Genomic DNA, 115343 nt, shown 5'->3' with positions numbered 1-115343 from the left:
CGCGCGTCGAGCACATGGTCGGCCGACAACAGCATCAGGCCATCGCGGCTGACCATGTCGCGTGCCAGCACCATGCCGGGCACCAGCTCGGTCGACAGCACCTCCACCCCGGCACCGTTTCCCATGTCGCTGTTGTTGACAACCTGCCGGAACGCGGCCACCACTTGCGGATCGTAGCGCTTGCCCGCCGCATCGAGGATCAACGTGACTGCCTCGTCGGCGCGCAGATGGCGCTGCACCATGGCGCCCTGCTGCAGGTTGTAGTAATCGACTGCCACGGCGAGGATGCGCGCCCCGATTGGAATGGCGAGCCCGGTCAGGCCATCCGGAAAGCCATTGCCGTCGAAACGCTCCAGCTGGCTGCGCAAGATGGCGGCGCTGCCGCGCAGGTCTTCCAGCGGCATCAAGAGTTCTTCGGCGCGCACCGGATGCCTGCGAAACAGGCCCAGCGTCTCGCCCTGAAATGCCGTGAACGGTGTTTGCAACATGGCGTCGCTCAGGCCGATCTTGCCGATGTCGTGCAGCAGTGCGGCAATTGCCAGATCCTGGCTGTTGCGCGTGTCGAGGCCCAGCACGGCGCCCATCTTGCGTGCGAGCTCGGCAATTTGGCGCGTATGGCCCGGCAGGTTGTGGGCCCGCTGCTCGATCATGTTCGAAAAAATCTTGATGGTGACGACAAAATTGTGGCGCAGCTTGGCGTTGGCGGCGGTGGTCGCGGCGTGCTCCAGCTTCAGCAGCCGGGTACGCTCTTCGACCTTCGCCTCGAGGCTCTGGTTAAGCGCGCGCAATTGGGCGTTTTGCTGCACCGTCAGTGCTTCAAGGCGTACTTTTTCCTGCTCCAGCTGGCGCCGCTCGAGTACATCGCGCAGCACCATCAACAGGTCGCCGTCGACCCACGGCTTGGTGATGTAGCGACAGATTTCGCCGGCGTTGACCGCGTCCTGGATGGACTGGACTTCCGAGTAACCGGTCAACAGCAGCCGCATGGTGGCGGGCCACGAGGCCCGTGCGGCGGCAAGAAACTGCGCGCCGTTCATCTGCGGCATGCGCATGTCGGAAATGATCACGTCGACGGCTTCCTGCTGCAACACTGCCAGCCCGGCGGCGCCGCTGTCAGCAACCAGTACCTGGTAGCCATTGGCGCGCAACAGCCGCCGCAACGACGACAGGATATTGGGCTCATCGTCGACGCACAGCACTTTGGGCTGGGACGCCGATGACGGGGAGGAAGCCAGGGCGTTCATGGCGTCAACACCTGGCACAGCTCCCCAAACAGGGTCACCATCTCATCGCGCACACGGTCCCAGTCATCGTCCGGCACCGGGATCATGAACGGCAGCACACAGGACAGCGGCGCCAGCGCCCCGCCGGGTGCATCGACAACATGGGCGAGCGCATTCGCCAGGCCAATGAGCACCGTCAGCGCAGGCTGCGCAGCGTCGCCTGCACATTGGTGGTGACCGGCAACCGCTTCGCCGATCAGGGCGGGGAAATGCCAGTGCGCGGCCAGTGCACTGCCGATGCGTGCATGGTCGATCCCGAGGACCGCATTTTCCGCAAACAGCAGGCTGCAATCGTTGTCGCGGGCAAACCGCGCCACTTGCAGGTATTGCTCCTGGCACTGCGTGGCGATGACCAGCGTGCCGATATCGTGCAGCAAGCCTGCGATGAAAGCGTGCTCCGGATTAATCTGCATATACGGCGCCAGCACGCGCGCGCACACGGCTGTCGCTGTGGCATGGCGCCAGAAGCCCACCAGGTCGAAAGCAGCATCGCGGTGCGGCGCGAAATTGCCGATGATCGAGCACGCCGTCACCAGGGTGCGGATGCTGGCGACGCCAATGATGGACACTGCCTGCTGCACCGTCACCACTTTGCCCGACACGCCGTAAAACGAAGAATTGGCAAGCCGTAAAATGCGCGCCGCCAGGGCGGCATCGAGCGTAATGCGCTCGGCCAGCGTATGGATATCGATATCCTCCTGCTGCATCGCCGCCTGCAGCTCCATCACCAGTTGCGGCAGCGACGGCAATGCGCGCACGCGGTCGACATAGTCGCCCTCCAGCGCAGCGGCACAGCCAGGCGGGGTCGGGCCGGACGGTCCGGCACACGGTACGGTTCGGATCAGGTCAGCGCTATTCATGTGTCTGCCTCGGGACGAAGGTAAGCAGCGTGCCGCGCGACGCCGGGCGTTCACCCATCGGATAGCGGATGATGTCGTAAGGGTTGTCGTGAATGTCCCGCGCCTCGCTGGCTGGCCTGGCCAGGTGCACATCTCCTGCGTCGCCCAGTACAGCGACCCGCGCACCGAACAGGCGCCTGGCGCAGCCGTTGGCAAAGGCAATCATGCCACTGTCATCCACGCCTACCAGGGCCAGCGGCAAGTGCTCCATCAGATCGCGCGCCACCTCGAGGGCTGTCTCCTCAAGGCGGATTTGCTCCTGCTTTTCGAGCAACAATTGCTCCAGCTTGCGGTTGGCGCTGCGTATTTCCAGATGCAGGCGCTGGTTATCGTCGGCAATTTCCTTGATTCTGAAGGCCTCGGCGATATGCCCGCGCAGTTGCGTATCGTTCCAGGGTTTGGTGAGAAACTTGAAGATCGCCCCTTCATTGACGGCATCGGTCACGGACTGCAGCTCGGTGTAGCCAGACAGCATGATGCGGATCGAGTCGGGACAGAGCGCACGCGCCTGGCGCAAAAAATCCACCCCCAGCATGCCGGGCATGCGCTGGTCGGAAACAATGACATCGACACAGTGCTTGGACAACACCTCGAGCCCTGCGGCCCCGCTGTCGGCGCAAAATACCTCGTAGCCATCGCGCCTGAGCAAGCGGTTCAGGGCCGCCAGGATATTCGGTTCGTCGTCGACCAGCAACAGGCGCCGGTGCGGAGCAGGCGGGCGCAACGCCTGGGGTGGAGGGATGATTGGAGCGTTCATCGGCGTGCTCATCGGGATGCGCCGGTGGCGGACACGCGGGGCGGCGCGGGTGCGCGAGATTGGCCGCAGCCACTGGCCAAAGCCAGCGTGAAAGCTGGTCTGGTCGCAGTGTTGTACCTAGCTGGCATGGCCTGTCCGCCTGACAAAAAACGGTTGGGTGAAATCGGGTGCTGCCCTTGTCACGACTTGATTATGCGCTCAGTTGCAGCGAAAAAACATTCGCAAGAAAAAATTTAGTTACCCTAAGTCACGTGATTCCAATTGATCGTGTTAGCTACTGACCAGCCATGCCATGACTGTCTTTTCAGCATCAAAGGAAAACAACGCAAGCACGGGTAACTTTCACCTGCGCGTAAAGGCATTGGCGACATCAGAGTAGCGAGGTAACGGAACTGCTCAGGGCAGCAAGCATGGGGTCAGGTCCCGCGAACCCACACAGGCACTACCGTAGGATCAGATGTTGAAGCCTGCAGATTAGACCGTGTCCATTTTCCAGACCCGACCCCGTCACCAGCTCTGATTGTTGAGACTGCGGCTTTTTGTGCGCTGTCTCCCAATGCCTTCTGAGCGGCGGATTATTCACCATGCCCTGGAATCCGCCTGCACCACCCGCTTTTGACGATGCCTGCCATTTCAATGTGTCGAAAATCGTGGGTCAAGCCCAAACGCCACCATCTTTGGGTGCGCAGTCACGTAAGCCCAGACCTGCTCTGCGCTCGTCAGTGGCGCGTGGCCATATACTTTGTCGAGGGCGACGAGGGTAACAGTGATCAACTGGTTTTTGCAGTAAGTCTGAATCTGTGCTGACGCTTGATAGCGCTCCTGCTGTAACTGCCCAAGCATCCACAGTACCGGGCGCCACCAGTCGTACGCGAAGTCACAATGCCTGATGACCGTGGAGGATGACTCGCGCTGTGCCAGCATTGCAAAGAAATTGAGCATATTGTCGAGCATGAGCCTGTCGGCACGGTCGGCATGGACAATGTCTCCATCCGACTTGCCGTGCTTGGCCTCATCAAGCTCACGCAACATGCCCAAGCTGCTGGCAGGTAGGGGCAGCTGCTCGACAACAAATAGACGGCTGGCCAAAAAATGCGCATAGTCACGGTCCTTCACCGCAGCAAGCAGGGTGCGAAATGCGCTGTCTTTCACGTGCTGAAATTCGAGGCTAGTGAACGCTTGGAATAGCTCGAAGATCGAGCGCTCGATTTCTTCGCGGCGAGCTTCACCGCTTTGTTCGACCTGAAGCAGCAATCCGATGACCACACCACCGAAGGCCAATGCCGTGAACAATACATTCAAGCCATTGAACACCTTGTCGAACGGCTCCTTGAACGTCGCATCGGGCAGCGTACGCGCCACGGGATAGGCGATTAGCCAGACGAGGAAAATGATCAGCATGATTGCTGCAGTACGCACTGCTGGCGAGAGTTTCATGGGCATTTCACGGTGGGATGAATAGGGCATTCATCTTACGACAGTGACAATGCTGCATGTTTGCTTCTTACTATGGCGTACGCCACTCCCCATCCGGCGCATCCTCATCCAGCGCAAAATCCCCGCGTGCCAGCGCCAGCAGCACCTCGTGCGCCGCCTGCACATGTTCGGCCGGGACCAATAAGCGCACGCCGCCCAGCGCGGGCGCCAGCAGCAGGTCGGTCTGCATCAGGTGCGCATCGGCCAGCATCGCCGGGATGCCGGATGCTTCCAGGCAGCCCTGCGCCAGTGTGGCATCCACGGGAATCATGTAGCGGGCCACGACGTACAGATCGCGCTCGGGCACGGCTTCAATGTCGGGGTGGGCGGCGAGCCAGTCATTCAGGGAAAGCGTGTGCATCGGGGTTCCTTGGCTTAGCGCAGCAGTGCGGGAAGGTGCGACAACAGGTACAGGATCACGCCAATCATCCCGCCCACGATGGTGCCGTTGATGCGGATGTATTGGAGGTCCTTGCCGATATTGAGTTCGATCTGGGCCGACATCTCGCGGTCGTCCCATTGCTTGACGGTGTCGGCGATGTGGCGCGTCAGGTAGCCCGCGAATTCGGGCGCGACGCCGCGCGCGGCCGCCTCGAGGTTCTCCTGCAGCGACTGGCGCAGCTGCGGATCGTCGCCCAGCGCCTTGCCGATCCAGGCGCCCATCCCGACGATGCGGCGGCGCATGCTCGAATCGTCGCTGGCCAGGTCGCGCTTGAGCCACGCCTTCAGCTCGGTCCACAGTGAGCCGACATAGCCGTTGAAGGTGGCGTCTTCGAGCAGGTAGCGCTTGACGTCGTCAGCCTTGGCGAGGAAGTCCGGATCGACCTTCAGGCGCTCGATGAAATCGGCCACGTACTCGTCAAAGCGTGCGCGCAGCGGGTGCGCAGGGTCGGCCGCGACCTTGTTGAGCACACCCGACGCCAGGCGCACGGCGATGTCGGCGCCTTTGCGGCCGATGAGTTCGGATGGCAGCATGCGTTCGACAAACGCGTAATCTTCCTTGAGCCAGTCGACGATGCCCTCGGCGATGGCGCCCTGGGTCTCGGTGTTGTCCAGCAGATGGGCGAGCTGGCGGATGCCTTCGTCGAGCAGTTGCTGGTGGCGCCGGCCACGCGTCAGGCTCTCGAGGATCGCGCCGCTCGACTTCGACAAGTCGACGCTGCCCACCATCGTGTGCACCGCGCGCCGGATGACGTTCTGCACCGGCGCGTCCTCGATGAAGTCGAGCATGAAGGTGGCGGCGCGCACCAGGTGCGCGCCCATCAGTTCGGTGTTGGCAGGTTTCGCCAGCCAGTCGGCCAGCAGTTGCACGGGGTCGTGGCGGCGGATCAGCTTGAGGATCGACTCGGTGTCGAGGAATTTTTCGCGCACGAACAGCGCCAGGTTATCGGCGATCTTGTCCTTGTTGCCGGGGATGATGGCCGTGTGGCGCGAGATGATCGGGATCGGGATGCGCCTGAACAGCGCCACCACCGCGAACCAGTCAGCCAGCGCGCCGACCATCGCGGCTTCGGAAAACGCGCGCAACAGGCCCGTCCACCAGGTCTGCGGCAGCAGCAGGCTGACCACGAACAGTACGGCCGCACCGACGAAGAAGCCGAGGGCGATCAGTTTGGACTTGCGCAGTTCGTCGTGCTTGTGCATGCGGTGTGACTCGGCGGTGGCGATGCTGCCATGCTATCCGAGTTTGCCTGCCGATGACGCGCCGGGAGCAAGCCACCATGCTGTCGACAGCGATGGCCCTGCACCAGCCAGCAATCAGGCTCGATTCAGCGAATTGTGCCAGGCTGCATTCCCCAATATGACGCGCAGGCGCACTGAAATCCGACTGGCCCGATCCATGGACAGGCAACGACTACCGTGACACAGACCGATCCATTTGAAACTGGTTGCATCGGCATCGGCATCGGGACGAGGCCGGACTGGCGCGCATATGCTGCTGCTCTGTTTCCACGCCATGCCATGAATTCATTTGCCCGCTGATTGGCTTGCGCTTCAACTGACTCATAATCACGGATGTAACGCCTGGTGAAATCGTCAACACCCCATCGGCGGTATTGCTCGATATGCGCCAGTTCGTGCGCCCACAACCAGACACTGTTGATCTCATTGCGGGAGCGAAAAACCAGGACCGTATCCAACGCAATCGCCGCCCGGTCACCAAAGCGAAATGAATTGGCCTGAAGACTCAGCTCATGACCTTGTCCGATACGCCAGTATGCGGTCAGGACATCGGCGCCAAAAAAACCGCTGAATTCAGCCACGACTTCGCCTGGCAGCGGGCCAGCGCCCGCATTGAGCGCATTGTCGCGTGATGCAAGAATCAGGTTCTTGAGCAGCGGCGCCGTTGACTCAACAGTCAGTTCTGAAAAGGCCTTTCTTCCAGCTTGTGTTACGGCCTCTTCGGCCCTGCCGTATTCAGGAATGCTTTCTTTCACTGACCTGTTTGCATTGTCGATTGCACGCCCAACATTTCCCAAACCTACCCGATCGCCGACCCACGTCAGAAAGCCCTGGGCTTCAACGGGGGTGTTGGAGAGCATTACGACCAAAAACACTACACCTCGGCACAACGCCGCACCACGTTCCCGCGCCCTCATCATTGCCTCCCGTTTGTCGCCTGCATGGGTTGGACATGCCGGCCTAGATAAAGATTCCGGGATGTGCGCTAAACCTCATCAACCACACAACGACTCAAGACAGCGCAAAGAGGGACAAAAAAAAGCCCGTTCCGGTGAACCGAAACGGGCTGGCAGATCTTGAGAAACGGGGCCTGGCCGGCCTTACGCCGCCACTTCTTCCTCGCACAAGGTCAGCTTCGCGCAGCGCTGCCCGTGCAGTTGCGGCAGCAGCAGGTCGCTGCGTGCTTCCAGCAGCGCAAACACCTCGTCCTTCGACAGCACGTATTGCTCCAGCAGCGTGTCCTTGAGCGACTCCATCACCAGCTTGTAGTCGCGGATCGCATCCAGCGTGTAGCTGTACAGCGCGTCGGCCTTTTCTTCCACCAGCCGCACCGTGTGCTCGCCGCCGATCTCCTTCTGCAGCTGGCTGTAATCGATCTTCGAGCGCGAATACATCGACAGGCGGCTCACCATCAGGTTGAGCATCTTGGTGATCTTTTCGATGTCGTTCTGGCTGCCCACCGAAATACCGCGCGGGCCATAGAACAGCTCTTCGGCCGCGACGCCGCCGTACAGGCCCACCACGTCGCGCTCGAGTTCTTCCAGCGTGCGCAGCGACATGTCTTCGCCCGACTGCAGCACGTAACCCAGCGCGCCGATCTTCGACACCGCCTCGGTGCTGATCTTGAGCAGGTGCGAGCGTTCCTTGACTTCGGCCAGCGTCATCCCCTGGCGCAGGAACGGGTCGATCTGCATGAAGAAGTGGCCCAGCTCGTGCAGGGCGATCCGCTCGCGCTGCTTGTGCTTGTCGAGCGTCGTGGCGCGGTCGGTCAGGCCGATCGTGGCGCGCTCGTAGGCGCGGAACAGCAGGTTCGTGTTAATGATCGTCTTTTCCTGGATCGACAGCATGCTGGCGCGTTCGACCACGGTTTCCAGCAGCGCCGGGCTCAGGTTCTGGGTGATCTCGGCGACCTGGTCCAGGTTCAGGTCGTTCCAGTCGACGAGGCCATCCTTCTTGCGCGACAGGAAGCTGCGCAGCAGTTCGCGGCGCTCGCCCTTGTTCGGCAGGCGGAAGTTGATCTTGACCGAGAAGCGGCGCAGCATCGCTTCGTCCATCTCGGTCGAGTTGTCATCGAAGTTCGAGGCGACGATCCAGATGACGCCTGCGCCCTTGTCGCTTTTCACGCCGTCGAGCAGGCCGAGCATCGTGTTGGCGGTGTCGTCTTCCCATTTCTTTTCGCTGCGGCCACGTGGCATGAACAGGCTCTGCGCTTCATCAAGGAAGATGATGCACTTGCCCTTCGCGCAGGCCTTGCGGTGCAAGGCATTGAGCGCCTTGGAGCCGCCGCCGACATAGCCCGATTCGAGCGCCGAGCCGGACGCCGAAATCATCGGCAGGTTCAGGCGCTTGGCCAGATAGCCCACCAGCTTGGTCTTGCCGGTGCCGGCCGGACCGGTCAGCATCACATTAAACGGCTTGTCGATATTGTGCGACTGGTATTCGGCGCGGTTGCGGATCATCTCTTCCAGATGCAACACTTCCTGCTTGATGTCTTCCATGCCGATCAGGTCATCCATGCTGCCCTTGAGCTTGTCCGGGGTGATGACCGAGGCGCTCATGCCCATGCCCGGCATCCCGAATTTGATGAGGTACAGCACCAGCAGCACGATGGCGATATTGAACGCGTTCTGTTTGAAGAAGGTGCCGGTGCGTGCCAGCGTGCTTTCGCCCTCGTCCATCACGGCTTCGTGGGCCGCCAGGTAATCGTCCCTGGCGATCGAATACGGGATCGCGTTCTTGAGCAGTACTTCGCGCTCCAGGGACAGGTGCGAGGTGCTCGGCACCTTGACCACGTTCAGCGCAGCCGAATCCTTGAACTTGTAGATGTAGCGCGGCGCTTCCGACAGCGGTTTGGCAATGAGCAGGTATTCCAGACGGGCCTTCTGGCCGGCCAGCGCGGTGATCTCGGCGATGTTCTGCGAATGGACCACCGGGCGCGTGTCCTGCGGCACATTGGATTTGAAGATCGCCAGCGTCACCAGCAGGCCCATCAGGATGACTGCGAGGATGCGGACGTAGACGTTCTTGAATGCAATCTGAAGACGGGAAAAATTGGGCATAAGGTGTACTCGTCGAAAATGCGTGATGCAAAGGAGAGAATGCTGTGCCGTGCCATCGTGACTGGATGGCCAGCGTCGGCAATGGGCCGACGAATTCGAGGTGCTGCAGCTTGCTTTTGATGCTTTCGGGCAAGGGAGTAAGAAGACTATACCTTCAAAAAAAACCGCCGGGAATACCAAAAAGTCAAAACCGGACGCGATTTAAGGCGAATGAAAGTCTTGATAAGGGAATTGATTATCCGACTGACAGCTTTCGTGATGAGTGTGTCAAATAAATCGGTAATTATTGCGAGATCGGCATGCCGAAATGCCTATAAGAAGGCGATTCGTCTTTCCAGGCGCGGCATATTTACCACAGTCAACTTTTGAGACTGTGCGCAAGATGCCGCTATCGGCCTGCAAAGTGGTGGTAATTTCTACAACTGGCTGCGCCGATGCACATGCGACAGGAAGCGCCATTCAATCACGCGAAGAATGCCTGTTCGCCTTGGCGCGCATCGGGCGATGCACTGGCATTGGCGCTCAATACCGGAATGCGGTGTTCAACGAGGCGCCGGGAGGCTACCGTCGTGACACAGGCCATGCAGCTTGGTCATCGTGTTCCAGTTGCGCGACGTGGCACCATCGCCCAGGCGCTTGCCGAGCGCCGCTGCAACTGCACTGTCGAGCAAGCCTTGCGGGCACCAGACATAGACGGCGTGGCGGCCGAGCGCCACGGTTTCGGGGGCCCAGTCCTGGCGGCACAGATCGGCGGCCAGCGCGCGTTGCGACTCGCCGGCCAGCAAGAAGGCAAACAGGCGCGCGTGATCAGTGGCCAGGTGCAGCAACGGATTGTCGTCGATGATCTGGTCCACGTCATGACACGCGAACACGAACACGCGCGCGTTCACGCCCAGGCGCTGGGCCATGGCCTCTTCGATCGCTTGCGCGGCATCGATGGGCGGGACGGCGGCGTCGAACACGACGTTGCCGCTATTGAGCAGGCTGCGCACCCCGGTGTAGCCAAGGCTCTCGACCAGTGCGCGCAGGTCGGCCATCGCGACGCGCTTGGCGCGGCCGACATTCACGCCGCGCAGCAGGGCAACATGGCGATGCGACGTCATCGGCGCAGCCTGATGCGCAACCGCAATGCTGTGTCGGCCCCTGCCCGCATGCTATTGCAGCCCTTCCTGGCGCAGTGCCTCCTGCACCGCAGGCAGCGCCTTGATGCGCGCCTGATAGGCCTGCAATGCCGGCCAGCTGTCCAGCGAGAAGCTGGTAAACCCCACCCAGTTCAGGACCGTGAACAGGTAGGCATCGGCCACGGTGAAGCGCTCCCCGGTCAGGTAGCCATCGTCGCCGATCTGGCCCGCCACATACGTCAGTGGCGCCGCCAGCCCAGCCCAGGCTGTGTCCTTGGCCTCTTTCGGCGCGCCCGGTGCAAAGATGGGCGAAAAGCGCTTGTGCAGCTCGGTCGATGTCCACGCCAGCCATTCCATCAACGCATACCGTTCGACGGTGCCGTTGGCGGGAGCCAGTGCGCTGTCCGGGGTCTGGTCAGCCACGTATTGGAGGATGACCTGGCTTTCGGTAAGCACGCGGCCATCGTCCAGCGCCAGCGCCGGCACGTAGCCTTTCGGATTGATGGTGCGGAAATCGTCGCCGCCTGCGGTCAGCTTGGTACGCAGGCTCACGTGCTCGCTTTCAAAGGGCAAGCCGGCGACAATCAGGGCGATACGCGGCACGAGCGAGCAGGCGCCGGGGCTGAAGTAGAGTTTCACAGGGCTCCTGACAGAATAAAAATGATGGCAAGAGCCTACAACATTTTGTCGCAGCGCTCCACCGGGCGCACTGCGGCATGGAAGCGACATATTCCATCGCCACCGTGAAGTGCATGCACACCGGTGATACCATCTCTTGAATATTGAATGGAGGAAACTATGAGCGACGATCATGCGCTGGTCCCGGTGGCCAGCACCTTACCGGGCATGGTGCTGTCGGACGAACTGCTCGACAGCCACGGCCTGGTGCTGCTGGCCAAAGGCACGGTCTTGACCGAGGCGATCATTGCCTCGTTCGGGCGCCATCAGATCGACATGGTGCCGGTGGCGCGCGTCGAAGCGCATCGCGCGCCGGACGCCGCGGCGGTGCAGGCGCGGCTGGACATCGTGTTTCGCCGCCACGACCGCGACGACGACAGCGACTGGGCCGGCAACCTGCTGCGCCGTTACGTCGAGGATTACCGGCTCGAGCGGCAGGTGGCGCCATGACGCTCGATGAACTGACGTCCGGCCTGGACGACCTGCCCTCGCTGCCCGCCGTCGTGATGGAACTGCTGGGCAGCATCGACCAGGAAGACGCCGACCTGGCTGTGCTGGCAAAAAAGGTCGCCCTGGACCAGGCCCTGACGGCCAAGACGCTGCGCCTGGCCAACTCGTCGGCCCTCGGCCTGCAGGTCAAGGTCACGACGATCCATCAGGCCATGACATTTCTTGGCGTTCAGGCCACGCGCAACCTGATCCTGGCGGCATCGATCACGGGCTGCTTCCCGGGCGGCCGCTGTCCGGCGTTCGACCACAAGGCGTTCTGGCGCCTGTCGATCGCCACGGCCGCGTGCGCGCGGGTACTGGCGCGCCATATGCACTTCAATCAGGACGTGGCATTCACGGCCGGCCTGCTGCACGGCATCGGGCGTCTGGTGCTGGTGACGCGTTACCCCGAGCAATACGATGCTGTCCTGCGCGAATGCGAACGTGTCGATGGCGACCTGCTCGAGACGGAGCGCGCCATGCTGGGTGTCGACCATTTGCTGGCAGGCCGGGCGCTGGCCGAGCACTGGCAGTTCTCGGACACGCTGCGCCAGGCCATCGCGTTCTATGGCCAGCCCGAAATGCCGGGTGCGGGGTTCCTGGCGACCATCGTGCACGTGGCCAAGGCCGTGGCGCATGCGCTCGATCTGGCGGGCTATGCGCACGAAGTGGTGCCGACCGTGTCGAATGTCGCCTGGACGGCGCTGGGATTATCCGAGGAAGCGTGGTTGCAGGTGTTCCGCGAAACGGAGCTGCAGTTTGAAGAGATGACCGCCATCCTGTTGGCGTAAGCCGCAGGACGGAATCAGATCGTACGGGGGGACTTGCTGCGCGGCGCCACTCAGGCGGCGCCGCGGCACGCCAACAACACAGGCATGACAGACACGTCTGCCATGCCCACGATGTCAGTGCGCATAATTACCGGTCTTTGGCGTCACGTCGCCCGTCTGGTTCGCCTGGCCCTGTGCCGGCTGGCCGGCCTGCTGGGCGGCTGCTGCTGCAGCGGCTGCCGCTTTCTCTTCTGGCTTCGGACGGCCTTGTGCATCCGACAGACGATACTTGGTGCGGCGATCGCCCATCAGGTCACGCAGGTCGCGGATGCTCATGCCCGTGACTTCGTGCATGCGGATCAGCAGCGACGCGCCGACTGGCAGACGATGGTGACGAATCTTGCTGATCACGGGCGGCGCCACCTCGAGCATGCGCGACAGCGCAGCATCGTTCTTCAGCTGCATCTTGCCAAGAAGGATGTCGAGCAGATGGTTCGGGTTGTAACTCTCTTGCGACGACAGAGCGTGATGTTGTTGTGCCATGATATTCCTCACGAGTTGGTTAAGATAGTTCCCTTATGAACCTTAGTTAAAGACAACATATCCTCAACTAAAGTTCCCGGAACGTGTTCAGGAATTAAACAGGGCGAATCTGAGTAGTTCCTTAAGAATTCCGGTCCTGCAGTGCGCCACGTGGTTTCCGCGTACGCACTTGTCTTTCAAACAAATTATCGCTGCGCGCGCCAGGCCGATGCCGACCCCGCGCACGTGACTCCTTGTCAGAAATCAAGCTAACGGATGGAAAGCTTGTCACGTTTGCATTTCAGCACATGGGGCCACATTGTGGCGCACGCAAGAGATTTCCCTGATAAATTTTTCCAATCAGAATGATCACGGAACTCATTGATTTACATAGAGAAATACTTCGTGCACGCAGCACCACTGTGCGCCAAAAATAAAGTATGTTCGCTAGCGGACATTTAACATTGTAAATAAAACGATAATTACTTGAAGTAAAGAAATTAGACATTCCTTTCGGCATTATTCGTTTTCGCCTTCCGGTGTTTTTATCGGGCCAATACCGAATTACGGTAAACTGGTCGCCCAGCCTTGTCGGCGCCGTAATTCGTCCCCAACTACCCTCTCCATGCAGAAAAAAGTCTTTATCAAAACCTTCGGTTGCCAGATGAACGAGTACGACTCGGACAAGATGGTCGATGTCCTTGGCGCCTCGGACGGGTTGGTACGTACCGACAAGCCGGAAGACGCGGACGTCATCCTGCTCAACACGTGTTCGATCCGTGAAAAAGCCCAAGAGAAAGTGTTCTCCGATCTTGGCCGCCTGCGTGAACTCAAACGCAACAAGCCCGACCTCGTCATTGGCGTGGGCGGCTGCGTTGCGTCGCAAGAAGGCCAGGCCATTATCAAGCGCGCGCCGTTCGTCGATGTCGTGTTCGGCCCGCAGACGCTGCACCGCCTGCCCAAGCTGATCAGCGACCGGCGCGCGTCCGGTGTCGCCCAGGTCGACATCGCCTTCCCCGAGATCGAAAAGTTCGACCACCTGCCGCCGGCCAAGGTCGACGGCCCGGTGGCGTATGTGTCGATCATGGAAGGCTGCAGCAAGTACTGCAGCTACTGCGTCGTGCCGTACACGCGCGGCGAAGAAGTCTCGCGCCGCTTCGAGGACGTGCTGACCGAGGTCGCGGGCCTGGCCGCGCAAGGCGTCAAGGAAATCATGCTGCTGGGCCAGAACGTGAATGCGTTCCGGGGCACCATGGAAAACGGCGAGATCGCCGATTTCGCGCTGCTGCTCGAATACATCGCCGAAATCCCCGGTGTCGAGCGCCTGCGCTTCGTCACCAGCCACCCGAAGGAATTCAGCCAGCGCCTGATCGATGCCTACGCCAAGATCCCGCAACTGGTGAACCACCTGTACCTGCCGGTGCAGCATGGCTCGGACCGGATCCTGTCGGCCATGAAGCGCGGCTACACGGGCCTCGAATACAAGTCGATCATCCGCCGCATCCGCGCGGTGCGTCCCGGCATCACGTTCTCGTCCGACTTCATCGTGGGCTTTCCCGGCGAGACCGAGGCCGACTTCGAAGCCATGATGAAACTGGTGGCCGACGTCAATTTCGACAACAGCTTCAGCTTCATCTTCAGCAAGCGTCCCGGCACGCCGGCCGCGAACCTGGAAGACGACACGCCGCACGAGGTCAAGCTGGCGCGCCTGCAGCGCCTGCAAGCCCTGATCGACGCCAACACCCGCAAGCACAGCGCCGCCATGGTCGGCACCGTGCAACGTGTGCTGGTCGAAGGGTATGCCAAGAAAGATCCGACCCAGCTCCAGGGGCGCGCCGAGAACAACCGCGTCGTCCTGTTCCCCGTGGATGCGACCAATGTCCAGCTCATCGGCCAACTGGTCGACGTGCGCATCAGCGCCAGCCACGATTATTATTTGCGCGGCGAACTCGTCGCCAACCTTGATACGATTGCCATCGCCAGTTGAAAACACAGCCAACCCAGCCCTCGTACTTCATTCCTGAGCCGCTCGACAACACGCGGCTTGCCCACCTGTGCGGTCCGCTCGATGAAAACCTGCGCCAGATCTCGGCCGCGCTCGACGTGACCGTGTTTCGCCGTGGCGAGAAATTCATCGTCAACGGCGACAACGCCGATCGTGCCGTCGAATTGCTCGAACGCTTCTATGCGGTCGCCAACAAGGTCGTGCCGATCGAAGAAGTGCAGCTGGCCCTGGTCGAGCAGCGCGCCGGCATCAAGCCGCGCAGCCTCGACGCGCCCGGCGGCGAGCCGCGCGCCATCAAGGGCGTCAAGGCGATCAAGGCCGTGCCTGACATGGCACAGGACGACGTCGCCCCGAACGACGTCGACAGCCCGGCCCTGAAAACCCGCCGCAGCGACCTGCGCGGACGCACGCCGCACCAGATCCAGTACCTCAACGATGTGCTGAACCACGACATCGCCTTCGGTGTGGGTCCGGCCGGCACCGGCAAGACCTACCTGGCCGTGGCCTGCGCGGTGGACGCGCTCGAACGCGACGCCGTCAAGCGCATCATCCTGACCCGTCCGGCAGTCGAAGCGGGCGAGCGCCTGGGCTTCCTGCCGGGCGACCTGGCGCAAAAGGTCGACCCGTACCTGCGCCCGCTGTACGATGCGCTGTACGACCTGCTCGGTTTCGACCGCACGCAAAAGCTGTTCGAAAAGCAGGTGATCGAGATCGCCCCGCTGGCGTACATGCGCGGACGCACGCTGAACCACGCGTTCGTCATCCTCGATGAGGCGCAGAACACGACCGTCGAACAGATGAAGATGTTCCTGACCCGTATCGGCTTTGGCAGCAAGGCCGTGATCACGGGCGACGTGACCCAGGTCGACCTGCACAAGAACCAGCGCAGCGGCCTGGTCGACGCCATGCACGTGCTCAGGGATGTGCGCGGCATCGCCTTTTCCCAGTTCTCGAGCGTGGACGTGGTGCGTCACCCGCTGGTCGGGCGCATCATCGATGCCTACGAATCCGACAATTCGGTGCAGGAACTGGCCGATCTCCCCAAACCGATCCCGGTGAAAAATGCAAGAAAAAAAACATCCGCTTGACCTCGAGGTGCAGTTCGCTGACCCGCGCCTGGAAAGCCTGCTGCCCGAGGCTACCCTGCGCACCTGGGTCGAGTCTGCCCTGCTCGGCCCGGCCGAACTGACCCTGCGCTTTGTCGACGCGGCCGAAGGCCAGGCGCTGAACCTCGCGTACCGGGGCAAGGATTACGCAACCAACGTTCTCACCTTCGCCTACAACGAAGATGAAGACCTGGCCGAGGACGATCCGGTCAAGGCCGACATCGTCCTGTGCACCGACGTGCTGCAGCGCGAAGCCGACGAGCAAAAGAAAACCGTCGAGGAACACACGGCGCACCTGGTCGTGCACGGCGTGCTGCATGCGCAGGGCTGGGACCACGACAATGATGACGATGCCGAAGAAATGGAACAGTTCGAGCGCGACATCATGGAAGTGCTGGGGTTCCCGGATCCGTATGCAGACTGAGTAAAATCAGGTTGGCCCGAGCGGCGGCGCACTTGCCGCTCAGGCCGCACGCCTGCATCAAAAACAGGCAATGTGCCTTTTGGTGTATCCTACGCCCATCGTAACAACGGCTTCTCGCCAACTATGCCCGAGTATCCCAGTGACGTCCGTCCGGACGCCAAACCCCATCGGTCCCTGCTGGAAAGGTTGACCGCATTCATCTCCCCCGAGCCTGAAAACCGCGCAGAGCTGCTTGAAGTGCTGCACGACGCCCACGAACGCAACCTTCTCGATGCCGACGCCCTGTCGATGATCGAAGGCGTGTTCCAGGTGTCCGACCTGTCCGCGCGCGACATCATGGTGCCCCGTTCCCAGATGGACGTGATCGATATCACGAAGCCCATTGAAGAATGGATGCCCTACGTGCTCGAGACCGCCCACTCCCGCTTCCCCGCCATCGAAGGCGAACGCGACAAAGTCGTGGGCATCCTGCTGGCCAAGGATTTGCTGCGCTATTACGCCGAAGAATCGTTCGACGTGCGCACCAAACTGCGCCCGGCCGTGTTCATTCCCGAATCGAAACGCCTGAACGTGTTGCTGCGCGACTTCCGCGCCAACCACAATCACATGGCGATCGTGGTCGACGAGTATTCCGGCGTGGCCGGCCTGATCACGATTGAAGACGTGCTCGAGCAGATCGTCGGCGACATCGAAGACGAGTACGATTTCGACGAAGAAGAAGACAACGTGATCTCGATCCGCGAAGGCCAGCTCGGCCCGCGCTGGCGCGTCAAGGCGCTGACCGAGATCGAACAGTTCAACGACGAAGTCGGCACCAACCTGCCGGACGACGACGTCGACACGGTCGGCGGCCTGGTCGCCAGCCACCTCGGCCACATGCCCCACAAGGGCGAAGTGGTCGATCTGCACGGTGTACGCTTCGAAGTGTTGCGCGCCGACGCGCGCCAGATCCACGTCCTGCTGGTCGAAAAACTGCCATTGGCGGACGACGAACACGACTGATGCTGCGTCGCCGTACCTCTCCAGCCGCAGCGCCGGTCCCGGCGCTGCGCGCCAACAAGCCCTCGGCCCTGCTGCTGCTGGGCGCTGCACTCGCCGGCGCCTCGTCCCTCCTGTCATTCCAGCCGGTGGGCTGGTGGCCGCTGCAATTTCTGTCGCTGGCGTGGCTGTTCTATCAGGTCGGCATGAGCCCGTCCGTCAAGCGCGCCACGCTGATCGGCTGGGCCTTCGGCTTTGGCTGGACGCTGGCCGGCGTGCACTGGCTGTACGTCTTCATGACCGATTTCGCCCACTTGCCGGCCGTGCTGGCGGTGTTAGGCTTGACGCTGCTGTGCCTGTACATGGGCCTGTGGGGCGCCTTCACGGCGGGCGTGGCCACCTGGCTGCGCCGCCGCTGGTCGCTGCCGGTGGCCGCGTTCCTGCTGCTGGTGCTGCCCGTGACCTGGGGCGTGTCGGAATGGCTGCGCGGCTGGGTGTTTACCGGCTTTCCGTGGGCCTCGTCGGGCTACGCACATGATCTCGCACCGCTGGCGGGTTACGCGCCGCTGATCGGCGTGTATGGCATGGGCATCGTCGTGGGCATCATTGCCGGGTGCCTCGCGATGCTGACCCAGCGCGCGCGCTGGCCGGCAATTGGATTAATGGCCGCCCTGCTGCTGGGCGGCGCCGGCCTGCGCACTGTCGAATGGACGCAGGATGTCGGCCAGCCGATCAGCGTGCGCCTGTTGCAAGGCAATATCGCGCAAGACCGCAAGTTCGACGCCGAATTCTTGAACAGTATCCTCACGCGCTACCAGGGCTTGATCACGGCGGCACCGGCCGACCTGATCGCCACGCCCGAAACAGCGATCCCGACCTTCCCGCAGCACCTGCCCGACGGTTACCTGGCCGGTCTGCAGCGCTATGCCACCACCAGCGGCAGCACGCTGGCCATCGGCATGCCGCTGCTCGACGGTCCGGGCAAATACGGCAACAGCCTCGTCACGCTGACGCCGCAGCCCCAGGCCACCGTGTACCGCTATGACAAGGCGCACCTGGTGCCGTTCGGTGAATTCATCCCGCCGGGCTTCCGCTGGGTGACGGACATGCTCGACATTCCGCTGAACGACGCCACGCGTGGCGCGGCGCTGCAGGCGCCGTTCGCCGTCAAGGACCAGCTGGTGCTGCCGAATATCTGCTACGAAGACGTGTTCGGCGAAGAAATCGCCTACCAGCTGCGCAACGCGCCGCAACCGGCGACCCTGCTGCTGAACGTGTCGAACCTGTCGTGGTACGGCCACTCGGTGGCGATCCCGCAGCACCTGCAGATTTCGCGCATGCGCACGCTGGAGACGGGCCGCCCGATGCTGCGCGCGACCAACGACGGTGCCACCGCCATCATCGACCGCCGCGGCAATCTCACGCATGCACTGCCCTTCTACACGGACGGCGTGCTTGCCGCCACCGTGCGCGGCGCGACCGGCATGACGCCGTTCATTCGCCTGGGGAGCGCGTCGTTCCTGCTGCTGGGGGCATGCATGCTGCTTGGCGCGTGGTTTGCCGGGCGGCGTTATCTGCGCAAGAAAGCGTAAGGTGGACGGCATTGCCGCCCACCCCGCCCAAATCCCTTCCCAGAGGGTACGAAAAATTCAGTAGAATTGGCCATTTGGCAAATATACCGCGTTCACGGTCCACGGGCCGCGTTCCACTCGACATGCTCACATTCCAGCAAATCATCCTCACCCTGCAGTCCTACTGGGACAAACAGGGTTGCGCACTGCTCCAGCCCTACGACATGGAAGTCGGCGCCGGCACCTTCCACACAGGTACCTTCCTGCGCGCGATCGGCCCGGAGCCCTGGCGCGCCGCCTATGTGCAGCCATCGCGCCGTCCGAAGGATGGCCGTTACGGCGAGAACCCGAACCGCCTCCAGCACTATTACCAGTTCCAGGTAGCGCTCAAACCCGCGCCAGAGAATATCCTCGACCTGTATCTCGGTTCGCTCGAGGCACTGGGCCTGGACCTGAAGAAGAACGACGTGCGCTTTGTCGAGGATGACTGGGAAAGCCCGACGCTGGGCGCCTGGGGCCTGGGCTGGGAAGTCTGGCTCAACGGCATGGAAGTCACGCAGTTCACCTACTTCCAGCAAGTGGGCGGCCTTGATTGCAAGCCGGTGCTGGGCGAGATCACGTACGGCATCGAGCGCCTGGCCATGTACCTGCAGGGCGTCGAGAACGTGTACGACCTGGTCTGGACCGAGTGGCAGGAAGACGGCAAGACCAAGTCCCTGAGCTACGGCGACGTGTTCCACCAGAACGAGGTCGAGCAGTCGACCTACAACTTCGAACACTCCAACACCGAGATGCTGTTCCAGGCATTTGCGAACCACGAATCGGAAGCCAAGCGCCTGGTCGAACTGGCGCTCACGCTGCCGGCCTACGAGCAGATCATGAAGGCCTCGCACAGCTTCAACCTGCTGGACGCGCGCGGCGCGATTTCCGTGACCGAGCGCGCCGCCTACATCGGCCGCGTGCGCACGCTGTCGCGCCTGGTGGCGCAAGCGTATTACGACTCGCGCGAAAAGCTGGGCTTCCCGATGGCACCACAAGCCAAGCCAGCCGAACCAGCCGCTGACCAAGCCGCAGCCTGAAAAGAACAGAACAGACCATGAACCAAACACTCCTCGTCGAACTGCAGACCGAAGAACTGCCGCCGAAGGCGCTCGTCAAGCTGGGCGCCGCCTTTGCCGCCGGCATCGCGAATGGCCTCAAGACGCGCGACTTCCTCGAAGCCGACAGCGTCGTCACCACCCACGCCACGCCGCGCCGTCTGGCCGTCTCGATCACCAATGTGCGCGACACCTCGCCTGATAAAGCGATCCGTGAAAAAGTGCTGCCGGTGACGGTAGCCCTGGACAAGGAAGGCAACCCGAGTGCGCCGCTGGCCAAGAAGCTGGCCGCACTGGGCTTTCCCGACCTGACGATCGACCAGCTCGAACGCGCCCCGGACGGCAAGACCGAAAGCTTCTTCTACACCTACACCGCCGCCGGCAGTGCGCTCACCGGCGCGCTGCAGGACGTGCTGCAGGATGCAGTGAACAAGCTGCCGATCCCGAAACTCATGAGCTACCAGCGCCCGAACGGCGACACCGTGCAGTTCGTGCGCCCGGTGCACCGCCTGCTCGCGCTGCACGGCGAGCAGGTACTGCCACTGACGTTGCTTGGCTTGACCGCTGGCCGCGAGACCGCCGGCCACCGCTTCCTGTCGCATGGCGGCGCGATCACGATTGCGCATGCCGATCAGTACGCGAACACGCTGGAAACTGAGGGCAAGGTCATCACGTCGCCGCAGGCGCGCAAGGACAGCATCCGCGCCCAGCTGCTGGAGCAGGCCGGCGCCGACCAGGTCCTGATGCCCGAGTCGCTGCTCGATGAAGTTGCGGCCCTGGTCGAATGGCCGGTCGTCTACGAATGCCGCTTCGAAGAAGAATTCCTGGCCGTGCCGCAGGAATGCCTGATCCTGACGATGCAGACGAACCAGAAATACTTCGCGCTGACGGATGTCGATGGCAAGCTGCGTTCGCGCTTTCTGATCGTGTCGAACATCGCCACCGACGACCCGACCGCGATCGTCGGCGGCAACGAGCGCGTCGTGCGCCCGCGCCTGTCGGACGCCAAGTTCTTCTTCGAGCAGGATAAAAAGAAAACGCTCGAGTCGCGCCTGCCGGCGCTCAGCAACGTCGTGTACCACAACAAACTGGGCTCGCAGGCCGAACGCAGCGAGCGCGTGACCAAGCTGGCCATGTACATCGCCACGCGCCTGGGCTTTGACGCCTCGCTCGCCGAACGCGGCGCGCGCCTGTCGAAGGCCGACCTGCTCACCGACATGGTCGGCGAGTTCCCGGAACTGCAAGGCATCATGGGCACGTACTACGCGCGCCACGATGGCGAGCACGATGAAGTGGCGCGCGCGGCGTCCGAGCACTACCAGCCGCGCTTTGCCGGCGACACCTTGCCGACCACCGATACCGGCCTGGCCGTCGCACTGGCCGACAAGCTCGAAACGCTGGTGGGCATCTGGGCCATCGGCCTGCAGCCAACGGGCGAAAAAGACCCGTTCGCGCTGCGCCGCCACGCGCTGGGCATCATGCGCATGCTGGTCGAAAAGCGCCTGCCGCTCGAACTGTCCGACATGCTGCGCGACGCGGTCACGACGTTTGCCGACCAGCCGGCGTTCAAGGATCCGAGCGCGGAGGTCACGGCCTTCATGCTCGACCGCCTGCGCGGCCTGCTGCGCGATCGCGGCTTCTCGCCGAACGAAGTCGAAGCCGTGCTGGCCCAGAACCCGGACCGCGTCGACGACGTCGTGCAGCGCCTGGAAGCCGTGCAGGCCTTCGCCGCGCTGCCCGAAGCCGCCTCGCTCGCCGCCGCCAACAAGCGCATCACCAACATCCTCAAGAAGAACGAGGAAGCGCTGGCGCAAGCCGGCGCGGTCGATCCGGCCCTGCTGCAGGACCAGGCCGAGAAAGACCTGGCCGCTGCCGTCACGCGCGTGCAGCCGGCCGTCGATGCGGCGTTTGCGTCAGGCGACTTTGCCGGCACGCTCAAGACGCTGGCAGAGCTGCGCGAGCCGGTCGACGCGTTCTTCAACGACGTGATGGTGATGGCCGACGACATTGCGCTGCGCAACAACCGCCTGGCGTTGCTGGCGTCGTTGCACGGCATGATGAACCGCGTGGCCGACATCTCGAAGCTGGCAACGTAAGCACGGCATGCAGGCACCCCCGATGAAACTCATCATTCTCGACCGGGACGGCGTGATCAACCACGACTCGCCCGACTTCATCAAGTCGCCGGCCGAGTGGGTCCCGATCCCCGGCTCGCTCGAGGCCATCGCCCGCCTGAACCAGGCAGGCTATCGGGTGGTGCTGGCCACGAACCAGTCGGGCATTGCGCGCGGCCTGTTCGACATCGCCACGCTCAACGCCATCCACGCCAAGATGCACGCGGCGGCGCAGCTGGTGGGCGCCGACATCGACGCCATCTTCTTTTGTCCGCACGCGGCGCTCGATGCCTGCGACTGCCGCAAGCCCAAGTCGGGCATGTTCGAAGAAATCGGCAAGCGCTTCAAGATCAACCTGAAAGGCGTGCCCACGGTGGGCGACTCGCTGCGCGACCTGCAGGCGGGCTTCAACCGTGGCTGCACGCCCTATCTGGTCCTGACCGGCAAGGGCGAGCGCACCCAGATGACCGGTGGCCTGCCGCCCGGCACCAGGGTCTACCCGGACCTGGCCGCGATGGTCAGCGCCCTGCTCAAGCCCACCAGCGCCACTGGTGCTGGCGCTGCCCAGGCGTCATAATCAATACACCACCACGATAAGAACAACCAGATCGTTTTGTCCGGAGCCCCTTTGCGTAATTTCAGTCTGTTTCTGCGTTCCCTGCTGTTCACGATCGTCATGATGGTGGCGACGATCATCTGGGCTTCACTGTGCTTCCTGGCCGCCCCCCTGCCGTACAACCAGCGCTTCTGGTTCACCTCGCGCTGGAACGTCTTCATCATCTGGTGCGCGCGCGTCATCTGCGGCATCCGCTACGAATTCAAGGGCTACGACAACCTGCCCGACGCGCCGGCCATCGTGCTCTCGAAGCACCAGTCGGCGTGGGAAACCATCTTTTTGCTGCCGAACCTGACCCGTCCCCTGGTCTACGTCTTCAAGAAGGAAATCCTGTACATCCCGTTCTTCGGCTGGGCCATGGGTTTGCTGCGCATGATCCCGATCGACCGCAAGCAGGGCAAGAACGCGTTCTCGCACGTGGTGCGTCACGGTAAACGCCGCCTGGCCGACGGCCAGTGGATTATCATGTTCCCGGAAGGTACGCGCATCCCGGTGGGCCGCAAGGGCAAGTACAAGAGCGGCGGAGCGCGCCTGGCGGTCGAGACCCAGGCAGTGGTGGTACCAATCGCGCATAATTCGGGCGAGTGCTGGCCCAAGAATTCGTTCATCAAACGGCCCGGAACGATCACGGTGTCGATCGGCAAACCGATATCGCCGCAAGGCCATACCCCTGACAGCTTGATGCAAGAGGTAGAAAATTGGATAGAATCGGAAATGCGCGTCATTTCGCCCCACGCCTACAAAGGTGGTTGAGCGACGTTAGCACCCAGATCAGGAATTCGCGTCCGCAGCAAACGGCGGCGTCGTCGAAGATCGACGGCGACCAGCTCGAACTGTTTGCACAAGAATTCTTTGCGGCGCTCAAGCCTTCCGACAGGCCGGCGCCGCCGTCCCAGCCATTGTTCAAGGCGCCGCCGGCGCCACCCCGCACCAGGCTTCCTTCGCCGCCCGTCGGCCCGCAAGATCCTCCCCTCAAACGCATCGCGCTCGGCCAGCATTACGTTGATTATGCGCTGCGCCGTTCGTCGCGGCGCTCGATCGGCTTCATGATCGACGACGACGGCCTGCGCGTGACAGCGCCCCGCCGCGTGACGCAGGACGACATCGAGAACGCGCTGCGCGCCAAGAGCCGCTGGATCATCACCAAGCTGCTCGAACGCGGCGAGCGGCGTGAACTGCGCCAGCAACGCGCGCCGGTCGTCTGGGTCGACGGCGCCCTGCTGCCATTCATGGGTGGCGAGATCACGCTGCGGCTCGAACCGGCCACGCGCAGCCATTGCCGCTTCGACGAAGCGACGCGCGAACTGGCGATCGGCGTGGTGCCCGGACTGGCCGAATGGCAGCTCAAGGAACGGGTCAAGCTGTGGTTCCAGGCCGAGGCAAAACGGGTGTTCACCGAACGCCTGGACCACTACGCGCCGCGCCTGAACGTGCGCTATACAACCTGCACGCTGTCGTCGGCCGGTTCACGCTGGGGTTCGTGCACGGTGGGCGGGAGCATTCGCCTGAACTGGCGCCTGATTCATTACCCGCTGGCGTTGATCGACTACGTGGTCGCGCACGAACTGGCGCACCTGCGCGAGATGAACCACAGCCCGGCATTCTGGGCGACGGTGGCGGAGGTGTATCCGGATTACGATGGTGCGCGCCTGGCGCTGCGCAAGCAGTCGCACCAGATGCCGGTATTGTTTGACGAGTAGGCAGGCCGCTGGCCTGCCGGGAGAATGCCGGTCAGCGCCAGCTTAGTGCAGGCTCAATGCATGGCGCGCTGCTGCCAGATCGCGCATGGTGGCGGTCTGCTGCTGCGACAGGCAGCGAAACGGGATCGGCAGCGTGCCCCGTTTGAGCACCATCATGAAGCCGCGCGAGTAGGTACGCACGGACGCCACGTCGGCCCATTCGATCAGCGTCACGCCGCCACTGGTGCGCACGATGCCGTGGGCGTCGATGGTGAATTCGTAGGTGCGGCGCCCACGCCCGAGCAGCACGAAGTTCAGCCCCGCACTCAGCGTACTGCGCAGGCGCAGCAGGAAGCTGGCAGGCCAGCGCACGCGCCGGCGGCGGATCAGGAAGCCCCCGTGCTGCCACATGAAGCTGACGTATTCGGCCAGCGAATAGCGGACGAAAAAATGCAGTGCATCGAGCGGCAGCACGCTTGCCGTCTGCTGCTTTGCCGGCGCGTGGTCGGCCAGGCCTGAGCCCAGGATCGTCCCCAGCGTGTCGACTGCCCCTTCCTGAACCCGAAGAGACACTGGCTCACCATCACTGCCTGGTGTCGCGCGATTCATTGACAACATGGCGCATCCCCTTTTAGTTTTGTAGCGTGCAGATGGGAATGGTAACAAAACCTACCCAAATAGCCGTTGCACGAGTTCAACAGTGCGCAGGGTCGCGCCGCGGTGGCGGCCGGCGAAAGCCAGCGCCCTCGCGCCCATCGCCGCGCGCGCCGCATCGTCCTGCAGCAGCCGCGCGGCCTCATTGACGAGCGCAGCGGCGTCCGGAACGCGCAACGCGGCGCCACCGTCAACCGCGTCGATCGTCGCGTCCAGAAAGTTGAATGTGTGTTCGCCCACCAGCACCGGCTTGCCCAGTGCGCAGGCTTCGATCAGGTTCTGGCCACCCAGCGGCAGCAGGCTGCCGCCGATGTAGGCGCAGTCGCAGGCGGCGTAATAGGCGAACATCTCGCCCATCGAGTCGCCCAGCAGGACATCAGTATCAATCGCGGCGGCGTTGTCACCATCCAGCTGCGAGCGGCGCGCGAGCGTCAGGCCGCTTGCCTCGACCAGCTTCGCCACATCGTCGAAGCGCTGCGGATGACGTGGTACCAGCAACAGCAACGCGTGCTGCGGTTTGTCGCGGTTCTGCCGCCATGCTTCCAGGATCAGTGCCTCTTCGCCTTCGCGCGTACTCGCGCACAGGAACACCGGCCGCTGCGCCGCGCCATCGATGCGCGTGCGCAGCCAGGCGCCCTTCTCCAGCGCGCTCGGTGGCGGCACGATGTCGAACTTGACACTGCCGGTGACGACGACGTTCGGCGCGCCCAGCGAGGCAATGCGCGCCGCATCGGCGTCGGTCTGCGCCGCCACCAGCGTGAACGAGCGCGCCGCCTCCAGCATCACGGCGCCGGCCTTGCGGCCCCGCTTGAGCGAACGTTCGGACAGGCGTGCATTGGCCAGCACGATCGGCACGCCCTGGCGCGTGCAAGCGTGGATCAGGTTCGGCCAGACCTCGGTCTCCATCAGGATGACGGCGCGAGGACGATGGTGGCGCAGGAAGCGCGCCGTCATCCAGCCGGTGTCGTACGGCAGGTAGGCCTGCACGACGCGCTCGCCGTGGTGCGCAAACAGGTCACGCCCGGTGGCGCGGCCGGTCGGGGTCATGTGGGTCAGCAGGATGCGGCACTCGGGCCAGGCCAGCAGCAGCGCATCGATCAGCGGCTCGCTGGCGCGCGTTTCGCCCACCGACACCGCATGCACGATGATCGTGGGCCGCCCGCCGGCCGCAGGGCCGCCAAGGGACAGACGTTCATCCCAATGCGCGCGGTAGCCCGGTTCCTTGCGGCCGCGCCACCACAACCGGCCCAGCACCACCGGCATGGCCACCCACCAGAGACCTGAGTACAGCGTGCGGTTCATGTCATGCCGGCGCCAGCAGGCGCCGTGCGGCCGCGATAACGTCAGCGCTTGACGGCGGCGCGCCCAGGTCGCCCAGGTTGACGATGCTATCGGACCAGTTACCCTCGGTCTTCCACTTCGGCGAATCGCAGTAGATTTCGATCGTCGGCCGCACGAAGGCGGCGGCGATATGGGTCAGGCCCGTGTCGACGCCCACCGCAAGGCGCGCATGCTGGGCCAGCAATACCGCGTCCATCATCGACAGTTTTGGCAGCACGCGCGCATTGGGGATCGCTGCCGCCAGCGCCTGGGCATCCTCGTGTTCAGACTGCGAGCCCCATGGCAGCAGCACCGGCATCGGTGCAAGCGCCGCACCCAGTGCGATCCAGTTGGCATCCGCCCACTTCTTGGCCGCGCGCGCCGTGCCATGGAAGAAGACCGCATAGTCGTCGTGCGGCAGGAACGCCGGCCGCGTGGCTGGCGTTGGCGCCGGCAACCCGAACTCGGGGGCCGAATCGACGCTGTAATCGAGCGCAGCGCCCGCGACCATGCGCCCGCGCGCCACGGCATGCGTGCGCGGATTCAGCGGGATGCTGTCGGTATGGAAGATGCGCGAGATGCCTTCATATCCGGAGCCTTCGCTGCCGTTGGCCAGGCCGACTTTTTTGCCGCCCTTGCACACGCGCGCCGCGCCCATGATAATGCCGGTCTTGAGCAGACCCTGGGTGTCGAACACATAGTCGTATTCGTCTTCGCGCAGCGTGCGGAAGAACGCGCTGATTTCGGCCCGCGTTTCTTTCTTGCCCAGGCTCTTGCGCCAGCGGCGCAGCGCCCATGGGATGATCTTGCGCACATGGGGATTCAGGCGCACGAGGCTCACGTAGCCCTCTTCGACCACCCAGTCGATCGTGGCGCCCGGATGCTCGCGCAGCAGGTCGGCCACCATCGGCAGGTTATGCAGCACGTCGCCCAGCGACGACACGCGCACGAGCAGGATCTTCAAGCGACTGCCCTCAGAACGGCAGGTCGGCATCCGGCTTGGCAGCCAGGATCACGGTCTTGAACTCGGCCTGGATGCGCGCCAGTGCTTCCGGCGACTCGCCTTCGAAGCGCAGCACGACGACCGGCGTCGTGTTCGACGAACGGGCCAGGCCGAAGCCATCGGCGTACTCGACGCGCAGGCCGTCGATGTCGTTGATTTTTTCGGACGTCGGGAACGTGGCGTTGGCGCGCAGGTGGTCGATCAGCGTGAAGTTCTCGCCCTCTTGCAGCTGCAGGTGCAGTTCCGGGGTGCTGCTGGCCATTGGCAGGCTGTTGAGCAGCGCCGACGGATCCTGCTGCTTGGTCAGGATTTCGAGCATGCGCGCGCCGGCATACATGCCGTCGTCGAAACCGTACCAGCGTTCCTTGAAGAAGATATGGCCGCTCATCTCGCCGCCCAGCGGCGCACCGGTTTCCTTCAGCTTGGCCTTGACCAGCGAGTGGCCGGTCTTCCACATCAGCGGCTTGCCGCCATGCTGCTCGATGTATGGCGCGAGGTGGCGCGTGCACTTGACGTCATACAGGATCTCGCCGCCCGGCACGCGCGACAGCACGTCGGCCGCGAACAGCATCATCTGGCGGTCCGGGAAGATGATCTGGCCATCCTTGGTGACGATGCCGAGACGGTCACCGTCGCCGTCGAAGGCCAGGCCGATTTCAGCGTCGGTCTCTTGCAGCGCGCGGATCAGGTCTTGCAGGTTTTCCGGGTGCGCCGGGTCAGGATGGTGGTTCGGGAAGGTGCCATCGACGTCGCAGAACAGCTCGACCACGTCGGCGCCCATGCCGCGATACAGGTCGCCCGCGAACGCACCGGCCACGCCGTTGCCGCAGTCGACCGCGATCTTGATCGGGCGCGCCAGCTTGACGTCGCCGATGATGCGCTCGAGGTAAGCGGCGCGGATGTCGTGCGTGCTGTAGCCGCCGCGCTGCGCCGCGATCGCGCCGTCATACGCAGCGATGCTGTCGTGCAGGCCGGTGATGGCGTCGCCGTAGATGGCTTCGCCAGCCAGGACCATCTTGAAGCCGTTGTAGTCAGGCGGGTTGTGGCTGCCGGTGACCATGATGCCCGAGCGGGTGTCGAGCACATTGGTGCCGAAATAGACCATCGGCGTGGCAACCATGCCCAGGTCGATCACGTCGACGCCGGCGTCACGCAGGCCTTCGCTCAATGCGCCGGCCAGTTCGGGGCCGGACAGGCGACCATCGCGGCCGATGACGACCTTGCTCTCTCCCTTGGCCAGCGCGGCGGCCCCGAATGCACGACCGATATGACGCGCGATACCGGCGTCCAGGGTCTTGTCAATAATGCCGCGAATATCGTAGGCCTTGAAAATCGTTTTGGAGAGAGCGACCATTTTGTTTCCTGGAATATTGGAGGATTGATAAGTAGCCACTATTGTAACGGCAAGCGTCGCTGGCGGGGGAATGGTGCAAGCGTGCGCAAGCCGGCCCGGGAGCCGCACGAAAGACATCAGAAGGGGGATAGCGGGAATGGCAACGGCCGCGAATGCACGCCGGATTCGATGGCAGCACACCATCGGCGCCGGCGCTGGAGAAGCGCGCGGCGCATGCTCCGCGTGGCGGAGCGATACAGACTGCTTAGACGCGCAGGTCGTCGATCGACTTGCCGCCGTCGACCCATTCCTTGACCCACTTTGGCTGGCGGCCACGGCCAGTCCATTGTTGGCTGGAATCCTGCGGGTGACGGTAACGCACGGCGACGGTCGCGCCTTTCGAACCGCGGCCGGTAACTGCCATCAGTTCTTTCAGCGGCATGCCGACGCTTTGCGCGATTGCCAGGATTTGTTCACGTGCTTTCTGCACTTCCTGGGTTTCACGCGTTTTCATTTCCTGCTTGATTTGTTCTTGCAGGTTGCGCAAATCGCCTACCGACATATTCGACAGATCCATCATCGTTCCTCGTTCGTTAAAAATTGAATGCAGATTCAGCCATTGCTGACAATCGGTGAATACTCACCAAATGTCGCAATATACTACATCAACAATACAAGCTCAGTCCTTCTTGCTTAAAAAAAGCCAGCGTGGCGACTTGAATCGGACGATACGTCCGTACAACCACAGGTAACTGATTATGAACACGAGGCAAAATACCATCAATGCACCGGTACTTTCCCAGAATACGGTTGCCGGTATCACTGCCAGCAATGAAATCAGCCATAAATAAGGCGAGGTGCGCGCATTGCGTTTCATCAGTGCGCGTGCTTCGCGCGGCCCCACCGTCCATTGCACGATGCGCCTGAAAATCAAACTGTGCAAGTGAATACCGTCGGGCAGCGTCGGCGATTTACCCCGGACAAACATGCGCCGGTACGCAGAGAATATGGTTTCAAATGCAGGGTAAATCAGGAGCAGCGCGGCATACCAGGTCGACACCGTGGGATTGCGCATCACCAGCAGCAGCGCCAGTTCGCCCAGCAGGAACCCGAGAAAGTACGCGCCGCCATCCCCCAGGAAAATCAGCCCGACCGGATAATTCCAGATCAGGAAACCCGCCGTGGCGCCGGCCACAATCAATGCCCCCACCAGCACGAACATATCGCCCACCTGCAGGGCGACATAGGACAGCGACAGCAGCATGAAAATGCTGATCACGCCGGCCAGGCCATTGAATCCGTCGATGATATTGATGGCATTGGCAACGCCGGCCACGGCGAGCAACGTCAATGGCAGCGCAATCCAGATCGATTCCAGCGGCAAGACCGTCCACGGCAAATCGAGCCGGCCAATACGCGCGTCGAGCAGCCAATAACCGAAGCCTGCCGCGAGCATCGTCAGGAACAGACGCCGGCCCGGCGAGACCTTTCCCGTATAGTCTTCGGCAATGCCGCCAGCCAGAGCAATCGACGCGCAGGCAATCAGGGTTGCCAGCCAGGCTGCCATTTGCGGCTGGCGCAGGATCGATAAACCGGACGCCACCACCACTGCCAGAAAGATGGGAATGCCGCCGACGCGGGCGACTGCATGCGTATGGTTTTTCTGCACGCCGGCAAAATCACCATCGAGTCCCAGGCCATGTTTTCGCGCGGTCTTGATGACCAGGAGCGTGAGCAATGCGCAGGAAAGGAAACTGACAAAAAACGAGAACATTATTGTTTTCTTTCTGGGCGATTCTTGTGCAGCGCTCCGAGCAGGAAGCGAATTGGAGCAGCCACGGCAGGCTATTCAACAAGGGAAAGCCGGCCTCATTGTACCGGACTGGACGTACAGGCCGGCGCGCGTATTTATCGTGCTGCCTGTTTGCATGACCACGCAAAACAGCAGTCGCGCGTAAAATCATTTAGTATCCGCGAAAGCATCATGCCCCTCCTCTTTTCACAATGCCAGGCAGCAGGACCGCGATGTCCTGCCAGAACAAGAATATGACCACTTACGCCATTGGCGACCTCCAGGGCTGCGCGCATGAAGCGCAGCTGCTGCTTGACCGCATCGCCCTTGTAGCGGGCGACGACGCGCGCATCCTGTTCGTGGGTGACCTGATCAACCGCGGCCCCGAATCGCTGATGGCATTGCGGCGCATGAAGGCGCTCAACGAATCCAGCGGCGGGCGGGTCGATGCCCTGCTTGGCAACCATGACCTGCACCTGATCGCAGTGGCCGGCGGCGCCCAGCGCCTGAGCCGCTCGGACACGCTCGACGAGATCCTGGCCGCGCCCGACCGCGATGAACTCATTGCCTGGCTGCGCGCGCGGCCGCTGGCGATGTTCGTCGAGAACCACCTGCTGGTCCACGCCGGCGTGGCGCCGCAATGGGATGCGGCGCAGACGATGGCGCTGGCCGGTGAAGTCGAACGCATGCTGCAGGGCGACGGCTGGCTCGATTTCCTGAGCCAGATGTACGGCAACCAGCCCGACCGCTGGGACGACAGCCTGACGGGCATCGAGCGCCTGCGCTGCATCGTCAATGCGCTCACGCGCATGCGCCTGTGCGCGCCCGATGGCGCGATGGATTTCAAGCACAAGGAAACCGACACCGGCCCGACCGGCAGCGACCTGCTGCCATGGTTCGACCTGCCGGCGCGCCGCACGCAGGACGTGACGGTGGTATTCGGCCACTGGTCGGCCCTGGGCGTCGTGCAGCGGCCCAACCTGATCGGGCTGGACAGCGGCTGCGTCTGGGGCGGCAAGCTGACGGCCGTGTGCCTCGATGACCGCACGCTGCTGCAGGTGGATTGCCCCGAGTACCGCGAGCACGGCGGCAAGCAGCGCTGAATCAGCGTGGGACTGCGTTGGTCACTGCGGTTGCCACCGCCTCCTGCGACGCCTGCGCCAGTTCGCGCCGGTGCGCGCCGTAGCTTTCGAGCGACGCCAGGCAGGTCAGGCGCGCCATTACCGGCGGCCCCTGCAGAATCCGGAACAGGCTGTCGACAAACGTCGTCTCCCCGACGTACTCGATCGACGGGTGATGCGCGCCGTCGGCGCCGACATAGGCCAGTGCATACGGCTGCACCGGCACGCCGGCATCGATGGCCGCTTCGAACAGGTTGGCGTGAAACGGCAGCACTTGGCCTTGCAGGCCAGTGGTCCCTTCCGGGAACAGCGCGACACGCTCGCCGTGCTGCAGCACATCGACCAGACCCTTGAACACGTGACGCAGCTCGCGCCGGTTGCCGCGTGCGATGAACACGGTGCCGGCACCGGCGGCCAGGCGACCCATCACGGGCCATTCGCGAATCTCGGCCTTGGCCACGAACCGGCACGGGTTCAACGCATTGATGACGAAGATGTCGAGCCACGACACGTGGTTGGCCACCACCAGCGCATGCGCGAGCGGTGCTACGCCGCCGTCGCGGGCGACGCTGACGCGGCACAGGCGCAGCAGCTGGCTTGACCAGCGGCGCGTGATGCGCGCGCGCAGTGGAGGAGACGCAAACGGAAACACCAGCGCGCACGTCGCCAGTCCTTCGCACAGATGGACGGTGACGCGCGCAAGGCGCCAGGCAAGCCGGATATTCAAGGTGATGGGCGCTGTGGTTGGATCAACGCTGGTAGGCCACGCGGCCGCGCACGACCGTCGCGCGCACCTGCCCGGCCAGCTCGTAGCCGAGGAATGGCGTGTGCTTGCCCTGGCTGGCCAGCGCCTTGCCGTCCACCAGCCAGCGCGCGGCCGGGTCGAACAGCACGACATCGGCCGCCGCGCCCACGCCCAGCGTGCCAGCCGGCAGGCCGGCGATGCGCGCCGCTTCGCAGGTGATCTTGCCGATCGCCAGCGCCAGCGCGCCCTGTGCGTCCTGTGCGTCCTGTGTGCCATGCGGCTGGTCTTGCGCCCACTTGAGCGTGAGTGCCAGCAGCAGCTCGAGGCCCGTGGCACCAGGCGAGGCTTCGCCGAACGGCAGCAGCTTTTCGTCGTCATCGACCGGCGTGTGGTCGGAGCAGATCGCGTCGACCGTGCCGTCGGCCAGCGCAGCGCGGATCGCGTCGCGGTCGCGCTGCGAGCGCAGCGGCGGCGTGAGGCGCGCGTTGGAATCGAAGAAGCCGATGTCGGCGTCGGTCAGGTGCAGGTGATGCACGCCCACGTCGGCCGTCAGGTTCAGGCCTTCCTTTTTGGCGGCGCGAATCAGGTCCAGGCCCGCTGCGGACGAAATCCGGCACAGGTGCACGCGCGCGCCGGTAGCGCGCATCAGCTCGAAGATCGTGTGCAGGGCGATGGTTTCGGACATGACCGGCACGCCGGACAGGCCGAGGCGCGAGGCGAGCGGGCCGGCATGGGCCACGCCGCCGCGGCCGATGTGCGCGTCCTGCGGGCGCAGCCAGACGGTGTACTCGAAGGTCTTGGCGTACTGCATCGCGCGCAGCAGGACGGTGGTGTCGAGGATCGGCTCTTCGGCCTGCGCGAAGCCGATGCAGCCGGCTTCGGTCAGTTCGGCCATCTCGGTCAGCGCCTGGCCTTTCAGGCCCACGGTCAGTGCGCCCAGCGGGTGCACATTGGCCTGGTCGACGATGCGCGCGCGGTGCTTGAGCATCTCGACCAGGCCTGGCTCGTCGAGCACCGGATCGGTGTCGGGCGGGCAGACCAGCGTGGTCACGCCGCCCTGCATCGCTGCCTGCAGCTCGGATTCGAGCGTGGCCTTGTATTCGTAGCCCGGCTCGCGCAGGCGCGCGGACAGGTCGACCAGGCCCGGTGCGACCACGAGGCCGCTTGCGTCGATGCTCTGGTCGGCCGTGAAGCCCGCCGGTGCGACGCCGATGGCCGCGATCTTGCCGTCGACGATGAACAGGTCTTGCACGGCGTCGACGCCGTTCCCCGGGTCGATCACACGCCCGTTCTTGATATGGAGTTTCATGCGTGGGTTCCTGCCAAAATGCTCATTACGGCCATGCGTACCGCGATCCCGAACGTCACCTGCGGCAGGATCACCGCCTGGCTGCCATCGGCCACGGCCGAGTCGATCTCGACGCCGCGGTTCATCGGCCCCGGGTGCATCACGATCGCGTCGGGTTTCGCCAGCGCCAGGCGCTCGGGCGTCAGGCCGTAGCTCTTGAAATATTCTTGCGCCGACGGCAGCAGCGCCCCGCTCATGCGCTCGTTCTGCAGGCGCAGCATGATGATCACGTCGACGTCCTTCAGGCCTTCGTTGATATTGGTGAAGGTGCGCACGCCCATCTGCTCCAGGCCGCCCGGCAGCAGCGTGTGCGGGCCGATGGCGCGCACTTCGGGCACGCCCAGCGTGGTCAGTGCGTGGATGTCCGAACGGGCCACGCGGCTGTGCAGGATGTCGCCGACAATGGCCACGCGCAGGTTCGTGAAGTCTTTCTTGTAGTGCCGGATCGTGTACATGTCGAGCAGGCCCTGGGTCGGGTGCGCATGGCGCCCGTCACCGGCATTGACGACGTGGACGTCCGAACGCGTGCGGTTCAGGTGCTGCGCAATCATGTACGGTGCGCCCGACTGCGCGTGGCGCACCACGAACATGTCGGCGTGCATCGCGGCCAGGTTGTCGATCGTGTCGAGCAGCGACTCGCCCTTGGTGGTCGACGAGGCCTGGATGTTCAGGTTGATGACGTCGGCCGACAGGCGCTTGGACGCGATCTCGAACGTGGTGCGGGTGCGCGTCGAATTTTCGAAGAACAGGTTGAACACGCTCTTGCCACGCATGAGCGGAACCTTCTTGACTTCGCGGTCGGAGATCCCCACGAAGCTCGATGCGGTGTCGAGGATGTGGTCGATGTGCGACTTCTTGAGGCCCTCGATGGTGAGCAGGTGCTGCAGCTCGCCGTTTTTGTTCAGTTGCGGATTATTGTGCAGGATCGGCATTGTCTTGTTCGATGGTGAGCGAAAGTTGGCCTGTCTCATCGCGCTGCAGGCACAGCGACTCGTTGGCCTCGAGCGTGGCATGGACACCGACAAAATCGGCGGCCACCGGCAGCTCGCGCCCGCCCCGGTCGGCCAGCGTGGCCAGGCGGATGCAGGCCGGACGGCCGTAGTCGAACAGCACGTTGATCGCCGCGCGCGTGGTGCGGCCGGTCTGCAGCACGTCGTCGACCAGCACCACCGTGGCGCCGTCGACCGCAAAGCGGATATGGGTCGGTTTCACGTCCGGGTGCAGGCCCTTGCGCGCGTAGTCGTCGCGGTAGAACGAGACATCGATGGCGCCCAGGCGGTGCGTCAGGTCGAGGTCGCGCGCAAGGCGCTCGGCCAGCCAGGCGCCGCCGGAATGGATGCCGATGATGGCCGGATCGGCGACGCCGTCCAGGCCGGCGCGGACCTGGGCCAGCAGCTCGCGGTAGAGCGCCTCGGCATCGAATGCGTGTTTGTTGGTGGACATAGGGTTAGCGTGATGCGTCAAAATACTGTTGCAAAATGATGGCGGCCGCCTTGTCGTCGATGACATCGCCGCGCTTTGATGCAATCACGGCCGACGAATAGCGTTCATCGACCAGCTCGACGGGAAGATTGAAGCGGCCATGCAGCTGGTTGGCGAAGCGGCGGCTGCGCAGGGTCATGTCGTGCTCGGCGCCATCGGGATGACGCGGCTCGCCGACGACCAGGCGCGCGGGCTGCCACTGCGCGATCAGGTCGCCAATGATCTGGAAGCGGGTGGCATTGTCGATCGCGCTGACGACTCTCAAAGGCTGGGCTTGCCCGGTCAGGGTGTTGCCCATGGCAATGCCAATCCGCTTGATGCCGAAGTCGAAGCCCAGGACGATATCAACCATGCCCGCCGTTCGTGCACTGGAAGGTCTTACGCATGGCCGGCCTCGGTGGCGAGCATCAACGGATCGATGCCCAGCAGCTTGATGGCGGCGTGGTAGCGCTCTTCGATCGGCAGGTCGAACAGCACGCGCGCATCGGCGCCCACCGTCAGCCAGCCGTTGCGAGAAATTTCTTCTTCGAGCTGGCCCGGGCTCCAGCCGGCATAGCCGATGGAGACGAGCATGCGCGCCGGGCCACCGCCATTGGCGACAGCTTCAAGCACATCGATCGAGGTGGTAAACGAGACGTCGTCCGTGACTGTGAGCGACGACGAATAGCGCCCGCCCGGCGAATGCAGCACGAAGCCGCGGTCGTCCTGGACGGGGCCGCCGAACATGATCGGCTCGTCGACGACGGTGGCGCGCAGGCCTTCGGCGAGCTTGAGGTCGACGCGGTCGAACAGGGTTTCCATCGTCATGTCGGTCGGCTTGTTGATGACCACGCCGAGCACGCCCTTGTCGTTGTGCTCGCAGACGTAGACGACGGTGCCGCCGAAGACGGGATCCTGGATCGACGGCATGGCGATCAGGAAGTGGTTCGCCAGGTTCAGGCCGGATGCTGCAGGACCGGCCACGGCGAGGGAGCCGTCCTGCTCCTGGGGCATGCCCGGCATGGGAAGAGTTTTGCCAACTTTGGTTTTTTTCATACGATTGCTCTCAAAAGGCGCACTCTCGCGTTGTTACTTCTGTTGAATGGCTGCCAGGTATCTGCAGAGCAACCTACGCTTTCCGACAGTTTACACCCATTTGACCCGCGGGCCATTGGAAGCATTCCTCGGGCGCCACACGTTTCGATCATGGGCAGTAAAATCTGGGCCCACCTTGACCTCGCACACGATGATGAATTCAAGCAAGTCTTTAGTCTGGTTCCGCCGCGATCTGCGGGCATTCGACCATGCCGCCCTGCACCACGCCCTGCGCTCATCGCAACAGGTGTATTGCGTGTTTGTCTACGACACCGATATCCTCGATGAGTTGCCAAAGGATGACCGGCGTCTGCGTTTCATCCATGCCAGCCTGGCCCAGCTGGACGCCGAACTGCGTCGCCTTGGAGGCTACCTGATCGTGCGCCACGGCAGCGCGCGCGATGAAGTCGTTGCCCTGGCGGAAGAACTGGGCATCAGTGCCGTGCATGCCGGCAGCGACTATGAGCCGTCGGCCATTGCGCGCGACCTCGCCGTGGCAGAACAACTGGCCAGGCGCGACTGCGAATTCCACACCTACAAGGACCAGGTCATCTTCGAGAAGCAGGAAGTGCTCACGCTCGCCGGCGGCGTGTTCTCGGTGTTTACGCCCTACAAGAACGCCTGGCTCAAGCGTCTGGCGGCGCATCCCGAAACGCTGGCCACCTACCCGGTCGATGCCCATGCGCAGACGTTTGCGCGGCCCACCGGTGCGCCGGCCGCCGGCGCTCCGGCCGCCCTGCCGGCCCTGGAAGACATCGGCTTTACGTCGGGCGAGCCGCCACTGCCTGCCGGGATGGATGGGGCGGAAGAACTGTTCGACGCCTTTGTCAGCGAGATGGCCGACTATGGCCGCGCGCGCGACTTCCCGGCCGAGGACGGCACCTCGCGGCTGTCGGCGCACCTGCGCTTTGGCACCACGTCGATCCGCCACCTGGTGCGCAGCGCGCGGGACATGGTGCAGTCGGGCGCCGGCGGGACCGGTGCGTCCGTGTGGCTGTCGGAACTGATCTGGCGCGACTTCTATGCGATGGTGCTGTCGCAGAACCCGCACGTGGTCGAGCGCTCGTTCAAGCCGGCGTTCGATGCAGTGGAATGGGAAACGGGGGCCGAGGCCGACGCGCTGTTTGCCGCCTGGTGCGAGGGCCGCACCGGGTATCCGCTGGTCGATGCGGCGATGCTGCAGCTGAACCAGACGGGTTTCATGCACAACCGGCTGCGCATGGTGACGGCCAGCTTCCTGACCAAGGATCTGGGGATCGACTGGCGCCGCGGCGAGCGCTATTTCGCGCGCCAGCTCAATGACTACGAGCTGGCCTCGAACAACGGCGGCTGGCAGTGGGCGGCGTCGACCGGCTGCGATGCGCAGCCGTGGTTCCGGATCTTCAATCCGGTCACGCAATCGACGCGCTTCGACGCGCGCGGAGAGTTCATCCGGCGCTACCTGCCGCAACTGGCGAAGCTCGACGGCAAGCAGATTCACGCGCCGTGGCTGGTCAAGGAGGCCGAACTGGCCAAGCGCGGGGTGGTGCTGGGACGCGATTATCCGGCGCCGGTCGTGGAGCACGACGCGGCAAGAAAACGCACGCTGGAACGCTTTGCGGTGGTAAAGAAGGTGGTGCCGGAAGCCGATGAGGCAAAGGACGACTGAACGCCGTCTTCAGGCTGCCTCACGCCCCAGCAAACCCTCGATCGCCGCCAGCAGCACCGTCTCCTGGTACGGCTTGCCGAAGTAGGCATTCACGCCCAGCCCGAGCGCCACGTTGCGGTGCTTGTCGGCCGTGCGTGACGTGATCATGATGATCGGGATCGCCCTGGTGGCGTCGTTGCCCCGCACATTGCGGGTCAGGTCGAAGCCGTCCATGCGCGGCATCTCGATATCGACCAGCATCAGGTCCGGTACGCCCTGCCCGATCAGTTCCAGCGCCTCGATGCCGTCCTTGGCCAGCAGCACGCGATAGCCTTCGCGTTCGAGCAGGCGCTGCGTCACGCGCCGCACCGTCAGCGAATCGTCGACCACCATCACCGTGGCGCGTCGCACCTGGGGCGCGACGGCCTGCTTCACGCGGGCTTCGCCCTGCGGCTGCTGCGCCAGCGCCAGCGGATCGAGGATCAGGACGATCTCGCCCGAACCCAGCACCGTGGCGCCGTCTATGCCCGGCATGCGCGCCAGCTGGCGGCCGATGTTCTTGACCACCACCTCGCGGTTGCCCAGCACTTCGTCGACGCGCAACGCGATGCGGCGGCTGCCGCCATTGAGCACCAGCACTGGCGTCGAACGGTGCGTCGTGATGCGCTCGTCGGTCTCCATCCCCAGCAGGTCCGGCAAGCCATGCAGCGCCAGTTCATGGCCGGCCAGCTGAATGCTGCCGGTCTCGATCGCAGCGGCCAGGTCGGCCTCGCGCACCTGCTGCACCGCCTCGACCAGCGTCGACGGCACGGCGTGGGTGCGGCCACCGGCCACCACCAGCACCACCTGCGCCACGGCCAGCGTCAGTGGCAGCGTGATCGTGAAGCGCGCGCCCTGCCCCGCCTCGGACGCCACCGCGACACGTCCGCCCAGCGCCTGCGCTTCGGAGCGCACCACGTCCATGCCCACGCCACGCCCGGCCAGTTCGGTCAGCGTGTCCGCCGTCGAAAAACCCGGCGCGAAAATCAGGTCGGTCACCTGGTCGTCCGGCGCCTCGTCGCCCTCGGCCAGCAGGCCGCCGGCCAGCGCCTTGGCGCGGATGCGCTCCAGGTCCAGGCCCGCGCCATCGTCGCTGAAGTTGATCAGCACTTCGTTGCCGTGCTGGCTGACCTGCACCAGCAGCTCGCCCGTCTCGGCCTTGCCGGCAGCCTGACGGACCGTGCGCGGCTCGATGCCGTGCACGATCGCATTGCGCAGCAGGTGCTCGAACGGCGCCGCCATCTGTTCCAGCACGCCGCGGTCGATTTCCACCGCGCCGCCCCGGATATCCAGGTTGACGCGCTTGTCGGTTTCTTTCGCGGTCTGGCGCGCGACGCGGAACAGGCGCTCGGACAGGCTGGCAAACGGCACCATCCGCACCCGCATCAGGTCGCGCTGCAGGTCGCGCGTCATGCGCGCCTGGGCCGACAGTTCTTCGTTGGCCGAATCGACCGTGCGCGCCAGGCTTTCCTGGAACGAGGCGACGTCGTCGACGCTTTCGGCCAGCATGCGCGTGAGTTCCTGCAGGCGCGTGAAGCGGTCGAATTCGAGCGGATCGAATTCGCGCTCGCCGGCGATCGACAGGCGCGAGGCGATCTGCGATTCGGCCTGCATCTCGATCTCGCGCAACTGGCGCCGCAGGCGGCCCACGTTGTCCGAGAAGTCGCCCAGCGACGACTTGAGTACGCCAATCTGGTTTTCCAGGCGCGAGCGCGTGATCGACACCTCGCCCGCCTGGTTCACGACGCGGTCAAGGATGTCGGCGCGCACCCGCACCAGCGGTGCGCGGGCCGGCTCGGCCGGCACGGCCGCGGGGGCATCCACGGAGGCCGGCGCGGCTGCGGCGGCGGCCTCCGGTTGCTGCAAGCCCTCGAACAGCAGCATCGCGCTGTCGTAGTTGGCCAGCAGCTCGTCGAACGCGGTCGGCGGCAGCGTCGAGGTACCGGCATGGACCATGTTCTCGATCTGCGTTTCCAGTTCGTGCGCGTGCTGGCCCAGGCGCATCGCGCCGGCCATGCGCGCACTGCCCTTGACCGTGTGCAGGTCGCGCTGCATGCGCTGCGCGACGGCGGCATTGGACGGCTCCTGCTGCCACTGGCGCAGGTCATGGCCGATGCGCGGCAGCAGGTCGGTCGCTTCTTCGAGGAAGACCGGCAGCAGGTCGGCGTCGATCTCGTCGACATAGCCGCTGGCGCCGACCAGTTCGGGCTCGTGCAGGTCGTCGAGCGTCAGCGCGGGTTCCGGTTCCGGTTCCGGCTCGGCTTCAGGTTCAGGCACCGGTTCGGCGAGCACCGCTTCATCGGGCGTCACCGCCACGAAGCCGGGCTCCGGCTGCGGCGCGGCCTGTTCCAGCGCAGGCGCGGCGAACGGGTCGTCGCCGAACGCGCCGAAGATGTCGTCGATATCGTCCGCTGCTGCTGCAGGCGCGGCCTCGTGAGTCGCCGGCGCCGGCGCCGTGAATGGCGGCGGCTCGGCCAGCAACTGCTTGTACGCTTCGGCAAACAGCGTGTCGAGTTGACTTGCCAGCGCCGGTTCGAGCTGGTCGAATGGCGATGTGCCCAGCCGCGCGCGCAGCCCGGCCAGCTGTTCGATCAGGTCCGGCTGCGCCGGGGCCAGTTCGCCCAGCGTGAACACCTGCAGCATCGCGCGCATGCGCGCCAGCGTCGTATCGAGCAGGTCCAGCGCGGCCTCGTCGACGGGGGCGCCCGGCAGGGCAAGCTTCTCGAGCGTCTTTTCCAGCGCGTGTGCCAGCTCGCACAGGTCGGTGTAGCCGACCGTGGCCGAGGTGCCGGCCAGCGTATGCGCCGCCGTGATCGCATCGGCCGACGCACGCTGCGCCGGGTCCGTGCGCAGTGTGGCGAATGCGTCTTCCAGCGTCGCGCACAGCGATTCGGTTTCGAGCAGGTAGACATCGTGCAGCGCCTGGCCGATGGCCAGGTCGCCCACGCGCCGCACGGCATCCGGGCCCGGCGGCGTGATCTCTTCGTCGAGCACAGGGATGTCGTCCAGCTCTGCCGACGGTGCGAACGCACCGCCTTCCTGCACGCGCGCCGCCGCCTCGATCAGCGCCGCACCATCGCCCTGCGGCGCCTGGCCGGCGGCCAGTTCGGCCACCCACGCATCCAGTTCGGCGTAGGCGTGTGCCAGCAGCGCCAGCAGGTCGGCGGTGGCCGCACGGCCATCGGCCAGCCAGACGTTCATGACCCGCTCGATGCTGGCGGCGGTCGCGCCGAAGGCCTCCAGGCCCACCATGCGGCTGCTGCCCTTGAGCGTGTGGAAGGCGCGGCGCAGGCCGGTCAGGGTTTCCTGGTTGCCCGGCTCGTCGGCCGCGCGCGGCAGCGTCTCGACCACGAAGGCGAGCACTTCCTGCGCCTCGGCGATGAAGATGTCGAGCAGTTCGGCATCGACGTCGTCCTGCGCGTCGGCGCCGGCAACGGGTGCCACCGGCGTCTCGGCGGCAGTGGCAGCCTCGGTGAACTCGAACGGCAGCTCGCGCAGCAGCTGTTTCTCGGTGTCGAACGTGAAGCGGCCGCGCGCCAGCGCGCTGTCCTGCGCCAGCAGATCGGCGAAGAAGCCAAGCGCGCCGATGTTCTGCGCGATATTGTGCAGCGACGCGTGCTGCGCCGTGACATCACGCTCGCTGTCGGCCAGCGTGCGCACCGCGTCTTCGACGTGGTGCACGGTCAGCACGGCCTGTTCCTGGTCGAGGATGGCAAACGCCCCCTGCAAGCCATGCAGCACCGGCCCGGCCTGTTCCAGCACCTGGCGTTTGGTCGGGTCGTCGTAGTAATCGTCGAGCAGTTTTTCGATCTGGCGCAGGCCGGCCTTGATCTCGCTCGCCAGCACCGCCACGGTCTGGCCCTGCTGGATCTGGCGCGCCAGTTCGCCCTGCCACTGCGGCGCGTCGGGCGGCGTTTCGCCGGCGGCCAGCGCCAGGAGGCGCGCGCCGACGGCTTCGGCGTTCTGCGAAAAGTCGTCGGGCAACTGGCGCAGCTGGTCCAGGCTGTTCTCGACGAACAGCATGGCGGCCGCCATCTCCAGGCCGAACTGGTCGTCGCGGCCCGACTGCACCGAGTCGCCGGCCGCGCGGCCCAGTTCACGCAGCAGCTGCGCCAGCGCGGGTGCGCCCAGCTTTTCGCTGGCGCCGGCCAGGCGCGCCAGCGCATCGTTGAAATCGTGTTCGACGGCAGCGTCGGGCTTGCCGTCGCCGGCGATCAGATCCCAGTCGGACTTGGTGCGGGCCAGCGCTTCGCGCGCCTCTTTCAGCGCCTGCGGATCGAGTTTGCCGTAGCGGCGTTCGGCGTAGTCGTGCGGCACCGCGCCGTCCAGGCCCAGCGCCTGGCGCAGGGCACGCGCTTCAAGGCCCGGCGTACGTGCAGCGGCCACGAAAAACAGCGCGTCGCGCAGCATCGCTTCGGGCGCATCCTGCTGGCCCTTTGCCAGGCGGCGCAACTGCAGGTTGATCTGACCGAAGAGCTGCTTGATATACAGGTCGGTCGCGACCTGACCGTCGGCCACCACGCTGGCAAACGCGTGCATCGTCTGCCAGAACAGGCGCGCGCGTGCACTGTCCTGCGCGCCGGCGATCGGCGCGATGGCGGCGGCCATGTCGTGCGCCTGCGCGCGGCGCGCGGCGTCGTCATCGTCGGCCTTCAGGTACGGCAGCAGGGCTTTTTCAAACTGCGCACGGCAGGCGGCGATGTCGACGTCGGCATTGACGGGGGAAGTCGCAGGCAGCTCGGGGAGTACCGACAGATCGAGCGGCAGCAGGTCGGCCGGATGGACCTTGCCCTCGCCATGGCGTTCGACCATGTCGCGGTAATACGGGAACAGGCGCGCCGGCTGTTGCGGGGCACCGCCCAGGAGTTCGTCGAGGTATTCGCCCAGCGCACTGAAGGCATCCAGCACCACCTGCACGCTTTCGGCATTGCAGGCCAGCTGGCCATCCTTGAAACGATCGAGCACTGCTTCGGCAGCGGCGGTAAACACGCCCACGCCTTCGACATCGACCATCTGCAAGGCGCCGTGCGCCTGGTGCAGGTGCGATTTCGCATGCAGCAGCAGCGTTGGCTGGGCCTCGGGCGAACGCCCCGCGGCATCGCGCAGGGACGTGGCGGCGCGCGTGAGGGCGTCGCGGATTTCGCCAATGACCCACGACAGCGGGCCGGTATCAAAACTGCTGGAGCGGTTCAAGGTCGTCATCGCCCGGTCAGGATACCACGCGGAAGCGGGACACCGAATCCTTCAGTTCCTGCGCCAGCGTGGCCAGTTCCTGAATTGACAGCGCGGTCTGGCGGGTACCCTGGCGCGTCTGTTCGGTCACGGCGAGAATCTGCTGCATCTTGTCGGCCACGCCGGTGGCCTTGGTGGCCTGGCGTTCGGTGGCGGTCGACATGTCGCCGATCAGGTCACCGAGGCGGTTCGAGACGCGCGAAATGTCCGACAGCGCGGCGCCGGCGGCGTCCGACAGGCGCGCCCCCTCGACGACACCCTGGGTCGATTTTTCCATTGCCGCCACCGCATCGTGGGTGTCGGTCTGAATGGTGCGCACCAGCGCGCCGATCTGCTTGGCCGCGTCGCCCGAGCGTTCGGCCAGGCGCTGCACCTCTTCGGCCACAACCGAGAAGCCGCGCCCTGCTTCGCCGGCCGATGCGGCCTGGATCGCGGCGTTCAGCGCCAGCACGTTGGTCTGCTCGGTAATGTCCGAAATCAGCTCGGTGATCTCGCCGATCTCCTGCGACGATTCGCCCAGGCGCTTGATGCGCTTGGAGGTTTCCTGGATCTGCTCGCGGATCTCCTGCATGCCCTCGATCGCATTCTGCACCGCGGTCGAACCCTGCGCCGCCGCCGCCACCGACTGGCGCGCCACGTCGGCCGATTCCAGCGCCGAGCGCGACACGTCGGTGATCAGGCCGGCCAGGCGCAGCGTCGTGGCCGACGCATCCTGGATCTCGCGCGACTGCTGCTCGGCTGCGCCCAGCAGCTCGGTCGAGACGTCCTGCGCACCGTTCGAGGCGCGCGCCACCTGCTCCGCCGTGCGGATGACCCGCACCACCAGCTCACGCAGTTCTTCGACCGTGTAGTTGACCGAGTCGGCAATCGCGCCGGTGATGTCTTCCGACACCGTCGCCTGCACCGTCAGGTCGCCGTCGGCGACGTCCTGCAGTTCGTTCATCAGGCGCAGAATCGCGGCCTGGTTCTGTTCATTGGTGGCCTTGGCTTCTTCTTCCTTGGTCTGCGCCAGGTGGCGCATCGCTTCGGCTTCCTGGCGGCGCTGTTCGGCGCCGGCGGCGCGTTCACGCGAGGCCTGCAGCATGGCACGCGTGGTGCCCAGGGATGCCAGCAGCGTAAACACGCCGGCGCCGATGGCCAGCCAGAACCAGGGGCTGATCTGCGCCTGGTCGCGCTGGTAATCCATGTGCAGCCTGGCCAGCATCACGCGCAGCGGTTCGCTGTCGCGCGAGATCAGGCGCTCGGCGGCGCGGGCGCCGGCGTAGCTGGTCAGGTTGCCGATCAGCGGCGTGACGGTCTTGACGTACTCGCGCAGGCTGTCGCGGGTGCGCGAGAGCCGCACGCGAAGCTCCAGGTCGGTCAGCGGCGCCAGGCCATAGCGGCCACCGCCATCGAGCAGGCCGTCGACGAGCGCCTCGACCGAGGCGATGTCGCCCAGGATGTAAGTCACCGCGTTCTGGGTCGAACCGGGCGTATTGAAGGTCTGGGCGCCGGCCGTCAGGCGCTGGGTCACCGACAGCAGGCTCAGTGCCGCCACCTGGCGCCGGGCGTCCGTGGTCTCGTCGCGCTGCAGGCGTTCGGCAATGGCGATCAGTTCCGGGCCCACTTCTTCGTACTGGGCCAGGCTGGCGCCGAAGGCGATCAGGTTGCGCCGGTTGCCGAGAATATTGGCAGAGGCCTTGGACGAGCGGTTCCACAGCACGATCGCCTTTTGCAGGTCGTCGGCGCGCTGACCGCTGGCAGCGGGAATCCGGCCGGTGGGCGACTGGCCGCCGCGGGCCAGCAGATCGAGTTCGCGACCCAGCTCGGCGCGGCTTTCCTCCACCTGGAGGAAAGCCTGCGGATCGCCGCGCAGCGCGATCGGCGCCGCCTTGGCGAAACGCTGCGAGTGCATCACGGCGTCACCAGCCACCTGGCTCTGCCCCGCCAGGCGGGCATCGCTGGCAGCGTTCTGCCACATGGCCAGCACGGTCAGCACCGCGCCGGCGGCAACGGCGCCCAGCAGCACGCGCAGGCGGTTCGGCTGGAAGCTGCTGCCCATCAGCGCGGCGCGCATGTCGGTCCCGCCATCGGCGCCGCCATCGTCACGTCCACGAAAACCGCCCAGGCGGCGCGCCGCTGCAGCTGCCGATCCGCTGGCCGCCGCTTCCGGTGCTCCGGCGTCGGCGACGGGAACCGGCGTGACCGGCCGCACCGCGTCATCGGCTGCGCCACCCTTGGCGAAAACATTCATGGTCAATTTCGAGGCGAATCCCATTCCGGCTCCCTGTGCTGCGATTAGTGTGTTCGGTTAGCGTGCAATGTGCAGGAAGCGCTCTTCGCGCACCAGCGCCGCCAGCGATAGCGGCATCCATGTGTTGCCCTCAAGGTCGCGCAGGGCGTCGCCGTCGCGCGTCATCGCCGCGGCATGGCGCAAGCCATACACCGAGGACGCCAGCAGCGCGCAATTCAGGCCCAGGCTTGGCGCGAACACCAGCAGGCGCGGGGTGCTGCCGGCGGTTGCCGGCGTGGCGACCGCTGGCGCTTCATCGAGATAGCGCGCCAGGTCGATCACCCCCAGCAGGCTGCCGCGCACATTGGCCAACCCCAGGTACCAGGGGCGGGTCAGCGGCACGGGCGTGACCGGCACGGGCGCCACGATCTCGCCAACTTCGGCCAGGTCGACCAGGTAGCGCGCGTCGCCGATGGCCAGGCCAAGCTGGGCCACGCTGGCGCCGGCGCCGTTCCTGGCCGCCTGCATCCGTTCGAGCAGCTGTTCCTGGTACTGGCGCAGGCGGGTGCGCCGCGCCGCCGGATCGCGGCGGCCTGCACGTTCGTCCGCGCCGGCGGTGGTCATGCCTTCACGCTGCCGGCTGCGTCGCCCGGCACGGCCAGCGCCGCAATGGCTGCCAGCAGGCGGGCCGGATCGACCGGCTTGACCAGGTATTCCTTGGCGCCCTGGCGCATGCCCCAGATACGGTCGGTTTCCTGGTCCTTGCTGCTGCAGATGATGATCGGCAGCGCCGCCAGTTCCGGATCGCGCGAGATGGCGCGGGTCACCTGGAAGCCGTTGGTGCCGGGCATGACCACGTCCATCAGGATCAGTTGCGGCCGCTCGGCGCGAATGCGCTCGATCGCTTCGTCGCCACTGACGGCGGTGCATACAGTAAAGCCGTTCTTGACCAGGATGTCGGTCAGGTACAGTCGTTCGGTCGGCGAATCGTCGACGATGAGAATCTTTTGAATGGCCACGAGGGCTCCAAATCTGGTTGAATCGTCAGCCTGCCGCCTGGGCGTGCTCGCGCACGGCCGCCAGCAGGCTGTCTTTGGTAAAGGGTTTGGTCAGGTAGGCGCTGGCGCCGACCATCGCGCCGCGCGCGCGGTCGAACAGGCCGTCCTTGGACGAGAGCATCAGCACCGGGGTCGCGTGAAAACGCACGCTCTTCTTGATCAGCGCGCAGGTCTGGTAGCCATCGAGGCGCGGCATCAGGATGTCGCAGAACACGAGCGCAGGATGGTGGTCGTTGATCTTGGCCAGGGCGTCGAAGCCATCGTCGGCCAGCACCACGTGATAACCCGCCTGGGTCAGGAAAATCTCTGCTGACCGGCGGATCGTGCTGCTGTCATCGATCACCATGATGGTCAGGCTTGATGATTGCGGCGATGTCGTCATGGTCGTTTCACTTCGGCTTGAAGCGCCACGATAGCACAGCGAATCTTTCTTGTGCGCAAAGTGTTGCAGGGAGTCAACTACTACTTTGCGATGGCATCGGAGGGTTATCCGGATGCCATGCAAGCACGACAACAGGTGTTATATCGCCGTCATTTCGAAGTCGTCCTTGCGCGCGCCGCATTCGGGACAGGTCCAGTTCATCGGTACGTCGGCCCAGCGGGTGCCCGGCGCAATGCCGTCATCCGGTGCGCCGGCAGCTTCATCGTAGACCCAACCGCAGATCAGGCACATCCAGGTCAGGAACGGGGCGGTGGATTCAGTACTCACGGTGTTGATCCTTGTATCTAGTAAAATGTGGAATCAGAATCCGGCATCTTAATCTACCCGTCGTGCAAAACCAACCGTTACCCCTCATCCTGAGTTTTGGCGTCTGCGATCCCGTCGGCGCGCTGGGCGTGCAATCGGACGTCGCCGCCTTTGCCGCCCTCGGGTGCCACGGGCTGTCGGCGATTGCGGGCCTGCTCGTGTCCGACAGCGCACGCGTCGAGCACATGTATGAGCTCGACAGCGACTGGATGGCTGAACAGGCGCGCGCGCTGCTCGAAGACATGCCGATCGCCGCCTTCAAGGTTGGCGCCGTGGGCACCGCGCTGCACCTGGCCGCCATTGCCGAGATCGTTTCCGACTACCCGGACGCGCCGCTGATCCTCGACCCGTTCCTGTCTGCTCTGCCCGACGCCGGCATGGGCGACGAAGAAATGCTGATGGCCCTGCGTTCGATCCTGGCGCCGCAAGCCACCGCGCTGATCCTGTCGCAGGCCGAACTGGGCCGCATGGCCGAGCTGTGGCGCGACGGTGGCGATGCCGATCCCTGCAACCTCGCTGAAGACGTGGCCGAACTGACCTCGTCCGGCCTGCAGTATGTGCTCGTGACCGGCACGCGCGACACGGCCGGCGCCTGCTCGAACCGCCTGTTCGATGCCAGCGGCGAAGTCGCGCGGGTTGACTGGCAGCACCTACCCGGCCCGTTCCTGGGCGCCGGCAACACCTATTCGGCCGCGTTCACCGCCCTGATGGCGCGCGGCATGGATGCGCCGACCGCGCTGGCCGTGGCGCAGGAATACACGACCGGCGCGCTCGAGAACGCACAACGCTTCGGCATGGGCAAATTCATTCCCGCCAAATTCTTCCGTCCCTGAGTTTCAAGCGCGCTGCGCGGGACGGTCTTTCCTCTTCTTGAAACGTCAACATGACCACTGAACAAGCCACCTCGCGCAACGACACCCTGTTTGCCCGCGCCCAATTGACCACGCCGGGCGGCGTCAATTCGCCCGTGCGCGCCTTCCGCTCGGTTGGCGGCACCCCGCGCTTCATCACGCGCGCCCTCGGCCCGCACTTCTGGGACGCCGACGGCAAGCGCTACATCGACTACATCGGCTCGTGGGGCCCGGCCATCCTCGGCCACGCCCGCCCCGAAGTGGTGTCGGCCGTGCAGGCCGCTGCCGCCAACGGCCTGTCGTTCGGCGCGCCGACCGAAGGCGAGATCGAGATCGCCGAAGAAATCTGCCGCCTGCTGCCGTCGATCGAGCAGGTGCGCCTGGTCTCGTCCGGCACCGAAGCAACGATGAGCGCGCTGCGCCTGGCGCGCGGCGCCACCGGCCGCGACAAGATCGTCAAGTTCGAAGGCTGCTACCACGGCCACGCCGATTCGCTGCTGGTGAAAGCCGGCAGCGGCCTGCTCACCTTCGGCAATCCGACCTCGGCCGGCGTGCCGGAAGACTTCGTCAAGCACACGCTCGTGCTCGACTACAACAACGTGGCGCAACTGGAAGACGCATTCGCGACGATGGGTGACGAGATCGCCTGCGTGATCGTCGAGCCGGTGGCCGGCAACATGAACCTGATCCGCGCCACGCCCGAGTTCCTGCAGGCCATGCGCACCCTGTGCACGAAGCACGGCGCCGTCCTGATCTTCGACGAAGTGATGTGCGGCTTCCGCGTGGGCCTGCAAGGCGCGCAGGGCCTATACGGCATCCAGCCCGACCTGACCGCGCTGGGCAAGGTCATCGGCGGCGGCATGCCGGTGGCGGCGTTTGGCGGGCGCGCCGAGCTGATGCAGAAGATGGCGCCGATCGGCCCGGTGTACCAGGCCGGCACGCTGTCGGGCAATCCGGTCGCGGTGGCGGCGGGCATGACCACACTCAAGCTGATCCAGGAAGCCGGGTTCTACGAGCGCTTGAGCGCCACGGCGAACCGCCTGGTGGCCGGCCTGACCGAGGCGGCGCGCGAAGCGGGCATCGACTTCTGCGGCGACGCCGTGGGCGGCATGTTCGGCATGTACTTCTCGAAGGACGTCCCGGGCAGCTACAGTGAAATGATGGCCGGCGACAAGGAGCGCTTCAACCGCTTCTTCCACGGCATGCTGGACGAAGGCGTGTACTTTGCACCGGCGATGTTCGAGGCAGGCTTCGTGTCGATCCAGCACGACGATGCGGCGATCGACGAAACCATCGAAGCGGCGCGGCGCGTGTTCAAGCGGATCGGGTGACAGCCACTAGCCCCCAGACCGTCATTCCCGCGAAGGCGGGAATCCCATTGCCTGCGTCGCCACCAGCTTGAACTTTAGTGGACGTGCAACGGACTTGGATTCCCGCCTGCGCGGGAATGACGGGTAGCGGGGCGACGGTGGCTCTGCGTGCTGGCCTTACTTCAGCCAGCCACGCCTTCTGAAATACCACAGCGGCGCCACGCCGCAGCCAATCATCAACAGAATGGCCAGCGGGTACCCGAAGCGCCATTGCAGCTCGGGCATCACGGCGAAGTTCATGCCGTAGACACTGGCGATCAGCGTTGGCGGCAGGAACGCGACCGAGGCCACCGAGAAGATCTTGATGATCTTGTTCTGGTTGATGTTGATGAAGCCGACCGTGGCGTCCATCAGGAAGTTCACCTTGTCGAACAGGAACGATGTGTGCCCGTCGAGCGACTCGATGTCGCGCAGGATCTGGCGCGCTTCCTCGAACTGGTCCGAGTTCAGCAGGCGCCCGCGCATCAGGAAGCTGACGGCGCGGCGCGTGTCCATCATGTTGCGGCGGATGCGGCCGTTCAAGTCTTCCTCGTGCGCGATCGCGTTCAGTGCCGCGGCCGCGTCCTGGTCGGTAAATTCTTTCTGCAGCACGCGGGTCGAGACTTCTTCGAGACTTTCGTAGATGCCCTCGAGCGAGTCGGCCGAATACTCGGCGTCGGTCGCGTACAGGTCGAGCAGCACATCCATATAGTCTTCGATCGAGCCGGGCCGCGAGCGGGCGCGCATGCGCACCAGGCGGAACACCGGCAAATCGTCGTTGTGCACCGAGAACAGGATCTTGCCCGACAGGATGAACGCCACTGTGATCACGCGCGACGGGCCGTCTTCTTCTTCCAGCAGGAAGTCGGTGCGCAGGTGCAGGTCGCCATTTTCGGCTTCGTAGTAACGCGCCGATGCTTCGATGTCCTGGACTTCGTCTTCGCCCGGCAGGATCACGTTGTACTTGGCCTTGACCCAGACGCGTTCTTCTTCGCTCGGGTCGGTCAGGTCGACCCAGACCGGCGCCACGCTCTCGAGTTCCTCACGGGATTCGATCGTGACCTGGTTCAGGCGGCCGTTCTGTAGGACGAATACATTGATCATGCGCTGGGTCTCGCTATTCTTGGCCGGTCGACAAAAGTAGCGCAAGTGTAACCGTTTGCCCGCCGAGCAGCCAACTCCGGCGCCACAAACGCGCAATGACGGCTGTCAGTCAGCACGTGGCACGTCCGCCGACGGGATCCGGCGCTGGATCGTGCTGGTGCGGCGCTCCAGGTAGCGGGTCGAGCGGTTCTTGTCGTAGAAGCGCGGATTGGGCAGCATCACGGCGAGGCGCGCGGCCTGCGCCGTGCTGAGTTTGGCGGCGGACGTCTTGAAGTAATAGCGCGCCGCTGCTTCGGCGCCGAACACGCCACGGCCGAATTCGGCCACATTCAGGTAGATCTCCAGGATGCGCTGCTTGCTCATCACGGTCTCGAGCATGAAGGCGATGATCGTTTCCTGACCCTTGCGCAGATAGCTGCGCGAGCCGGACAGGAACAGGTTCTTGGCCAGTTGCTGCGTGATGGTCGAGCCGCCGCCGGCCAGCTTGCCCCGCCGCTCGTTGCGCTCATAGGCCCGCTCGATGGCTTTCAGGTCGACGCCATAGTGTTCGTTGAAATTGGCGTCCTCGGACGCCACCACCGCGCGTTTCAGGTTGTACGAAATCCGCTCGTACGGTACCCACTGGTGCTTGAGCGTGGCGTCGGGATTGGTTTCACGCAGTACCGACAATTGCGCGCGCATGAAGCTGGTCGAGCCGGGATCGACCTGTGAATACCAGCACACCATCACGAAGAAATACAGCTGGACCAGCAGCACGAGCAGCAGCGGGCCCAGAAAAATCCACTTGATCCAGCGCCGCTTCGCTGATCCCTTCGCTGCATTCTTACTACGCGATGTAGCCACGGGTTACCCCTGTTATTGTGATTGACGCATCGATGCCAGCACGTGCGCCGTGCCCGGCCGCTTGCCCCGCCACAGCGCGAACGCTTCGGCGGCCTGCTCCACCAGCATGCCCAGGCCGTCGCGCACGGCGGCGCCGTGACCTGCAGCAAAGTCCATGAACACGGTTGGCTTGTTTCCGTACATCATATCCAACGCGAGCGTGCCCGGGCCGAATACGGTCGCCGGCACCGGCGGCACGGCCGCGTCCAGGCTGGCCGACGTCGCATTGATGATCACGTCGAACGGACCCTCGACATCGGTGAAGCCGCTGACCGCCAGGCGCGCCGCATGGTCGGCAAACTCCGCCACCAGCGCCTCGGCGGTGGCCAGCGTGCGGTTGGCAATGACGATCTGGCGCGGGCCGGCGTCCAGCAACGGCAGGAGCGCGCCGCGCGCGGCGCCGCCCGCCCCCAGCAACAGCACGCGCTTGCCATCCAGCGACACACCCGCATTGCGCACGATGTCGGCGACCAGGCCCACGCCGTCGGTGTTGTCGCCGACGATCCCGTCGCCGTCGAAGACCAGCGTATTGACGGCGCCGGCTGCCTGCGCGCGCGCGGTCAAACGCGTGGCCAGGCGGGCCGCTTCCAGCTTGAATGGCACGGTGACGTTGGCGCCCTTGTAGCCTTCACTGACCAGGCGCGCCACCGTCGCGGCAAAGCCGTCGAGCGGCGCCAGGCACTGTTCATACTGGATGTCTTCGCCCAGCTCCGCGGCGTACTGCCCGTGGATGCGCGGCGACTTGCTGTGGGCAATCGGGTTGCCGATGACGCAGTAACGGTCGGTCATGGCGATGCATTTCCCAGGGTTGCGCGCAGACTGTCTTCGCGGGTGAACTGGAAGCGCGTAAAGACTTCCCACAAATCGTCCTTGCCCTTGGTGCGCATATTGGCCGGGAACGCACCGTACGGCGCCGAGCGGCGCACGATGTCGAGCGCCGCCTTGTCGAGCGCGGGATTGCCCGAGCTGCGCTCGACCTTCGGGCCGCCATCCTTCAGGTACAGCGTGCCGTCCTGGTAGACGGGGATGTACACGACCAGCTCGCCATACAGTTTCTTGCCGGCCTGCTGCGGGAAATTCAGCGTGCCGACTTCCTCGATCCGCTTCTGCATCGCCTTGTAGTACAGCGCGTAGCCGGCCTCGCGCGTGCTTGGCGTGATCTGCGTGCGTTTCGGGCGGCGGTTTTCTTCTTCGATGCGCTCGAAGATTTCGGCGGCGCTGCGCGAGATGGCGCGCGATGTGTCGAGGTTGTCCTCGCCCGTGCGCGACGGATCCGGCTTTTCCCGTTCGGTGACCGGGGGCGCAGTGAAGCTCGACGTGCGGGCGCGCGTGACGACGTTCTGCTGGATCTGCTCGAGCGCCGCAATGCGGCGCTGCAGCGCCTTGATGCTGTCACCATCCTCCGTCTTGCGCAGGTCGGGCAGCGGCGACTTGGCGCGGCCCGCTTCGGCCGTGCCGCCGCCGTCCAGGTTCGCCTGGGCCAGAGCGTCGGCCTTCGCTGGCGCGCGGTCGTGCTTGGCGTTGACCAGGATGACCTCGAGCCCGGGGTCGGCCGGGGTCTGGCGGAATGTTTCAGGCGCAGCAAAGCGCACCGCCAGCAGCGCCGCGTGGGCTGCCACCGATACGGCCAGGGCAATGATCAGGGGACGGTTGTGTAGGAGAGACTTCACGCGCTGCGGGTGAGAATTGAATCGGAGAATGGATTCATTCTAACCTGAGGCGAACTGATACGGGAGGCGGAATTGGCGCACGGCATAACGTGGTGCGTTCGACAATAGCATCCGGATAACAGGCGTTATCAGGTAGTCACGCATGGCTGACAGCGCCAGCCATCCGTGACCATGGATATCAAGGCGCGGCTGGCGCGGTGTCACCCGCATCGCCCGTGTCGACCACCGCAACAGCGCCTTCCGCCTCCACCGCTTCGGCCGCAGCCGCTTCGCCGGTGTCGGCGTCGGTGTCTTCTTCTTCCTCGATGGCCGCATCCGGCGCGGCGCTTGCCACTTCCAGCAAACGCGCCTCGAGGTTCAGTTCGATCTCGTCCCAGCGAACGATGTCGAGCTTGACCTGCGCGCCGCGCGCCACCTGCGACATGCCCGGCAAACGCACCACCAGCGGCACGTCGGTCAGGCGCACGAGCTCGTCCTTGAGCACGACGGCGTCGACCATCTTGACGCCCTCCTGCCCCAGCCAGCGCAGGCACCAGTAGCGCTCCATGTTCTGCTGGAACTCGTTGTAGGCCGCGTACGCCGCGTCGAAACTCGACACAATGGAAAACAGCGTCGCATCGCGGTGCTTGAACGGCGCGACGAGCGGCGCGGTGACGCCGTTTTCAGCTGCTGCGATGATCTGCCACTGGTTGACCAGGTCGGTATAGCGGCGCAGCGGTGACGTGCTCCATGCGTACTGGTCCACGCCCAGGCCCTGGTGCGGCGCGGCGTGCGTGACCATGCGCACCTGCATCTTGGCGGCCCAGCCGCCGGCGCCCGGCCCCTGCGAGCGGTAGATGCCCGGCACGCCCGAGTCGTGCAGCAGCTTGCCCCAGGTACTGTTGGCAAAGATCATCAGCTCGGCGACGATCTTGTCCAGCGGCGCGCCGCGCTTGCGGCGCACGATCGAGACCACGTCGTCCTCGACGTAGAAATTGAAGTCCATGCGGTTGGCTTGCTCGGGCTTGAGGCCAAAGGCTTCGCGCTTTGCCATGCGGCCAGCTTCGAGCTGCAAGGCCCACTGCCACAACTGGCCCAGTTCTTCCTTGTGCGGATACTCGCCCTCGCCGCTGGCCAGCGTTTCTTCATTGACCAGGTCGTCCAGGTCGTTGTGGCGGAGATTGCTCTTGATCGGCACCAGCTCGGCGCGCGTCGTCGTCGACACCACGCTCCAGTCTTCGGGATTCAAGACGGCGTACAGCGACAGCGCCGGGCAATCATTGCCCTCGGCCAGCGTGAATGCATTGACCACCTCGTCCGGCAGCATCGTGATCTTGTCGCCCGGCATGTACACGGTCGACATGCGCGCGCGGGCGATCTTGTCGATCGCGTCGTCCGGCCGCACGGCCAGGCCCGGCGCCGCGATGTGGATACCCACGCGCACGGTGCCATCGTCCAGCTTGACGACGGAGAACGCATCGTCGATCTCGGTGGTGGTCACGTCGTCGATCGAGAACGCGGCAACGTCGGCGCGCGGCAGGTCGGTCGGTGCTTTCGGCACGTCCACCGGCGCAAAGCCGGCCCCGCGCGGGAAGTTCTCGAACAGGAAGCGCCCCATGTGCAGGTCTTTGGGCGAGGCCAGGCCGCCGACGTCCAGCATCAGGCGCGCAGGATTGGTCTGCAGCTCGTTGGCCGCGGCCTCGAACGCCTTGTATTCGATCGTGTTCTTGTCGGGCTTGAACAGCAGCTGGTGCACGAGTGGCTGCATCGACTCGGGCAGCTTGCCCGCTTTCAGTTCGTCGACATAGCCGGCCTGGATGATGGCCTGCTGCTTTTTCTTTTCAATGCCGGCCAGGGCGGCCTTGAGCGACGCTTCTGGCGCGGCCTTGTAGCGGCCACGGCCCTTCTTGTAGAAGTAGATGGGCGAGCCGTGCAGCGTCAGCACGAGGCCGGCCGCTTCGTGCGGCAGCGGCGCGTGGCCGAAGTATTCGGCGCCCAGCTCGGCAAAGCCGAATTCCTCTTCGCCCGCGACTTCCCACAGGAATTCGAGGTCGACGTCGGCCGCCACGGCCCTGGCCGCGTCCATCAGTTCTTGCGGCGCGGGCTTTTCAAACTGCAGCAGCACGTCACGCGTTTTGACCTTGGTGCGCTTGCCGCTGGCCAGTTCGACCTGGTATGCCTCGCCGGCTTGCGACAGGATGGCGCCGACCTTGAAGTCGCCCGATTCCTCAAAAAATACATTCATGATTATTCTGTGTTGTTCGTGGTTGCGCCCGCTCCCAGGCTGAGCACCGCCGGCAAGAATACCTCGGTGACCAGGAGCAGGCCTTGACGGCGGCGATAGACGCAGCGCCGCGCATGGTAAATCGGCTGTTGGACGCCGGCGCCGCCAATGGCCGCGTGCGCGCGGCGCACCAGCGGATGGTCGGCGCCCAGGCGCGCAAATTCAAGTGATCCGCGCCGCACGAGCGGATCGTAAAACAGGGTCGAGCCGAGCGAGCGTTCGCCCAGCGCCGAAAACAGCGGCCAGTCGCTCGCATCGGCATCGGGCGGCACGACCGTGTGCGCAAAGACCACCGGCGTGCCGTCGCAGACGAGCAGCACTTCGCGTTCCCAGACGCGTTGTGGCCGCGCCAGGCCAATCGCTGCCGCTTCGTCGGCCAGGCAGACGGCACCGTGCTGGTGCAGGCGGCGCACGCAAAACGCGTCGCTGCTGGCGACCAGGCGCGCGGTCAGCGAGCCGGGCGTGACGAGCCAGTCGTGCATTGGCGCGGACGCGCGCACGGCGCGTGCATGCGGCTGCCAGGCGGCCAGGCGCAGCGAACGGTTCCTCACTGCGCCGGGTCTCCAGCTGCGGGGGCGGCGGCGTCCATGCCGCAGAACGCCAGCACGTCATCGACATACATCGGAAACTCCGACACTGCGTGGTCGCTGCCGTAGATCACATGCTGGCGCGCGCCGGCGTAGTGGGCCACCATGTCGCGGTAGTCCAGCACTTCGTCACCTGTGGCGGCCAGCAAAAAGTACCGCTCGGGCTGCGTGATGGCGTCGACGCGCAGTGCCTTGAGTTCATCGATGTACTCGGCGCGAAACTCGAACGGTTCGTCCGAATGCCAGTTGGTCGTCACGCCCACGTGGTGTTCGAGGTTGCGGGTCGGGTCGACCGACGGGTTGATGACGACGGCCGGCACACCCAGGCGCTCGGCCAGCGCGCACGCATAGAAGCCGCCAAGGGACGAGCCGACGATGGCGAGATTGCCCGGTGCATGCTGCGCGGCCAGGTCCAGCGCCATCGCGAACGCGGCCTTTGGCGACGCCGGCAATTGCGGGCAGATCAGGCGGTCGAGCAGGCCGCGCTCTTCAAGCGCCGCCTGCACGACGCGCGCCTTCATCGATCTGGGCGACGAGCGAAAGCCGTGCAAATACAGAAGGTACGGTGGCAAAGCAGGCACCGACGTCATGGGGCCAGCGCGTCCAGCAGCTTCTGGTGCACACCGCCGAAGCCGCCATTGCTCATGACCAGGATATGATCGCCCGGCTGCGCCTGCTGCACGATGGCCTGCACCATATAGTCGATCTGGTCGAAGCTGTGCGCGATCGTGCCCATCGGCTTGAACGCATCGGCCAGGGACCAGCCCAGCGCCTGCTGGCTGCCGAAGCCGAACACCAGGTCGGCATCCTTCAGGCTGCCCGGCAGCGCGTCCTTCATCGCGCCCAGCTTCATCGTGTTCGAGCGCGGCTCGAGCACGGCCAGGATGCGGCCGCCGCCCAGCGCGCCCAGCTTCTGGCGCAGGCCGCCGACCGTGGTGGCGATCGCCGTCGGGTGGTGGGCGAAGTCGTCGTAGACGGTGATGTTATTGACCACGCCGCGCACCTCCATGCGGCGCTTGACGTTCTCGAAGCGGGCCAGCGATTCGATGGCCTGCGCGACCGGCACGCCGACGTGGCGCGCGGCGGCGATGGCGGCCAGCGCGTTCGAGCGGTTGTGCTTGCCGGTCAGGCTCCAGTGCACGGTGCCTTGCGGCGCGCCCTTGAAGATGACGTCGAAGCTGGCGCCGCCCGGGTGCTCGACCATCGTCCAGTCGACGCCATCGGCGCCGCCAAAGCTCTCTTTGTCGCTCCAGCAACCGCGCTTGAGCACGCGCCCGATCGAGGCTTCGTCGCCATTGACCACCAGTCGGCCCACGCCTGGCACGGTACGTACCAGGTGGTGGAACTGGGTTTCGATGGCGCCGATGTCCGGGAAGATGTCGGCGTGGTCGTATTCCAGGTTGTTCAGCACGGCCGTCTTGGCGTGGTAGTGCACGAACTTGCTGCGCTTGTCGAAGAATGCCGTGTCGTATTCATCGGCTTCGATGACGAAGAAGTCCGATGGCTTGTCGCCATGCAGGCGCGCCGAGACGCCGAAGTTCATCGGCACGCCGCCAATCAGGAAGCCCGGTGCATAGCCGGCATCTTCCAGTATCCAGGCCAGCATCGACGTCGTGGTCGTCTTGCCGTGCGTGCCGGCCACGGCCAGCACCCATTTTTCGCGCAGAATATGCTCGCCAATCCACTGCGGCCCCGACATATACGGCAAGCCGCGGTTCAGGATTTCCTCGATCAGCGGATTGCCGCGCGTCATCACATTGCCAATGACATACAGATCGGGATTCAGCGACACCTGTTCCGGGCCATAGCCCTGGATCAGCTCGATGCCTTGCGCCTGCAACTGCGTGCTCATCGGCGGATAGACGTTGGCGTCGCAACCGGTCACGCGATGACCGGCTTCCTTGGCCAGGACCGCCAGGCCACCCATGAAGGTGCCGCAAATGCCGAGAATATGAATGTGCATGAGAAGGTGCGCTGGTGCGATGTAAATGGACGAAACCGGGATTCTACCCGAGGCGCTGCCAAATTAAGGTTCAGAGTATGATCTCGATCATGATGCCGAACTTGAACAACGATCTTATTCAATTGCGCGCCGAGATCGCCCTCGTGGCTGCGCGCATGGTTGCCCAGGATGGCGCCGACATCGATACCGCGCGCCGCAAGGCGGCCCGCCAGGTGCTCGGCGTGAACCAGCCTGTCCCCAATATGATGCCGGACGACATCCAGATCGAAGACGAAGTGCGCAAGTACCTGGCGCTGTTCGGTGGCCCGGACCACGGCGAGCGCCTGGCGCAATTGCGCACCACGGCGCTGCAGGTCATGGAGGCGCTGGCCGACTTTAATCCGTACATCACGGGCCCGGTGCTGCAAGGCACGGCCGGCGAGCACGACGATATCCACCTGCAACTGTTCGCCGACAGCGCGAAAGAAGTGCAGATCTATCTGCTGAACCGCAATGTTAATATCGAGATCTCGGAAACCCCGCACTTCAAGGGGGGGCGCCATGCGCCTGTCGAGACCGTCAGTTTCCCGTGGATGAAGGAAACTGTGCATGCGCAATTGTTTGAATACCAAGACCTGCGCGGCGCGCTCAAGCCGCGCGCAGATGGCCGTCCGCAGCGTCTCGACGCTGCCGGCCTGCGCGCGCTGATCGCTGCCGACTCAACACTGGAACAGAACGAATGAACAAGAAACACCTGGCCGCCTACGCGGCAGTGGCCGCGCTGTTTGGCGTGATGGGCGCCGTCGTTGCACTCTATAAAAAAGCGCCGGCCCCGGCCTCTCCCCAGATCAGCACGACTGCCGGCGCGGGTGCAGTGACCAATGCCGTCACCAACCTGTATGCGCAATCGCTCAACAACCTGGCGGGTGAACCACAGCCGCTGGCCCAGTGGAAGGGCAAGCCCCTCCTGGTGAATTTCTGGGCCACCTGGTGCGGCCCTTGCGTACAGGAAATGCCGGAGCTGTCGCACCTGGCAGGTGAAGACAAGGGCAAGCATTTCAATGTGATCGGCATCGGCATCGATTCGCCGACGAACATGAGCGAATTTGCTGCCAAGCACCAGATTGCCTACCCACTCTACGTGGCGGGTATGGGCGGGACCGAGCTGTCGAAGGAATTGGGCAACACGATGGGCGGCTTGCCGTACACTGTGCTGATCGGCGCCGACGGGCAGGTACTCAAGACGTATATTGGCAAGCTCAAGTTCGACGAACTGCGCGCCGACCTGGCCAAATTGAACGGTTGATGACGGGTTTAACGAACGATCGTACGATTTGCAATTGCGGCCAATTTCGGCTAATCAGCAGCAATTTTACCGCTTGCCAACAGCCGAGCTAGGCGGCACAATGCCTGACTTTCGGGCTACCAGACTCTCATTATGGCGAAAAAGCTACTGCTTCTCAACGGCCCCAACCTCAATTTATTGGGGACGCGCGAGCCTGCAGTGTATGGCACGACGACACTGGCCGACATCGAGAACGCAGCAGTTGAACAAGCCATGCAAGCCGGCGCTGCACTGGAGCATTTCCAGAGCAATCATGAGGGCGCCCTGATCGATCGCATCCACGCCGCACGCAGCGAAGGCGTGGATTTTATCGTGATCAATCCTGGTGGCTTGACCCATACCAGCGTAGCACTGCGCGATGCGTTCGCGTCGGTGGCCATTCCATTCGTCGAGGTGCACGTGTCGAACGTGCATGCCCGCGAATCGTTCCGGCAGCATTCCTACCTCTCCGGCATCGCGCGCGGCGTGATCTGCGGACTGGGGCCGCACGGATACAGGTTTGCCATCGACTTCGCACTTAAATAGCGTTAATCTACGTCAACTTCATGTATCAGCGGCCGTGCGGCGTGTTTGACGCGCCGGCCTGCTCTCTAAAACGAATAATTCCAAGGGGTTTCACATGGATCTACGAAAACTCAAGACCTTGATCGATCTGGTCGCTGAATCGGACATCGCCGAACTCGAAGTGACCGAAGGCGAAAGCAAGGTCCGCATCGTCAAGTCGTCGGCTGTTGGCCAGGGCCAGATGATGATGATGCCGCAACAAGGCGTGCAACAATTCGCGGCACCAGCCCCGGCCGCTGCGCCTGTCGCCGCAGCGCCGGTCGTGGCCGCCGAGCCAACCGGCCACGTCGTCAAGTCGCCGATGGTCGGTACCTTCTACCGTTCGTCCGCACCGGGCGCTGCCGCGTTCGTCGAAGTGGGCGCCAACATCAAGGAAGGCGACACGCTGTGCATCATCGAAGCGATGAAGCTCCTGAACGAAATCGACGCCGATGTCTCGGGCGTTGTCACCAAGATCCTCGTGGAAAACGGCCAGCCGGTCGAATTCGGCCAGCCGCTGTTCGTGATTGGCTAAAGCCTCAAGCTGGGCGGCAGTCCTGCCCCCAGCTCACCCATGACGTGTCCGGCGCCGCTTGTCTTTCAGCTGCGCCGGTTTTCACTGAACCACCGGACCAACCATGTTTGAAAAAATCCTCATCGCCAACCGTGGTGAAATCGCGCTGCGTATCCAGCGCGCCTGCCGCGAGCTGGGCATCAAGACGGTCGTCGTGCACTCCGAGGCCGACAAGGACGCCAAGTACGTGAAACTGGCGGACGAATCGGTCTGCATCGGCCCGGCGCAGTCGAGCCTCAGCTATCTGAACATGCCCGCGATCATCAGTGCGGCCGAAGTGACCGACGCCGAAGCGATCCACCCGGGCTACGGCTTCCTGTCCGAAAACGCCGACTTCGCCGAGCGCGTCGAGAAATCGGGCTTCGTCTTCATCGGCCCGCGTTCCGAATCGATCCGCCTGATGGGCGACAAGGTCTCGGCCAAGCAGGCCATGATCCGCGCCGGCGTGCCGTGCGTGCCAGGCTCGGACGGCGCCCTGCCGGACGACCCGAAGGAAATCGTGCAGACGGCGCGTCGCGTCGGCTACCCGGTGATCATCAAGGCTGCCGGCGGCGGTGGCGGACGCGGCATGCGCGTGGTGCACACCGAAGCGGCGCTGCTCAACGCCGTGGCGATGACCAAGACCGAAGCCGGCGCCGCCTTTGGCAATCCGGAAGTCTATATGGAGAAGTATCTGGAAAATCCGCGTCACGTGGAAATCCAGATCCTGGCTGACGAACACAAAAACGCCGTCTGGCTCGGCGAGCGCGATTGCTCGATGCAGCGCCGCCACCAGAAGGTCATCGAAGAAGCGCCGGCGCCGGGCATCCCGCGCAAGCTGATCGAAAAGATCGGTGACCGCTGCGCCGAAGCCTGCCGCAAGATCGGCTACCGCGGCGCCGGCACCTTCGAATTCCTGTACGAGAATGGCGAGTTCTACTTCATCGAAATGAACACGCGTATCCAGGTCGAGCATCCGGTCACCGAGATGATCACCGGGATCGACATCGTCCAGGAACAGATCCGCATCGCCTGCGGCGAAAAGCTGCGTTTCCGCCAGCGCGACATCATGCTGTCGGGTCACTCGATCGAGTGCCGCATCAATGCCGAAGACCCGTTCAAGTTCACGCCGTCGCCGGGCCGCATCACCAGCTGGCATCCGCCGGGTGGCCCTGGCATCCGCGTCGATTCGCACTCGTACGCCGGCTACTACGTGCCGCCGCACTACGACTCGATGATCGGCAAGGTCATCGCGTATGGCGCCACGCGCGAACAGGCGATTCGCCGCATGCAGATCGCGCTGTCCGAGATGGTGGTCGAGGGTATCCTGACCAATATTCCGCTGCACCGCGAACTGATGGTCGATGCCCGCTTCATCGAAGGCGGCACCAACATCCACTACCTGGAGCAGAAACTGGCCGCCAAGCCTGACCTGCCGAAGGAAACGGCGCTGTCGGCCAAATCCGAAGTCAAGGTGATCGAATGAGCTGGACTGAAGTCGTCATCGAACTGGCGCGCGAACACGCCGAGGCGCTGTCGGACGCCCTGATGGAAGCCGGCGCGCTGTCGGTGTCGGTGGAAGACGCCGACGAAGGCACCGAAGACGAAAAACCGCTGTTCGGCGAGCCGGGCATGGAGCCGACCGAAGCGGCCTGGGATCACAGCCGCGTTGTCGCGCTGACCGATGCCGATGCCGACCAGCTGGCGATCGTCACCGAGGCCGCGCAAGCGATCCGGCTGCCCGTCGTGCCGGCGTTCACCACCCGCAAGGTGGAAGACGCCGACTGGGTGCGCCTGACGCAGTCGCAGTTCGAGCCGATCCACATCGGCACCAATATCTGGGTCGTGCCGAGCTGGCACGTCGCGCCGGACCCGAACGGCCTGATCCTCGAGCTGGACCCGGGCCTGGCCTTCGGCACCGGCAGCCATCCGACGACGCGCCTGTGCATGGAGTGGCTCGAAGCCCATCCTGCGCCGGGCAAGTCGGTGCTGGACTACGGCTGCGGTTCGGGCATCCTGGCGATGGTGGCCAAGAAGCTGGGCGCGCAGGACGTGGCCGGTGTCGACATCGATCCGCAGGCGATCGAGTCGGCCCGCGCCAATGCCGAGCGTAACAACGTCGCCATCGACTTCTACCTGCCTGACACGTTTGCCGCTTCCGGCAATGCGCGCCATGCGAGCGGCAAGTTCGACATCGTCGTGGCCAACATCCTGTCGAGCCCATTGAAGCTGATGGCGCCGATGCTGGCTGGCCGCGTGGCCGATGGCGGTTCGCTCGTGCTGTCGGGCGTGCTGGCACGCCAGGCCGACGAAGTGGCCGCAGCCTACGCACCATTCATCAAGCTGGGCGTCTGGGCCGAGCAGGATGGCTGGGTCGCCCTGCACGGCACGCTGGGCCAGGACACACCGCCGGCGCGCACTGCTACTGCCGGCTGAAGGCATGGCGCTCGCCACACAATGCCCCCACTGCGGCACGCAGTTCCGCGTCGCCGCGGACCAGCTCAAGCTGCGTGGGGGCATCGTGCGTTGTGGCGCATGCCAGCAGGTTTTTGACGGGAACAGCGCGCTGATCGATCTGGCGGCCGGGCCTGCACCGGTTGTTGCGGCGCCTGCCGATACGCCGGTCGACGTTTCTGCCCCTGATACTTCCCCTGCCCCCGTCGACGAGACGCCGGTCGAGACGCCGGTCGAGACACTTGCCCCGGTGAGTGAGCCGGCCGTGCCGCAGGAACCAGAACTGGCGCCGACGCCGCCATCAACGCCCGAACCGGACACCCTCCCCGCCCCCGAGCCAAGCCGCGAACACACGGCAGACTCGATCGGGCCGCCGACCCTGCTGCTGCGCGAATCGTCGGGCGGCTCGCCGCCGATCGCATCGAACGTACCCGCCTCGCCGCGCAACCGCGCTGCCGAAGCGCGTGCACGCCGCGTCAAGGCTGCACCGCCGCGCATTGACGAGGCGCCCAAACCACCACCGCCGCCGAAGCCGAAACCGGACGTCGATGAACCCGAGTTCGTGCGCAGCACGCGCCAGCGCGAAGCCTCCAGCAAGACGACGCGCACCGCGCTGGCCGTCGGCAGCATGCTGCTGCTGATCGCGCTGGTCGTGCAGGGGGCGTTGAGCTTCCGCGACGTGCTGGCGGCGCGCCATCCGGGCCTGCGCCCGGCGCTGGTCTCGACCTGCGCCCTGCTCGGCTGCAGCGTCAACCTGCCGGCGCGGCCGGAGCAGCTGGTGATCGAGACCGGTGAACTCATCACGCTGGGCGGCAACGCGTATACCTTCAGCACCGTGCTGCGCAACCAGGGCGACATGGCGCTGGCCTGGCCCAGCCTCGAACTGACGCTGAACGACCTTGACGACAAGCCGCTGGTGCGCCGCGTGTTCGCCCCGCGCGACTATGCCGGCGCCGCCGCTGCCGCGCCCACCGGGTTCGCCGCACGCGGCGAGCAGCAGGTGCGCATCCATTTCAGGCTGGAGGGCGCAGAGCCGTCCGGCTACCACATTGCAGTGTTCTATCCATGAAAGCCACACCATGACCAAAACCGCCCTGATCTGCGGCTCGCTCGCGTTCGACAAAATCATGCAGTACCACGGCCGCTTTGGCGACACGCTGCTGGCCGACCAGCTGCACCGCGTGAACGTGTCGTTCCTGGTGCCGACGCTGCGCACCGAATACGGCGGCTGCGCGGCCAATATCGCCTACAACCTCAAGCAGCTGGGCGGCGAGCCGTTAATGATGGGCACCCTGGGCCAGGACGGTGGCGACTACCTCAAGCGCATGCAGGAACAGGGACTTGAGACGCGCGGGATCCGCACGATCCCCGAGGCCTATACCGCACAGTGCTTCGTGACGGCCGACCAGGACAACAACCAGATCAACGCCTTCCACCCGGGCGCGATGGAATACTCGAACCAGAACAACGTGGCCGACCAGGGCGCGATCCGCGTGGCGATCATCTCGCCCGACGGCCGCGACGGCATGATCAAGCATGCGCGCGACTGCGCCGCGCAGAAGGTGCCGTTCATGTTCGATCCGGGCCAGCAACTGCCGATGTTCTCGGGCGAAGAACTGATCACGTTCATCGGCCAGGCCAGCTACCTGGCCTGCAATGACTACGAATTCGAGATGGTCATGGACCGCACGGGCCTGAGCCATGCCGACATCGCGGCGCGCCTGGAGGCGTTGATCATCACGCGCGGCGAAGCCGGCTCGGACATCTACGCGAACGGTGAGCACATCAAGATTCCAGCCGTGACGGCCACGAACGTGGTCGACCCGACCGGCTGCGGCGACGCCTACCGCGCAGGCCTGCTGTTCGGCATCACCAATGACCTGGACTGGGCCACGAGCGGGCGCATCGCCAGCCTGCTGGGCGCAATCAAGATCGCCTCGGCCGGTGGCCAGAACCACCGCTTCACGGCGCAGGAATTCGACGCGCAGTTCGAGCAGGCGTTCGGCAGCAAGTTCCGTTAAGCCGAAGGCGCGGCCAGCGCCGCGTCGGACATAAAAAAAGGCCTCTGCATGCAGAGGCCTTTTTTACGATCGGGTGGTTCAAACGTAGCCGAACACCTGCCGCAGCACAAACAGCAGGATCTGAATCAGCACGAGCGCCACCAGCACCGACAGGTCCATGCCGCCGATCGGCTTGACGACGCGCCGGATCGGCTGCAGCAGCGGCTGGTTGAGAGCGTGCACGAACGGCGCCAGCGGCGCATTCGGATTGACCCAGCTGAAGATCGCTTCGATGATCAACAGCGCCATGAAGCCGTACAGGATCCACGTCAGGAAGCGGTGCAGCGCGTACAGCAGCATCGTCTCGCCGCTGGCACCGGCCAGCAGCAGCACCGTGCTAGCCACCAGGACCACCAGGAAGGCGCCGATGAGGCTTGCCCAGTCGTAGCCGCGGGTGCCGGGCACCACGCGCCGCAGCGGCATCACCAGCCAGTCGGTGATGGTGTGGACGAACTGGCGAATCTGGTCGGGAAGACGCACGCGGATGGCATTCGTCCAGAAGCGCAGCAACAGCACCCCACCCAGCAGGCCTGCAACGATGTCGACGATAAACTGAAGAATGGACAGCACAGACTCTCCTCAAAAAAAAACCGCTGTGCGAAGGATCACACAGCGGCATTGTGCCTGAAGCGCGCCCCACTTGCCATGCTGCACGAGGCGCGCGGCAGGCAGGGCGAGGTTGGCGATTACGGACGGCTGCTGGTCGGGAACGGCCAGGCGGTTGGCGCGATCACGCTTTTTGCTGGCGCGGCCGCTGGCGCTGCCGGCGCGGCGGCAGGCGTGTCGCCCGCTTTCGCGTCAGCCGCTGCTGGCTTGGTGGCGGCCTTCTTGGCGGCTGGCTTTTTCGCTTCCGGCTTGGCGTCGGCCTTCACGTCTGCTTTCATGTCAGCTTTGGTATCGGCTTTCGCGTCCACTTTGACGTCCGGCGTCGTGTCGACCTTGACGTCGGCCTTCGTATCCGACTTGGCGGCGACTGGCTTGGCAGCGACTGGCTTGGCGGCAGCTGGCTTGGCCGCGACGGTCTTGGTAGCGACGGTCTTGGTGGCGGCTGGCTTGGCAGCGACAGTCCTGGTCGCAGCAGTCTTGGCGACAGCAGGTTTGGCGGCAGCGGTCGTGGTGGCAGCAGCCTTGGTCACGGCTGGCGTGGCTTTTTTCACGGCCGGCTTGGCCGCAGTGCTGGTCACGGTTGCTTTTTTCGCAACGGTCTTGGCAGCGGTGGTTTTATTGGCTGCCGGTTTGGCGGCGGCTTTGGTCACGGTCGCTTTTGGGGCCGCAGGTTTTGCCGTTACTTTGGTCGTTGCTTTGGTCGCGGCTGCTTTTTTGGTCACCGGTTTGGCAGCGGTCTTGCTGGTGCTTGCTTTTTTAGCGACCGGCTTGGCTGCTGCTTTGGTGGTGGTTTTCTTTACTGCAGTTTTGGTCGCTGGCTTGGCGGTCGATTTGGCAGTCGATTTAGCCGGCGATTTAGCAGCCGACCTGGTGGTCGATTTAGCGGTCGACTTGGTCGTGGCCTTGGCCGTGGTTTTCTTGGCTGCAGGTTTTGCGGCCGGCTTGGCTGCGGCTTTCTTTGCTGCTGGCTTGGCCGCTGGTTTGGCTGCGGCTTTCTTCGCTGCTGGTTTAGCTGCTGGTTTCGCTGCCGCTTTCTTCGCTGCCGGCTTGGCCGCCGGTTTCGCTGCTGGCTTCTTTGCTGCAGGCTTGGCTGCCGTCTTGGTTACTGACTTGCTGGCCGATTTAGTCGCCGACTTGGTGGCTGGCTTGGTTGCCGTCTTGGTTGCTGGCTTGGTTGCTGCCTTGGTTGCCGGCTTTGCAGTCGTTTTTGCAGCGACTTTCTTTACGGTCGGCTTGGCTGCAGTTTTAGCGACAGCTTTCTTTACCGTGGTCTTTGCTGCGGTTTTAGGCGCCGCTTTCTTTACTGCTGGCTTTGCTGCAGTCTTGGCGGTCGATTTAACCGTTGCCTTGGCGGCCGTGGTTTTGGGGGCCGTGGTTTTGGTCGCGGCAGTTTTGGTTGCAGTGGTTTTCTTTGCAACAGGTTTTGCCGTGGTTTTTGCCACTGGCTTGCTCACTGCCCGGGCTGCCGGCTTGGCTGCTGCCTTGGCGGTGGTCTTGGCGGTGGTGGTGGTCGCGGCTTTTTTCGCGACTGGTTTCTCTGCTGCAGCCTTTGCGGTCGACTTCGTCGTGGACGAAGGCGCGCTCTTCACTGCTGCCTTTACAACTGTTTTTTTAGCGGTTGCCATTTTAATTCTCCTTCATCTGCGATGAGAAATACGCTCAGGGTTTAAAACCCGCCAGGCCCGTGTTGACCCAGCGAGTTATTCATCGGCGCAAACCGTCAATCGATATGCGCCAATGAATCCGGCACCGGCTGAACTGCTGCAACTCCTCACAGTTGCAGCGCTTCAGCCAACGTCGACAGGTTACTGTTCCAGCGTCGTCACATCGCTACCCTTGCAGGTGCGAAAAGAAAAAGCCGCCTTGCCTGAGCAATTGGTCAGGCAAGGCGGCTTGTTCTTTTCGCTTCGCGTCCGTGCATACTGTTTGGTTCAGCGCCCTATTATTCGATCGATTTGCCCGATGCCCGCGACAATATCACATCTTCTCGATTTGACAAATTCAATCGCGTAAAGTACGTGGATTCTTTGTGTGCGCGCAACCGTGAATCGGAAACAAGCCGCGCGATATGGCGCGCCAAATAGGCAAGCGCGCCTGAATTGACGGGGATTCTGCAAATCACGCCGGATTAACGCGCGGGTTTCAAGCCGGCGTTGAATCGACTCAGAGATCGAACGGTCCGAACCAATAGATACTGTCGCTAACGCCGCCGCGTTTGGCAATATAGGCCAGCCGTGTTTGGCAATTGACGAATACTGAATGGAACGAGCCGTCCAGTTGTCGCGCCATCCGCTCTACCGGATGGCTGCCAAGCGGTACCAGGTAGACGGACCGTTGCGCTGTATCTGCCGGCGTGCTGGCGGTGGGGGCGACCACCATGTCCCTGGCCACCAGATTGAAACCGTTGCTGGTGACCCGGGCCCGCGCGCCGTCGTCCAGGGCCAGGCACGCCGCATCGCGCGGCGCGCCGCCCACGTAGTCTTCGAGAACCAGCGTCGGCTTGACCGCCGCGGGCGGTGTGCCGGCGCAGCCGGTGAGCAGGGCCGCGCCACAGATGGCCAGCCGGAAGGTATGCGGGTTCATGGGCGTCCTTGTAACCAGGGGATTCCCATCCTAGCGCATGTGCGGTCGCGTGTGGACGCGCATATTCACGTCGTGTCAGCGTCCCGGCGCCACGCGCCACAGCGTGCCGCCGGCATCGTCGACCACCAGCAGCGCACCATCGCGCGCGACTTCCACCGCGGCCGGGCGGCCCCATACATCGCGGTCACTGAGCACCATGCCGCTCATGAAGTCCTGGTACTGCCCGGTGGGCACCCCGTTCTTCATGAACACGCGCACGACCTTGTAGCCGGTGCGCACGCCCCGGTTCCACGAGCCGTGCAGCGCCACGAACACATCGCCCTCGTACGCTTTCGGGAACGCATTCTGCGCGCCTTTGGGCGCGTGATACACCACCATGCCCAGCGGCGCCGAGTGGGCCTGCAGCAGCACGTCCGGGGTGATCGTCTTGCCCTTCAGGTCGGGCCGGTGACCGGCCAGGCGCGGGTCTTCGTTGTCGCCGATGTAGTACCACGGCCAGCCATAGAAGCCGCCCTGCTTCACGCGCGTGAGGTAGTCCGGCGGCAGGTTGTCGCCCAGCGCATCGCGCTCGTTCACATTGCACATGACGTCGCCCGTGGCCGGCAGCACCAGCAGACCGACGCAGTTGCGCAGACCGGTCGCAAACGTGCGGCGGTTCTTGCCGTCCGGGTCGAACGCCATGACGGTGGCGCGGTCCGTCTCGACGCCCCAGGCGCCGCCCACGCCATGCTGGCGCTCCCACTGCGCCAGCGGCACGGGTGGCGTGCGGCCGATGTCGGCGGCGACGTTGGTGGCCGAACCGATCGACAGCAGCAGCGTCTTGCCATCCTTCGAAAACGCCAGCGTGCGCGTCGTGTGCCCGCCGCTGGTCTCGGACAGTTCGGCGATCACGGTTTCGGGCGCCGCGCGTGCCGTCAGGTCGCCATTGCGGTACGGGATGCGTACCACCGAATTGACGCCGGCCACATACAGATACTGCGGATTGGCGCCGCTCGGCCAGAACGCCATGCCGTACGGGCGCGCCAGGCCAGTGGCGAACGCGCCAGCGCTGTCGGCCTTCTTGCCATCGCGCGAACGCAGCACCTTGATCGCGCCCACACCGGTCGCGGCCAGGAACACGTCACCGTTCGGTGCGCGCAGCGCCACGCGCGGCTTGTCGGCGTCCTGTGCGAACACGCTGACCGTGAAGCCGGGCATCACGGTCGGCAGCGTGCCGTTCGGCCGCACCTGCACGCGCGCGCTGTTGCCGGCGCTGTCCGTGGCAAACGGCGCGGCCAGGTCGGTCGGCTTGATGTGCCAGATCTTGCCGGGCTGGTTGTCGGTCCAGGCGCCGGTGCGGTTTTCAGCTTGTGCATCGGCTTTTACAACAGCTGGCGCGGCAGCGGCAGTGCCCTGCAGGCTGGCCAGGTAATCGATCAGCGCGCCGCGCTGTGTCGCATCCGGCACGCCGACCGGCATCGTCGTGCCGGGCACGCGTTTGGCCGGGTCGAGCAGGAACACATCGAGTTCGTCGCGCGTCCACACCGTGCCGTCCGCACCGGCCTTGGCCAGCGCCGCTGAATAATTGAACCCGGCGACACCCGCCGCCTTGCGCCCGATGACGCCAAACAGGCCAGGGCCGGCCAGCGGCGCCAGCCCGGCATCGACCGTGTGGCAGCTGGCGCAGTTGTTCTGGAAGATGGTGCGGCCCGCGGCCACCTGAGGCGCGGCGTGGGCAATGGATACCGTCGCCAGACCGGCGAGCATGAGGGCGTGCAGCAGCAGGGTGCGGGAATGCAAGGGTGTCTCCTGGTCAGGCTTGAAAGACCGCCATCATAGGGTATGCGCGCCGTCACGTCGCGTCGAGAATCGCCTGGTAGTCGCGCAGCAACGCCGCCCGCCGCGGCCGGAAACTGGCACCCGTTGGCGCGAGCGCCGCGATGCGCTCGGCGCGGAACATGCGAAAGTCGTCGCGCAGGCAGCAGCGCGCCAGCACGACCAGCATCCCGTCGAGATAGACGATGGCCAGCGGCCAGATGGTGCGCTTGCTGGCCGCGCCGTGGCGATCGCGGTAATCGATCGCCAGCGCCTCTTCGCGCCAGCAGCAGGCGCGGATCGTGGCCATGTCGGGCAGGCTGGAAAAGCGCTGGCCAAAGCGGTGAACCTGCGACACCGCATGCAGCAGGTGCTGCTGGCCGAGCGACGGCAGGGTTGCCGCCACCTTGGCCAGGACCGCATCGGCAGCACTGGCCAGCGCCGGGTCGCCCATCTGCCGTACTTCGGCCAGGCCCAGTGTCAGCGCCTCGATCTCGATGCGGCTGAATGTGTGCGGGCGCAGCGTGCCGTCGTCCACCAGCGTGTAGCCAAAGCCGCGCTCGCCGCCGATCTCGGCGCCACCCGCGCGCAGGGTCTCGATATCGCGGTAGACCGAGCGCACCGAGACGCCGGTGTCGTGCGACAGCTGCGCCGCCGTGACGGGGGGCGGCAGGCGCCGAAGTGCATCGAGCAGGCGAAACAGGCGCTGTGGGCGGGACATCGGCAACTGACAGAAAGTGGCAGGAGGGATTGCTATCGTAGCACCTGTCTTCCAACCTTCATCAGGAGTTCTTCATGTCCGTCCAGGCTGTCACCCATCTCAACTTCCAGGGCCAGGCGCGCGCCGCGCTGGCCTTCTATCAACAGGTCTTTGGTGGCCAGCTGATGCAGTTCACGTACCGTGACGCGGGCCGCACCGCGAACGAGGCAGACCTGGACCTGATCATCTGGGGCCAGGTCGAGGCGTCCAACGGCTTTCGCATCATGGCCTTCGATGTGGCGGGTGACATGCCGTGGCAGCAGGGAGAAAACGCGTTCTACGTCTCGCTGCGCGGCGACACGCAGCCAGAGATCAAGGCCTTGTGGGACAAGCTGGCCGACGGTGCGGCGATCCTGCTGGAGCTCGCGCCCTCCGGCTGGTCGCCGATGTACGGCATGCTGAAGGACCGGTTTGGCGTCGTGTGGGTGGTCGATGTGGTGGAACACGCGCGCATCGCCTGACGCGCACCAATAGAAAAGCCCGGCTGAACCAACGCCGGGCTTTTTGTGTGTGGCTGACACAGGGCGATGTACGCCCCTGCATCAATCCCAGCTCAGCGTGCCGCCAGTCTGGTACTCGGTCACGCGCGTCTCGAAGAAGTTACGCTCTTTCTTCAGGTCGATCATTTCGCTCATCCACGGGAACGGATTTTCTTCGTTCGGGAACAGCGGGTCGAGGCCGATCTGCACCGCGCGGCGGTTGGCGATGAAGCGCAGGTAGCCCTTGAACATCGGGGCGTTCAAGCCCAGGACGCCGCGTGGCATCGTGTCTTCGGCGTAGCGGTATTCCAGGTCGACGGCTTCCAGGAACAGGGCCTTGATCTCTTCGCGGAATTCCGGCGTCCACAGCTGCGGGTTTTCCATCTTGATCGTGTTGATCAGGTCAATGCCGAAGTTCACGTGCATCGATTCGTCGCGCAGGATGTACTGGTACTGCTCGGCAGCGCCAGTCATCTTGTTCTGGCGGCCCAGCGCCAGGATCTGCGTGAAGCCCACGTAGAAGAACAGGCCTTCCATCAGGCAGGCGAAGACGATGATCGACTTGAGCAGCTTCTGGTCGTTTTCGGTCGTGCCGGTCTTGAATTCAGGGTCGGTCAGCGTCTCGATGAACGGGATCAGGAACTGGTCCTTGTCATGGATCGATTCGATTTCGTTGTAGGCGTTGAAGATCTCGGCTTCGTCCAGGCCCAGCGATTCGACGATGTACTGGTAAGCGTGCGTGTGGATCGCTTCTTCGAACGCCTGGCGCAGCAGGTACTGGCGGCACTCGGGGGCCGTGATGTGGCGGTAGGTGCCCAGCACGATATTGTTCGCGGCGAGCGAGTCGGCCGTCACGAAGAAGCCCAGGTTGCGCTTGACCAGGCGGCGCTCGTCTTCCGACAGGCCGTTCGGGTTCTTCCACAGCTCGATGTCGCGCTGCATGTTCACTTCCTGCGGCATCCAGTGGTTCGCGCAGCCGGCCAGATACTTGTCCCATGCCCATTTGTACTTGAACGGCACGAGCTGGTTCACGTCGGTCTGGCCGTTGATGATGCGCTTGTCATCGGCATTGACGCGCTTTGCCACTTCGGCGACAGGCGCGAGGGCGAGGTTGGCGTCGGCTTGCGGAGCGCTTGGTGCGCTGGTTGGTTCGTCGTCCCAATTAAGCATGGTGGTTCCTTCTGTGGTGCGCTGGCGCAGCGACTGCGGCCCGGGCACGTTGATGCGTTGGTTATTCGTCTTGACGGCGACTGGCGCCGTTGTGTACTTCGCGGAAGGCGCGCCGGCCTTGCAGGCGGCGCGCATTCTCTACGGGATTACTGACAGGCTTCGCATTCCTCGAAACCGTCGTCACCCGGACGCAGGTAGCAGGCGGCGCCGTCTTCTTCGGTTGCTGCTGCCGTATTGGCTGCCGGTGCCGGCGCTGGTGCAACCGGCGCTTTCTCGCCAGCCGACAGGCCGCCGGACAGGCCGCCCGAGACCGACACGGCGTTCAGCGCGCCGGTGCGGGTGGTCGACTTCTCCAGGTGCGTCGCGGCGATCGTGCGCAGGTAGTACGTGGTCTTCAGACCGCGCAGCCAGGCCAGCTTGTAGGTTTCGTCCAGCTTCTTGCCCGATGCGCCGGCCATGTAGATGTTCAGCGACTGGGCCTGGTCGATCCACTTCTGGCGGCGCGATGCAGCGTCCACCAGCCATTTCGGCTCGACCTCGAACGCGGTTGCATACAAATCGCGCAGGTCTTGTGGTACGCGGTCGATTTTCGACAGCGAACCGTCGAAGTACTTCAGGTCGGCGATCATGACTTCGTCCCACAGATCACGCGCCTTCAGGTCGCGCACCAGGTACGAGTTGATCTCGGTGAATTCACCCGACAGGTTCGACTTCACGTACAGGTTCTGGAACGTCGGCTCGATACAGGCCGAGACGCCGATGATGTTCGAGATCGTCGCGGTCGGGGCGATTGCCACGCAATTGGAGTTGCGCATGCCGAACTGCTTGATGCGCTCGCGCACCGGGGTCCAGTCCATCTTCGACGACGTGTCCTGTTCCAGGTACTGGCTGCCGCGTTCGTCGGCCAGCAGCTGGATCGAGTCTTGCGGCAGGATGCCACGGTCCCACAGCGAGCCGGTGTAGGTCTCGTAGCGGCCGCGCTCTTCGGCCAGTTCGGTCGAGGCCAGGTAGGCGTAGTAGCAGACCGCTTCCATCGACGTGTCGGCGAACTGCACTGCCTTGTCGGAGGCAAACGGGATGCGCATCATGTGCAGGCAATCCTGGTGGCCCATCACGCCCATGCCGACCGGACGGTGACGCAGGTTCGAGTTGCGCGCTTTTTCAACGGCGTAGTAGTTGATGTCGATGACGTTGTCGAGCATGCGCATCGCGGTACGGATCGTCTTTTGCAGCTTGACGTGATCCAGGCCATCGCCCTTCATGTGCTGCGGCAGATTGACCGAGCCCAGGTTGCAGACGGCGATTTCATCGGCGCTGGTGTTCAGCGTGATCTCGGTGCACAGGTTCGACGAGTGCACGACGCCCACGTGCTGCTGTGGCGAGCGGATGTTGCACGGGTCCTTGAACGTGATCCATGGGTGACCGGTTTCGAACAGCATCGACAGCATCTTGCGCCACAGATCGAGCGACTCGATCTTCTTGAAGACGGCCATTTCACCGCGCTCGGCCTTGGCTTCGTACGCCAGGTAGGCTTGTTCGAAGGCCTTGCCGGTCAGGTCGTGCAGGTCGGGCGTCTCGGATGGCGAGAACAGCGTCCAGTGCGACTTTTCCATCACGCGCTTCATGAACAGGTCGGGAATCCAGTTCGCCGTGTTCATGTCGTGGGTACGGCGGCGGTCGTCGCCCGTGTTCTTGCGCAGGTCGAGGAATTCTTCGATGTCGAGGTGCCAGGTTTCCAGGTAGGCGCAGACAGCGCCCTTGCGCTTGCCGCCCTGGTTGACCGCGACGGCCGTGTCGTTGACCACTTTCAGGAACGGGACCACGCCTTGCGAGCGGCCGTTGGTGCCCTTGATGCGCGAACCGAGTGCGCGCACCGGCGTCCAGTCGTTGCCCAGGCCACCGGCGAACTTCGACAGCAGCGCGTTTTCTTTGATGGCGTCGTAGATGTCTTCCAGATCGTCGCCGACCGTGGTCAGGTAGCACGAAGACAGCTGCGAGCGGCGGGTGCCCGAGTTGAACAGCGTCGGGGTCGAGCTCATGAAATCGAACGACGACAGCAGGCTGTAGAACTCGATGGCGCGCGCTTCGCGGTCGTCTTCACGCAGGGCCAGGCCCATTGCCACGCGCATGTAGAACGCCTGCGGCATTTCGATGCGCACGTCGCGCACGTGCAGGAAGTAGCGGTCATACAGGGTTTGCAGGCCGATGTAGCCAAACTGCAGGTCGCGGTCGGCGACGATGGCCTTGGCCAGGCGCTCGAGGTCGTACTTGCCCAGTTCTTCGTCGAGCAGCTCGTTGGCGATGCCCTTGGCGATGTACTGCGGGAAGTAGGTCAGGTATTCGGCGGCGGCGCCGGCTTGCGCCACTTCGCGGCCGAAGACTTCCTTGCGGATCGTGTGCAGCAGGATGCGGGCGGTGACCTGGCTGTAGGCCGGGTCTTTTTCCATCAGCGCGCGCGCAGCCAGGATGGCCGACTTGTGCAGCTCTTCGACCGGCACGCCGTCGTACAGGTTCTTCATGGTCTCGGCCAGGATCGCGTCGGCGTCGACGTGCTTTTCGAGGCCGGCGCAGGCGGCGCCGATCAGGTTGATGACCGTGTTGATGTCCAGCAGGCGACGCTCGCCGCCATCGACGACGTGGATCTGCGGTGCGACGACGGCGCCACCGCCACCAGCGGCTTCTTTCGCGGCGCGGCGCTCTTCCATGCGCTTGGCGCGGTACAGCACGTATTCACGCGCGACATCATGCTCGCCCGAACGCATCAGCGACAGCTCGACCTGGTCCTGCACATCCTCGATGTGGAACGTGCCGCCGTTCGGCTGGCGACGCACCAGTGCGGTGACGACGTTGTTGGTCATCTGCTCGACCAGCTCGCGGATGCGCGCCGACATCGCGGCCTGACCGCCGGCGATCGCCAGGAAGGCCTTGGTCATCGCGACCGAGATCTTGTGCGGCTCGAATGCCACCACCGAGCCGTTACGGCGGATGACGCGGTAGTCGCCACGGGCGACGATGTCGGCCGGGGTGGCGCCGGCAGGCGTCGAACCTGGGGTGGCATTCTGGTTGATCGAACTGTTCTGTGCTTGGTGCATTGAGCCTCCAGGAGAGCGGACGGGCCGCCGTTTGTCGTCATGAAAACCGCCCGGCGCTGTGCGCACCCCCGGTTCCCGAACAAACAACTAGCAAATATGTCGCAAAAAAATTAGCAAAACGAATCCCCGCTGGCCGGCGGCCAACAGGCGGCGCACCAGAAAAGCAGGGCAAGAATATTCAGTACAAGTGCAGTGTGGCGTGTTTGAAAACAGCTTGCTGACTAAGGAAACACCGGGTTGGATCCTGGCGCCCTCGTTCCGAGGACTACCACTACATCTAGTGTCCAGCCTTGATATGAGACTAATTGTAGTACCTCAAACCCGCAGCGGCAAGTGAATAAATCCTCAATATTTGGCGTTTTCAAGCGTGTGAACCCTTGACTTTCAAGGGTCGCCCAAACGACGGGCGGCGCGCGGTTAGCGAGCGCTAACATCAGCGGGAGCTGCCGTAGATGAGCTGCTCAAGCAATCATCAGCACGGTGCGGGCCTGCCCAATCGGTGTGCAGCACGCACCAGAAAGCGTTCGCAGAATGACAAGAGTTGGTCACGGGACATGCACCCTGGATGAACCGACAATCGGGTCAATCCTCGGGCGCGCTGATATCCAGCTTCTGCATCTGGTAACGCAGCTGCCGCACACTGATGCCAAGCAGGCTGGCGGCCTGGGTCCGGTTGAACTGGGTCTGCTGCAGCGCGCGGCCAATGATGTCGCGTTCGACCTGCTCCAGATATTCGGGCAGGTTGGCGGGCAAGTCGGCGGGACCGACACCCGGCGGCGCGACCGGTGCGACCGGCGCGACGGCAACGGGCGGCGCGACTGCCGGCGGCGCCAGCTCGGCCCGCGCCGGCTCGATCGGCCGCGCCGCCTTGAGCGACAAATCGCCCACCTCGATCACCCCATCATTGGCAAACGCCAGCGCGCGCTCCAGCACGTTTTCCAGTTCACGCACATTGCCGGGGAACGAATACGCGCGCAGCGCATCGAGCACCCCGGCCCCGAGCGTGGCCTGCCCTGCCCCGGCCAGGCGCTGCAGGATGCCGTTCACCAGCGGCGCCAGGTCGTCCAGCCGCTCGCGCAGCGGCGGCAACCCCAGCTCGATCACGTTCAGCCGGTAGAACAGGTCTTGCCTGAACTTGCCCGTCTCGACGCAGCGCGCCAGGTCCTGGTGCGTTGCGCTGATGATGCGCACGTCGACCGGTTCCTCGACCGTCGCGCCGATCTTGCGCACGCGCCGCTCCTGGATCGCGCGCAGCAGTTTCACTTGCATCGCCAGCGGCAGGTCGGCCACCTCGTCGAGCATCAGCGTGCCGCCGTTGGCCGCCTGGAAGAAGCCGTCGCGCTCGTCGGATGCGCCCGTGAACGCGCCCTTGCGGTAGCCGAAGAACTCGGCCTCCATCAGCGTTTCGGGAATCGCGCCGCAGTTCACGGCGATGAACGGTTTCGCGGCGCGTGAACTCTGGGCGTGGATCTCGCGCGCGGCCAGTTCCTTGCCGCTGCCGGATTCGCCCGTGATCGAGATCGGCGCCATCGAGCGCGCCAAACGGGCGATCTGGGCCCGCAATGCCGCCATCGCCGGCGAACTGCCGATCATGCGCGAGTCGGGTGCAGCACCGTCACCGAGCGCAGCGCTTTCGGATTGCTTGAGCGCCGCGCGCACCATCACGCGCAGCGCGTCCAGCGCCACCGGCTTGGCGATATAGTCGAACGCACCGGCTTTCAGCGCCACCACGGCGTTTTCAGCGCTGCCGTAAGCGGTGATGACGGCCACCGGCGTGCCCTTGCCGGACACGCCGATTTCGCGCACCAGTTCGAGGCCCAGGCCATCCGGCAGGCGCATGTCGGTCAGCACCAGCGCGTAATCGCGCTCGTCGAACAGCGCGCGCGCCTCGCGCAGCGTGGCAGCGCTGTCGACGTCCAGGCCCATCTTGAGCAGCGTGATTTCGAGCAGCTCGCGCAGGTCAGCCTCGTCGTCGAGCACGAGGACGCGCGGCGCGCTCATGACGGCTCCCCGGCCACGTCAGGCAAGGGCGAAGGTGATGACAAAGCGGCCGCTGGCCTTGCGCGGGCCCAGCGCGGACGGGTCGAACCGGTATTCATAATCGAGTTTCGCATCGTTGTTGAGGCACAGTTCGCGCGCCAGGTAGAGTCCAAGGCCGGTGCCCTTGCTCGAGGTGGTATAGAACGGCTCGAACAGGTGGTCGCGCACTTCGGGCGTGATGCCGGGCCCGTCGTCCTGCACGTGCAGCTCGCGCCGCCCGGCCGCATCGCGCGCCGGGAAGATACGGATGCTGGCCGGCTGGCGGCTGGCGTAGCGCACCGCGTTGTTGAGCAGGTTGAGCAGGACTTCGTGCAGGTGCAGCGGATCGAACCGTACGGCGCTGCCGCCCGGATCGCCGACATAGACTATATCACCGGCCAGGCCGTGGATTTCGCAGAATTCGGCCTTGAGCTGCTCGAGAAACGCGGCCAGCGGCACCGGCTCGCCGTTGGGCTGCGCCTTGCGCGACAGCTGCAGGATGTCTTCAACCATGCGGTTCACGCGCGCCACATTGTCGCCGACGATTTTCAGCAGGCGCACTTCGGCCGGACCGTGCAGGTCTTCGGCCAGCAGCGCTGTCGCGTGGCCAATGGCCGACAGCGGGTTGCGTACCTCGTGCGCGATGCTGGCCGTCAGGCGCCCCATCGACGCCAGCTTGAGTTGCTGCGCCTGGTTTTCGATGGCGCTCACGTCCTGCATGAAGATCACGCTGCGCCCGCCTGCCTCGCCCACGGCATCGCCCACCGCGTCGGCCGGCGCCGCAACGCGCGCAAAGCGCAGCTTGACGTGCACCGGCTGGTCGCGCCGGCCGCGCACGTCGCCGGCGCCGTCGCCCTCGCGGTACGGTTTGACGGTGACGAAGGCCTTGTCGTTCTCGGGTGCGGCCAGCCAGGCATCGAAGGCCCCGGCCAGCGGCTCGAAGGCGGGCGCCGCTTGCAGCAGGAAGCCGGACGTGTCGGCCTGCAGCCCGAGCATGCGGCGCGCCGCCGGGTTCCCGGTAAACACCGTGCCATCGGCGCCCACCACCAGGATGCCGTCGCCCACGTCGGCAATCACGATTTCATTGATCGCCTGCTGGATACGCAGGTCGGCGCCGCGCTGGGCCGCCAGTTCTTCTTGTCCCAGCAGGCGCGCGGCCATGCGGTTGGCCACCAGCACGGCTGCAAAGAACGCCGCGCCAAACAGGCCCGCCTGCATCAGCGGCGGATCGAACCCCTCGACCAGTTGCCACACGCTCAGGCCAAGCAAAAACAGCGTGGCCACCGCTGCGGCAAACAGCGCCAGCAGCAGGGGCGCGAGGATCGCGGCGCCGGCCAGCGGGAACAGATACAGGATGCCCAGGCCGCTGCGCATGCCGCCGGCGGCCAGGTACAGCAGCGAAATGACCAGGAGGTCGATCGCGACCTGCACCCCGAGCTGCACCAGGAAGCGGCGCTGCCGGCGCGCAGCGAACGAGAACACCAGCGCCATGATCGCGTAGGCCAGGCAGATGTGCGCGACCTGCTGCGTGATGCGCAGCGCGCCGTTCTCGAAGTCGAAGCCGAAATACAGCAGCAGCACCAGCGCGATGACGATGCGCGTGAGCGTGAAGGTCTGCAGCGAGCGCCACAGGGCGACGCGCGCTTCGGGCGACAGGATGCGGCGTGGCGTCAAGACCGGGCTGCGCCTACGGCGGCGGCAGGCGCACGTGGCCTGGCGAACAGTAGTCGTGGCCGTCGGCGCGTACCGATTCGGACGCCGGGAAGTACATGCCGCAGTGGGTACATTGGGCCATCGCTTCGATCTGCACCGGCGCCTTGGCCGCGCCAGGGCGCGCCTGCGGCGGTACGGCCGCGCGCTTGCTCATGGCGCGCAGCTTGTTGCGCACGGCGAAGACCACGAGGGCGATGAAGGCAATCCAGAATAATAGTCGCATCAGATGGTTCCTCGGTGCAGGATGACTTCAAGCACGAAACGGCTGCCGACATAGGCCAGCGCCAGCGTGGCAAACCCGGCCAGCGTGAAGCGCAGCGCGGTCTTGCCACGCCAGCCTCGCCAGCGGCGCCCGGCCAGCAGCGCGGCAAACAGCGCCCACGACAGCAGGGCGAACACGCTCTTGTGGTCGAGCATGAGCGGGCGGCCGAACACCTGTTCGGAGAACACGAAGCCCGACAGCACCGTCAGGCTGAGCAGGATGAAGCCGATCCAGATCACGCGGAACAGCAGTTTTTCCATCGTGAGCAGCGCCGGCAGCTGGTCGAGCGCAGCGCCAAAGCGGCCGCCACCGGCGGTACGCGTGTGCAGCCGCGCTTCCTGCAATGCCATCAGCACGGCATGGAAGGCGGCAATGGTCAGCGTGCTGTAGGCCAGCACCGCGACCGCGATATGCCAGCCAAAGGCCGGCGACTTGCCGGCCAGCGGCGTCAGCGTGCCGGGAAACAGCAGCGGCAGCAGCGCGGCCACGGCGGCAAACGGCATCACCAGGCGGCGCATGCCGTCGAGGGCGAAATTGCGGTTCTCGAACCAGTAGGCGGCCACGGACACCCACAGCGCCGACGACAGCATGACGGCAAAACCGACGCGCAGCCGGCCCGGGACCATCACGTCCATGCCAAGCGAAACGCCATGCAGCACCCACGCGCCGGCCGTCACGGCCGAGATGGCCGGGGCACGTCGCGATGGCAGCAGGGCGCATACCGCGTACAGGAAAGCCGCGGCAAGGAAGAGGAAATTCTGCATGACGGGAGTCTACACCATTGCATGATGTCGACGTGGGGTGGGCGGGTTTTCCGGCCAGGCTTCGCACCGCCGCAAAACGCTCCCGTTTGCTGAAAAAATGTGCGCCTGCCGCGCCGCAGGAGAACCAGCGGCGCCTGCACGATGTAAAATGCCGCTTTGGCGGCGCTCGCCCACCGGCATTTCGCTCGGGACCGCGCGTCCGATGTGCCCTTACTGATTAGGTTGAACATGCTAGATAACCTCACCCAACGCCTTGCCAAGGTCGTCAAGACCATGCGTGGCGAGGCTCGCCTGACCGAGGCGAACACTGCAGAGATGCTGCGCGAAGTGCGGATGGCCCTGCTCGAGGCCGACGTGGCGCTGCCGGCAGTGCGTGAATTCATCGCCAAGGTCAAGGAAAAAGCGCTCGGCGAAGAAGTCGTCGGCTCGCTCAGCCCGGGCCAGGCGCTGGTCGGCGTGGTGCAGAAGGAACTGGCGGCCCTGATGGGCGCCGACCTCGGCCCGGAAGCCAGCCAGCTCTCGTTCGCCCAGCAACCGCCGGCGATCATCCTGATGGCGGGTCTGCAGGGTGTCGGTAAAACCACCACCACCGGCAAGCTGGCCAAGTACCTGAAGGAACAGAAAAAGAAGAAGGTCCTGACCGTCTCGGCCGACGTGTATCGCCCGGCCGCAATCGCGCAGCTCGAATCGGTGACCAGGCAGGTCGGCGCCGACTTCTTCCCGTCGACCTCCAACGACAAGCCGGTCGACATCGCGCTGGCCGCGCTCGACTGGGCCAAGAAGCACTACCACGACGTCCTGATCATCGATACTGCGGGTCGCCTCGGTATCGACGAAGCGATGATGCAAGAGATCGCGGCCGTGCACGCCGCCGTCAACCCGATCGAAACGCTGTTCGTCGTCGATGCCATGCTGGGCCAGGATGCGATCAACACCGCCAAGGCGTTCAACGACGCCCTGCCCCTGACCGGCATCGTGCTGACCAAGCTTGATGGCGACTCGCGCGGCGGTGCGGCGCTGTCGGTGCGGCACGTGACGGGCAAGCCGATCAAGTTTGCCGGCGTGTCCGAAAAACTCGACGGCCTCGAAGCCTTCGATCCGGCCCGCATGGCCAACCGCGTGCTGGGCATGGGCGACATCCTGGCGCTGGTCGAAGAAGCGCGCAAGGGCGTCGACGCCGAAGCGGCAGCCGAACTGGCCAACAAGATCAAGGTCGGCGGCCGCTTCGACATGAACGACTTCAAGTCGCAGCTGACGCAAATGAAGAAAATGGGCGGCATGGCCGGCCTGATGGACAAGCTGCCGGCCCAGTTCCAGCAAGCCGCGGCAGGCGCTAACATGGGCCAGGCCGAGAAATCGGTGCAGCGCATGGTCGGCATCATCGATTCGATGACGCCGCTCGAGCGCGCGAAACCCGAACTGATCAAGGCCAACCGCAAGCGCCGCATCGCGGCCGGCGCCGGCGTGCAGGTACAAGAAGTCAATCGCATGCTCAATCAGTATGACCAGATGCAGACGATGATGAAAAAGCTCAAAGGCGGCGGCCTGATGAAGATGATGCGCGGGATGAAGGGCATGATGCCCGGCATGCGTTAATTCGCTGTTTCCGCTCGCCGAACCGCGCAAAGTATCGCTTTGCGCGGTTTTTTTACGCCCCGTGTCGGCGTTTTATCGTTCTCGTGCGTTGTTGTGTGCGATAGCGCCCATTTGGCCGCTTATCAGAGTGAAAAAGTTTGGAAAAAGACTTGCACGAACAGTAAAACGCTACCAATATAGGCGTGCGATAAATTACGCATTTTTCCATGTGTTCGTTTTAGGAGGCTCGAAGATGGCAACAGCCAAAAAAACCACTGCAGCACCAGCAAAAAAAGCAGCTGCCAAGCCTGCTGCAGCGGCCAAGCCCGCAGCAAAAAAGGCAGCAGCACCAGCGAAAGCAGCCGCTAAATCGGCTGACAAGCCAGCCGTTGCACGCAAGCCAAACGCCGCGTTCATGAAAGCCATGACCCCGTCGGCCACGCTCGCTGCAGTCGTTGGCGACAAGCCGCTGCCACGCACCGAAGTGACCAAAAAGGTCTGGGATTACATCAAGTCGAAAGACCTGCAAGATCCGGCAAACCGTCGCATGATCAATGGCGACGACAAGCTCAAAGCAGTCTTCGGCGGCAAAGAGCAAGTCTCGATGTTTGAAATGACCAAACTGATTTCGGATCATCTGAAATAAGTTCAGGTTATATTCAGTCGATGTCGTGCTGATTAAAAAAGCCCCGGATTCAAACCCGGGGCTTTTTGTTATTCAGGTGTAAATAACCTGAATCCGAACTTGTTCCTGACCCGGATTCGTCTTACAAACCGCCAGCCGCCTTCATCAGTTCGAACACGCGGGTATTCTCCATCGTGCCTTTGAATGATGCCGAGCCGGCGCCAGTTGCATACAGTTTCACGTCGCCGCCGCCATGGGTTTCGGACGACTTGTGCACGCCCGTTTCCTGGTGGTAATCGTCGCTCTGCGCGACCATGCCATCGACATCGGCGCGCATCGCCGGCCGGTTCGGGCCATTGCCGAACACCAGCGTGGTGAACGTCTTGCCATCCGCATCCTTCTTGGGCTCGCCCGTCGCATAGTCGCGCACGATATCCAGGATCGGATTGCCGCGCTTCGGGTAGCCATTGATCTGCATCGTGTGGTCATGGTCGGCGGTGAGCACGATCAGCGTGTTCTGCAGGCCCGGATCGATCGCGCGCATGCGCTCGATTGCCAGTTGCAGCGCGTCGTCGAACGCCACCGTTTCTTCCAGCGCGTGCTTCGCGCGGGTGTCGTGCAGCGCATGGTCGATCTTGCCGCCTTCGACCATCAGGAAGAACCCGTTCGGATTGGTCGACAGCAGGTCGATCGCCTTGCCCGTCATCTCGGCCAGCGTCGGCTGCTCGGCGCGGCGCTGGTACGCATAATCGAGGTGGCTGCTGGCGCTGTAGATGCCGACGAACTTGCGCCCCGGCTTCGCCGACATCATGCCGGCGCTGGTGCCGGCCACGTAATAGCCGGCGCCGGCGAATTCGGCCATCAGGTCGCGCCCGTCGGGCCGGCCTTTCGGATTGAGCGCCGCGTCGCGCGGCGTGAAGTGATTGCGTCCGCCGCCCATCAGCACATCGACGCCGTCGCCCAGCGCCGCGTTGTAGCCGGCGCCGCCGGGCACGAGCTGCTGTGCGATCGTGTAGGCCGCATCGCGGCTGCAGGTATGCGCGAAAGTCGACGCCGGTGTGGCGTGCGTCAGTTCGGTCGTGGTGATGGCCCCGGTGGCCCTGCCCTGCGCCTTGGCCAGCTCCAGGATCGTCACGGCAGGCCGGCCGTTGGCCGGACCGCACTGGTCGACGCCTTCTTTCGTCGGGTCGATCGGGCGTGCGCCGGCCTGCGAGATGACGTCGTTGTTCAGCTTCATGCCCGTCATGTACGCCCCCATCGACGGCGCGCTGTCGGTGGTCTGGTAATCGAGCGAATAGGTCTTGATGCGCGCTGTACGGTCCATCAGGCGCTCGAAGTGCAGCAGGCTGTCTTCGCCGCCGCGGTAGATGCGGGCGGCGGTGATGACGGACGGGCCCATGCCGTCGCCAAGGAAGAAGATGATGTTCTTCGCCTTTTGCTGGGCCGAAGCCGTTGCCGGCAGCGCAGCGCCAAAGGCGGCGGCCAGCAGCAGCGGAAGAATGCGTCGTGAAGTCATGGTGGATTTCTCGTGCTTACAGACCGGCTGCGGTCTTGATCAGATTGAAGACGCGCGTGTTGTCGATGGTCCCGCGGAACAGCTCCGCGTTCGCGCCGGCCGCGCCCAGGTAGACGTCGCTGCCGCCATGCGTCTCGGCGCCCGCGCGCGTGCGCACGACCGCTTGCTGGTGGTAGTCGTCGGCCGTCACGATGGCGTCGGTCAGCGCCGTGGAACGCTCGCCCTGGTGGCGATTCTCGCCCGTGCCGAAACCGATGATCGTGTACGGCATGCCCTGGCTGTCGAGCGTCGGCTTGCCGTCGGCTGTGCGCACCAGGCCCAGGACGCCCGGGTTGGCAGGCGTGGTCTTGCCGGTGCGCGCTGCGTAGCCGTTCAGCAGCAGGGTGTGGTCATGGTCGGCGGTGGCGACGATCAGCGTGTTCTTCAGGCCCGGATCGAGCGCTTCCATGCGCTCCAGCGCGGCCTGCAGCGCGGCGTTGTACGTCACCGTCTCCTGCAGCGCGCGTTTGCCCAGCGTCGCATGCAGCGCATGGTCGATCAGGCCGCCCTCGACCATCAGGAAGAAACCGCCACGGTGTGGCGCCAGCAGGTCGATCGCCTTGGTCGTCATGGCTGGCAGCGCCGGTTGACGGGCAGCGTCGCGTGTCGCGTCGAAGTCCATGTGGTTGGCGGCGAACAGGCCGACGACCGGCGCGCCCGGCGCCAGGGCGTCGAACCCGGCGGTGTCGTTCACGACCCGGAAGCCCCTGGCCTTGAACTCTGCCTGCAGATCGCGGTTGTCGGCGCGCTTGCCGCCACGCGCGAACGGCGTGAACTGCTGCGCACCGCCGCCGAACAGGACGTCCAGGCCATTCGCGCCCAGCGCCCGGTTGTAGCCGGCGCCGCCGGGCACCAGGCTGGCGGCGATGTCGGTTTCCAGCTTGCGATGGCAGGCGTGCGCATAGGTCGCGGCCGGGGTGGCATCGGTGACGCTGGTATTGGTGACCACGCCGACGGCCATGCCGCGCTTGCGGGCCAGTTCGAGCAGCGTGACGGCCGCTTCGCCGTTCTCGCAGCGGCTCACCAGGCTGTTGCCGTTGGCGTCCTTGCCGGGCGCGATCGAGCGCGTGCCGGCCGACATCGAGATCACACCGTTGTTCTGCTTCACGCCCGTCATGTAGGCGGCCATCGAGGCGGCGCTGTCGGTGACCTGTGCATCGTTGGAGAAGGTCTTTACGAACGCCGATTCGGGCAGGCGGTCAATCGCCAGCTCGCCCTCTTCGCCGGCAGCAAAGATGCGCGCCGCGGTCAGCGTGTTGACGCCCATGCCGTCGCCCAGGAAGAAGATGATGTTCTTCGCACGATGGTCGACCGGGTTGGCCGTGAGGGTCGCGGTCGAGGGCGGGGCCGGCGGCGTCGCCGCGCAGCCGGTGAGCGCCGCCAGCAGTGCGCCAGCGGTGAAAAGAATGGGTCGCATGCAGTCCTCACTGGAGAAAGCGGGAAGTCTACACTGCGTCGATGACGGTGGGGTGAATTGCTATGTTAGGGTTTTGTACAACCCGGGAACGCATCAGCCCCCCGGTTTGAACTCCCAGTTCTTCCATGCGGCCAGCACCGCATTCGGGTACTTCGGCTTGCCCCGGCTGCCGTTGTAGCGGCCCAATGCCAGGTACAGGTCGCCCCGCTCCATGTCGATATACATGCGCAGGATCGCGCAGCCGTAGCGCAGATTGGTCTGCATGTGGAACAGGCGGCGGCGGTCGCCGTCGCCGATTGCCTTGGTCCAGAACGGCATCACCTGCATGTAGCCGCGTGCGCCGGCAATCGAGATCGCATACTTGCGGTAGGCCGACTCCACCTGGATCAGGCCCAGCACCAGCCCGGGATCGAGACCCGCGCGGGTCGCTTCATACCACGCGGTCTCGAGGAACTCGGTGCGGGTCTGGACGTCGGGCAGGCGCCTGGCCAGGCGCGGCGACATCTGGTCGAACCACGCCTGATAGCGCGCCCGCCCCGCCTCGGTGCGGAAGGTCGGGCGCGGCGGGCGCGCGTCGGCGATGGCGTTGGCCAGCGCCAGGCGCACCGAATCCGACAGCGCTTCTTCTTTCTGGTTGCCGGCATGCGCCGGCGCCGCCAGACCGAAGGCCAGCGCCAGCAGCACGCCTCCGGACCAGGAGGCCAGGCGCAATGCCATCACTTGCCCAGCTTGGCCTTGATGAAGGCGAGCATATCGCCGACAGCCACGCCGCTCGCTTCTGCATCGCGGCGGCCCTGGTATTCGAGGTTGCCTTCTTTCAGGCCACGCTCGCCGATCACGACACGATGCGGCACGCCGATCAGTTCCCAGTCGGCGAACATTGCGCCCGGGCGCAGGCCGCGGTCGTCGACGATGACGTCGATGCCGATGGCCGACAGCGACGCATACAGCTGCTCGGTTGCGTCCTTGACCATCTCGCTGCGGTCCATGCCCATCGGGCACAGCACCACTTCGAACGGCGCCAGCGCATCCGGCCAGACGATGCCCTTGTCATCGAAGTTCTGCTCGATCGCCGCGCCCAGGATACGGGTCACGCCGATGCCGTAGCAACCCATCTGCAGTGGCGCAGGGCGGCCGCCGTCGTCAAGGAAGGTCGCGCCCATCGCCTGCGAATACGCGGTGCCGAGCTGGAACACGTGACCCACTTCGATGCCGCGTTCGATCGCCAGCACGCCCTTGCCGTCCGGTGACGGATCGCCCTCGACGACGTTGCGCAGGTCGGCCACGATTGGCTCTGGCAGATCGCGGCCCCAGTTCACGCCGATGTGGTGGAAGTCTTCTTCGTTCGCGCCGCAGACGAAATCGGCCATGTTGGCGACCGTGCGGTCGGCCACGACGGTGACCGGCAGCTTGGTACCGACCGGACCGAGATAACCCGGCACGGTGCCGAACACCTCGAGGATTTCGGCTTCGGTCGAGAAGCGGTGGCCGGCCAGGCCGTCGACCTTGCCGACCTTGATCTCGTTGAGTTCATGGTCGCCGCGCAGCAGCAGCACCCAGTAGCTCTTCTTGCCGTCGTTCTCGGTAGTCAACGCGATGGTCTTGACGGTCTGCGCCAGGTTCACGCCCAGCAGCGCAGCAACGGTCTCGCACTTGGTCGTGCCCGGGGTCGGGGTCTTGGTCAGCGCCTGCGTGGCGGCGCCGCGCTCGCCGCTGGCCACGGCTTCGGCCGCTTCCATATTGGCCGCGAAATCGGACGTCGGGCAGTAGACCAGTGCGTCTTCGCCGGTGCTGGCGATGACGTGGAATTCATGCGAGCCGGTGCCGCCGATGGCGCCGTTGTCGGCCGCCACCGCGCGGAACTTCAGGCCGAAGCGCGTGAAGATGCGGGTGTAGGCATCGAACATGGTCTGGTACGACGTCTGCATGCCGGCGACGTCGCGGTCGAACGAATACGCATCCTTCATCGTGAATTCGCGGCCGCGCATCAGGCCGAAGCGCGGACGGCGCTCGTCACGGAACTTGGTCTGGATGTGATAGAAGTTCACCGGCAGCTGGCGGTACGACTTGATCTCGCTGCGCACGACGTCGGTGATGACTTCTTCGGACGTCGGCTGGATCGCGAAGTCGCGGCCATGGCGGTCTTTCACGCGCATCAGCTCGTCGCCCATCTTGTCCCAGCGGCCTGTCTCTTGCCACAGTTCGGCCGGCTGCACGAGCGGCATCAGGAGTTCGATACCACCAGCGCGATTCATTTCTTCACGGACGATCGCTTCGACCTTGCGGATGACGCGCAGCCCGACCGGCATATACGTATAGATGCCGGAACCCAGGCGCTTGATCATCCCGGCGCGCATCATCAGCTTGTGGCTGACGATCTCGGCATCGGAAGGCGCTTCTTTCAGAGTTGAAATAAAAAATCGTGAGGCACGCATATCTGTGAATTCTTTTTAAAAAGAGAGGGTTATAATCGACCTAATTTTAAAGGATTAGCCGGCTGATGCGTCCAATCTTTCTACAAACAGGGTCCGGAACCAGCATCATCGACCGCGCAAGCGGTGCGGAAACCCCTTGGGCATGAAAATACGTAAGTAAAAACACAAGGGTACCGAGTGCCCGCAAGAGGGAACGTCCGCCGGCAGAAAGTATCGAGGTGCACTTATGCTCGACCGTGAAGGGTTTCGGCCCAACGTCGGCATCATCCTGCTGAACGCTAACAACGAGGTCTGGTGGGGCAAGCGGGTGCGAGAGCACTCATGGCAATTTCCTCAAGGGGGAATCAAGTACGGCGAAACACCCGAGCAGGCAATGTATCGCGAGCTCGAGGAAGAAATCGGTTTGCGTCAGGAGCACGTCAAGATCGTGGGTCGCACCCGCGACTGGCTGCGCTATGAAGTGCCCGATCATTTCATCAAGCGTGAAATTCGCGGGCATTACCGTGGCCAGAAGCAGATCTGGTTCCTGCTGCGCATGGTCGCGCGCGACAACGAAGTCAATCTGCGCCTGACCGACCATCCCGAGTTCGACGCCTGGCGCTGGCACGATTACTGGGTGCCGCTTGACGTCGTGATCGAGTTCAAGCGCGACGTCTACCAGCGCGCGCTGCAGGAGCTGTCGCGCTTTCTGAGCTGGCCCGCCAAGGGCCAGCACGGCGAGCGGCGCCACAGCGCGCGCTACCTGCGCCAGCCCCATGGCCGCTCGCAACCTGGCGCCAAACCGGGGCAAGAGATGCTCGGGGCGGCCGGGCCGGGCAATCCGGCGGCGCCTGATTCGCTGGTGCTGGCGCCGAACAAGTAGTCATCGCGCAGCCCTCGGGGGACGCCTGCTTTCAGGGCATGCCCCCGGGCGGTGATCCGCTACAATTGCCGGATGCCTTTCTCCCTTCTGCGCACCGCCCTGCCCCTGCTGGCCGCGGCGACACTCTGGTTGCCCGTGCCGGCCGCCGCCCAGGCAACGTCCTGCCAGTTCATGCAAGTGGCCCAGGTGCCGCTGCACTATGCCGGCAACGGGCTGGGCTTGACGATGACCGGCGAGATCAACGGCAAACCCGCCACCATGCTGCCCGATACCGGCGCCGGCGTGACCTACCTGACCCGCACTGGCATCGAGCGCCACGGGCTGGTCACGCGCCCGACGGGCGGGTACGTGCAGGGCGTGGCGGGCAAGTCGCGGCTGTATGAAGCAAGGGTTGCGGAGTTTGCCGCCGGCCCGGTGCGCGCGCGCGACCTGTACCTTGGGGTCGTTGGCGAGACCACGTTCACGCCGCCCTTCGACGCCATCGCCGGCGCCGCCTTCCTGCTGCAAAGCGACCTCGAATTTTCGCTCGCCACCAAGGAACTGCGCTTCTTTCGCCCGCAGAATTGCGGCACGACCTGGCTGGCCTACTGGGACCAGAACGCGAGCGTGATCCCGTTTCGGGGGCACGACGAGCTGACGCCCAATCCGCACTTCTTCGTGCACATCAACGGCCAGCGCCTGATCGCCATGATTGACAGCGGCGCCTCTGTTACCACCATCACCAAGGGGGCGGCGCGACGCGCCGGCATCGATCTCGATGGCCCGCAAGCGCAGCGCATGGGAACAGCGCACGGCATTGGTCGCCAGTCGGTGGCCAGCTGGATCGTCACGGCCGACACCTTCAAGGTGGGCGACGCTACGGTCCACAATCCCGAATTCGACGTGGTGGACGCCCAGTTGAGCGTCGATGTGCTGCTCGGCGCCGATTTCCTGCGCGCGCACCGCGTGCTGTTCGCGATGAGCCAGGGCAAGCTGTACGTATCCTATCTCGGCGGCGCGCCGTTCGATGCGCGGCGCGAGGTCAGGCCATGGATGCGCCAGGAGGCGGACGCGGGCAATGCCGACGCCTGGCTGACGATGGCGCGCATGGCCGATTCCGAACGCAGCACGCGCCGCGATCCGGCCGCCGTGAGCGGCTACCTGGAACGGGCGGCGGCACTGGGCCAGCGCGAAGCCAGTCTGTCGCTGGGCACGCGCGCGCTGTTGCAGGGCAAGCCGGCGCAGGCGGTCACGTACCTGCGCGCTACCCTCGGCCAGGGGCACACCGGGCGCAATGGCGCCCTGTGGCTGTATCTGGCGCAACTGCAGGCGGGCGAGCAGCAGGCCGGCGCCGAGCTGGCAACACGCTTCGAGGGACACGACGCATGGCCGCGGCCCGTCGTCGATTATTTTCTCGGCAAGACCGGTGGCGCCACGGCGCTGGCTGCTGCCGATACGCCGGGGCGCGCCTGCTTTGCTGCAAACCTGATCCGGCTGCACGAGGAAGCGCTGGGCAAAACGGCTACGACGATCCTGCCAAAAAATTGTGCAGCGCTGCGCGACCAGTACGCCAGTCCGGGGGCAGACCTGGCCCTGTGACGCCCTCGCCGCACCAGACCGGCGGCTGCGCTACAATGCCCGCTCTCCCCTTTTTTCGCCCCCTCCTGCCATGTTCACTCCGTCCTCGCACGACGTGCGCCGCTTTTTCTGCGACGCCTATCGCAAGCAACGCAATGGCGAAATCCTGACGCCGATGGATGCCATCGCGGCCGACTGGATCGTGCAGCATCCCGAATACCACGACCAGTTCGAGGACATCGAGGCGGCGATCGCGCGCGACTATTCGGTCGAAGGCGGCAAGCCCAATCCGTTCTTGCACCTGTCGATGCACCTGTCGATCGCCGAGCAGATCTCGATCGACCAGCCGCGCGGCATCCGCGCCGCGCACGACATGCTGGTGGCCAAACGGGGCGAGCACGATGCCCATCACGAAATCATGGAGTGCCTGGGCGAGATGATCTGGGCCTCGCAGCGCAACGGCGTGCCGCCCGACACCGAGGCGTATATCGAGTGCGTGCGGCGCCGCGCGTTTGCCTGATCAGGCGAGCTTGTCGTCCGCGACCCGGTAACGCGGGTCTTCCACCAGATTCACCTCGATCATGTCCTGCGCCTTTTCCAGCAGCTCGCGGCAGTCAGGACTCAGGTGGCGCAGGTGCAGGCGCTTGCCCAACAGGCGGTAACGCTCGGCCAGCGCGTCGATCGCCTGGATCGCCGAATGGTCCACCACGCGCGCGTGCAAAAAGTCGATCACGACGTCCTGCGGATCGTCCTTTGGCGTAAACACGCCCTGGAATGCGCTGACCGACGCGAAGAACAGCGTGCCGTCGAGCGCATACACCTTCCAGCCCTGCGCATCGATCGAGACCGCCGCCTTCACCTGGCGCGCATGCTGCCACGCGAACACCAGCGCTGACACGATCACGCCCGTGAGCACCGCCACCGCCAGGTCGACCAGCAGCGTGATCCCCGCCACCAGCACGACCACGAACAGGTCCGCGCGCGGCACGCGGCCGGCCAGGCGGAACGTGCCCCACTCGAAGGTCTTTTCGCAGACGACGAACATCACACCAATCAGCGCCGCCAGCGGAATCGCTTCGATCCAGCCGGAGCCGAACAGGATGAAGCACAGCAGGATGGCCGCCGCCGCGATGCCCGACAGGCGCCCGGTCGCGCCGCTGTTCACGTTGATCATGCTCTGCCCGATCAGCGCGCAGCCGCCCATGCCGCCAAACACGCCGCTGACGACGTTGGCCGCGCCCAGCGCCAGCGATTCGCGGTTCGGCTGGCCGCGCGTGTCGGTGATTTCGTCGATCAGCGTCAGCGTCAGGAGCGATTCGATCAGGCCCACACCCGCCATCACGAGCGCGTACGGGAACACGATGCTCAGCGTATCCCACGTCATCGGCACGTCGGGCAGCGCGAAGCTAGGCAAGCCGCCGGCGATCGAACCGAGGTCGCCCACGGTGCGCGTCTCGACGCCCAGCAGCGCGCAACCGACGCTGGCCACCAGGATGCCCACCAGCGTGGACGGCACGGCTTTGGTGATGCGTGGGGTCAGGTAGATCACGGCCATCGTGATGGCGATGATGACGCCCATCGTGACCAGCTGCGCGGCGGGCATCCATTCTGGCGTGCCATCCGGGCCCGCCACCTTGAAGTGCCCGAACTGGGCCAGGAAGATCACCAGCGCCAGCCCGTTCACGAAGCCGAGCATCACCGGATGCGGCACCATGCGGATGAATTTACCGAGCCGCGCGGCGGCAAACAGCAGTTGCAGCACGCCCATGAGCACCACAGCTGCCAGCAGGTACTGCGCGCCATGCTGCACCACCAGCGCCACCATCACGACGGCCAGCGAGCCGGCGGCGGCCGAGATCATCCCGGGTCGCCCGCCGAATGCGGATGTGATGAAGGCAACCAGTACGGCGGCGTACAGGCCGGTGAGCGGCGACAGGTGGGCAACCAGGGCGAAGGCAATCGCCTCGGGCACGAGGGCCAGCGCGACCGTCAGGCCGCTGAGCAGGTTGGTTTTGAGGTAGGCAGGCGAAAGGGAAGACACGAAAAGCTCCGGCGGGTGACGCGGCAAGGGGCCCGCATGTTACCAGCAAGCGCCTTGCGCGTCTGGCGCCGGGCTTATTTTTTGGTCACCAGCTGGCCCGGCAAACTGCCCAGATACGCGCCAAGATCGGCCATGTCGCGGTTCGACAGCGGCTGCACCAGCGCCGCCATGATCGGGTTCACGCGCCCGTTCGGGCCGGCGCCGCGCTTGTACGCGCGCAGCGCCGTCGTCAGGTAGTCGGCGTGCTGGCCAGCCAGTTTGGGGTAGCTCGGGTCGATCGGCTTGTTGAAGTCGGCGCCGTGGCATGACGCGCAGTTGTGCGTCTTGGCCAGCGCCGCCCCGCGCGCGATGTCGGCGGCCGATGCGCTTGCGCCCAGCGCGCCCAGGGCCAGGGAAAGGACAATCCGCTGCATGAAATTATTCATCGCGAGGCCACCGTCTGTTGGGAGTAATAGGCCGCCACGTCGGCGATATCCTGGTCGCTCAGCGACTTGGCGATATTGACCATCGACGGATGCTTGCGGTCGCCCTTGCGGTAGGCCTTGAGGGCGGATTCGAGATACTTGGCCGACTGGCCGCCGATCATCGGCACCCGGTAGACTTCGGGGAACGCCGTCTTGTAGCCGCCCTGGATGCCATGGCAGCCGATGCACATCTCGATCTTGGCGACGGCCGCCTTGGGGTTGCCGACGACGTCCGCCGCCGTGGCGACGGCGCTGCCGGCGGCACAGGCGCATGCTGCCAGTACCAATGGTGCCAAACTTGTTTTCATGGGCGTCTCGTTAGTTGTAATTCGAAAACCGCAACCGCATAAAAAGTTAGCAAAGGTCTACCAACGGGCCGATTCTATCTGAAGACTTGTCACCAGTCTACAAACCGGACGGCGGCGGCGCGCCCAGGGTTATGGCGTATACTTCCTGCCACCGACCGACTCGACAAAGCACCCGCCATGCATGCAGCTCCCCGCTTCGAAGGCAGCGACAAGTACGTCGCCACCGCCGACCTGAAACTGGCCGTCAATGCGGCCCTGACGCTGGGCCGTCCGCTCCTGATCAAGGGCGAGCCGGGTACCGGCAAGACCATGCTGGCCGAAGAGGTCGCGGCCAGCCTGGACATGCCGCTGCTGCAGTGGCACGTCAAATCGACCACCAAGGCCCAGCAGGGCCTGTACGAATACGACGCCGTCTCGCGCCTGCGCGACTCGCAGCTGGGCGACGAGCGCGTGCGCGATATCCAGAACTACATCGTCAAGGGCGTGCTGTGGCAGGCCTTCACGGCGCCCGAGCCCGTCGTGCTCCTGATCGACGAAGTCGACAAGGCCGACATCGAGTTTCCGAACGACCTGCTGCGCGAACTCGATCGCATGGAATTCTATGTGTACGAGACGCGCGAGATGGTCGTGGCCACCCACCGCCCGCTCGTGATCATCACGTCCAACAACGAGAAGGAGTTGCCGGACGCCTTCCTGCGCCGCTGCTTCTTCCACTACATCCAGTTCCCGGACCGCGAGACGATGGCCGACATCGTCGGCGTGCACTTCCCGAACCTGCGCCAGGACTTGCTGGCGGCGGCGCTGCAAAGCTTCTATGCCATGCGCGATGTCCCCGGCATCAAGAAGAAGCCGTCGACGTCGGAATTTCTCGACTGGCTCAAGCTGCTGCTGGCCGAGGACGTGCCGGCCGAAGCCCTGCGCGCCAGCGCCGAAGGCAAGGTGGGCATCCCGCCGCTGCACGGGGCCCTGCTCAAGAACGAGCAGGACGTGGGCCTGTTCGAGCGCCTGATGTTCATGGCGCGGAACAACCGGTGATGGTGGCGTCAGCCCCCTCGATGCGATGCTGATCGATTTTTTCCGCGCCCTGCGCGAGGCCCGCATCCCGGTCTCGATCCGCGAATTCCTGACGCTGCTCGACGCGCTGCAACGCGGCGTGATCGCCCCGTCGCTCGACGACTTCTACTATCTCGCGCGGCTGACGCTGGTAAAGGACGAAGCCCATTTCGACAAGTTCGATCGCGTCTTCGGCGCCTGGTTCCGGGGCGTCGATGCGGTGTTCGACGCGAAGTCCGAGATTCCGCTCGACTGGCTGATCAAGCGCTTCGAGCGTGAACTCACGCCCGAGCAAAAAGCGCAGCTCGAAAAATTCGGCTACGACAAGTTGCAGCAGCGCCTGCAGGAACTCTTAAAAGAGCAAAAGGAACGCCACGCCGGCGGCAGCAAATGGATCGGCACCGGCGGCACGTCGCCCTTCGGGCATGGTGGCACCAACCCCGAAGGCATCCGCATCGGCGGCGAGAGCCGTAATCGAACCGCCGTCAAAGTATGGGACCAGCGCACCTACCGCGACTACGATGGCGAGCGCGAACTGGGCACGCGCAACCTGAAGGTGGCGCTGCGCCGCCTGCGCCGCTTCGCGCGCCAGGGCGCAGCGGACGAACTGGCGCTGGACGACACGATCCGCGCCACCGCCAGCAATGCCGGCTGGCTCGACATCCGCATGCGGCCCGAGCGCAAGAACCGGATCAAGGTGGTGATGCTGTTCGACGTCGGCGGCTCGATGGACGACCATATCGAACGCACCGAAGAACTGTTCTCGGCCGCCAGCAGCGAATTCAAGAACATGGAGTTCTACTACTTCCACAACTGCGTCTACGACTACCTGTGGAAGAACAACGCACGCCGCCACAGCGAGCGCTTCGCCACCTGGGACGTGCTGCGTAAATATCCGGCCGATACGCGCGTGCTGTTCGTCGGCGACGCGACCATGAGTCCCTACGAAGTCATGGCACCCGGTGGCTCGGTCGAATACAACAACGACGAAGCCGGCGCGGTCTGGCTGGCGCGCTTCATGACGGCGTTTCCGAAGTGCGCCTGGCTCAATCCCGAACCCGAGCATCTGTGGCAGTACCGCCAGTCGATCGCGCTGATCCGCCAGATCATGAGCAACCGGATGTTCCCCATCACGCTGGAGGGCCTGGAACGGGCCATGCGCCTGTTGAGCAAGTAGTGTTAGCACGGACACGGACGCGAGCCGCCGGACGCACTAGAATCGCGCAACGATAAGAAGAAGGAGACCGCATGCCTGACCTGTTGTCCGTATTGACAAGCCTTGCCTGGCCCCTGGCGATTGCGCTGGCGTGGCTGGCCGGTGAATTTGGCCAGCGCTGGACCGGCCTGCCCCGCATCAGCTTCTACGGCCTGGTTGGCTTTGCACTGGGCAGCTCGCAGATCGGCGTGCTGCCTGCCGCCGATCTGGGGCCGGTCGCGCTGCTGGCCAATATCGCCTTCGGCCTGGTCCTGTTCGAACTGGGCAACCGCATCAACCTGCGCTGGCTCGTCAACAACCCGTGGATCGGCGTGGCCGGGCTGGTCGAATCGACGCTGACGTTTGTCGCCGTCTACCTTGTCGCCATCGCGTTTGGCGCGGCCCAGATCACGGCGCTGCTGATGGCGGCACTCTCCATGGCCACCTCGCCCGCCACCGTGGTACGGGTCATCAACGAACAGAAAAGCTCGGGCCAGATGACCGAGCGCGTGCTGCACCTGTCGGCCCAGAACTGCGTGCTGGCCGTGTTCGCGTTCAATGCCATCATCGGCATCTGGCTGTTCCGCACGCAGGATGCCGTTGGCGAGGCAGTGTGGCAAAGCCTGGTCATGCTCGCCGCGTCGATCGTGGCCGGCGCCGTGTTCGGCCTGCTGGTGCCGGCGCTGCTGCGCGCGATCGGCAATGCGCAGCAGGACACCACCGTCGCCTTTGCGCTGGCAGTGATCCTCCTGGTGTCGGTGTGCGACGTCGGCGGCCTGTCGCCGGTCGTCGCGGCGCTGGCCTTCGGCCTGACCGTGCGCTCGCGCCGTGTGACCTTTACCCAGACCCAGCGCAATTTCGGCGCGCTGGGCGAAGTGCTGACCGTGCTGCTGTTCGTCTACGCCGCCTCGACCCTCGACTGGCGCCTGGTGGCGGCCAGCGGCATGATGGCGGTGGTCGTCGTGCTGGCGCGGCTGCTGGCCAAGACCGCCGGCGTGGCTGCGTTCTCGCACCTGTCGGGCGTCACCTGGCGCAAGGGCGCGCTGACGGGCCTGGGCCTGGCGCCGCTGGCCGTGTTCGTGATCCTGATGCTCGAACATGCGCGCTATGCGGGCCTGAAAGTGGTCGACGAGCTGCACACGATGGCCGCCGTGGCGATGCTGCTCGAAGTGTTCGGCCCGATCATCATCCAGCGCGCCCTGATCTGGGCGCGCGAAGCACCGGAGTCGCACCATGCCCCTTGACGCTTTCAATCCGTCCGCGCCGCTGACTTTCGGCGTCGAGCTCGAACTGCAGCTGGTCAACCTGTCGGACTTCAACCTGACCGCCGCCAGCCCCGACCTGATGCACCTGTTGCAGCGCAAGCCGTTCCCCGGCAACGTCACGCCCGAGATCACCGAGAGCATGATCGAGATTAATTCGAGCGTGCACACGGCGTATGGTCCGTTGCTGGCCGAACTGACCGAGATCCGCGACACCCTTGTCGCGGCCGGCGACACGCTCAATATCGGCATCGCCGGCGGCGGCACGCACCCGTTCCAGCACTGGTCCGACCAGCGCATTTCGGCCAAGCCGCGCTACGAATACCTGTCGCAGCTGTACGGCTACCTGGCCAAGCAGTTCACGGTGTTCGGCCAGCACGTGCACATCGGCTGCGCCAACGGCGACGATGCGATGTACCTGCTGCATGCGCTGAACCGCTACCTGCCGCACTTCATCGCGCTGTCGGCGTCGTCGCCGTACGTGCAGGGCCACGACAGCCTGTTCGAATCGGCACGCCTGAATTCCGTGTTTGCGTTTCCGATGAGCGGGCGTGCGCCCTTCACGCTCAGCTGGCAGGAGTTCACTGACGTGTACTTCGCCAAGATGGAACGCACGAACATCATCAAGAGCATGAAGGATTTTTACTGGGACCTGCGGCCCAAGCCCGAATTCGGCACGATCGAACTGCGCGTGTGCGACACGCCGCTGACGGTGGAGCGGGCCGCCGCGCTGGCCGCCTACCTGCAGGCGCTGTGCCGCCATTTGCTTGAGAAAAAAGACGAGGCGCCTGTTGAAGACGATTACCTCGTCTACAACTACAACCGCTTCCAGGCCTGCCGCTTTGGCCTGGATGGCAGCATCACGCACCCGAAAACCTACGACAGCATCGTGATCCGCGACGACATCCTGGCCACGCTCGAACAGATGCTGCCGCACGCCGAAGCGCTGGGCAGCGTCGAGGCGCTGCAGCACCTGGCTGACGCCGCGCGAAGCGGCAGTGACGCGGCAATCCTGCGCCGGCACGCCGGGCGCGAAGGCTCGGTCGAAGGGATGGTCAATGCGGCGATCGGGCACTTCCGCGGCGACCGGGTGGCATGAGCTGCGCCAGTCAGCCGTGTACGGCGCGGCTATCCGGCGGCGCCTGTTCCCGCTGCTGCATCCCGTAGTCGCGCACCACGTGCGCCACGCGCAGGCGGTAGTCACGAAACACCCCGTCACGGCCGGCAGCCTGCGCCGCCTGGTGTGCGTCCAGCGTGCGCCAGCGCTGTACGGCAGCTTCATCGCGCCAGAATGACAGCGACAGCAGGCGGCCGGGCTGCGTGAGCGATTCGAAGCGTTCCACCGACACAAAGCCGTCGATCGCCTCGAGTGACGCGCGCAGCGCCTGCGCCGTGGCGAGGTACTCATGCTGGCGCGCCGGGTCGGGTTCGACTTCGAAGATGACCGCGATCACGCGCGGCTCCCGAGCGTGCCCTCCACCGCTTCGGTGAACGTGCGCGTCTCGCGCATGATGAAACGCCCCTCGCGCGCCAGCGCGAAATTGGCGCGCGCCTCGTCATCCGTCTGCAAGCGCGTGCGGTACGCTTCGTAGTCGGCCAGGCTGGCAAAGCCCACCAGACCCCAGGCCTCGTCGTTGGTCCCTTCGTGCGGCAGGAAGTAGCCGATCAGGGATCCACCGAGCCGGGGAATGATGCGGCCCCAGTTGGCGGCATATTGGCGAAACTGCTCGCGCTGAAAAGGATCGATGCGATAGCGGATGAAACAGGTGACGGTCATGGTGACTCCTCGGTTGTGGAGCGGTCACTGTAGTCCCGGCCCCTGGCCGGATGCTTCGGTTAAGATCGAAGCATGAGAGACGGTCCGAACATCACCACCATCGCCGCACTGATCGGCGACCAGGCACGCGCGCAGGCTCTGACCTTGCTGATGGCCGGGCGGGCGCTCACCGCCACCGAGCTCGCCGACAGCGCAGGCGTCACGCGCCAGACGATCAGCACCCACCTGGCCAAACTGGTCGATGCCGGGCTGCTGGCCGTCCAGGCGCAGGGGCGGCACCGGTATTTCAGCATCGCCGACGCGGACGTGGCGGCGCTGCTCGAGACGCTGATGGGCACGGCCTTCGGCGCGGGCACGCTGCCGCTGCACCTGAAGCTGGGCCCGTCCGCGCCGGCACTGCGCAAGGCGCGCGTCTGCTACGACCACCTGGCCGGCGAGCTTGGCGTGGTGTTGCATGACCGGCTGGCTGCGCGAGGCGCGTTCGGCTTCGGCGCCGACGGCATGGTGCTCACGCCGGCAGGCGCGGCACTGATCGGCCAGCTGGGCATCGACACCCCTGCCCTGGCCCGCTCGCGGCGCCCCGTGTGCCGCACCTGCCTGGACTGGAGCGAGCGGCGTCACCATCTGGCCGGTGCACTGGGCAGCGCCCTGCTCGACCGGTTCGAACAACTCGGCTGGGCGCGCCGCGTGGCGGGGTCGCGCGTCATGGCCTTCGATGCGCAGGGCGAGGTCGCCCTGCGTGGCTGGCTCGATCAGGTCAGCCCGCCACCGGCACGCCCTTGCCGACCCAGCCCGTCTTCATGAAACGCGCCAGCAGCGGCTGTCTGGCCGGTGCCGGCGGCGGCAGTCTGGCGTCGACGACACTGGCCCACTGATCGGCCAGTTGCTCGCAGGTGGCGCGCAGCACCGGGTCGATCGTCGGCAACCGCGCCAGCGCGCACAGGTGACGCTCGATCACGGACGCCAGCTTGACGCACGGCGGCTCACCATCGCCCTTGGCGCTGTAATGCGACATCAGGTGCAGCAGCGAGGCGACCAGCAGCGTGTCCTGGTTGCGCGGCTCGCCCGCTGTGGATGACGTGGCAGGTGTGGGGGAAATCGTCATGCGATACGCTCCATGGACCGGAACAACAATGGATGAGAATGATTCTCATTCATTATTCCCGTGTCACACGGCGAAAGCAAGCGATTTCGTGCTACAGCCGCGTCTCGCGCGCCGCGCGCAGGAATTCATCCAGCACCGGCGTGCAATCGAGCAGGTCAACGCCGCCCGCGCGGTGGAACTCCGGGTGCCATTGCAGGCCCATGACGAAATTGGCGCGCTGGTAGCGGATCGCCTCGATGATGCCGTCCGGCTCGGACATGGCTTCGATGCGGACATCGCGCCCCAGGTCCTTGACGGCCTGGTGGTGGATCGAGTTCACCATCGCCTGCTGGATATTGGGGAACATGCGCCCGAGTGACGAGCCCTTGGGGAACACGATCGCGTGGCGATGGGCGTCGTACAGGTCGTGCACGTGCGCCAGCGCATCGGGGCGGTCGGTGGCGACGTCCTGGTGCAGCGTGCCGCCAAAGGCGACGTTGATCAGCTGGCAGCCGCGACAGACACCCAGCACCGGTTTGCCGGCATCGACGAATTCGTGCAGCAGTTCGAGCTCGTACACGTCGCGCGCGCGGTCGCCGCTCCATTCGGGGCGCGTGGGGGTTTCGGAATACGTTTGCGGCGCCACGTCAGCCCCGCCCTGCAGCACCAGGCCATCCAGGTGGCGCGCATAGTGACGCAGCGTGATATTGCTGGGGTGGAGCAAGCCGTTGGTATTGACCGTCGGGATCATGAACACGAGCACGTCGCGCGACATGACCCATTGGGCGATGGATTCCTCGAGATACTGCAGGTTCTTGCTCAGCAGCCCCTTGGCCCCGGCTTCGGGATGGAAGATGCGGGCCGAGACGCCGATGTGCAGCGTGCGCTGCATGATGTCGCGACTGAAGCGTTCACGCAGCGAGCGAAAGCGCGACGTGATGACGCGACCGGCCAGGGCCACCGGGTTGTCGCCATCGCGCAGGTAGCGCGCCGGCCCGCGTGCGTGCTGGCCGCCGCTGGCGCGCCGGTCGGGCACGCGCACGCGCGTCTCGCGACGTTCATCGATATCCGCCTCTGGCGACGGGTGGTCTGGATTGCGCTTGGTGGGTTCTTCTTCGGCCATGTCAATAATATAACTTCGGCAACGCTGCGCACGATTCAAAGTTGTTACAAAAGGTCGCGGTTCACTCAGACCGGTACGTCGAGCAGCTTCTGGAAGGTGAGCATCAGGTGGCGCCCTGCCACGGGCGTCTCGAGCAGGCCGCGCGCGCCGGCCAGCCGGGCACGGCCGCTCTCGTACTGAAACGATGGCGCGACAACGAACACCACCGGCGTGCGCATCGCGCCAGGCTGCGCCTTGATCGACGAACACAGCGCATACGGTTCGATGTCCGGGGCCGCCGTATTGATCAGCACCAGCGCAACCGGCGTCTCGTCGCACAGGCGCACGGCGGCGGCCTGGCTGTCGGTCCACTCGACCCCGATCCTGCGCGGCCCAAGCACTTCTGCCACCCGGTTGCGCAGGGCACATGCCTGATCGACGATCAATACGGGGCCATCGACCGGACCACGGCGCAGTCGCGTGTAGAATGCGGGCGTTTCGTGGTCGGGCCCAAGGCGTGGACGGCGGCGCCGCTCGGCCAGCACACGGCGGGCCCGGACGCCCTGCTGCACCAGCGCATGCACCCGCGTATCGAGCAGTTCGGCCAGCCGCGCATGCAGCGCACCTTGTTCGAGCGGGCGGGCCATGGCCGGCCAGGCAGTGACGTGACTGCCGCCGACAACCAGTGCCGGCTGCAGCGCATCGGGTGGCCGGCTCGCCAGATGCGCCAGCGCAAGCTGGCTGTCGCCATTGGCGATGAGCAGGTCCGGCTCTTGCAAACTGTCGGCATGCAGGCAAGAATACAACGGCCCCGCGCCCGGCGCGCCTTCGAGCAGCGCCGCCAGCCGGGCAGTTTCAACCGGATCAAAACCGACCGGACGCACGGTGAACAGACATTGAGATCGCTGCATTGGGCACCACCCTTCCTGCATCGATGATGTGTTTACAGCTTAATCTAGCACAAAGGTGCAACGCGAAAAGCACGACATAAGCGCAAAATACTGTATATTTATACAGTTAAAAAGCATTTCCTTTTCCGCTCGACAAGATAGAATGCCAACGCATTCTACAAATACTCTTCAAGATGGCCTCCAAGAAACCCGCTCCAGACTACAGCGAATCATCCATCCGCGTCCTCAAGGGACTCGAACCTGTGAAACAGCGTCCGGGCATGTACACCCGCACGGAAAATCCGCTCCACATCATCCAGGAAGTGATCGACAACGCCTCCGATGAGGCGCTGGGTGGCTATTGCAAGAACATCAGCGTCACGATGAACCCGGACGGCTCGATCACGGTCGAAGACGATGGCCGCGGCATCCCGGTCGGCATTCACCCCGAAGAAGGCGTGTCCACGGTCGAAATCGTGTTCACGCGCCTGCACGCTGGCGGCAAGTTCGACAAGGGCTCGGGCGGCGCGTATGCGTTCTCGGGCGGCCTGCACGGCGTCGGCGTATCGGTCACCAATGCGCTGTCCAAGCGCCTCGAGATCGAAGTCTGGCGCAAGGACGACCAGGGCAACGGCCAGCACAAGCTGGTGTTCGCTGCCGGCGACGTGATCGAACCCCTTACCTCCGCGCCGTTCGAGCGCGGCGGCAAGAAGAACGGCACGCGCGTCACGGCCTGGCCGGATGGCAAGTACTTCGATTCGCCGACCATTCCGATGAACGACCTGCAACGCCTGCTGCGCTCGAAAGCCGTGCTGCTGCCAGGCGTGACGGTCACGCTCACGAACGCCAAGGGCGAAGTGCAGACCTGGCGCTACGACGAGGGCCTGCGCGGCTACCTGACCGAAGCGCTGACGCAAAGCTCCAACGGCGAAACACTGATCCCGCTGTTCGAAGGCGCGCAGTATGCAGCCGCCGGCGACGACAGTTTCGCTGAAGGCGAAGGCGCGGCCTGGGTCGTGGCCTGGACCGAAGAAGGCGGCGTGGTGCGCGAATCCTACGTCAACCTGATCCCCACGGTCAGCGGCGGCACCCACGAAGCGGGCCTGCGCGACGGCCTGTATGGCGCCGTCAAGAACTTCGTCGAGCTGCATGGCCTGCTGCCCAAAGGCGTCAAGCTGCTGCCGGAAGACGTGTTTGCGCGCGTCTCGTTCGTACTGTCGGCCAAGGTGCTGGACCCGCAGTTCCAGGGCCAGACCAAGGAGCGCCTGAATTCGCGCGACGCGCTCAAGCTGGTCTCGACCTTCACCAAGCCGCCACTCGAACTGTGGCTGAACCAGCACGTCGACTACGGCAAGAAGCTGGCCGAACTCGTGATCCGCCAGGCGCAATCGCGCCTGCGCTCGCTGCAGAAAGTCGAAAAGAAAAAATCGTCGGGCGTGGCCGTGTTGCCGGGCAAACTGACCGATTGCGAATCGAACGACATCACGCGCAACGAGCTGTTCCTGGTCGAGGGCGACTCGGCCGGCGGCTCCGCCAAGATGGGCCGCGACAAGGAATTCCAGGCCATCCTGCCGCTGCGCGGCAAGGTGCTCAACTCATGGGAAACTGACCGCGACCGCCTGTTTGCCAACAATGAAATCCACGATATCTCGGTGGCGATCGGCGTCGATCCGCACAGCGTGGGCGATTCGCCCGACCTGACCGGTCTGCGCTACGGCAAGATCTGCATCCTGTCCGATGCCGACGTCGATGGCTCGCACATCCAGGTACTGCTGCTCACGCTGTTCTTCAAACACTTCCCGGCGCTGTTCGCGAACGGGAACATCTGCATCGCGCGCCCGCCGCTGTTCCGCGTCGACGTGCCGGCGCGCGGCAAGAAGCCGATCCAGAAGCTGTATGCGCTGGATTCGGGCGAGCTGCTGGCGATCGAAGACAAGCTGAAAAAAGAAGGCCTGAAAGAAGGCGTGTGGAGCATTTCGCGCTTCAAGGGCCTGGGCGAGATGAACGCCGAGCAGCTGTGGGAAACGACGATGAACCCGGACACGCGCCGCCTGCTGCCCGTGTTCCTGGGCGAATACGACCACGCCGAATCGTCGGCACGCTTCAATATGCTGATGGGCAAAGGCGAAGCCGCCGCGCGCCGCGCCTGGATCGAAGAACACGGAAACGAGACCGAGGCGGATATTTGATGAGTCTGTGATCTGCAAGCTGAACTTGGGTTCCCGCCTGCGCGGGAACGACGGTCTTGCAGCCACTGGCCCAGGCACGTCGTTCCAGCGAAGGCTGGAACCCAGGTCCTCCGCACCGCCACCACCGCTCGCCAGAACACGAAACACACACCATGACGAACCAACCAAGTCTCTTTGAACAGCAACACGAGCCGACCGATGTCGAGACGCTCACCCTCTCCACTTTCGCCGAGCGCGCCTACCTGGACTACGCCGTTTCGGTGGTCAAGGGCCGCGCACTGCCGGACGTGTCGGACGGCCAGAAGCCGGTCCAGCGCCGCATCCTGTATGCGATGAATGAACTGGGCCTGGGCCCGACCGCCAAGCCGCGCAAGTCGGCGGCCGTGGTCGGCGACGTGCTCGGCAAACTGCACCCGCACGGCGACCAGTCGGTGTACGACGCACTGGTGCGCATGGCGCAGGACTTCTCGCTACGCTACCCGCTGATCGACGGCCAGGGCAACTTCGGCTCGCGCGACGGCGACGGCGCCGCCGCGATGCGTTACACCGAAGCGCGCCTGACGCCGATCGCCCGCATCCTGATGGATGAAATCGACATGGGCACGGTCGACTCGCAGCCGAACTACGACGGCTCGACCACCGAGCCGCGCACACTGCCGGCGCGCCTGCCGATGGTGCTGCTTAACGGCGCCTCGGGCATCGCGGTCGGCCTGGCCACCGAGATCCCGTCGCACAATCTGCGCGAAGTGGCTGCCGCCGCCGTCGCCATGATCCGCAATCCGAAGATGTCGCACGCCGAGCTGATGACCATCGTGCCCGGCCCTGACTTCCCGGGCGGCGGCCAGATCATCACCCCGGCGTCCAGCATCGCCGACATGTATGCGGTGGGCCGCGGCTCGATGAAGGTGCGCGCACGCTGGAAGATCGAAGAACTGGCGCGCGGCCAGTGGCAGGCGATCGTCTACGAACTGCCGCCGGGCTGCTCGTCGCAGCGCGTGCTGGAAGAAATCGAAGAACTGACCAACCCGAAGGTCAAGGCCGGCAAGAAGGCGCTGCTGCCCGAGCAGCTCGCACTGAAGAACACGGTGCTGGGCGCGCTCGACACGGTGCGCGACGAATCGGGCCGCGAAGCCGCGGTGCGCCTGGTGTTCGAGCCGAAGTCGAAGAACCAGGACCAGAACGAATTCATGCTGATGCTGCTCGCGCACACGTCGCTCGAGTCGTCCAGCCCGATCAATATGGTGATGATCGGCGGCGACGGCCGTCCGCGGCAAAAAGGCCTGGGCACGATCATCCAGGAGTGGATCGATTACCGCTTCACGACGATCCGCCGCCGCACCGACTTCAAGCTGGCCAAGGTCAACGACCGCATCCACATCCTGGAAGGCCGCGAGACGGTCCTGCTGAACATCGACAAGGTCATCGCCATCATCCGCAATGCGGATGAACCGAAGGCCGCGCTGATCGAGGAATTCCGCCTGAGCGAGCGCCAGGCCGAAGACATCCTCGAGATCCGCCTGCGCCAGCTGGCGCGCCTGGAAGCGATCAAGATCCAGCAAGAGCTGGCCGACCTGCGCAGCGAGAAGGAAAAGCTGCAGGACATCCTCGAGAACCCGTCGTCGATGAAGCGCCTGATCATCCGCGAAATCGAAGCCGACGCCAAGCAGTTCGGCGACGAGCGCCGCACCGTGATCGAAGAAGCGCAGCGCGCGGTGGCCGAGCAGAAGGTCATCGACGAACCGGTGACCGTGATCGTGTCCGAAAAAGGCTGGGTGCGTGCACGTACCGGCATCGGCCACGACCCGGCGCAGTTCGCGTTCAAGGCTGGCGACTCGCTGTACAAGGCATTCGAATGCCGCACGACCGACCATCTGCTGGGCATTGGCGACAACGGCAAGGTGTACTCGGTGCCGGTCGCTGCGCTGCCCGGTTCGCGCGGCGACGGCGTGCCGATCACGACGCTGGTCGAGCTGTCGGGCGGCGCCCAGGGCAAGCCCGTGCGCCTGCTGCATTACTTCGCCGGCAACCCCGAAACGCGCCTGCTGCTGTCGACGTCGGACGCCTTCGGCTTCATCACCAAGGCGGGCGACATGGTCAGCCGTCTGAAAGGCGGCAAGTCGTTCATCACCCTGAACGACGGCGCGACGCCGCTGCCGCCACGGATCGTGACCGATACCTGCGGCGCGATCGCCTGCCTGTCCGAAAAGGGCCGCGTGCTGGTATTCGGCATCGACGAGATGAAGGTGCTGACCAATGGCGGCCGCGGCGTGACGCTGATGGAACTCGAGCCGAAAGAGACGATGCTGGCGGTGCAGCCAATCAACCAGAAGGGGCTGAACGTCATCGGTACCTGGGCCGGCGACAAGGCCCGTACGGTGGAGCTGTTTGCATCCGGCCTGGAACCGCACTTCGGCAAGCGCTCGCGCAAGGGCAAGGCCTTGTCAGCACGCCTGAAGGCGCATGACCTGGCGATGCGCGCATCCGACACGGATGCAGTGAAAACATAACGCGACCACAAAGCCGCTCAGTAACACAGCCGGGGTCAGGTCTGACATTTGGACACGGCCTCAGCTTAGCCATTGCCACAGCCGGGGTCAGGTCTGACATTCGGACACGGCCTCAGCTTAGCCATTCTCACTGGTGTCCTGCCCCGTAATAGCACACAGCCGGGGTCAGGTCTGACATTCGGACACGGCCTCGGCTTAGCCATTCTCACTGGTGTCCTGCCCCGTAAGAGCATGGCCCGGCGCCAGCCTGTTCCGGCTATTCGACTGTTGAGATCGTGTCCGAATGTCAGACCTGACCCCAGCTTTTTCGGTATCGGCTACCCGAATGTTGAGATCGTGTCCGAATGTCAGACCTGACCCCGGCTTTTCTGGTATCCAGGCAAAAAAAATGCCGGCTGAGCCGGCATTTTTCATTGGTGCTACTTGCTTAGTGCTTGGCAGCAGCCTTGTGCACGTCAGCCTGGGCTTCAGCGCGGACCTGTTCGGTCTTGGCAGCAGCGGTTGCCTTGTCGGCAGCAGCATCGACCTGTGCTTTCAGCACTTTCTCGTCAGCCTTGATCATCTTCTTCTCGGCCTTCAGGTTCGCATCAGCGACTTTGCCTTCGGCCTTGGCCATTGCCTTGGCGCGGTCTTCAGGATCGGCCTTGGCGACGTTGGCAGCAGCGTCGGTGTGGGTCTTGACCAGCTTGGCGTGTGCGTCGCCCTTGGTTTCGGTGGCCTTGGCCACGGTCTTGTTCAGCTTTTGGTCAGCCTTGACTGCCGCTTTGATTTCTTTTTGTTCGGCCTTGATGACGTCCTTCTCGGCGCTGGCTTCAGCCTTCACGATGCGGTTGTCCGCCGCAGTGGTGGTTGGTGCGGTGGTCTGGGCGTGAGCAGCGGTAACCATCAGGCCGGCGATAAGGGTTGCGATCAGTTTGTTCATGATAAGTTTCCTTTTGGTGGTCGCTGTACAGAGCGGGTTGCCCGTGCAGTCGTTGTTGTTGTTCAGTGATTCCAGAATACGGCGTCAAGACAGTCTGGTCTGTTAGCCACCACACGCAGAAATTGTCAGAGTTGTAAGCAAAGATTACTGACGAACAGAGCCCGCATACAAGTCGATGATCTCGGTGACGCCATCGCGGCAGACCGGACAGAACGCATCGCTGCGGTCGAACATCAGGCACTGCATCGCGGGCCGGTAGTACCCGCTGGCCTCATAGTTGGCGCCTTCGAAGGCGCCGATCGCATGCCGGTGCGGCTGCCGGTCGAACAGCGCGTTGGTCTGCTTGAGGTCTTCACGGAACAAGGCGCTCATTTCCGACTCCGGCCGGTTGGCCTCGCGCAGCGCGGCGCGCTTCTTCTGGTAGGCGCGCGACGCGGCTTCGTACTCGGCCTTTGGCCAAGGCGTCGGCAACGGCGTACCGGCCGTCACATGGCGCTGCCATTTGAGCCTGGACGGGTCGCGCAGCGCCGTGACATTCGGCTCCCATGGCTCCATCCGTCCGCTCGCTGCGGCGTACGCCACCGGCGACGTGTAGTACTCGTCAGCCAGGCCCGCGAAGTGGTGCCCGAACTCGTGCACGAACAGGTAGTCGGCCCAGTCGTTGCCGGCCGCAGCCGTGCTGAACTGGCCGAAGATCCCGCCGCCGCCGTAGGTCTCGTTGTTGACCAGGATCTCAATGAATTCATACGGCGCATGTTGGGCGATGTCGCGCAGCGCGCGGTTGTCGAGCGTGAGCACATAGCGCTCGCTGCCGAAGATGTCGTAGCGGGTGCCCAGCGCCGACGCATGGTGCACGCCGGTCGATGGCCGGCTGATACCCGATTGCCCGGTCGGTACGGCCATCGCCCAGACGTTGAAGTCCTTCGCCCGCTCCTTGAACGGCGACACCGAGAACAGGTGCGCCGACAAACGCCGCACATCCTGCTCGAACTTGGCCATCTCTGCCTGCGTGTAGCCGTCGCCCAGGATCAACAGGTCGACCTTGTCGGGCGACGGGCCGCTGACGCGGATCGGGATCGGCTTTGCCGCTGGCGGCGGCTGGCGTTTGACCACGTCCGGCGCATCCGGATCGACGTCGATGCTCCAGGCGACCGAGAACTGATTGCGTTCGTCGCGCTTCAGGATGCGCACGCGCACCGGCTGCGCGAACCGGGGAAAGCGCACCGACTCGCTGAAGCTGCGGCTGATGCGCCCTGCTTCCTCGGTCGTGCGCCACTCGCCAAACACGGTCGAAAAACCGCGCGAGTACAGCACGTCGCCCGTTTTAGGATCAACCACTTCGACCCGGTTCTGGCCGCGATTGGTGTCGTCCAGATTGCGCGCGGCGCTGCCGGGCCACGGCAGCGGCTCGATGACGACCCGTTCGATCGCGTAGCCGTCGGCCAGCGCATTGCCGCTGTGCGTGTAGTCCAGGCGGACCGTGGCCGGCTGCGCGGCGTGGGCGAGTGAAGCGAACGCGCCAAGCAGCAGCGCAGCAAAGGAGTGAAACAGGCGCATCGCGAATCCCCGACAAGTAGATCGCGCTATTCTAAGCCCGCGGTGGGCTGCGGCGACGTCGTCACCTGTCAGATGTGCCAGGCCAGGGCGATTGACCCGGCCGGACAGCCACGCCAGAATCAGTCTGGTCACCCTTGTCGATCCGGAGTCCCGATGTTCCGCCTGCGCGCCTGCCTTGCCGTTCCGCTGTTCAGTGCCTGCCTGGCCCACGCCGCCCCGGCCTGCAAGCCCGGCCAGCCGGTCGACGAAAGTGGTTTCGTGGAGATCGGCGGCATCGCGCAGTGGGTCACCGTCAGCGGCGACGACTGTGCCAATCCGGTGCTGCTGTACGTGCACGGCGGCCCTGGCAATCCGACCTCGGTGTTTGGCGCCGGCCCGTATGCATCGTGGCGCAGGCACATCACGCTGGCGCAGTGGGATCAGCGCGGCAGCGGCATGACCTGGGGCCGTCACCGCCCCGGCGAGGATGTCCCATTGCGCATCGAGCAGCTGCGCGACGATGGCCTCGACGTGGCGCGCTATCTGACGCAGCGTTTCGGCAAAAACAAGGTGATCCTGCTGGGCAGTTCATGGGGCTCGATGATCGGCGCCCACATGGCCAGGGAAAAGCCGGGGCTGTTCTGCGCCTATGTCGGCGTGGCCCAGCTGGTGGGTTACCGGGACAATGCCACGTCATGGAGCACGGTCATTGCCCGCGCCAGAAAGACGAACGACACGGCCACCGTCACGCAACTGGAGGCGCTCGGCCCGCCGCCCTGGACCAATCCGCGCAACTTCGGCATCGTGCGGCGCGCCGTGCGCAAGTACGAGGCGCCCAACATCGACCCGACGCCGCCATCCTGGTTCGAGGTGCTGCCTTTGTATGCCTCGCCGCAGGCAAAGGCCGACTACACCGAAGGCGAGGATTACTCGTTCCTGAAGTTCGTCGGCTGGAAAGGCGACGGCATGGCGTCCACGATGGACCTGTACCGCCTGGGCACACGCTACGAGCTGCCGGTCTATCTGGTGCAGGGCAAGGAAGACCTGCTGACCGAGCCGAAGGTCACGCGCCGCTTCTTCGAGGCCATCAGGGCGCCCGACAAGGCACTGGTCGAGGTGCCGCGCGCCGGCCACGATCCGAATGGCCCGCTGATCGACGCGCAGCGCCAGGTGCTGGCCGAACGCCTGCACTGGCGCTGCGACTGAGCGATCACCGGTACTGATACAGCGGCCGTTGCACCACGATTGGCCGGATATCGAGCCGCACGTTGTAGACCGAATAGGCTTCGCTGTACGCCGACTGGTAGCCGACGGTCTCACCGACGCGACCGAGCTTGAACTCGAAGCCCAGGTCGGGCCGGTCGGCGTTCGGGCTGTCGAGCGACAGGCCGATTGCATCCGGCTGGTCGCTGTCGACCAGCTTGGACATCAGGTCGACCACCGTACCGTTGCCGAGAATATCGGCCGAGAACAGCGGGCCGCGCCAGTACGGCTTGTTCGCATCGAGCTTGCCGCGCACCTTCTCTGGCGCCGGCGTGAACACCTTGCTGTCCAGGTTGAAGCGGTCGCCGTTGTCCAGATAACTCAGTCTGCCGTTACTGAGGTTGAAGGTGCCGTCGCGCGTCGCCGCGTTGCTCAGGTCAACCAGCAGCGCGCCGCGATAGCCAAGCACTTCGACGTCGCGCTTCGGGCCCACGACCATCGCCGTGTTCTCGTCGATGCCCAGCCCGATGTTGTAGCCCTTGGCGAGCATCGCCGGCAACATGCGCGCAAAGCGCCCGCGCACCAGCAGGTGCTGGTCGATGAAGACGTCGTCGCCGATGAAACCCAGGCCGCGCGTGATCTGGCGGCCGTCGGCCACGCCATGCTGCAGCGTGCCCAGCACCGAGCGCGGATGGCCGAACATTGTGGCGCTCATGATGGCGGCGCCGGCGCTCGAGCCGGCGATGACGCCGCCGCGCCGGTACATGTCCCACAGCGCGTCGAGCAGTTGCGTGTTGCTGCCGTCGGGCCGGCGCAGGGCGTTGGTGATGCGCGCCTGGTCGCCGCCCGAGAAGTAGGCGCCGCCGGCCGAACGCACCGCCTCGACCAGCGCCGGATCTTCGGCTGCAACGCGCACGTCGGAACCGTCGAGGCGTTCGGCAACGGGGACGAAGAAGGCGTTGGCGCCATGCTGGTTCAGGCGTTCGATGAGATAGCTGCCAGCGCGCTCCGGGCTGGCCGAGGCCGAGGCGAACACCGCGATGCGGGCATTCTTGCCACCGGCAAGTTGCACGATGCGCGTCCAGACGGCGTCGTTGTCATCGCGCAGCGCGCCGCCGATGATGACGAGCGAACCCTTCGGCTGCGGTGACGCCGGAATGGACGGCAACTCGGCGGCGTGGCTATTGATGCTGGCGGCGACGGCCAGACCGAGCGTGGCATGGACAACAACACGGACGACAAATTGGAACATGCGGCTTCCCCCGATAAGTCATCAGCGTAAGCCTGATTCCAGTTTCACGTCGCCATGTTGAGTGCGCTCAGGATAAGTAGATGTTGGGAAAGTAACGCTCCATCAATGTCTCTGGACGCAACGGTGGCGTGAACCCGAAGCGTTCGTACAGGCTGTGGCAATCCGATGTGGCCAGCGTGAAGCGGCGCAATTGCTGCAGGCTGGGATGCCGCATGACCACGCCCATCAATTGTTTGCCGTAGCCGCAGCCACGGTATTCCGGCAAGACGAACACATCGACCAGGTTGGCGAAGGTGGAAAAATCGGTGATCACGCGCGCGAACGCAATCTGTCGGCCATCGAGGTAGCCGCCAAAGCACAGCGAGTTCTCAATGGCGCGCTCGACGACGGGCCGCGAGATGCCCACCGCCCAGGTGGACTGCTCGCTGAGGAAGCGGTAGATCATCGGGATGTCGAGCCGGGTCTGGTCGGTGCTGACATCAAAGCTGGAATCGTTCGTCATCATGGCCTGCACAAGGTGACAAAAAGTCATTTTAGCGCCGATTGGTACCAACGCAAGCGGCGATGTGGCGTGCCACCCCGGATTTCGCCAGCCCCCCGCCTGCGGGCCTTCCTATGAGCCCGGCAGCCATGCCGCATGGCACACAGGCAGCGCAGTTTATAATCAAGGGATCCCCAACCGGAATCCCACCATGACCGAACAATTCTCCAAAAAAGCCGAAGCCTGGTCTGCCCGCTTCTCCGAACCCGTATCGGATCTCGTCAAGCGCTACACCGCATCGGTCTTCTTCGACAAACGCCTGGCCCCGCACGACATCGAGGGCTCGCTGGCGCACGCCGAGATGCTGGCTGCACAAGGCATCATCAGCGAGCACGACCGCGCTGAAATTGAACGCGGCATGACGCAGATCCGGGCCGAGATCGACGCCGGCACCTTCGAATGGCTGCTCGACCTCGAAGACGTGCACCTGAACATCGAAAAGCGCCTGACCGAACTGGTGGGCGACGCCGGCAAACGCCTGCACACGGGCCGCTCGCGCAACGACCAAGTCGCAACCGACATCCGCCTGTACGTGCGCGCCGCGATCGACGACATCGTCACGCTGCTTGCCAGCCTGCGCGGCGCCCTGACCGACCTGGCCGAACGCCACGCCGACACGATCATGCCGGGCTTTACGCACCTGCAGGTGGCCCAGCCGATCACCTTTGGCCACCACATGCTGGCCTACGTCGAAATGTTCGGCCGCGATGCCGAGCGCATGCTCGACGCGCGCCGCCGCGTGAACCGCCTGCCGCTGGGCGCCGCCGCACTGGCCGGCACCACCTTCCCGATCGACCGGCTGCGCGTGGCGAAAACGCTGGGCTTCGATGACGTGTGCCACAACTCCCTCGATGCAGTGTCAGACCGCGACTTCGCGATCGAGTTCACGGCCGCCGCATCGATCTTGATGATGCACATCTCGCGCATGTCCGAAGAACTGGTCATGTGGATCAGCCCGCGCATCGGCTTCATCGACATCGCCGACCGCTTCTGCACCGGCTCGTCGATCATGCCGCAAAAGAAAAACCCGGACGTCCCGGAACTCGCCCGTGGCAAGACCGGGCGCGTGTATGGCCACCTGATTGGCCTCCTGACCCTGATGAAGGGCCAGCCGCTGGCCTACAACAAGGACAACCAGGAAGACAAGGAGCCGCTGTTCGACACGATCGACACCGTGATGGACACGCTGCGCATCTTCACCGACATGGCCTCGGGCATCACGGTCAAGGCCGACAACATGCGCTCGGCCGCGCTGCAGGGCTATGCGACGGCCACCGACCTGGCCGACTACCTGGTCAAGCGCGGCCTGCCGTTCCGCGACGCCCACGAAGCGGTGGCGCATGCCGTGCGCGCCTGCGACGATGCAGGTTGCGACCTGTCCGAGATGTCGCTCGAGACGCTGCAGACGTTCTCGCCGCTGATCGAGCAGGACGTGTTCGCGGTACTCACGCTCGAAGGTTCGGTGGCCGCGCGCGACCACGTGGGCGGCACCGCGCCGAACCAGGTCCGCATCGCCATCGAGCGCGTGCGCAAGCAGCTGGCCGAGTAATTCCATACCCTTGGAGCGGGCCGGCGCTGATCCAGCGCCGGCCCGCTTTTCCATGCCTTTTTAGATTGATGACGCCATGACCGCATTGCCCGCACGCGACTACGCCGCCTTCCTGTTCGACATGGACGGCACCATCCTGACATCCATCATCGCCGCCGAGCGCGTCTGGGCCGACTGGGCCCGCAGCCACGGGCTGGACGTCGACGTGTTCCTGCCGACGATCCACGGCAAGCGCAGCATCGACACCGTGCGCGGCCTGGGCCTGCCGGACATCGATGCGGAAGCAGAAGCGCACCGCATCACGCAGGCCGAGATCGAGGACGTCGACGGCATCGAGGCGATTGCCGGTGTGGCTGCCTTCCTGGCCACGCTGCCAGCGGAGCGCTGGGCGATCGTGACGTCGGCGCCGCGCGCGCTGGCCCAGGCACGCATCGCCGCAGCCGGCCTGCCGCTGCCGCCGGTGCTGGTCGCAGCCGAAGACGTCAGGCACGGCAAGCCGGCGCCGGATCCGTTCCTGCTTGGCGCGGAGAAGCTGGGCATGCGCCCGGAAGAATGCCTTGTGTTCGAAGACACACTGGCCGGCCTGCAATCGGCCGCCGCCGCCGGCATGGACAGCGTGATGGTCACCGCCACGCACAAGCATCCGGTCGAGACCGACGTCACCGGCGTGCCGGATTACGATGATTTGCGGGCGATCCGTACGGGTGAAGGCTTGCTGCGCCTGCAGCGTACGCGCTCGTGATTTTTTAAATCGTTCGACGTTCGTTGAACGCGTGGACGGCGCAGCCGTCCACCCTACGCAATGCACCGGATGGTAGGGTGGACCGGGACGCGCAGTCGGTTTCCCCGTCCACGCGTTCGCTCAATGCAAAGACGATTCGTCCACTGCGCGCTTCTGCACCAGCGTCAAAATGTCATAACTGGCCACCAGCTCATCGCGCTGATTCGTCACCTGCACGTCCCACGCCACCACGCCCTGCCCCCGTCCCTGTTCGTCCGTCCGGTTGCGATCGACCTTGCGCTTGCAGGTCAGGCGCGCGCGGATCGTGTCACCGATCGCCACCGGCGCCACGAAGCGCAGGTTGTCCAGCCCATAATTGGCCAGCACCGGTCCTGGCGCCGGCGAGACAAACAGGCCCGCCGCCGCCGACAGCACGAAGTAGCCGTGCGCGATGCGCTGCCCGAACTGCGTGTCCTTGGCTGCGATGGCGTCGAAGTGCATGTAGAAGTAGTCGCCCGACACGCCGCCGAAGTTGACGATGTCGGCTTCGCTCACCGTACGCCGGTGCGTCAGCAGCGAGTGCCCGACTTCCAGGTCCTCGAAATGCCGGCGGAACGGATGCAGGTCGCTCTCCTTGACCGCGCCGCCGCGCACGTATTCGCCCGTGACGGCGCCCAGCATCGTGGGCGAACCCTGCACCGCCGCGCGCTGCAGGAAATGCTTCACGGCGCGGATGCCGCCCAGTTCTTCGCCACCACCGGCGCGCCCTGGCCCGCCGTGCTTGAGTTGCGGCAGCGGCGAGCCGTGGCCGGTGCTGTCCACGGCCGCCTCGCGATCGAGGATCAGCACGCGGCCATGCGACGCCGCCACGATCGGCACCGCGTACGCAGCCAGCGCCGGATCTTTCGTGGCAAAGGTGGTCACCAGGCTGCCCTTGCCGCGCGCCGCCAGTTCAAGGGCTTCGTCGATGTCGGTGTAGGTCATCAGCGTGCTGACCGGGCCGAAGGCTTCCACGTCGTGCACGGCGTCGTTGACCATCGCATTGCGGCACAACAGCAGCGTCGGTGCGAAGAAGGCGCCGCTGGCGACATTCTCGCCCACCGGCTTGAACCCGTCGCGTGCACCGAACAGCACCTCGTTGCCGCGCGCGAGCAGCTCGACCCGCGCGCTCACGTCGCGGTGCTGGTCCATCGACGCCAGTGCGCCCATGCGCACGCCCTCCACCTTCGGATCGCCCACCGTGATCTTCGCCAGGCGCTCGCGCAACCGCTCGCCGACTGCGTCGACCAGCGCTTCCGGCACGATCACGCGCCGGATCGCCGTGCACTTCTGGCCGGCCTTGCCGGTCATCTCGCGCGCGACTTCCTTGATGAACAGGTCGAACTCGGGATCGGACGGCGTCACGTCGGGTGCCAGCACCGCGCAATTGAGCGAGTCGGCTTCGGCGGTGAACGGCACCGATGCGCGGATCAGGTTCCCGTTCGCGCGCAGCATCGCGGCCGTGTCGGCCGAACCGGTGAACGTGACGGCATCAAAACCACCGAGGCGATCGAGCAGGTCGCCCGTACTGCCGATCACGAGCTGCAGCGCGCCATCGGGCAGCAGGTTCGCGTCCACCATCATTTTCACCACGGCGTGGGTCAGGTAGCTGGTGGCGGTGGCCGGCTTGGCGATGCATGGCATCGCGGCCAGGAAACTCGGCGCAAATTTCTCGAGCAAGCCCCAGATCGGAAAGTTGAACGCGTTGATGTGCACCGCCAC

106 protein-coding genes (2 of these 106 cut by a window edge) are annotated in these 115343 nt (G+C 64.6%); 41 read left to right on the top strand and 65 right to left on the bottom strand.

From position 1 onward, the window contains the following. From nosR to gstA, 10 genes are all read right to left on the bottom strand, one after another. Positions 1-1244, bottom strand: the 5' portion of a protein-coding gene (gene nosR / locus AC56LN_RS01820) for a response regulator c-di-GMP phosphodiesterase, NosR family (protein WP_499569649.1). 85 nt of this gene lie to the left of the window's left edge; the window shows 1244 of its 1329 coding nt (coding positions 1-1244); it begins with the start codon at positions 1242-1244; its stop codon lies beyond the left edge, outside the window. Beyond that, positions 1241-2143, bottom strand: coding sequence for an HDOD domain-containing protein (locus AC56LN_RS01815; RefSeq protein WP_499569648.1), 903 nt, complete (start codon positions 2141-2143; stop codon positions 1241-1243). The genes nosR and AC56LN_RS01815 overlap by 4 nt, the downstream gene beginning before the upstream one ends. Then, on the bottom strand, positions 2136-2951 hold the full coding sequence (locus AC56LN_RS01810) for a response regulator (protein WP_499569646.1): 816 nt from the start codon (positions 2949-2951) through the stop codon (positions 2136-2138). The genes AC56LN_RS01815 and AC56LN_RS01810 overlap by 8 nt, the downstream gene beginning before the upstream one ends. A gap of 621 nt (positions 2952-3572) precedes the next feature. Continuing rightward, positions 3573-4376 (bottom strand): hypothetical protein, encoded by an 804-nt coding sequence (locus tag AC56LN_RS01805; RefSeq protein ID WP_499569645.1) that lies wholly within the window; start codon positions 4374-4376, stop codon positions 3573-3575. Between the two features lie 70 nt (positions 4377-4446). Beyond that, a complete protein-coding gene (locus tag AC56LN_RS01800; protein ID WP_499569644.1) occupies positions 4447-4776 on the bottom strand; it encodes a putative signal transducing protein in 330 nt (109 codons plus the stop codon). A 14-nt stretch (positions 4777-4790) separates the two neighbouring features. Then, positions 4791-6059, bottom strand: coding sequence for a DUF445 domain-containing protein (locus AC56LN_RS01795; protein WP_499569643.1), 1269 nt, complete (start codon positions 6057-6059; stop codon positions 4791-4793). Positions 6060-6184: 125 nt separating this feature from the next. Continuing rightward, complete coding sequence (locus tag AC56LN_RS01790; RefSeq protein ID WP_499569641.1) at positions 6185-6958, bottom strand: eCIS core domain-containing protein; 774 nt, start codon at positions 6956-6958, stop codon at positions 6185-6187. Between the two features lie 240 nt (positions 6959-7198). Beyond that, positions 7199-9157 (bottom strand): AAA family ATPase, encoded by a 1959-nt coding sequence (locus AC56LN_RS01785; RefSeq protein ID WP_499569639.1) that lies wholly within the window; start codon positions 9155-9157, stop codon positions 7199-7201. A 542-nt stretch (positions 9158-9699) separates the two neighbouring features. Next, a complete protein-coding gene (locus AC56LN_RS01780; protein ID WP_499569637.1) occupies positions 9700-10260 on the bottom strand; it encodes a DUF1697 domain-containing protein in 561 nt (186 codons plus the stop codon). A 51-nt stretch (positions 10261-10311) separates the two neighbouring features. Then, the gene (gene gstA, locus AC56LN_RS01775; RefSeq protein WP_499569636.1) at positions 10312-10917 is read right to left on the bottom strand and encodes a glutathione transferase GstA; all 606 of its coding nucleotides are present in this window, start codon (positions 10915-10917) and stop codon (positions 10312-10314) included. A gap of 159 nt (positions 10918-11076) precedes the next feature. Between gstA and AC56LN_RS01770 the strand changes: the two genes are divergently transcribed. After that, positions 11077-11406 (top strand): hypothetical protein, encoded by a 330-nt coding sequence (locus AC56LN_RS01770; RefSeq protein ID WP_499569635.1) that lies wholly within the window; start codon positions 11077-11079, stop codon positions 11404-11406. After that, positions 11403-12236, top strand: coding sequence for an HDOD domain-containing protein (locus AC56LN_RS01765; protein ID WP_499569633.1), 834 nt, complete (start codon positions 11403-11405; stop codon positions 12234-12236). Before AC56LN_RS01770 ends, AC56LN_RS01765 begins: the two co-directional genes overlap by 4 nt. 114 nt (positions 12237-12350) lie before the next feature. Here AC56LN_RS01765 and AC56LN_RS01760 read toward each other — a convergent pair whose 3' ends face one another. Further along, entirely contained in the window at positions 12351-12758 is a 408-nt protein-coding gene (locus AC56LN_RS01760; RefSeq protein WP_482900115.1) for a hypothetical protein, read from the bottom strand. A 604-nt stretch (positions 12759-13362) separates the two neighbouring features. Here AC56LN_RS01760 and miaB point away from each other — a divergent pair. The 10 genes from miaB (at position 13363) to AC56LN_RS01710 (ending at position 24348) form a co-directional block, all read left to right on the top strand. Further along, positions 13363-14724, top strand: a complete 1362-nt coding sequence (gene miaB, locus AC56LN_RS01755) for a tRNA (N6-isopentenyl adenosine(37)-C2)-methylthiotransferase MiaB (RefSeq protein WP_499569631.1) — start codon at positions 13363-13365, stop codon at positions 14722-14724. Then, complete coding sequence (locus tag AC56LN_RS01750) at positions 14721-15830, top strand: PhoH family protein (RefSeq protein ID WP_499569630.1); 1110 nt, start codon at positions 14721-14723, stop codon at positions 15828-15830. The genes miaB and AC56LN_RS01750 overlap by 4 nt, the downstream gene beginning before the upstream one ends. Beyond that, positions 15805-16272: an rRNA maturation RNase YbeY gene (ybeY, locus tag AC56LN_RS01745; RefSeq protein ID WP_499569629.1), complete on the top strand. Its 468-nt coding sequence runs from the start codon at positions 15805-15807 to the stop codon at positions 16270-16272. The genes AC56LN_RS01750 and ybeY overlap by 26 nt, the downstream gene beginning before the upstream one ends. Positions 16273-16395: 123 nt before the next feature. Next, entirely contained in the window at positions 16396-17274 is an 879-nt protein-coding gene (locus AC56LN_RS01740; RefSeq protein ID WP_183556338.1) for a CorC family transporter, read from the top strand. Further along, positions 17274-18842, top strand: coding sequence for an apolipoprotein N-acyltransferase (lnt, locus tag AC56LN_RS01735; protein WP_499569628.1), 1569 nt, complete (start codon positions 17274-17276; stop codon positions 18840-18842). The genes AC56LN_RS01740 and lnt overlap by 1 nt, the downstream gene beginning before the upstream one ends. A gap of 122 nt (positions 18843-18964) precedes the next feature. Further along, a complete protein-coding gene (glyQ, locus tag AC56LN_RS01730) occupies positions 18965-19900 on the top strand; it encodes a glycine--tRNA ligase subunit alpha (RefSeq protein WP_258835627.1) in 936 nt (311 codons plus the stop codon). 17 nt (positions 19901-19917) lie between these two features. Then, complete coding sequence (gene glyS / locus AC56LN_RS01725; RefSeq protein ID WP_499569627.1) at positions 19918-22014, top strand: glycine--tRNA ligase subunit beta; 2097 nt, start codon at positions 19918-19920, stop codon at positions 22012-22014. Between the two features lie 22 nt (positions 22015-22036). After that, positions 22037-22609, top strand: a complete 573-nt coding sequence (gmhB, locus tag AC56LN_RS01720) for a D-glycero-beta-D-manno-heptose 1,7-bisphosphate 7-phosphatase (RefSeq protein ID WP_499569626.1) — start codon at positions 22037-22039, stop codon at positions 22607-22609. A gap of 51 nt (positions 22610-22660) precedes the next feature. After that, on the top strand, positions 22661-23401 hold the full coding sequence (locus AC56LN_RS01715; RefSeq protein WP_482900123.1) for a lysophospholipid acyltransferase family protein: 741 nt from the start codon (positions 22661-22663) through the stop codon (positions 23399-23401). Further along, on the top strand, positions 23398-24348 hold the full coding sequence (locus tag AC56LN_RS01710) for a M48 family metallopeptidase (RefSeq protein ID WP_499569624.1): 951 nt from the start codon (positions 23398-23400) through the stop codon (positions 24346-24348). The genes AC56LN_RS01715 and AC56LN_RS01710 overlap by 4 nt, the downstream gene beginning before the upstream one ends. A 42-nt stretch (positions 24349-24390) precedes the next feature. Here the strand turns inward: AC56LN_RS01710 and AC56LN_RS01705 are convergent, their stop codons facing one another. The 6 genes from AC56LN_RS01705 to AC56LN_RS01680 all read right to left on the bottom strand — a co-directional run bounded on the left by AC56LN_RS01705 (position 24391) and on the right by AC56LN_RS01680 (position 30411). Next, the gene (locus tag AC56LN_RS01705) at positions 24391-24900 is read right to left on the bottom strand and encodes a YcxB family protein (RefSeq protein WP_499569623.1); all 510 of its coding nucleotides are present in this window, start codon (positions 24898-24900) and stop codon (positions 24391-24393) included. A gap of 96 nt (positions 24901-24996) precedes the next feature. Beyond that, on the bottom strand, positions 24997-26283 hold the full coding sequence (gene waaA / locus AC56LN_RS01700) for a lipid IV(A) 3-deoxy-D-manno-octulosonic acid transferase (RefSeq protein ID WP_499569621.1): 1287 nt from the start codon (positions 26281-26283) through the stop codon (positions 24997-24999). A gap of 1 nt (position 26284) precedes the next feature. Next, entirely contained in the window at positions 26285-27265 is a 981-nt protein-coding gene (gene waaC / locus AC56LN_RS01695; protein WP_499569619.1) for a lipopolysaccharide heptosyltransferase I, read from the bottom strand. A 10-nt stretch (positions 27266-27275) separates the two neighbouring features. Further along, positions 27276-28658 (bottom strand): phosphomannomutase/phosphoglucomutase, encoded by a 1383-nt coding sequence (locus AC56LN_RS01690; RefSeq protein WP_499569617.1) that lies wholly within the window; start codon positions 28656-28658, stop codon positions 27276-27278. Between the two features lie 244 nt (positions 28659-28902). Beyond that, on the bottom strand, positions 28903-29214 hold the full coding sequence (locus AC56LN_RS01685; protein ID WP_482900252.1) for an H-NS histone family protein: 312 nt from the start codon (positions 29212-29214) through the stop codon (positions 28903-28905). Between the two features lie 102 nt (positions 29215-29316). After that, complete coding sequence (locus AC56LN_RS01680) at positions 29317-30411, bottom strand: MraY family glycosyltransferase (protein ID WP_499569615.1); 1095 nt, start codon at positions 30409-30411, stop codon at positions 29317-29319. A 272-nt stretch (positions 30412-30683) separates the two neighbouring features. On the opposite strand from AC56LN_RS01680, the gene AC56LN_RS01675 reads away from it, so the two are divergent. Then, positions 30684-31532, top strand: a complete 849-nt coding sequence (locus AC56LN_RS01675) for a symmetrical bis(5'-nucleosyl)-tetraphosphatase (protein WP_499569613.1) — start codon at positions 30684-30686, stop codon at positions 31530-31532. A 1-nt stretch (position 31533) separates the two neighbouring features. Here AC56LN_RS01675 and AC56LN_RS01670 read toward each other — a convergent pair whose 3' ends face one another. From AC56LN_RS01670 to AC56LN_RS01645, 6 genes are read right to left on the bottom strand one after another with little or no spacing between them, the layout of a single operon-like run. Further along, on the bottom strand, positions 31534-32277 hold the full coding sequence (locus AC56LN_RS01670) for a lysophospholipid acyltransferase family protein (protein WP_499569612.1): 744 nt from the start codon (positions 32275-32277) through the stop codon (positions 31534-31536). A 22-nt stretch (positions 32278-32299) separates the two neighbouring features. Continuing rightward, a complete protein-coding gene (locus AC56LN_RS01665; protein WP_499569611.1) occupies positions 32300-33604 on the bottom strand; it encodes a dihydroorotase in 1305 nt (434 codons plus the stop codon). Then, complete coding sequence (locus AC56LN_RS01660) at positions 33601-34575, bottom strand: aspartate carbamoyltransferase catalytic subunit (RefSeq protein ID WP_499569610.1); 975 nt, start codon at positions 34573-34575, stop codon at positions 33601-33603. The genes AC56LN_RS01665 and AC56LN_RS01660 overlap by 4 nt, the downstream gene beginning before the upstream one ends. Next, positions 34556-35086, bottom strand: coding sequence for a bifunctional pyr operon transcriptional regulator/uracil phosphoribosyltransferase PyrR (pyrR, locus tag AC56LN_RS01655; protein ID WP_499569609.1), 531 nt, complete (start codon positions 35084-35086; stop codon positions 34556-34558). Before pyrR ends, AC56LN_RS01660 begins: the two co-directional genes overlap by 20 nt. 4 nt (positions 35087-35090) lie before the next feature. After that, positions 35091-35477 (bottom strand): Holliday junction resolvase RuvX, encoded by a 387-nt coding sequence (ruvX, locus tag AC56LN_RS01650; RefSeq protein ID WP_499569608.1) that lies wholly within the window; start codon positions 35475-35477, stop codon positions 35091-35093. A 26-nt stretch (positions 35478-35503) separates the two neighbouring features. Next, a complete protein-coding gene (locus AC56LN_RS01645; protein ID WP_499570766.1) occupies positions 35504-36118 on the bottom strand; it encodes a YqgE/AlgH family protein in 615 nt (204 codons plus the stop codon). 235 nt (positions 36119-36353) lie between these two features. On the opposite strand from AC56LN_RS01645, the gene AC56LN_RS01640 reads away from it, so the two are divergent. After that, positions 36354-37847: a cryptochrome/photolyase family protein gene (locus AC56LN_RS01640; protein WP_499570765.1), complete on the top strand. Its 1494-nt coding sequence runs from the start codon at positions 36354-36356 to the stop codon at positions 37845-37847. 9 nt (positions 37848-37856) lie between these two features. Here the strand turns inward: AC56LN_RS01640 and AC56LN_RS01635 are convergent, their stop codons facing one another. The 6 genes from AC56LN_RS01635 to AC56LN_RS01610 all read right to left on the bottom strand — a co-directional run bounded on the left by AC56LN_RS01635 (position 37857) and on the right by AC56LN_RS01610 (position 47040). Further along, complete coding sequence (locus AC56LN_RS01635) at positions 37857-43067, bottom strand: hybrid sensor histidine kinase/response regulator (RefSeq protein ID WP_499569606.1); 5211 nt, start codon at positions 43065-43067, stop codon at positions 37857-37859. Positions 43068-43074: 7 nt separating this feature from the next. Then, positions 43075-45330, bottom strand: coding sequence for a methyl-accepting chemotaxis protein (locus AC56LN_RS01630; RefSeq protein ID WP_499569605.1), 2256 nt, complete (start codon positions 45328-45330; stop codon positions 43075-43077). A gap of 57 nt (positions 45331-45387) precedes the next feature. Further along, positions 45388-45933 carry a chemotaxis protein CheW gene (locus AC56LN_RS01625; protein WP_499569603.1) on the bottom strand — a complete coding sequence of 182 codons (546 nt, stop codon included), beginning with the start codon at positions 45931-45933 and terminating at the stop codon, positions 45388-45390. Further along, complete coding sequence (locus AC56LN_RS01620) at positions 45930-46328, bottom strand: response regulator (RefSeq protein ID WP_343828813.1); 399 nt, start codon at positions 46326-46328, stop codon at positions 45930-45932. Before AC56LN_RS01620 ends, AC56LN_RS01625 begins: the two co-directional genes overlap by 4 nt. Before the next feature lie 25 nt (positions 46329-46353). Next, the gene (locus AC56LN_RS01615; RefSeq protein ID WP_482896215.1) at positions 46354-46749 is read right to left on the bottom strand and encodes a response regulator; all 396 of its coding nucleotides are present in this window, start codon (positions 46747-46749) and stop codon (positions 46354-46356) included. 138 nt (positions 46750-46887) lie between these two features. Further along, positions 46888-47040 (bottom strand): rubredoxin, encoded by a 153-nt coding sequence (locus tag AC56LN_RS01610; RefSeq protein WP_029755924.1) that lies wholly within the window; start codon positions 47038-47040, stop codon positions 46888-46890. 98 nt (positions 47041-47138) lie between these two features. Here AC56LN_RS01610 and thiD point away from each other — a divergent pair, with 98 nt between their 5' ends. Next, positions 47139-47948, top strand: coding sequence for a bifunctional hydroxymethylpyrimidine kinase/phosphomethylpyrimidine kinase (thiD, locus tag AC56LN_RS01605; protein WP_482896216.1), 810 nt, complete (start codon positions 47139-47141; stop codon positions 47946-47948). 50 nt (positions 47949-47998) lie between these two features. Then, complete coding sequence (hemL, locus tag AC56LN_RS01600; RefSeq protein ID WP_499569602.1) at positions 47999-49297, top strand: glutamate-1-semialdehyde 2,1-aminomutase; 1299 nt, start codon at positions 47999-48001, stop codon at positions 49295-49297. A gap of 156 nt (positions 49298-49453) precedes the next feature. On the opposite strand, the gene corA is transcribed toward hemL, so the two are convergent. From corA to mpl, 8 genes are all read right to left on the bottom strand, one after another. Continuing rightward, a complete protein-coding gene (gene corA, locus AC56LN_RS01595) occupies positions 49454-50419 on the bottom strand; it encodes a magnesium/cobalt transporter CorA (RefSeq protein ID WP_482896218.1) in 966 nt (321 codons plus the stop codon). Positions 50420-50524: 105 nt separating this feature from the next. Then, entirely contained in the window at positions 50525-51262 is a 738-nt protein-coding gene (gene mtgA, locus AC56LN_RS01590; protein ID WP_499569601.1) for a monofunctional biosynthetic peptidoglycan transglycosylase, read from the bottom strand. Positions 51263-51274: 12 nt separating this feature from the next. Then, positions 51275-52090: a shikimate dehydrogenase gene (aroE, locus tag AC56LN_RS01585; RefSeq protein WP_499569600.1), complete on the bottom strand. Its 816-nt coding sequence runs from the start codon at positions 52088-52090 to the stop codon at positions 51275-51277. Then, entirely contained in the window at positions 52087-52971 is an 885-nt protein-coding gene (locus tag AC56LN_RS01580) for an energy transducer TonB (protein ID WP_499569599.1), read from the bottom strand. The genes aroE and AC56LN_RS01580 overlap by 4 nt, the downstream gene beginning before the upstream one ends. A gap of 178 nt (positions 52972-53149) precedes the next feature. Beyond that, positions 53150-55195: a ribonuclease catalytic domain-containing protein gene (locus tag AC56LN_RS01575; protein WP_499569598.1), complete on the bottom strand. Its 2046-nt coding sequence runs from the start codon at positions 55193-55195 to the stop codon at positions 53150-53152. A gap of 2 nt (positions 55196-55197) precedes the next feature. Further along, positions 55198-55785 (bottom strand): chorismate--pyruvate lyase family protein, encoded by a 588-nt coding sequence (locus AC56LN_RS01570; RefSeq protein WP_499569597.1) that lies wholly within the window; start codon positions 55783-55785, stop codon positions 55198-55200. Next, complete coding sequence (locus AC56LN_RS01565) at positions 55782-56393, bottom strand: YqiA/YcfP family alpha/beta fold hydrolase (protein ID WP_499569596.1); 612 nt, start codon at positions 56391-56393, stop codon at positions 55782-55784. Before AC56LN_RS01565 ends, AC56LN_RS01570 begins: the two co-directional genes overlap by 4 nt. A 14-nt stretch (positions 56394-56407) precedes the next feature. Further along, the gene (gene mpl, locus AC56LN_RS01560; RefSeq protein WP_499569595.1) at positions 56408-57784 is read right to left on the bottom strand and encodes a UDP-N-acetylmuramate:L-alanyl-gamma-D-glutamyl-meso-diaminopimelate ligase; all 1377 of its coding nucleotides are present in this window, start codon (positions 57782-57784) and stop codon (positions 56408-56410) included. 89 nt (positions 57785-57873) lie between these two features. On the opposite strand from mpl, the gene AC56LN_RS01555 reads away from it, so the two are divergent. The 8 genes from AC56LN_RS01555 (at position 57874) to AC56LN_RS01520 (ending at position 64679) form a co-directional block, all read left to right on the top strand. Next, positions 57874-58506, top strand: coding sequence for a hypothetical protein (locus tag AC56LN_RS01555; RefSeq protein ID WP_499569594.1), 633 nt, complete (start codon positions 57874-57876; stop codon positions 58504-58506). Beyond that, a complete protein-coding gene (locus AC56LN_RS01550) occupies positions 58503-59069 on the top strand; it encodes a TlpA family protein disulfide reductase (RefSeq protein ID WP_499569593.1) in 567 nt (188 codons plus the stop codon). The genes AC56LN_RS01555 and AC56LN_RS01550 overlap by 4 nt, the downstream gene beginning before the upstream one ends. 132 nt (positions 59070-59201) lie before the next feature. Then, a complete protein-coding gene (gene aroQ, locus AC56LN_RS01545; protein ID WP_499569592.1) occupies positions 59202-59633 on the top strand; it encodes a type II 3-dehydroquinate dehydratase in 432 nt (143 codons plus the stop codon). 94 nt (positions 59634-59727) lie between these two features. Continuing rightward, positions 59728-60186: an acetyl-CoA carboxylase biotin carboxyl carrier protein gene (gene accB, locus AC56LN_RS01540; protein ID WP_499569591.1), complete on the top strand. Its 459-nt coding sequence runs from the start codon at positions 59728-59730 to the stop codon at positions 60184-60186. 103 nt (positions 60187-60289) lie between these two features. Beyond that, positions 60290-61690, top strand: a complete 1401-nt coding sequence (accC, locus tag AC56LN_RS01535; protein WP_499569590.1) for an acetyl-CoA carboxylase biotin carboxylase subunit — start codon at positions 60290-60292, stop codon at positions 61688-61690. Further along, complete coding sequence (prmA, locus tag AC56LN_RS01530; protein WP_499569589.1) at positions 61687-62640, top strand: 50S ribosomal protein L11 methyltransferase; 954 nt, start codon at positions 61687-61689, stop codon at positions 62638-62640. Before accC ends, prmA begins: the two co-directional genes overlap by 4 nt. 4 nt (positions 62641-62644) lie before the next feature. After that, a complete protein-coding gene (locus tag AC56LN_RS01525; RefSeq protein ID WP_499569588.1) occupies positions 62645-63727 on the top strand; it encodes a DUF3426 domain-containing protein in 1083 nt (360 codons plus the stop codon). Positions 63728-63737: 10 nt separating this feature from the next. Next, entirely contained in the window at positions 63738-64679 is a 942-nt protein-coding gene (locus AC56LN_RS01520; RefSeq protein WP_499569587.1) for a carbohydrate kinase family protein, read from the top strand. A 78-nt stretch (positions 64680-64757) separates the two neighbouring features. On the opposite strand, the gene AC56LN_RS01515 is transcribed toward AC56LN_RS01520, so the two are convergent. Continuing rightward, positions 64758-65288, bottom strand: coding sequence for a YggT family protein (locus AC56LN_RS01515; RefSeq protein ID WP_499569586.1), 531 nt, complete (start codon positions 65286-65288; stop codon positions 64758-64760). Between the two features lie 116 nt (positions 65289-65404). After that, positions 65405-65902: a hypothetical protein gene (locus AC56LN_RS01510; RefSeq protein ID WP_499569585.1), complete on the bottom strand. Its 498-nt coding sequence runs from the start codon at positions 65900-65902 to the stop codon at positions 65405-65407. Between AC56LN_RS01510 and AC56LN_RS01505 the strand changes: the two genes are divergently transcribed. Next, positions 65883-66974 carry a hypothetical protein gene (locus AC56LN_RS01505; RefSeq protein WP_499569584.1) on the top strand — a complete coding sequence of 364 codons (1092 nt, stop codon included), beginning with the start codon at positions 65883-65885 and terminating at the stop codon, positions 66972-66974. The two genes, AC56LN_RS01510 and AC56LN_RS01505, sit on opposite strands and share 20 nt — an antisense overlap. A gap of 513 nt (positions 66975-67487) precedes the next feature. Here the strand turns inward: AC56LN_RS01505 and AC56LN_RS01500 are convergent. The 3 genes from AC56LN_RS01500 to AC56LN_RS01490 all read right to left on the bottom strand — a co-directional run bounded on the left by AC56LN_RS01500 (position 67488) and on the right by AC56LN_RS01490 (position 70422). Continuing rightward, positions 67488-67907: a hypothetical protein gene (locus tag AC56LN_RS01500; RefSeq protein ID WP_499569582.1), complete on the bottom strand. Its 420-nt coding sequence runs from the start codon at positions 67905-67907 to the stop codon at positions 67488-67490. Between the two features lie 75 nt (positions 67908-67982). After that, complete coding sequence (locus AC56LN_RS01495) at positions 67983-69686, bottom strand: PQQ-dependent sugar dehydrogenase (protein ID WP_499569581.1); 1704 nt, start codon at positions 69684-69686, stop codon at positions 67983-67985. A 52-nt stretch (positions 69687-69738) separates the two neighbouring features. Next, entirely contained in the window at positions 69739-70422 is a 684-nt protein-coding gene (locus tag AC56LN_RS01490; RefSeq protein ID WP_499569580.1) for a helix-turn-helix transcriptional regulator, read from the bottom strand. A 74-nt stretch (positions 70423-70496) separates the two neighbouring features. Between AC56LN_RS01490 and AC56LN_RS01485 the strand changes: the two genes are divergently transcribed. Beyond that, a complete protein-coding gene (locus AC56LN_RS01485; protein WP_499569579.1) occupies positions 70497-70922 on the top strand; it encodes a VOC family protein in 426 nt (141 codons plus the stop codon). 81 nt (positions 70923-71003) lie between these two features. Here the strand turns inward: AC56LN_RS01485 and AC56LN_RS01480 are convergent, their stop codons facing one another. The 6 genes from AC56LN_RS01480 to AC56LN_RS01455 all read right to left on the bottom strand — a co-directional run bounded on the left by AC56LN_RS01480 (position 71004) and on the right by AC56LN_RS01455 (position 79960). Further along, positions 71004-72110, bottom strand: a complete 1107-nt coding sequence (locus AC56LN_RS01480) for a ribonucleotide-diphosphate reductase subunit beta (RefSeq protein ID WP_499569578.1) — start codon at positions 72108-72110, stop codon at positions 71004-71006. A gap of 146 nt (positions 72111-72256) precedes the next feature. Beyond that, positions 72257-75202, bottom strand: a complete 2946-nt coding sequence (locus AC56LN_RS01475) for a ribonucleoside-diphosphate reductase subunit alpha (protein WP_499569577.1) — start codon at positions 75200-75202, stop codon at positions 72257-72259. Positions 75203-75784: 582 nt separating this feature from the next. Further along, positions 75785-77203, bottom strand: a complete 1419-nt coding sequence (locus tag AC56LN_RS01470) for a sigma-54-dependent transcriptional regulator (RefSeq protein WP_499569576.1) — start codon at positions 77201-77203, stop codon at positions 75785-75787. A gap of 18 nt (positions 77204-77221) precedes the next feature. Continuing rightward, on the bottom strand, positions 77222-78895 hold the full coding sequence (locus tag AC56LN_RS01465; protein ID WP_499569575.1) for a sensor histidine kinase: 1674 nt from the start codon (positions 78893-78895) through the stop codon (positions 77222-77224). 13 nt (positions 78896-78908) lie between these two features. Continuing rightward, the gene (locus tag AC56LN_RS01460) at positions 78909-79157 is read right to left on the bottom strand and encodes a PP0621 family protein (protein WP_258835672.1); all 249 of its coding nucleotides are present in this window, start codon (positions 79155-79157) and stop codon (positions 78909-78911) included. Continuing rightward, positions 79157-79960: a cytochrome C assembly family protein gene (locus tag AC56LN_RS01455; RefSeq protein WP_482896242.1), complete on the bottom strand. Its 804-nt coding sequence runs from the start codon at positions 79958-79960 to the stop codon at positions 79157-79159. Before AC56LN_RS01455 ends, AC56LN_RS01460 begins: the two co-directional genes overlap by 1 nt. Before the next feature lie 228 nt (positions 79961-80188). Here AC56LN_RS01455 and ffh point away from each other — a divergent pair, with 228 nt between their 5' ends. Together ffh and AC56LN_RS01445 are read left to right on the top strand one after the other, a co-directional pair. Then, positions 80189-81556 (top strand): signal recognition particle protein, encoded by a 1368-nt coding sequence (ffh, locus tag AC56LN_RS01450; RefSeq protein WP_499569574.1) that lies wholly within the window; start codon positions 80189-80191, stop codon positions 81554-81556. Positions 81557-81788: 232 nt separating this feature from the next. Continuing rightward, positions 81789-82181, top strand: a complete 393-nt coding sequence (locus AC56LN_RS01445; protein WP_499570764.1) for an SWIB/MDM2 domain-containing protein — start codon at positions 81789-81791, stop codon at positions 82179-82181. Between the two features lie 121 nt (positions 82182-82302). Here AC56LN_RS01445 and AC56LN_RS01440 read toward each other — a convergent pair whose 3' ends face one another. From AC56LN_RS01440 to AC56LN_RS01425, 4 genes are all read right to left on the bottom strand, one after another. Continuing rightward, positions 82303-83676, bottom strand: coding sequence for an alkaline phosphatase (locus AC56LN_RS01440; protein ID WP_499569573.1), 1374 nt, complete (start codon positions 83674-83676; stop codon positions 82303-82305). Between the two features lie 16 nt (positions 83677-83692). After that, positions 83693-85132, bottom strand: a complete 1440-nt coding sequence (locus AC56LN_RS01435) for an alkaline phosphatase (protein ID WP_499569572.1) — start codon at positions 85130-85132, stop codon at positions 83693-83695. Positions 85133-85225: 93 nt separating this feature from the next. Next, on the bottom strand, positions 85226-85849 hold the full coding sequence (locus AC56LN_RS01430) for a lytic transglycosylase domain-containing protein (RefSeq protein ID WP_499569570.1): 624 nt from the start codon (positions 85847-85849) through the stop codon (positions 85226-85228). Beyond that, positions 85849-87567 (bottom strand): proline--tRNA ligase, encoded by a 1719-nt coding sequence (locus tag AC56LN_RS01425; RefSeq protein ID WP_499569569.1) that lies wholly within the window; start codon positions 87565-87567, stop codon positions 85849-85851. Before AC56LN_RS01425 ends, AC56LN_RS01430 begins: the two co-directional genes overlap by 1 nt. 226 nt (positions 87568-87793) lie before the next feature. Between AC56LN_RS01425 and AC56LN_RS01420 the strand changes: the two genes are divergently transcribed. The 3 genes from AC56LN_RS01420 to AC56LN_RS01410 all read left to right on the top strand — a co-directional run bounded on the left by AC56LN_RS01420 (position 87794) and on the right by AC56LN_RS01410 (position 90506). Then, a complete protein-coding gene (locus AC56LN_RS01420) occupies positions 87794-88429 on the top strand; it encodes an RNA pyrophosphohydrolase (RefSeq protein WP_499569568.1) in 636 nt (211 codons plus the stop codon). 72 nt (positions 88430-88501) lie between these two features. Beyond that, complete coding sequence (locus tag AC56LN_RS01415; protein ID WP_499569567.1) at positions 88502-90007, top strand: aspartyl protease family protein; 1506 nt, start codon at positions 88502-88504, stop codon at positions 90005-90007. A gap of 70 nt (positions 90008-90077) precedes the next feature. Continuing rightward, positions 90078-90506 (top strand): DUF1841 family protein, encoded by a 429-nt coding sequence (locus AC56LN_RS01410; protein ID WP_499569565.1) that lies wholly within the window; start codon positions 90078-90080, stop codon positions 90504-90506. On the opposite strand, the gene AC56LN_RS01405 is transcribed toward AC56LN_RS01410, so the two are convergent. The 3 genes from AC56LN_RS01405 to AC56LN_RS01395 all read right to left on the bottom strand — a co-directional run bounded on the left by AC56LN_RS01405 (position 90507) and on the right by AC56LN_RS01395 (position 92799). Then, positions 90507-92027, bottom strand: a complete 1521-nt coding sequence (locus AC56LN_RS01405; protein WP_499569564.1) for a SulP family inorganic anion transporter — start codon at positions 92025-92027, stop codon at positions 90507-90509. A 74-nt stretch (positions 92028-92101) separates the two neighbouring features. Then, entirely contained in the window at positions 92102-92440 is a 339-nt protein-coding gene (locus AC56LN_RS01400) for a c-type cytochrome (protein WP_499569563.1), read from the bottom strand. 8 nt (positions 92441-92448) lie between these two features. Next, positions 92449-92799, bottom strand: coding sequence for a c-type cytochrome (locus tag AC56LN_RS01395; protein ID WP_499569562.1), 351 nt, complete (start codon positions 92797-92799; stop codon positions 92449-92451). 177 nt (positions 92800-92976) lie between these two features. Here AC56LN_RS01395 and AC56LN_RS01390 point away from each other — a divergent pair, with 177 nt between their 5' ends. From AC56LN_RS01390 to AC56LN_RS01375, 4 genes are all read left to right on the top strand, one after another. Beyond that, a complete protein-coding gene (locus tag AC56LN_RS01390; RefSeq protein ID WP_499503785.1) occupies positions 92977-93834 on the top strand; it encodes an AAA family ATPase in 858 nt (285 codons plus the stop codon). A gap of 25 nt (positions 93835-93859) precedes the next feature. Beyond that, entirely contained in the window at positions 93860-95029 is a 1170-nt protein-coding gene (locus AC56LN_RS01385; RefSeq protein ID WP_499569561.1) for a vWA domain-containing protein, read from the top strand. 71 nt (positions 95030-95100) lie between these two features. Beyond that, positions 95101-96291: a cation:proton antiporter gene (locus AC56LN_RS01380; protein WP_499569560.1), complete on the top strand. Its 1191-nt coding sequence runs from the start codon at positions 95101-95103 to the stop codon at positions 96289-96291. Then, positions 96281-97408, top strand: a complete 1128-nt coding sequence (locus AC56LN_RS01375; protein WP_499569558.1) for a YbdK family carboxylate-amine ligase — start codon at positions 96281-96283, stop codon at positions 97406-97408. The genes AC56LN_RS01380 and AC56LN_RS01375 overlap by 11 nt, the downstream gene beginning before the upstream one ends. 10 nt (positions 97409-97418) lie before the next feature. On the opposite strand, the gene AC56LN_RS01370 is transcribed toward AC56LN_RS01375, so the two are convergent. Together AC56LN_RS01370 and AC56LN_RS01365 are read right to left on the bottom strand one after the other, a co-directional pair. Further along, positions 97419-97763 (bottom strand): antibiotic biosynthesis monooxygenase family protein, encoded by a 345-nt coding sequence (locus tag AC56LN_RS01370; RefSeq protein ID WP_499569557.1) that lies wholly within the window; start codon positions 97761-97763, stop codon positions 97419-97421. Then, positions 97760-98086 carry an NIPSNAP family protein gene (locus AC56LN_RS01365; protein WP_499569556.1) on the bottom strand — a complete coding sequence of 109 codons (327 nt, stop codon included), beginning with the start codon at positions 98084-98086 and terminating at the stop codon, positions 97760-97762. The genes AC56LN_RS01370 and AC56LN_RS01365 overlap by 4 nt, the downstream gene beginning before the upstream one ends. A 72-nt stretch (positions 98087-98158) precedes the next feature. Between AC56LN_RS01365 and AC56LN_RS01360 the strand changes: the two genes are divergently transcribed. Continuing rightward, positions 98159-98890 carry an ArsR/SmtB family transcription factor gene (locus AC56LN_RS01360; protein ID WP_499569555.1) on the top strand — a complete coding sequence of 244 codons (732 nt, stop codon included), beginning with the start codon at positions 98159-98161 and terminating at the stop codon, positions 98888-98890. On the opposite strand, the gene AC56LN_RS01355 is transcribed toward AC56LN_RS01360, so the two are convergent. The 3 genes from AC56LN_RS01355 to AC56LN_RS01345 form a co-directional block, all read right to left on the bottom strand. Beyond that, the gene (locus tag AC56LN_RS01355) at positions 98844-99191 is read right to left on the bottom strand and encodes a hypothetical protein (RefSeq protein WP_499569554.1); all 348 of its coding nucleotides are present in this window, start codon (positions 99189-99191) and stop codon (positions 98844-98846) included. The two genes, AC56LN_RS01360 and AC56LN_RS01355, sit on opposite strands and share 47 nt — an antisense overlap. A gap of 91 nt (positions 99192-99282) precedes the next feature. Next, positions 99283-100293 carry a gamma-glutamyl-gamma-aminobutyrate hydrolase family protein gene (locus AC56LN_RS01350; RefSeq protein WP_499569552.1) on the bottom strand — a complete coding sequence of 337 codons (1011 nt, stop codon included), beginning with the start codon at positions 100291-100293 and terminating at the stop codon, positions 99283-99285. 65 nt (positions 100294-100358) lie between these two features. After that, positions 100359-101183 carry a response regulator gene (locus tag AC56LN_RS01345; protein WP_499569551.1) on the bottom strand — a complete coding sequence of 275 codons (825 nt, stop codon included), beginning with the start codon at positions 101181-101183 and terminating at the stop codon, positions 100359-100361. Between the two features lie 173 nt (positions 101184-101356). Between AC56LN_RS01345 and AC56LN_RS01340 the strand changes: the two genes are divergently transcribed. Both AC56LN_RS01340 and parC read left to right on the top strand, forming a co-directional pair. Continuing rightward, entirely contained in the window at positions 101357-103351 is a 1995-nt protein-coding gene (locus tag AC56LN_RS01340; RefSeq protein WP_499569550.1) for a DNA topoisomerase IV subunit B, read from the top strand. Positions 103352-103503: 152 nt separating this feature from the next. After that, complete coding sequence (parC, locus tag AC56LN_RS01335) at positions 103504-105858, top strand: DNA topoisomerase IV subunit A (protein WP_499569549.1); 2355 nt, start codon at positions 103504-103506, stop codon at positions 105856-105858. Positions 105859-106285: 427 nt separating this feature from the next. Here parC and AC56LN_RS01330 read toward each other — a convergent pair whose 3' ends face one another. Then, positions 106286-106780 carry a hypothetical protein gene (locus AC56LN_RS01330; protein ID WP_258835694.1) on the bottom strand — a complete coding sequence of 165 codons (495 nt, stop codon included), beginning with the start codon at positions 106778-106780 and terminating at the stop codon, positions 106286-106288. Between the two features lie 144 nt (positions 106781-106924). Continuing rightward, complete coding sequence (locus AC56LN_RS01325) at positions 106925-108337, bottom strand: IgA Peptidase M64 (RefSeq protein ID WP_499569548.1); 1413 nt, start codon at positions 108335-108337, stop codon at positions 106925-106927. Between the two features lie 153 nt (positions 108338-108490). On the opposite strand from AC56LN_RS01325, the gene AC56LN_RS01320 reads away from it, so the two are divergent. Then, positions 108491-109522, top strand: a complete 1032-nt coding sequence (locus tag AC56LN_RS01320; protein WP_499569546.1) for an alpha/beta fold hydrolase — start codon at positions 108491-108493, stop codon at positions 109520-109522. 4 nt (positions 109523-109526) lie between these two features. On the opposite strand, the gene AC56LN_RS01315 is transcribed toward AC56LN_RS01320, so the two are convergent. Both AC56LN_RS01315 and AC56LN_RS01310 read right to left on the bottom strand, forming a co-directional pair. Continuing rightward, positions 109527-110771, bottom strand: a complete 1245-nt coding sequence (locus AC56LN_RS01315) for a cyanophycinase (RefSeq protein WP_499569545.1) — start codon at positions 110769-110771, stop codon at positions 109527-109529. A 67-nt stretch (positions 110772-110838) separates the two neighbouring features. Further along, entirely contained in the window at positions 110839-111276 is a 438-nt protein-coding gene (locus AC56LN_RS01310; protein ID WP_499569543.1) for a GNAT family N-acetyltransferase, read from the bottom strand. Positions 111277-111463: 187 nt separating this feature from the next. Between AC56LN_RS01310 and argH the strand changes: the two genes are divergently transcribed. Together argH and AC56LN_RS01300 are read left to right on the top strand one after the other, a co-directional pair. Beyond that, complete coding sequence (gene argH, locus AC56LN_RS01305) at positions 111464-112861, top strand: argininosuccinate lyase (protein ID WP_499569541.1); 1398 nt, start codon at positions 111464-111466, stop codon at positions 112859-112861. 76 nt (positions 112862-112937) lie between these two features. After that, entirely contained in the window at positions 112938-113603 is a 666-nt protein-coding gene (locus AC56LN_RS01300; protein ID WP_499569540.1) for an HAD-IA family hydrolase, read from the top strand. Between the two features lie 120 nt (positions 113604-113723). Here the strand turns inward: AC56LN_RS01300 and paaZ are convergent, their stop codons facing one another. Continuing rightward, positions 113724-115343 carry the 3' portion of a phenylacetic acid degradation bifunctional protein PaaZ gene (paaZ, locus tag AC56LN_RS01295; protein ID WP_499569539.1) on the bottom strand. It continues 453 nt past the right edge of the window, so only the last 1620 of its 2073 coding nucleotides appear in the window; its start codon lies beyond the right edge, outside the window; it ends in the stop codon at positions 113724-113726.

The sequence above is a fragment of the Telluria sp. ZT3P26 genome, from assembly GCF_059686035.1.
Note: the sequence above shows the minus strand (reverse complement) of the source record. Positions and strands in the feature narration are given on the sequence as shown.

Coding starts and splice junctions, on each gene's coding strand:
- AC56LN_RS01630 (WP_499569605.1), bottom strand. CDS start 45,330: ATGAATGTTTTCGCCAAGGGTGGCGCAGCCGATGACGCGGTGCGGCCG.
- corA (WP_482896218.1), bottom strand. CDS start 50,419: ATGATCAATGTATTCGTCCTACAGAACGGCCGCCTGAACCAGGTCACG.
- AC56LN_RS01525 (WP_499569588.1), top strand. CDS start 62,645: ATGGCGCTCGCCACACAATGCCCCCACTGCGGCACGCAGTTCCGCGTC.
- AC56LN_RS01680 (WP_499569615.1), bottom strand. CDS start 30,411: ATGTTCTCGTTTTTTGTCAGTTTCCTTTCCTGCGCATTGCTCACGCTC.
- AC56LN_RS01320 (WP_499569546.1), top strand. CDS start 108,491: ATGTTCCGCCTGCGCGCCTGCCTTGCCGTTCCGCTGTTCAGTGCCTGC.
- AC56LN_RS01805 (WP_499569645.1), bottom strand. CDS start 4,376: ATGAAACTCTCGCCAGCAGTGCGTACTGCAGCAATCATGCTGATCATT.
- glyS (WP_499569627.1), top strand. CDS start 19,918: ATGAACCAAACACTCCTCGTCGAACTGCAGACCGAAGAACTGCCGCCG.
- AC56LN_RS01445 (WP_499570764.1), top strand. CDS start 81,789: ATGGCAACAGCCAAAAAAACCACTGCAGCACCAGCAAAAAAAGCAGCT.
- AC56LN_RS01485 (WP_499569579.1), top strand. CDS start 70,497: ATGTCCGTCCAGGCTGTCACCCATCTCAACTTCCAGGGCCAGGCGCGC.
- ffh (WP_499569574.1), top strand. CDS start 80,189: ATGCTAGATAACCTCACCCAACGCCTTGCCAAGGTCGTCAAGACCATG.
- AC56LN_RS01410 (WP_499569565.1), top strand. CDS start 90,078: ATGTTCACTCCGTCCTCGCACGACGTGCGCCGCTTTTTCTGCGACGCC.
- AC56LN_RS01430 (WP_499569570.1), bottom strand. CDS start 85,849: ATGGCATTGCGCCTGGCCTCCTGGTCCGGAGGCGTGCTGCTGGCGCTG.
- AC56LN_RS01645 (WP_499570766.1), bottom strand. CDS start 36,118: ATGCCCCAGGAGCAGGACGGCTCCCTCGCCGTGGCCGGTCCTGCAGCA.
- AC56LN_RS01785 (WP_499569639.1), bottom strand. CDS start 9,157: ATGCCCAATTTTTCCCGTCTTCAGATTGCATTCAAGAACGTCTACGTC.
- aroQ (WP_499569592.1), top strand. CDS start 59,202: ATGGCGAAAAAGCTACTGCTTCTCAACGGCCCCAACCTCAATTTATTG.
- gmhB (WP_499569626.1), top strand. CDS start 22,037: ATGAAACTCATCATTCTCGACCGGGACGGCGTGATCAACCACGACTCG.
- pyrR (WP_499569609.1), bottom strand. CDS start 35,086: ATGTCCACCAACAAACACGCATTCGATGCCGAGGCGCTCTACCGCGAG.
- AC56LN_RS01555 (WP_499569594.1), top strand. CDS start 57,874: ATGATGCCGAACTTGAACAACGATCTTATTCAATTGCGCGCCGAGATC.
- AC56LN_RS01415 (WP_499569567.1), top strand. CDS start 88,502: ATGCCTTTCTCCCTTCTGCGCACCGCCCTGCCCCTGCTGGCCGCGGCG.
- AC56LN_RS01475 (WP_499569577.1), bottom strand. CDS start 75,202: ATGCACCAAGCACAGAACAGTTCGATCAACCAGAATGCCACCCCAGGT.
- accB (WP_499569591.1), top strand. CDS start 59,728: ATGGATCTACGAAAACTCAAGACCTTGATCGATCTGGTCGCTGAATCG.
- argH (WP_499569541.1), top strand. CDS start 111,464: ATGACCGAACAATTCTCCAAAAAAGCCGAAGCCTGGTCTGCCCGCTTC.
- AC56LN_RS01490 (WP_499569580.1), bottom strand. CDS start 70,422: ATGTCCCGCCCACAGCGCCTGTTTCGCCTGCTCGATGCACTTCGGCGC.
- prmA (WP_499569589.1), top strand. CDS start 61,687: ATGAGCTGGACTGAAGTCGTCATCGAACTGGCGCGCGAACACGCCGAG.
- AC56LN_RS01390 (WP_499503785.1), top strand. CDS start 92,977: ATGCATGCAGCTCCCCGCTTCGAAGGCAGCGACAAGTACGTCGCCACC.
- AC56LN_RS01550 (WP_499569593.1), top strand. CDS start 58,503: ATGAACAAGAAACACCTGGCCGCCTACGCGGCAGTGGCCGCGCTGTTT.
- hemL (WP_499569602.1), top strand. CDS start 47,999: ATGACCACTGAACAAGCCACCTCGCGCAACGACACCCTGTTTGCCCGC.
- AC56LN_RS01460 (WP_258835672.1), bottom strand. CDS start 79,157: ATGCGACTATTATTCTGGATTGCCTTCATCGCCCTCGTGGTCTTCGCC.
- mpl (WP_499569595.1), bottom strand. CDS start 57,784: ATGCACATTCATATTCTCGGCATTTGCGGCACCTTCATGGGTGGCCTG.
- AC56LN_RS01395 (WP_499569562.1), bottom strand. CDS start 92,799: ATGAAAACAAGTTTGGCACCATTGGTACTGGCAGCATGCGCCTGTGCC.
- ruvX (WP_499569608.1), bottom strand. CDS start 35,477: ATGGTTGATATCGTCCTGGGCTTCGACTTCGGCATCAAGCGGATTGGC.
- AC56LN_RS01325 (WP_499569548.1), bottom strand. CDS start 108,337: ATGCGCCTGTTTCACTCCTTTGCTGCGCTGCTGCTTGGCGCGTTCGCT.
- AC56LN_RS01665 (WP_499569611.1), bottom strand. CDS start 33,604: ATGAAACTCCATATCAAGAACGGGCGTGTGATCGACCCGGGGAACGGC.
- AC56LN_RS01615 (WP_482896215.1), bottom strand. CDS start 46,749: ATGACGACATCGCCGCAATCATCAAGCCTGACCATCATGGTGATCGAT.
- AC56LN_RS01575 (WP_499569598.1), bottom strand. CDS start 55,195: ATGAATGTATTTTTTGAGGAATCGGGCGACTTCAAGGTCGGCGCCATC.
- parC (WP_499569549.1), top strand. CDS start 103,504: ATGACGAACCAACCAAGTCTCTTTGAACAGCAACACGAGCCGACCGAT.
- AC56LN_RS01520 (WP_499569587.1), top strand. CDS start 63,738: ATGACCAAAACCGCCCTGATCTGCGGCTCGCTCGCGTTCGACAAAATC.
- AC56LN_RS01635 (WP_499569606.1), bottom strand. CDS start 43,067: ATGACGACCTTGAACCGCTCCAGCAGTTTTGATACCGGCCCGCTGTCG.
- AC56LN_RS01340 (WP_499569550.1), top strand. CDS start 101,357: ATGGCCTCCAAGAAACCCGCTCCAGACTACAGCGAATCATCCATCCGC.
- AC56LN_RS01385 (WP_499569561.1), top strand. CDS start 93,860: ATGCTGATCGATTTTTTCCGCGCCCTGCGCGAGGCCCGCATCCCGGTC.
- AC56LN_RS01330 (WP_258835694.1), bottom strand. CDS start 106,780: ATGAACAAACTGATCGCAACCCTTATCGCCGGCCTGATGGTTACCGCT.
- AC56LN_RS01765 (WP_499569633.1), top strand. CDS start 11,403: ATGACGCTCGATGAACTGACGTCCGGCCTGGACGACCTGCCCTCGCTG.
- AC56LN_RS01780 (WP_499569637.1), bottom strand. CDS start 10,260: ATGACGTCGCATCGCCATGTTGCCCTGCTGCGCGGCGTGAATGTCGGC.
- AC56LN_RS01420 (WP_499569568.1), top strand. CDS start 87,794: ATGCTCGACCGTGAAGGGTTTCGGCCCAACGTCGGCATCATCCTGCTG.
- AC56LN_RS01610 (WP_029755924.1), bottom strand. CDS start 47,040: ATGTGCCTGATCTGCGGTTGGGTCTACGATGAAGCTGCCGGCGCACCG.
- AC56LN_RS01480 (WP_499569578.1), bottom strand. CDS start 72,110: ATGCTTAATTGGGACGACGAACCAACCAGCGCACCAAGCGCTCCGCAA.
- miaB (WP_499569631.1), top strand. CDS start 13,363: ATGCAGAAAAAAGTCTTTATCAAAACCTTCGGTTGCCAGATGAACGAG.
- AC56LN_RS01815 (WP_499569648.1), bottom strand. CDS start 2,143: ATGAATAGCGCTGACCTGATCCGAACCGTACCGTGTGCCGGACCGTCC.
- AC56LN_RS01310 (WP_499569543.1), bottom strand. CDS start 111,276: ATGATGACGAACGATTCCAGCTTTGATGTCAGCACCGACCAGACCCGG.
- AC56LN_RS01380 (WP_499569560.1), top strand. CDS start 95,101: ATGCCTGACCTGTTGTCCGTATTGACAAGCCTTGCCTGGCCCCTGGCG.
- AC56LN_RS01790 (WP_499569641.1), bottom strand. CDS start 6,958: ATGCTCTCCAACACCCCCGTTGAAGCCCAGGGCTTTCTGACGTGGGTC.
- glyQ (WP_258835627.1), top strand. CDS start 18,965: ATGCTCACATTCCAGCAAATCATCCTCACCCTGCAGTCCTACTGGGAC.
- AC56LN_RS01365 (WP_499569556.1), bottom strand. CDS start 98,086: ATGACCGTCACCTGTTTCATCCGCTATCGCATCGATCCTTTTCAGCGC.
- AC56LN_RS01375 (WP_499569558.1), top strand. CDS start 96,281: ATGCCCCTTGACGCTTTCAATCCGTCCGCGCCGCTGACTTTCGGCGTC.
- AC56LN_RS01675 (WP_499569613.1), top strand. CDS start 30,684: ATGACCACTTACGCCATTGGCGACCTCCAGGGCTGCGCGCATGAAGCG.
- AC56LN_RS01760 (WP_482900115.1), bottom strand. CDS start 12,758: ATGGCACAACAACATCACGCTCTGTCGTCGCAAGAGAGTTACAACCCG.
- AC56LN_RS01350 (WP_499569552.1), bottom strand. CDS start 100,293: ATGGCCGAAGAAGAACCCACCAAGCGCAATCCAGACCACCCGTCGCCA.
- AC56LN_RS01400 (WP_499569563.1), bottom strand. CDS start 92,440: ATGCAGCGGATTGTCCTTTCCCTGGCCCTGGGCGCGCTGGGCGCAAGC.
- AC56LN_RS01435 (WP_499569572.1), bottom strand. CDS start 85,132: ATGCGACCCATTCTTTTCACCGCTGGCGCACTGCTGGCGGCGCTCACC.
- waaA (WP_499569621.1), bottom strand. CDS start 26,283: ATGAACCGCACGCTGTACTCAGGTCTCTGGTGGGTGGCCATGCCGGTG.
- ybeY (WP_499569629.1), top strand. CDS start 15,805: ATGCAAGAAAAAAAACATCCGCTTGACCTCGAGGTGCAGTTCGCTGAC.
- lnt (WP_499569628.1), top strand. CDS start 17,274: ATGCTGCGTCGCCGTACCTCTCCAGCCGCAGCGCCGGTCCCGGCGCTG.
- AC56LN_RS01455 (WP_482896242.1), bottom strand. CDS start 79,960: ATGCAGAATTTCCTCTTCCTTGCCGCGGCTTTCCTGTACGCGGTATGC.
- AC56LN_RS01345 (WP_499569551.1), bottom strand. CDS start 101,183: ATGCAGCGATCTCAATGTCTGTTCACCGTGCGTCCGGTCGGTTTTGAT.
- AC56LN_RS01315 (WP_499569545.1), bottom strand. CDS start 110,771: ATGTTCCAATTTGTCGTCCGTGTTGTTGTCCATGCCACGCTCGGTCTG.
- AC56LN_RS01690 (WP_499569617.1), bottom strand. CDS start 28,658: ATGGTCGCTCTCTCCAAAACGATTTTCAAGGCCTACGATATTCGCGGC.
- AC56LN_RS01625 (WP_499569603.1), bottom strand. CDS start 45,933: ATGACCACCGCCGGCGCGGACGAACGTGCAGGCCGCCGCGATCCGGCG.
- AC56LN_RS01640 (WP_499570765.1), top strand. CDS start 36,354: ATGAATTCAAGCAAGTCTTTAGTCTGGTTCCGCCGCGATCTGCGGGCA.
- AC56LN_RS01800 (WP_499569644.1), bottom strand. CDS start 4,776: ATGCACACGCTTTCCCTGAATGACTGGCTCGCCGCCCACCCCGACATT.
- aroE (WP_499569600.1), bottom strand. CDS start 52,090: ATGACCGACCGTTACTGCGTCATCGGCAACCCGATTGCCCACAGCAAG.
- AC56LN_RS01740 (WP_183556338.1), top strand. CDS start 16,396: ATGCCCGAGTATCCCAGTGACGTCCGTCCGGACGCCAAACCCCATCGG.
- AC56LN_RS01300 (WP_499569540.1), top strand. CDS start 112,938: ATGACCGCATTGCCCGCACGCGACTACGCCGCCTTCCTGTTCGACATG.
- AC56LN_RS01500 (WP_499569582.1), bottom strand. CDS start 67,907: ATGAACCCGCATACCTTCCGGCTGGCCATCTGTGGCGCGGCCCTGCTC.
- AC56LN_RS01355 (WP_499569554.1), bottom strand. CDS start 99,191: ATGACGATTTCCCCCACACCTGCCACGTCATCCACAGCGGGCGAGCCG.
- AC56LN_RS01440 (WP_499569573.1), bottom strand. CDS start 83,676: ATGACTTCACGACGCATTCTTCCGCTGCTGCTGGCCGCCGCCTTTGGC.
- AC56LN_RS01810 (WP_499569646.1), bottom strand. CDS start 2,951: ATGAGCACGCCGATGAACGCTCCAATCATCCCTCCACCCCAGGCGTTG.
- AC56LN_RS01470 (WP_499569576.1), bottom strand. CDS start 77,203: ATGAGCGCGCCGCGCGTCCTCGTGCTCGACGACGAGGCTGACCTGCGC.
- AC56LN_RS01660 (WP_499569610.1), bottom strand. CDS start 34,575: ATGCCGATCCTGCACAATAATCCGCAACTGAACAAAAACGGCGAGCTG.
- AC56LN_RS01685 (WP_482900252.1), bottom strand. CDS start 29,214: ATGGATCTGTCGAATATGTCGGTAGGCGATTTGCGCAACCTGCAAGAA.
- AC56LN_RS01770 (WP_499569635.1), top strand. CDS start 11,077: ATGAGCGACGATCATGCGCTGGTCCCGGTGGCCAGCACCTTACCGGGC.
- AC56LN_RS01425 (WP_499569569.1), bottom strand. CDS start 87,567: ATGCGTGCCTCACGATTTTTTATTTCAACTCTGAAAGAAGCGCCTTCC.
- accC (WP_499569590.1), top strand. CDS start 60,290: ATGTTTGAAAAAATCCTCATCGCCAACCGTGGTGAAATCGCGCTGCGT.
- AC56LN_RS01795 (WP_499569643.1), bottom strand. CDS start 6,059: ATGCACAAGCACGACGAACTGCGCAAGTCCAAACTGATCGCCCTCGGC.
- AC56LN_RS01360 (WP_499569555.1), top strand. CDS start 98,159: ATGAGAGACGGTCCGAACATCACCACCATCGCCGCACTGATCGGCGAC.